This is a genomic window from Bradyrhizobium sp. SZCCHNR1093 (assembly GCF_032381175.1).
GTDB lineage: Bacteria > Pseudomonadota > Alphaproteobacteria > Rhizobiales > Xanthobacteraceae > Bradyrhizobium.
Map to the genome: position 1 here is coordinate 1 of NZ_JAUHJJ010000008.1, position 115,343 is coordinate 115,343.

The 115,343-nt window shown below is 66.0% G+C and carries 68 protein-coding genes (1 of these 68 running past the window's edge); 55 read left to right on the forward strand and 13 right to left on the reverse strand.

Annotation, left to right across the window (positions count from 1 at the left end):
- Nucleotides 1-256: 256 nt before the first annotated feature.
- The gene (locus QX070_RS23300; protein ID WP_315739462.1) at nucleotides 257-676 is read left to right on the forward strand and encodes a DOPA 4,5-dioxygenase family protein; all 420 of its coding nucleotides are present in this window, start codon (nucleotides 257-259) and stop codon (nucleotides 674-676) included.
- 64 nt (nucleotides 677-740) lie between these two features.
- Here QX070_RS23300 and QX070_RS23305 read toward each other — a convergent pair whose 3' ends face one another.
- The 4 genes from QX070_RS23305 to QX070_RS23320 all read right to left on the reverse strand — a co-directional run bounded on the left by QX070_RS23305 (nucleotide 741) and on the right by QX070_RS23320 (nucleotide 4,533).
- Complete coding sequence (locus QX070_RS23305; protein ID WP_315739463.1) at nucleotides 741-1,625, reverse strand: alpha/beta hydrolase family esterase; 885 nt, start codon at nucleotides 1,623-1,625, stop codon at nucleotides 741-743.
- Entirely contained in the window at nucleotides 1,622-2,503 is an 882-nt protein-coding gene (locus QX070_RS23310) for a sterol desaturase family protein (protein ID WP_315739464.1), read from the reverse strand. The genes QX070_RS23305 and QX070_RS23310 overlap by 4 nt, the downstream gene beginning before the upstream one ends.
- Nucleotides 2,504-2,620: 117 nt before the next feature.
- Entirely contained in the window at nucleotides 2,621-2,923 is a 303-nt protein-coding gene (locus tag QX070_RS23315; RefSeq protein WP_315739465.1) for a hypothetical protein, read from the reverse strand.
- A 242-nt stretch (nucleotides 2,924-3,165) separates the two neighbouring features.
- Nucleotides 3,166-4,533 (reverse strand): polysaccharide biosynthesis/export family protein, encoded by a 1,368-nt coding sequence (locus QX070_RS23320; RefSeq protein ID WP_315739716.1) that lies wholly within the window; start codon nucleotides 4,531-4,533, stop codon nucleotides 3,166-3,168.
- Nucleotides 4,534-4,937: 404 nt separating this feature from the next.
- Between QX070_RS23320 and QX070_RS23325 the strand changes: the two genes are divergently transcribed.
- The 3 genes from QX070_RS23325 (at nucleotide 4,938) to QX070_RS23335 (ending at nucleotide 7,377) form a co-directional block, all read left to right on the forward strand.
- Entirely contained in the window at nucleotides 4,938-5,207 is a 270-nt protein-coding gene (locus tag QX070_RS23325; protein WP_409998109.1) for a hypothetical protein, read from the forward strand.
- Nucleotides 5,208-5,611: 404 nt separating this feature from the next.
- Nucleotides 5,612-6,070 (forward strand): hypothetical protein, encoded by a 459-nt coding sequence (locus QX070_RS23330; protein ID WP_315739467.1) that lies wholly within the window; start codon nucleotides 5,612-5,614, stop codon nucleotides 6,068-6,070.
- A 923-nt stretch (nucleotides 6,071-6,993) separates the two neighbouring features.
- Nucleotides 6,994-7,377 carry an H-NS histone family protein gene (locus tag QX070_RS23335; RefSeq protein ID WP_315739468.1) on the forward strand — a complete coding sequence of 128 codons (384 nt, stop codon included), beginning with the start codon at nucleotides 6,994-6,996 and terminating at the stop codon, nucleotides 7,375-7,377.
- A gap of 221 nt (nucleotides 7,378-7,598) precedes the next feature.
- Here the strand turns inward: QX070_RS23335 and QX070_RS23340 are convergent, their stop codons facing one another.
- Nucleotides 7,599-9,071, reverse strand: a complete 1,473-nt coding sequence (locus QX070_RS23340) for an undecaprenyl-phosphate glucose phosphotransferase (protein ID WP_315739469.1) — start codon at nucleotides 9,069-9,071, stop codon at nucleotides 7,599-7,601.
- 482 nt (nucleotides 9,072-9,553) lie between these two features.
- Here QX070_RS23340 and QX070_RS23345 point away from each other — a divergent pair, with 482 nt between their 5' ends.
- Both QX070_RS23345 and QX070_RS23350 read left to right on the forward strand, forming a co-directional pair.
- Nucleotides 9,554-10,351, forward strand: coding sequence for a glucose-1-phosphate cytidylyltransferase (locus QX070_RS23345; protein ID WP_315739470.1), 798 nt, complete (start codon nucleotides 9,554-9,556; stop codon nucleotides 10,349-10,351).
- A complete protein-coding gene (locus QX070_RS23350; RefSeq protein ID WP_315739471.1) occupies nucleotides 10,348-11,001 on the forward strand; it encodes a PIG-L deacetylase family protein in 654 nt (217 codons plus the stop codon). Before QX070_RS23345 ends, QX070_RS23350 begins: the two co-directional genes overlap by 4 nt.
- Nucleotides 11,002-11,123: 122 nt before the next feature.
- Here the strand turns inward: QX070_RS23350 and QX070_RS23355 are convergent, their stop codons facing one another.
- A complete protein-coding gene (locus QX070_RS23355; protein ID WP_315739473.1) occupies nucleotides 11,124-12,224 on the reverse strand; it encodes a hypothetical protein in 1,101 nt (366 codons plus the stop codon).
- Nucleotides 12,225-12,603: 379 nt separating this feature from the next.
- Between QX070_RS23355 and QX070_RS23360 the strand changes: the two genes are divergently transcribed.
- The 11 genes from QX070_RS23360 (at nucleotide 12,604) to asnB (ending at nucleotide 26,436) form a co-directional block, all read left to right on the forward strand.
- Nucleotides 12,604-13,641: an SDR family oxidoreductase gene (locus QX070_RS23360; protein ID WP_315739475.1), complete on the forward strand. Its 1,038-nt coding sequence runs from the start codon at nucleotides 12,604-12,606 to the stop codon at nucleotides 13,639-13,641.
- A gap of 52 nt (nucleotides 13,642-13,693) precedes the next feature.
- Nucleotides 13,694-14,956: a class I SAM-dependent methyltransferase gene (locus QX070_RS23365; RefSeq protein WP_315739476.1), complete on the forward strand. Its 1,263-nt coding sequence runs from the start codon at nucleotides 13,694-13,696 to the stop codon at nucleotides 14,954-14,956.
- Between the two features lie 41 nt (nucleotides 14,957-14,997).
- Nucleotides 14,998-15,540, forward strand: a complete 543-nt coding sequence (locus tag QX070_RS23370; RefSeq protein ID WP_315739478.1) for a dTDP-4-dehydrorhamnose 3,5-epimerase — start codon at nucleotides 14,998-15,000, stop codon at nucleotides 15,538-15,540.
- A gap of 103 nt (nucleotides 15,541-15,643) precedes the next feature.
- Entirely contained in the window at nucleotides 15,644-16,612 is a 969-nt protein-coding gene (locus QX070_RS23375; RefSeq protein WP_315739479.1) for a phytanoyl-CoA dioxygenase family protein, read from the forward strand.
- 24 nt (nucleotides 16,613-16,636) lie between these two features.
- Nucleotides 16,637-18,004 carry a DUF4910 domain-containing protein gene (locus tag QX070_RS23380; protein WP_315739481.1) on the forward strand — a complete coding sequence of 456 codons (1,368 nt, stop codon included), beginning with the start codon at nucleotides 16,637-16,639 and terminating at the stop codon, nucleotides 18,002-18,004.
- Entirely contained in the window at nucleotides 18,001-19,158 is a 1,158-nt protein-coding gene (locus QX070_RS23385) for a glycosyltransferase (RefSeq protein ID WP_315739482.1), read from the forward strand. The genes QX070_RS23380 and QX070_RS23385 overlap by 4 nt, the downstream gene beginning before the upstream one ends.
- Before the next feature lie 186 nt (nucleotides 19,159-19,344).
- Nucleotides 19,345-20,844, forward strand: a complete 1,500-nt coding sequence (locus QX070_RS23390) for a lipopolysaccharide biosynthesis protein (protein WP_315739483.1) — start codon at nucleotides 19,345-19,347, stop codon at nucleotides 20,842-20,844.
- Between the two features lie 106 nt (nucleotides 20,845-20,950).
- Nucleotides 20,951-22,285: a glycosyltransferase family 4 protein gene (locus QX070_RS23395; RefSeq protein ID WP_315739717.1), complete on the forward strand. Its 1,335-nt coding sequence runs from the start codon at nucleotides 20,951-20,953 to the stop codon at nucleotides 22,283-22,285.
- The gene (locus QX070_RS23400; protein ID WP_315739485.1) at nucleotides 22,285-23,343 is read left to right on the forward strand and encodes a Gfo/Idh/MocA family oxidoreductase; all 1,059 of its coding nucleotides are present in this window, start codon (nucleotides 22,285-22,287) and stop codon (nucleotides 23,341-23,343) included. Before QX070_RS23395 ends, QX070_RS23400 begins: the two co-directional genes overlap by 1 nt.
- Nucleotides 23,340-24,371 carry an NAD(P)-dependent oxidoreductase gene (locus QX070_RS23405; RefSeq protein WP_315739487.1) on the forward strand — a complete coding sequence of 344 codons (1,032 nt, stop codon included), beginning with the start codon at nucleotides 23,340-23,342 and terminating at the stop codon, nucleotides 24,369-24,371. The genes QX070_RS23400 and QX070_RS23405 overlap by 4 nt, the downstream gene beginning before the upstream one ends.
- A gap of 124 nt (nucleotides 24,372-24,495) precedes the next feature.
- A complete protein-coding gene (gene asnB, locus QX070_RS23410) occupies nucleotides 24,496-26,436 on the forward strand; it encodes an asparagine synthase (glutamine-hydrolyzing) (RefSeq protein ID WP_315739488.1) in 1,941 nt (646 codons plus the stop codon).
- A 38-nt stretch (nucleotides 26,437-26,474) separates the two neighbouring features.
- Here the strand turns inward: asnB and QX070_RS23415 are convergent, their stop codons facing one another.
- The 3 genes from QX070_RS23415 to QX070_RS23425 form a co-directional block, all read right to left on the reverse strand.
- Nucleotides 26,475-27,251, reverse strand: coding sequence for an SDR family NAD(P)-dependent oxidoreductase (locus tag QX070_RS23415; RefSeq protein WP_315739490.1), 777 nt, complete (start codon nucleotides 27,249-27,251; stop codon nucleotides 26,475-26,477).
- Between the two features lie 265 nt (nucleotides 27,252-27,516).
- Nucleotides 27,517-28,686, reverse strand: coding sequence for an acyltransferase (locus tag QX070_RS23420; RefSeq protein WP_315739491.1), 1,170 nt, complete (start codon nucleotides 28,684-28,686; stop codon nucleotides 27,517-27,519).
- Nucleotides 28,687-28,864: 178 nt separating this feature from the next.
- Entirely contained in the window at nucleotides 28,865-29,815 is a 951-nt protein-coding gene (locus QX070_RS23425) for a glycosyltransferase (RefSeq protein ID WP_315739492.1), read from the reverse strand.
- A gap of 182 nt (nucleotides 29,816-29,997) precedes the next feature.
- Here QX070_RS23425 and QX070_RS23430 point away from each other — a divergent pair, with 182 nt between their 5' ends.
- Complete coding sequence (locus QX070_RS23430; protein WP_315739493.1) at nucleotides 29,998-32,049, forward strand: glycosyl hydrolase family 28-related protein; 2,052 nt, start codon at nucleotides 29,998-30,000, stop codon at nucleotides 32,047-32,049.
- Nucleotides 32,050-32,078: 29 nt separating this feature from the next.
- On the opposite strand, the gene QX070_RS23435 is transcribed toward QX070_RS23430, so the two are convergent.
- Nucleotides 32,079-33,473 carry an O-antigen ligase family protein gene (locus tag QX070_RS23435; RefSeq protein ID WP_315739494.1) on the reverse strand — a complete coding sequence of 465 codons (1,395 nt, stop codon included), beginning with the start codon at nucleotides 33,471-33,473 and terminating at the stop codon, nucleotides 32,079-32,081.
- Nucleotides 33,474-33,870: 397 nt separating this feature from the next.
- Here QX070_RS23435 and QX070_RS23440 point away from each other — a divergent pair, with 397 nt between their 5' ends.
- The 3 genes from QX070_RS23440 to QX070_RS23450 all read left to right on the forward strand — a co-directional run bounded on the left by QX070_RS23440 (nucleotide 33,871) and on the right by QX070_RS23450 (nucleotide 36,563).
- On the forward strand, nucleotides 33,871-34,980 hold the full coding sequence (locus tag QX070_RS23440) for a WecB/TagA/CpsF family glycosyltransferase (RefSeq protein ID WP_315739495.1): 1,110 nt from the start codon (nucleotides 33,871-33,873) through the stop codon (nucleotides 34,978-34,980).
- A gap of 168 nt (nucleotides 34,981-35,148) precedes the next feature.
- Nucleotides 35,149-36,183 carry an OpgC domain-containing protein gene (gene opgC / locus QX070_RS23445; protein ID WP_315739497.1) on the forward strand — a complete coding sequence of 345 codons (1,035 nt, stop codon included), beginning with the start codon at nucleotides 35,149-35,151 and terminating at the stop codon, nucleotides 36,181-36,183.
- Nucleotides 36,184-36,302: 119 nt separating this feature from the next.
- Nucleotides 36,303-36,563, forward strand: coding sequence for a hypothetical protein (locus tag QX070_RS23450; protein ID WP_315739498.1), 261 nt, complete (start codon nucleotides 36,303-36,305; stop codon nucleotides 36,561-36,563).
- Nucleotides 36,564-36,615: 52 nt separating this feature from the next.
- Here the strand turns inward: QX070_RS23450 and QX070_RS23455 are convergent, their stop codons facing one another.
- Nucleotides 36,616-38,907 (reverse strand): polysaccharide biosynthesis tyrosine autokinase, encoded by a 2,292-nt coding sequence (locus QX070_RS23455; protein WP_315739500.1) that lies wholly within the window; start codon nucleotides 38,905-38,907, stop codon nucleotides 36,616-36,618.
- A 414-nt stretch (nucleotides 38,908-39,321) separates the two neighbouring features.
- Between QX070_RS23455 and QX070_RS23460 the strand changes: the two genes are divergently transcribed.
- The 3 genes from QX070_RS23460 (at nucleotide 39,322) to QX070_RS23470 (ending at nucleotide 44,908) form a co-directional block, all read left to right on the forward strand.
- Complete coding sequence (locus QX070_RS23460; RefSeq protein ID WP_315739501.1) at nucleotides 39,322-40,044, forward strand: response regulator transcription factor; 723 nt, start codon at nucleotides 39,322-39,324, stop codon at nucleotides 40,042-40,044.
- On the forward strand, nucleotides 40,044-41,423 hold the full coding sequence (locus QX070_RS23465) for an ATP-binding protein (RefSeq protein ID WP_315739502.1): 1,380 nt from the start codon (nucleotides 40,044-40,046) through the stop codon (nucleotides 41,421-41,423). Before QX070_RS23460 ends, QX070_RS23465 begins: the two co-directional genes overlap by 1 nt.
- A gap of 365 nt (nucleotides 41,424-41,788) precedes the next feature.
- Nucleotides 41,789-44,908 (forward strand): NAD(P)-binding protein, encoded by a 3,120-nt coding sequence (locus tag QX070_RS23470; RefSeq protein ID WP_315739503.1) that lies wholly within the window; start codon nucleotides 41,789-41,791, stop codon nucleotides 44,906-44,908.
- Nucleotides 44,909-44,916: 8 nt separating this feature from the next.
- Here the strand turns inward: QX070_RS23470 and QX070_RS23475 are convergent, their stop codons facing one another.
- Together QX070_RS23475 and QX070_RS23480 are read right to left on the reverse strand one after the other, a co-directional pair.
- Nucleotides 44,917-47,982, reverse strand: coding sequence for an ATP-binding protein (locus QX070_RS23475; protein WP_315739504.1), 3,066 nt, complete (start codon nucleotides 47,980-47,982; stop codon nucleotides 44,917-44,919).
- Between the two features lie 1,069 nt (nucleotides 47,983-49,051).
- Nucleotides 49,052-50,146, reverse strand: coding sequence for a helix-turn-helix domain-containing protein (locus tag QX070_RS23480; RefSeq protein WP_315739505.1), 1,095 nt, complete (start codon nucleotides 50,144-50,146; stop codon nucleotides 49,052-49,054).
- 17 nt (nucleotides 50,147-50,163) lie between these two features.
- Here QX070_RS23480 and QX070_RS23485 point away from each other — a divergent pair, with 17 nt between their 5' ends.
- The 31 genes from QX070_RS23485 to QX070_RS23635 form a co-directional block, all read left to right on the forward strand.
- Nucleotides 50,164-51,381 (forward strand): amino acid ABC transporter substrate-binding protein, encoded by a 1,218-nt coding sequence (locus QX070_RS23485; protein ID WP_315739506.1) that lies wholly within the window; start codon nucleotides 50,164-50,166, stop codon nucleotides 51,379-51,381.
- Between the two features lie 78 nt (nucleotides 51,382-51,459).
- Nucleotides 51,460-52,335: a branched-chain amino acid ABC transporter permease gene (locus QX070_RS23490; RefSeq protein ID WP_315739507.1), complete on the forward strand. Its 876-nt coding sequence runs from the start codon at nucleotides 51,460-51,462 to the stop codon at nucleotides 52,333-52,335.
- Entirely contained in the window at nucleotides 52,332-54,002 is a 1,671-nt protein-coding gene (locus tag QX070_RS23495) for a branched-chain amino acid ABC transporter ATP-binding protein/permease (RefSeq protein WP_315739508.1), read from the forward strand. Before QX070_RS23490 ends, QX070_RS23495 begins: the two co-directional genes overlap by 4 nt.
- Nucleotides 53,995-54,744 (forward strand): ABC transporter ATP-binding protein, encoded by a 750-nt coding sequence (locus QX070_RS23500; RefSeq protein WP_315739509.1) that lies wholly within the window; start codon nucleotides 53,995-53,997, stop codon nucleotides 54,742-54,744. The genes QX070_RS23495 and QX070_RS23500 overlap by 8 nt, the downstream gene beginning before the upstream one ends.
- 9 nt (nucleotides 54,745-54,753) lie before the next feature.
- Entirely contained in the window at nucleotides 54,754-56,205 is a 1,452-nt protein-coding gene (locus QX070_RS23505; protein ID WP_315739510.1) for an aldehyde dehydrogenase, read from the forward strand.
- Nucleotides 56,206-56,478: 273 nt separating this feature from the next.
- The gene (locus QX070_RS23510) at nucleotides 56,479-57,609 is read left to right on the forward strand and encodes a PepSY-associated TM helix domain-containing protein (RefSeq protein WP_315739718.1); all 1,131 of its coding nucleotides are present in this window, start codon (nucleotides 56,479-56,481) and stop codon (nucleotides 57,607-57,609) included.
- Nucleotides 57,606-57,875, forward strand: a complete 270-nt coding sequence (locus QX070_RS23515) for a hypothetical protein (RefSeq protein ID WP_315739511.1) — start codon at nucleotides 57,606-57,608, stop codon at nucleotides 57,873-57,875. Before QX070_RS23510 ends, QX070_RS23515 begins: the two co-directional genes overlap by 4 nt.
- A gap of 687 nt (nucleotides 57,876-58,562) precedes the next feature.
- Complete coding sequence (locus tag QX070_RS23520) at nucleotides 58,563-60,842, forward strand: TonB-dependent receptor (protein WP_315739512.1); 2,280 nt, start codon at nucleotides 58,563-58,565, stop codon at nucleotides 60,840-60,842.
- A 331-nt stretch (nucleotides 60,843-61,173) separates the two neighbouring features.
- Nucleotides 61,174-61,404, forward strand: a complete 231-nt coding sequence (locus tag QX070_RS23525) for an MbtH family protein (protein ID WP_315739513.1) — start codon at nucleotides 61,174-61,176, stop codon at nucleotides 61,402-61,404.
- 19 nt (nucleotides 61,405-61,423) lie between these two features.
- Nucleotides 61,424-62,152: a thioesterase II family protein gene (locus tag QX070_RS23530; RefSeq protein ID WP_315739514.1), complete on the forward strand. Its 729-nt coding sequence runs from the start codon at nucleotides 61,424-61,426 to the stop codon at nucleotides 62,150-62,152.
- Nucleotides 62,153-62,239: 87 nt separating this feature from the next.
- A complete protein-coding gene (locus tag QX070_RS23535; RefSeq protein WP_315739515.1) occupies nucleotides 62,240-63,202 on the forward strand; it encodes a TauD/TfdA family dioxygenase in 963 nt (320 codons plus the stop codon).
- Between the two features lie 43 nt (nucleotides 63,203-63,245).
- A complete protein-coding gene (locus QX070_RS23540) occupies nucleotides 63,246-72,968 on the forward strand; it encodes a non-ribosomal peptide synthetase (RefSeq protein WP_315739516.1) in 9,723 nt (3,240 codons plus the stop codon).
- The gene (locus tag QX070_RS23545; protein WP_315739517.1) at nucleotides 72,965-79,564 is read left to right on the forward strand and encodes a non-ribosomal peptide synthetase; all 6,600 of its coding nucleotides are present in this window, start codon (nucleotides 72,965-72,967) and stop codon (nucleotides 79,562-79,564) included. Before QX070_RS23540 ends, QX070_RS23545 begins: the two co-directional genes overlap by 4 nt.
- Nucleotides 79,557-95,966: a non-ribosomal peptide synthase/polyketide synthase gene (locus QX070_RS23550; RefSeq protein ID WP_315739518.1), complete on the forward strand. Its 16,410-nt coding sequence runs from the start codon at nucleotides 79,557-79,559 to the stop codon at nucleotides 95,964-95,966. The genes QX070_RS23545 and QX070_RS23550 overlap by 8 nt, the downstream gene beginning before the upstream one ends.
- A gap of 7 nt (nucleotides 95,967-95,973) precedes the next feature.
- Nucleotides 95,974-96,957, forward strand: a complete 984-nt coding sequence (locus tag QX070_RS23555; RefSeq protein WP_315739519.1) for an alpha/beta hydrolase — start codon at nucleotides 95,974-95,976, stop codon at nucleotides 96,955-96,957.
- Nucleotides 96,954-98,687 (forward strand): cyclic peptide export ABC transporter, encoded by a 1,734-nt coding sequence (locus QX070_RS23560; RefSeq protein ID WP_315739520.1) that lies wholly within the window; start codon nucleotides 96,954-96,956, stop codon nucleotides 98,685-98,687. Before QX070_RS23555 ends, QX070_RS23560 begins: the two co-directional genes overlap by 4 nt.
- A gap of 55 nt (nucleotides 98,688-98,742) precedes the next feature.
- Nucleotides 98,743-99,882: a GNAT family N-acetyltransferase gene (locus tag QX070_RS23565; protein WP_409999181.1), complete on the forward strand. Its 1,140-nt coding sequence runs from the start codon at nucleotides 98,743-98,745 to the stop codon at nucleotides 99,880-99,882.
- Between the two features lie 19 nt (nucleotides 99,883-99,901).
- Nucleotides 99,902-101,233 carry a lysine N(6)-hydroxylase/L-ornithine N(5)-oxygenase family protein gene (locus QX070_RS23570; protein WP_315739521.1) on the forward strand — a complete coding sequence of 444 codons (1,332 nt, stop codon included), beginning with the start codon at nucleotides 99,902-99,904 and terminating at the stop codon, nucleotides 101,231-101,233.
- A gap of 198 nt (nucleotides 101,234-101,431) precedes the next feature.
- On the forward strand, nucleotides 101,432-101,785 hold the full coding sequence (locus tag QX070_RS23575) for a hypothetical protein (RefSeq protein ID WP_315739522.1): 354 nt from the start codon (nucleotides 101,432-101,434) through the stop codon (nucleotides 101,783-101,785).
- A 314-nt stretch (nucleotides 101,786-102,099) separates the two neighbouring features.
- Nucleotides 102,100-103,350: an ABC transporter substrate-binding protein gene (locus QX070_RS23580; RefSeq protein ID WP_315739523.1), complete on the forward strand. Its 1,251-nt coding sequence runs from the start codon at nucleotides 102,100-102,102 to the stop codon at nucleotides 103,348-103,350.
- A 118-nt stretch (nucleotides 103,351-103,468) separates the two neighbouring features.
- Entirely contained in the window at nucleotides 103,469-104,293 is an 825-nt protein-coding gene (locus QX070_RS23585; protein WP_315739524.1) for an AraC family transcriptional regulator, read from the forward strand.
- A gap of 199 nt (nucleotides 104,294-104,492) precedes the next feature.
- Nucleotides 104,493-105,503, forward strand: coding sequence for a branched-chain amino acid ABC transporter permease (locus tag QX070_RS23590; RefSeq protein ID WP_315739526.1), 1,011 nt, complete (start codon nucleotides 104,493-104,495; stop codon nucleotides 105,501-105,503).
- 1 nt (nucleotide 105,504) lies between these two features.
- Nucleotides 105,505-106,593 carry a branched-chain amino acid ABC transporter permease gene (locus tag QX070_RS23595; protein WP_409998899.1) on the forward strand — a complete coding sequence of 363 codons (1,089 nt, stop codon included), beginning with the start codon at nucleotides 105,505-105,507 and terminating at the stop codon, nucleotides 106,591-106,593.
- The gene (locus QX070_RS23600; protein ID WP_315739527.1) at nucleotides 106,586-107,368 is read left to right on the forward strand and encodes an ABC transporter ATP-binding protein; all 783 of its coding nucleotides are present in this window, start codon (nucleotides 106,586-106,588) and stop codon (nucleotides 107,366-107,368) included. Before QX070_RS23595 ends, QX070_RS23600 begins: the two co-directional genes overlap by 8 nt.
- Nucleotides 107,361-109,580, forward strand: a complete 2,220-nt coding sequence (locus QX070_RS23605) for an ABC transporter permease (RefSeq protein ID WP_315739528.1) — start codon at nucleotides 107,361-107,363, stop codon at nucleotides 109,578-109,580. The genes QX070_RS23600 and QX070_RS23605 overlap by 8 nt, the downstream gene beginning before the upstream one ends.
- Nucleotides 109,581-109,584: 4 nt before the next feature.
- The gene (locus QX070_RS23610) at nucleotides 109,585-110,430 is read left to right on the forward strand and encodes a phosphoenolpyruvate hydrolase family protein (protein ID WP_315739529.1); all 846 of its coding nucleotides are present in this window, start codon (nucleotides 109,585-109,587) and stop codon (nucleotides 110,428-110,430) included.
- Between the two features lie 75 nt (nucleotides 110,431-110,505).
- Nucleotides 110,506-113,400 carry a flotillin family protein gene (locus QX070_RS23615; RefSeq protein ID WP_315739530.1) on the forward strand — a complete coding sequence of 965 codons (2,895 nt, stop codon included), beginning with the start codon at nucleotides 110,506-110,508 and terminating at the stop codon, nucleotides 113,398-113,400.
- Nucleotides 113,401-113,406: 6 nt separating this feature from the next.
- The gene (locus QX070_RS23620) at nucleotides 113,407-113,844 is read left to right on the forward strand and encodes an SRPBCC family protein (RefSeq protein ID WP_315739531.1); all 438 of its coding nucleotides are present in this window, start codon (nucleotides 113,407-113,409) and stop codon (nucleotides 113,842-113,844) included.
- 3 nt (nucleotides 113,845-113,847) lie between these two features.
- Nucleotides 113,848-114,291 (forward strand): SRPBCC family protein, encoded by a 444-nt coding sequence (locus QX070_RS23625; RefSeq protein ID WP_315739532.1) that lies wholly within the window; start codon nucleotides 113,848-113,850, stop codon nucleotides 114,289-114,291.
- Nucleotides 114,292-114,306: 15 nt separating this feature from the next.
- Entirely contained in the window at nucleotides 114,307-115,128 is an 822-nt protein-coding gene (locus QX070_RS23630) for an FAD binding domain-containing protein (protein WP_315739533.1), read from the forward strand.
- A gap of 3 nt (nucleotides 115,129-115,131) precedes the next feature.
- Nucleotides 115,132-115,343, forward strand: partial view of a (2Fe-2S)-binding protein gene (locus QX070_RS23635; RefSeq protein ID WP_315739535.1) — the start only. It continues 268 nt past the right edge of the window; the window shows 212 of its 480 coding nt (coding positions 1-212); its start codon is at nucleotides 115,132-115,134; the stop codon falls past the right edge of the window.

Genomic DNA, 115,343 nt, shown 5'->3' on the forward strand with positions numbered 1-115,343 from the left:
GACATCCCCTCTTCACTCCCCAAACGACAACGCCGCGCTGAAACCTCAGCGCGGCGTTGTCGTTTGTCTTGGTGCGTCAGCTCGCGCGGCGACATGCTGCCGGGGTCGAAGCTCGAGCCCCGCCGAGCTCTCGAGGCCAGAGTCCGCCGCCGATGACTCGCGCCGCGACTGAGGCCGGGCTAGCGATGCTAGGATGACCATGCCGCATCGGTTCGCCCGCGCGGCCAACGCGATTGAAAATGATCGAGAGGCGCGGATGGAAACGACCTCGGCGGGGCAGCCGCATCGCCTGAGCGCAATTGCGAGCTTTCATGCCCACATCTATTTCAATGATGCCACCCGAACCGAAGCCGCGCAGCTGCGGCAGTGGATTGCCGACCGCTTCCTTGTGACGCTCGGGCGTTGGCATGACGCGCTGGTCGGGCCTCACGAGCGGCCGATGTATCAAGTCGCCTTCGCGGTCGACGTGTTTCCAGTGCTGGTGCCATGGCTGATGCTCAATCATGGTCGCCTCAGCGTGCTCGTGCATCCGAATACGACGGAGCCGTTGGCCGATCACACCGCGCACGCGTTGTGGATCGGACAGCCGCTCGGCATCCGCGGCGAGAATCTTCCCTCGCACGGCGAGGCAGAGCTGCCGCGCGAGCCGAACACCACGCCGACGATCGCCGCCTGAGCTCGCGCGCGCACTGGTGGCCGCGCCGTCTCCGCACGGTCGGAGCCTGGGCGGACTTGCCGGACTACAGCGTGCGCGCGAGATCGAACGCGCGGAGAATGACCTCGGCGGCATCGATGTCGAAATTGCTCGGGCCTAGCAGGCGCGGCGCCAGCGGGCGGCGGCCGGGCAGGGCATGTCCGCCACCTTCGACGCGATACAGCGACACGCCGCCGATCACTTGGCAATCGCGCCAGCTGAGTTGCGTGACGGAGGTGTCGCTGGCGAGATCCCGATGCGGCAGCGCCGCGGCCTGGCGCACGCCGCAGCCGTCGCGCCGCGCAAAGAACTCCGCCGTCTTTTCAGCGCTCCACACCCGGCCGCGCCCGCCGCGCAGCCCGACCTCGCCGCCGCGATAGGGCACCATCGGATCAGCCGTGCCGTTGATCATGACCACCGGCACCGGCCGCGCGGCGCAGGGCGCGGTGCCATCCGGCATGTTGGCGATCACCGTGCCGATCCCGGCAAACAGCTCCGGCGCCTTGCAGGCCAGGGTGAAGCTCATCATGCCGCCATTCGAAATGCCGGCAAGATAGATGCGCCGGGGGGCGGCCGTACCGTCGGCGACGAGGTGCCGCACCAAGGCGCGGATGAAGCCGACATCATCGGGACCGCCGGAGCGGCCGTCGTTCCATTGCCGGTCGAGGCCATCGGGAAAGACCGCGGCGAAGCCATGAGCTCTCGCGGCTTCGGCAAAACCGGTCGTGCGCGCGGCGCCGGCGCCGCTGCCGAGCGCGCCATGGAGCACGATCACAGTCGGCTGCGGCGTCTTGCCCGTGGTCATCACCATCGCATGACGCGGACCATCGCTTGTGTCGATGGTGATGCCGCGCTCCGCGGCGACCGCCGTGGTCGAGACGAACAGAGCCGCTGCCATGGCGGCCATGAACGATCGGAGATGTGACGTCATGAGCATCCTTCTCGGCTGTCGGGTAACTCCCCGCGGTGGGGCTTCTGTGCGGGCGCGGCGGCCAGCACGCGCAGCCGCATCGCCCAGCTCCGGGCTGCCGCGAGGTCGCGGGCGATCGCAATCCATTCGCCAAATGCGATCCGCAACGGATTGAAGCTCGGCGCAACGCCGACGAGGCCGTAGCGCAAGGTTTCGCCGGCCGGGGCCTCGGCGAAGCTACCGAACAGCCGGTCGAAAATGATGAGCACGCCGCCATAGTTGCGATCGAGACAGGACTCGTTGGCTGCGTGGTGGACGCGGTGATGTCGCGGCGTGTTCAGCACATATTCGAGTGGACCGAGATGCGGCGCGAGCTCGGTATGGATGAAGAACTGGTAGAGCAGATTGACGCCGAGCATGCCGATGATGGCGAGCGGATGGAAGCCGAGCAGCGCCAGCGGCAGATAGAACAGGACATGACCGGAGATCTCGCTCGTCCAGCCGAGACGAATGGCGGCGGTCAGGTTCAGATGCGTCGAAGAGTGGTGCACGGCATGCGTGGCCCACAGCCAGCGAACCCGATGCGAGGCGCGATGGTGCCAGTAGTAGACGAACTCGCTGGCGAGAAACAATGCGAGCAGGGCGAGCGGCCGGCTCGCGTCGAAATCGAAGATCCTGTGGCGATAGGCGATGGCGAAGGGAAAGGCCGCGACGAGCGCGACCATTGCGCGGATCAGATGCTGTCCGATCGCGATGGCGAACGAGGCTGCGGTCTCGCGCAGGTCGTGAGTCTCGCGGCCTGCTAGCCGGCCGAGCCCATATTCCAGCGTCATGAAGCCGAGCGCCGTCAGCAGCACGATCATGCGCGTCGACGGCGGTAGGGAAGAGAAGATGGGCATGGCGCGCATCCGGCCTCATCGAATGGAGGCGGCGCGCCGGTCCGCCCCGGAGAGGCAGGCGGACCGGCGACATCGATGCTTCAGGGAGGCCGCGAGCAGCAACGCTACGGCGTCCGTTCAGCGCGTGACGGTGCGGCTGTAACTGTAGGAGTTGCCGCGCGGTCCCGTGCCCTGGCCCTGCCGGGTGCAGCTGCCGTCACTGCAGCTCGCGGAGCCGGAGCGCGACCAGCTGCGGCCGGCGGGACCTGTGCCGCCACCCTGCCAGGCGCAGGCGCCGCCGGAGCAGCTGCCGGAGCCGCCAAATGAGGTGGTGCCGCGCGGTCCGGCGACCGAGCCGCTGCGGGTCCAGGCATTCGCGTCGACCGCGGCTGCCGCCGAAAGGACTGCCACGAGCAAAATGGTCGCGATGGATGTCTTCACGTCAGTCTCCCAATTCGTTCGCGCCGGCGATCGCGTCGCCTGCAGAGGGATACTGTGCGTTGGATGTCGCGGGCGGATGCACCGCCGGTGTCGTTTGGTCGCGGTGATTGGCCGGATTGTAACGGCTTGTCACGCGATCGCCGTCCGATACCGCAACATCGAGCGGCGCGGCGGGCTCTGGTCCAGCCGCACCCTCGACGTTCCGGCGCCTGTTCAGGCCGCTACCGGCCCGTCGGTGTGCTTCACCACCTGGTCTTCGTCGCCGTGTTGACGTTGATCACCGCCGTGGCCGTGTTGGACGTGGTTGTCGCCGTGTTGTTGATCAGAGTCAGCAGCTTGTAGTAATCGACGACCTTGGCGTTGGCGACGTACATCACGTCCTTGCTGCGCATCTGGAAGCCCGAGGCCAGCAGCATGCCGGAGGGGTCGCGCAGGTTGACGTGGTAGATGGTCGGAATGCGGTCGTAGATGAAGCGGCTGGTATCGATGCCGAGCTTCTGCAGCAGCGGGCGTTCCTCGTAGCGATAGAGGAAGACCTCGGCTGGATCCGATTGCTGATCGTTCAGGCCGCCCGCCTTGCCGATCGCCTGGGCCAGCGTCAGCGTCTCCGTATCGAACGAAATCTCGGAATTGAAGCCGAAGACGTTCTGATTGAGGGCGCCGAGGGCCGTGAAGGTGGGGGATTCCCGCGTGATGTAGACGACGTCGTTCGGGCGGATGAAGATGTTCTCGCGCGGATCCTGCACCACGCGGCTGAGCAGCACGCGCACACGTTTGCCGTCCCGCTGCAGGGTCACGTAGCTTTCGATGGCCTCGTGCTTCGGGCCGCCCGCACGTGCAATCACCGCCAGCAGGCGTTCGCCCACGCTGTTGAGGGCCAGCACGCCCGGCGTATTGACGTCGCCGAGCACGCTGACCACGCTGGAATGCTGCTGGTTCAGGCTGACGACGACCTGCGGCTCGAGGGCGCGCTTCTGCAGCCGGAAGACGATGTCCTGCTCGATCTGCGGCAGAGTCCGGCCGGCGGCGGCGATCTCGCCCGCATAGGGAACGCGGATATTGCCTTGCTGGTCTACCGCCTGCGCCGGCAGATCCACGAAGTTGCCCGGACGGGCGCCGGCGGCCGTGGGCGGCGTGAACAGTCCGCCTGGGGCGGCTTCGAAAATGGAAACGTTCAGCACGTCGCCGATACCGGCGACCTGCACCGGCTTCGGCCGCTTGTCCGGAAACACGCCCTGGAACGTGACCATGTTGGGCTGCGACAGGAAGCCGATCGTCTCGGGGCTGATGTCGACCAGCGCATAGGGAAGCGCCGTGTTCGACCGCACGCTGGCCGTGGCATTGTCGTTCACTGCGTCGCTGGTCGGTCCTGTTCCGGGGAGCAAGGAACAAGCTGGCAGAAGCGCCAAGATCACCAGAGTTAGGAGCGCGCGCGAGCCACGGCAAAGGCTATGAAAGCCGCTCGGGTCCACTGCGCTGTTGCGCACAGGAGACCCCCCGCCGCCGGTCGACCCGCGCGGATTGATCAAGGCCTTCAAACCCATCCCCGAATACAGCAAAAATACGTTTCCCCACGCTGCTCCCTCCACCAAGAAGGGAGAACGTCCCACATATTTCAACCTACCCGGCGGCCATACTGGACGAAAGCGCACCGCCGGGCGGGTTGGTCCGCTTTTGCCCGGCCGTGCCAATTAGGTCACAGTCTGACCTTACCATATTACCGCAACGAGCTGTCAACTCCGCCGGAGGTCCATGGTGGACGGATGATCCGTTCGACCTAACAGGAGCCCAGCAATTTTAAGCACAAAGCCGTTGCGCAACGGTTAGCCTGAGTCGCTTCGCTCAGGCAGGGGGCGACGACATCGCAGGCCGCGCAACGAGTCGGTGAGCCAAGGCCGTCGGACGGGGCGCCCGGACCGCAAGCGGGCGGCCGGCTGTCCAAGGCCGCCGATCAAGTCTATGCTGCTGCGCCAGCCCTTGAGGCTCTTTGCAACGGAGCACGCAATTGTCGAACGTGATCAGGATCGCCGCAGCTGCTTTCGCGATCGCCTTCACGGGCCTATCCGATCCCGCGTCCGCGCGCGGCCTCTATCCGCTGACGGAGTGCGGGCCGGATCTCAGCAGACTCTGCCGGCTGCACGGGGCATTCGAGGCCACTCCGTTTCATTACAATCTCGCGATTCATCCCGGGTGTATTCGGCGTGTCGCCGTCCAGACGCCCCGGGGCGTGCTGTACCGCCGCGCGGTGGTGTGCGGAGCGCCGGAACGGCCCATGATGTGGTAACCTCGGCCCTTTCCTCGGCGTCTCCGAAGGGCGCTGGACGCTCTGCTCGGCAGCTTCATGGTCAAGCTTGGCGCGAGATGGCGGCCGCGATGGTTGATGCGGGCCGTGCTCGTTCCGACGGCTGGCGCCCGCCCCAGCCGTGTTCGGGAGTGTCGATCATCGCGCAGACGATTAAATGGGTAGTTCCGCACCGTGTTTTTACGTGATCTGAAATTAAATTAATCGTGTCCAGACGATTACGCGCGGTCGGAGACATAAAACGGTAGACTGAACAAACTAAAGCTTCAATTGTACCGGACCAAAGGTGCTTAATAAGTCCTTTCTGGCAATGCGGTAGCATTTTACTGCAAACCGTAGCGAGTGCCAGAGGTATTTAATGTCTTGCTGCCAGATGGTAAATTAACTTGTCGCGAGTGGTTAATTTAATTTCTAAAATCGAATCCGTGCATCGTCGCGATGACGGTTTGCCGGAAGTCGAGAAAAATCCCTCAAAACTCGCCAATGAGTGGGGTCCGTCCTTGTGTGACGAGCTTGGTACCGCGTTGATCGAGGATATTGAGACGGATGGCGGCGGTGGCGCTCTGAATGCTGTCCTGAAATCGCTGAATAAGATGCGCCTTGCGAAATCACGTTTCGGCCGGCCATCGTCGGGCCGTTCGCCGCAATCCGCGCTGCGGTCTCAGATCGAGCTTTGTGATGCCCTGCTCGAGGAGATCCAATCCATCAGCAGCAGCCTGGGCAAGCGCGCGAAGAAGTCCGCGGCTCCCAGGCGTCGCCCGATGGCCACGCGGCGCCGCCGCGGGACGGCTCATTTGATCGCGCCCCAGCCGGCGGTGCCGGGTCGGACCAGGCAGCAGAAATAATCGCATCGGAAATTGATCGACGCGGCGGCCGGCCGTCATGGTCGCGCCGGTTGCCGGCGCGAGGCGACAGCCGCTCAGCATCGACCCCGACGGCACATCAGATCGCCCAGTGCTGCTGTCGCTGGCAGCGACGGCCGGATGTCATCGGAACGTTCTTCAGCCGTCGTATCGCGCAAAGACGGCGCCCCGCGACAGTGCCGGCCGGAACCCATGTCACCGGTGGGCGGGGGATCGGGCCGCCGGGTGACCGCAGCCGTCCTCCACGCCACAGCCGATCGCGCGGCAGTCAGTTTCCGCTGCCGGTGGTGTGCCTGTCTCACGCCGCGCGACCCCGGATGCCGTCGGCGCGACGTGTTTGAGTCTGATTCGCATGAGCGCGCCTGAAGGATCCCGTGTTTGGCGAAGGCGCTTGATTCGCCGAATCGATGTCGGCGGCTTTGCGGCATGTTCACGATGCGGGCTCAATTAAACCAGCTCGCGACATTTTGTGCGCATGCAAAAATATCTCGATCCGGGTTATCGGGGTGCTCGCCCAAATAGGTTGTAAGCCCTCGCGGCAGCTTTGAAAAACATGGCGCGGTGAAAATGTTCAGCGACCGAATTCGGCACCGTTTGATCATCAAACCTACGTCACTTTGACGCGATCTTGCCTCAATAAGCAGCGAATCCGTTGCAAATCGTGTTGATTCGGCGACTTCTTCCAGCGTGCAGACGAATGTTGCCACAATCTGGGGGCGGTGCGACATAATTTCGGAAAAGGGGGTTGCGGGTTGATAATTGTTTGAGTTACAACCATTAGGTCTAGCCGGATTGGTATAAACTCAAATATTCAGTTTTTCCGAGCGTGAGCCACTTGCGGAACGAAATACCGAATTATATGACGTTAATTCGGCAGGATAGAGATCACAGACAAAGGTCGCTGCATGTCCACCAAGAAGATCGATTTCGAGGCGATGTCTTTCGATGACCTCTGGTCTCTCCATGAGCAGATCAGTCAGATCCTCGCCGTGAGGATCACGTCGGAGAAGCGCGAACTCGAACGTCGTCTGGCGGTTCTCAACCGCAGCCGCGGTGCCATCGAAGGCGCCGGCAGCGAGGGTGGGCAGTCCTACACCACCAGCGGCAAGGCGCGGCGGAAATATCCCCGGGTCCTGCCGAAGTATCGCAACCCACAGACCTCCGAGACCTGGTCCGGCCGAGGCAAGCAGCCGCGTTGGCTGGTGGCGGCGATCAAGACCGGGCATCGGATCGAGGAATTTGCGATCAATGGGGCTGGCGCTTCGAAAAGTCGCCGTCAGCGCGCCTGATCGGGGTAGCTTCAATCAAGCTCGTCGCGCCGATAGTTGAGCGACGCTGCGCGTCGATACCGGGCCTGATTCGCCCTCTCAGCATCCACGAACGACATGTGAGCGGTTTGACGCCGCAACGTCGCGATCCGCCGATCAAGACCTGACCGAAGTGGGCCCGTCCGATCTGCCCCGCACGGCTCCGCCGATTGGCTCGCGATCATCATCCGTTGCGAATGCGCCTAATAGGCATTGTTGCCGCGGATCAGCTCGATCGGCGTCCTCAGCAGGATCGCGACGTCGAGCGACAGGCTCCAATTGTCGATGTACCAGAGGTCGAATTCGACGCGCTGTTCGATCGACGCACGCGTGGGCGTCGGGCCGCGGCAGCCATGCACCTGCGCCCAGCCGGTCAGTCCGGGCTTGACGCGGCGACGGAACGCGTAGTTGCGCACGAGCTTGTCGAATTCGTTGTCGTGCGCCAATGCGTGGGGGCGGGGGCCGACCAGGGACATGCTGCCGTCCAGGACGTTGAGCAACTGCGGCAGCTCATCGATGCTGGTCCGGCGCAGCCAGGTCCCGAGCCGGGTGAACCGGCTGTCGCCGATCTGGGCCTGGACGATCGAAGGCCCGTCCTCGAGAACGGACATCGTGCGAAACTTGTAGATCTGAAAAGATCGGCCGTTGAATCCGCAGCGTTGCTGCCGGAACAGCACTGGCCCGGCCGAGTCGAGCTTGATGGCGATCGCCACCAGCAGGAGCAGCGGCGACATCAATGCCAGCGCGATGCCCGCCAGCATGACATCCATGAGCCGCTTGGTGGCGTGTTCAAGCGGGCTCAGCAGGCCGCGCTGCAGCTCGATGCAGACCGCATTGCCGAGTTCGCGGCACGGCCGCTTGAAGATGTCCGAAGCCGTTCCGACCGGCACGAAACTCACTGGAAACGGTAGGACTCTCAGCTCCGCGCCGAGCGTTCGCAGATCGGACCAGGGTTCGGGATTGGCGCCGACGACGATCTCTTCGATATCGGAGCCGCGCACATAATCGATCACGCTCGAAACGATCCGCTGCCGCTGATCCGGATCCGCGTCGGGCTCAGGAAGCAGGAAGTGTCGCTGGACGCGAAAGCCGGTGTCGGTGAGCACCTGGGTCAGCCCGGCGTTGTCCTTGCTTGCTTCATCGGTGATCAGAACGATGTTTCGGCCGGAAAATCGTCTCTCCGCCAGCCCCTTTGCCAGCAGATATGCGGTGGTGCGGCGATGCAGGATCAGCGTCGCGAGCCCGAACATCGCGAATACGATGCTGGTGCCGCGCGAGAATTCGCTCCCGATCTTGAGCGCGAACAGCGCGCCGGCCAGCACGAGGAACGCCGTGACCCAGGTCAGGCAGGCCGCGCGGATCTGGCGCGGCAGGATCAGGAGCTCGGCCGGCCGGTACATCCCGCGGATCTTCATCAGCGAGACGAACAGCGCCGACACGAGGATCGCCAACCCGAGCGATTTACTGACGTCGTTGGCTCCCGCCGGATCCTGCAGATGATACAGAAACCCGGACAGGACGCTCGACATGGTAATCGTTGCAATGTCCGCCGCGATCGCGAAGGGCTCCACCGAGTCGTAGTGGACGGGCCATTTCCGCCCTTGGAATTGTCGTTCCAAGAGGACGGCCGGCATGCCATTTCGATCGAGAGTCTTGGGCTGATCCACGTAATGCATGGGATGTCGGTGTTCGAAACTCGGTTAAATAGCGATTAGCCGTCATTATATGTTTTGGTATTTAATTTAAACAATTAAAAACTGCCATTGGGATTTATTCGCGCCGTCGGACGTCTCCCGATACCGCGACGAGGCCGGTGACGCCGGAATGCCGGTTCTGGAGGACGGAACGAGGCCGCTCGCCCCCTCCAAGTCGGCCCTGGCAATGCCCGCGTGACGATTTAATGTTCATGAAACGGATATTTCAATGCGGGCGGCCAAGAATGGCATTTAAAAAGAGATATAATTGGATTATTAATCCGGTGCCGGGCGCCCGCGACGCGGGTGACGCGTCCGCAGCCGACCGAATGCAGGGGGAGGTTTTCCTCGTGCAGCCGAGAGGGCGAAGCGAGGGCACGGCGAGCTGTCTTCGAGGCCGGCCGGCGAGATTGGAAGATCATGATGCTCATTTCAAAGATTGAGAACCCGAAGGACGTCGCGCCATGAAGGTCGTATTGTTCTGTGGAGGGCTCGGGACGCGGATCCGCGAATATTCCGAGAGCATTCCGAAGCCGATGATTCCGATCGGCCACCAGCCGATCCTCTGGCACGTCATGCAGTATTACAGCCAGTACGGGCACCGGGATTTCGTTCTGTGCCTGGGCTACAAGGCCAATGTGGTGAAGGACTATTTCCTGAACTACAATCAGGCGTCCACCACCGACTGCACGATCTCGCAGTTCGGCAAGAAGGTCGAGCTGCTGGGCGATCGCCCCCCGGATTGGCGGGTCTCGCTGGTCGACACCGGCATCTGGCGCAACATCGGTCAGCGACTGCGGGCGGTCCGGCACATGGTCGAGGGCGAGGAGATCTTTCTCGCCAACTACAGCGACGGCCTGACGGACGCGCCGCTGCCGGAGATGATCGATCGTTTCAAGCGCAGCGGGAAGATCGGCTGCTTCATCGCCATCCACCCGCCGATCAGCTTTCATCTCGCCGAATTCGACGCCGACGGCACCGTGGGCCGCATGGCAGCGAGCAACGATTCCAACATCTGGATCAACGGCGGCTACTTCATCTTCCGCAAGGAGATATTCGACTATATCGACGAGGGTGATGAGCTCGTCGTGCAGCCGTTCAAGCGGCTGATCGACCGCGGCGAGCTGATGGCCTACCGCTACGAAGGATTCTGGCGCGCCATGGACACGCTCCGTGACCGCCAGGTGCTCGAGGAGATGATCGAGCGCGGCGACACGCCCTGGCAGCTCGGCGCCAACCTTCCGGCGGTGGTGAACGGATGAGGGCCCTGCAGCTCGCCGGTCGCGGCGACCGGCTGTCGGTCCTGTGTCTCGGCGCGCACTCCGACGACATCGAGATCGGGGCCGGAGGCACGCTGCTGTCCTGGCTCGACCAGGGCGTCCGCCTGGATGTTCATTGGTGCGTGCTCAGCGGCAATGGCGAGCGCGGCGTCGAGGCGCGGGCGTCTGCCGACGACTTCCTTGCCGAAGCCGCCGGCCGCAATCTCGAGATCATGCAGTTCCGCGACGGCTTCTTCCCCGAGCAGGGGGAGGAGATCAAGGCCTGGTTCGAGCAGCTCAAAGGCCGGATCAACCCGGACGTCATTCTCGCTCACCGCCGCGACGACGCCCATCAGGATCATCGGCAGGTCAACCGCCTGGTCTGGAACACGTTCCGCGATCATCTCGTGCTGGAGTACGAGATTCCGAAATGGGATGGCGATCTCGGACGGCCCAATGTCTACATGCCCGTCTCCGAGCGGATCATGAAGCGGAAGGTCGCGCTGCTGATGGCGCATTTCGGCAGCCAGCGCTCCAAGCAATGGTTCGACCCGGAAACGTTCATGGGACTGGCGCGACTGCGGGGCATGGAATGCCGCGCCGCCGAGCGCTATGCCGAGGCATTCGTCGTGCGCAAGCTGTCCTTGGGGTGAACGGCGGCCGAATCCGCTGGCCGTGAGGTCCTCGCGGACGACGCATCAATGTCCGATCGGCAATGTCCGATCTGCGAGGAAGTGATCGGCGCTTGGCCGCGACGCGTGGCTGCGGCCAGCGCTCAGCCGGCCGCCCGTCGGGGAAGTTCGACGATCTCCTCTGCCGGCGGACGCTCGATTGCGGTGACCGGCACCTTCTCCAGCCAGACCTCGCGCCACCACGCATAGATGCCACGCGGGCAGAACAATCGGTTCTCGCTGTAGCGCGACTGGCAATAGACGCCGTCGAGAATGACGGCCGGTGTCTTCATCCGCCGGATGTAGCCGGTGCGCTCGTCGATGAACTTCTCGACGCGCGTTCGCACCCGGAACACCTTTCCGCAATAGGGCACCATCTCGGCGTCGAAGCCCATGCCGCGGTTGTTGGTCTGCTTGTCGATGGTGGCCAGGATGTCCTTGTGCGGGCGGACGCGGACGAGATCGCCGGGCTGCAGCCCGAGATCGGCGATCGGCGCGTCCTTGTCTGTCAGGAGATCTCCGCGCTTGCGCGGAAACGGTACGCCGCCCCACAGCGACTGGACGCGGTCGTAGACCCAGCGCGCGGGCCGGCCGAGGCGCGGACGGCGCGCCATGGTGGCGCCGACATAGGCGAAGTAGAGAAAGCCCTTCAACATCTTCGCGAGCGAGACATTGCCGGACGCGACGTCCTCGGCGTATTGCCGGGCGTCCCACCATTTGAGCGGCTGGGTGTAGGTCGGCAGCTCGGTGGCCTGGCAGGCGTAGCGCGGGCCTTTTCCCGGCTGCTGATCCGGCGACTTCGTCGCGTCCCACACCGCGCGCACCGTGCATCCGCCGGACGGCTGAGGCGCAGCCGCGCGGTCCGGGCCGGCCGGCGCGGGTTTGGTCGCGTCCACCGGGGAGAGCCACGCCTCCTTCCAGAAGATCAGGCAGGCCGCCTGGCAGCCGCCATAGGCCTCGCCGTCACAGCGGTGCTCCAGATGCACCGCGTTGGGAAGGCGCCGGCCGAGCCATTCTCCGGTATTGTATCCGGTGACCGTGTCGCAGGTCTTGTGGGCGCGCTTGTAGATCTGGAAGCGTTGACCGCACCATTTGAACATCTGCGGCATGAACGGCAGCCCTTCCAGGCGCCCGTTTGCGTCGAGAGTGGCCAGGATCTCTTCCTTGCTGCGCACTTCGACCCAGTCGCCGGCGGATAATGTCATGCTCTGTCTTTCAATGCTTAAATCAATGCGTCATCGAGGCGGGCGGGGCATCCCGCGCGGGACGCCTCATTTGCCAGTGATCGAATTAAAGCTGCCGAGATCTGCGGTCAACATTTGTCCCTTTTGTGGCGTTATTTAATTTGAGTCAATTAATTAAATCAAGAGGGCGCCTGATGCCGCGCCGGCCGGATGGTCGCGACATCAGGCGGATCGGGGTAAATACACGGGTTTTCACGGAGTTTTATGTGCGCGCCGGAGAAAGCGGCTGGCGACGTCGCTTGCTGACGGATTCACTGGACGCTGGCTAGAAAATTAAATTATAATCTATTGGAGGGTGATTTAAATTCTCGTTTTGGTTGGTGACATAGAGGGTGCGATTTTGAAGGTACTGATCACCGGAAACATGGGCTATGTGGGTCCGGTCGTCGCGCGGCATCTGCGGGCGCAGCGCCCGGATGCGACGCTACACGGCTTCGACAACGCCTATTTCGCGCACTGCCTGACCGGAGCGCCGGTTGTTCCGGAGCGATGTCTCGACGAGCAGATCCATGGCGACGTCCGCGACATGTCGCTCGACCTCCGTGGCTATGACGCCGTGGTCCAGCTGGCGGCGATCTCCAACGATCCGATGGGCAATCGCTTCCAGGAGGTGACGCTCGACGTCAACCAGAACGCCACCGTATCGCTCGCCAGGAGGGCTGCGGCGGCTGGTGTGAAGAATTTCGTGTTCGCGTCGAGCTGCAGCGTCTACGGCATCGCCGACGGACCGCCGCGCAAGGAGAGCGATCCGCTCAATCCCATCACGGCCTACGCCAAGTCGAAGATCGGATCGGAGCAGGAGCTCGCCGCCATCGACACCGGCATGACCATCACCTGTCTGCGCTTTGCGACGGCCTGCGGCATGTCGGATCGGCTGCGGCTCGACCTCGTCCTCAACGATTTCGTGGCCTGCGCGCTCACCCGTCGCCAGATTAGCGTGCTCTCCGACGGCACCCCCTGGCGCCCTCTGATCGACGTCGCCGACATGGCGCGGGCGATCGACTGGGCGATTGACCGGCCGGCGGCGACGGGCGGCCGCTTCCTCACCATCAATGCCGGCTCCGACGACCGCAACTACCAGGTCAAGGATCTCGCCAATGCGGTGGCTGCGCGAGTGCCCGGGACCAGCGTATCGATCAACACCTCCGCGCCGGTGGACAGCCGCTCCTACAAGGTCGATTTCGGCCTGTACCGCTCCCTCGCACCCGATCATCAACCGCAGGTCACCCTGGACCAGTCGATCCAGAACCTGGTCGAGGGTCTCAAGAGAATGCAGTTCAAGGATGCCGAGTTTCGCTCGTCCGATCTGATCCGTCTCAAGGTCCTGCAGGACCACATGGAGACGGCCAGGATCAACGACAGGCTGCAATGGACGTGATTGCGCCGGGCAGACGCTCGCCTCGGCCGGCAAAGACAGTGACGGAGACACCATGGAACTGACCCTTCCCACCGCCGTCGGCGTCGCGCCCAAGTGCCGGCACTGCGGCGACGACCTGACCCTCAAGCTGATCGACCTCGGCGCCTCGCCGGTCGCGAACGACTACATCGATCCGGCCAACTACATGCGCGCGGAGCCGTTCTATCCGCTGGAGACCTTCGTCTGCCGCGAGTGCCGTCTGGCGCAGACACGCGACCTCCTGGCCGCGTCCGAGATCTTCCGCGCCGACTATGCCTATTTCTCCTCGCACTCCACCTCGTGGCTCGAGCACGCGCGGCGCTACGTCGAAGCCATGGCCGATCGCTTCAAGCTCGGTCCGGCCTCGCGGCATGTCGAGATCGCGTCGAATGACGGGTATCTGCTGCAATACTCCCTCCAGAAGGGGATCGCCTGCCTTGGCGTCGAACCCTGCGAAAGCGTTGCGCTGGCTGCACGTACCAAGGGCATCGAGACCCGCATCGAGTTCTTTGGCCGCAACTATGCGACCCGCCTCCGGGAGGAGGGCTGGTCGGCCGATCTCCTCACGGCCAACAACGTGCTCGCGCACGTTCCTGATATCAATGACTTCGTCGGTGGCGTCAAAATTCTGCTGGCGCCGGAGGGCGTCGCGACCTTCGAGGTCCAGCACCTGCTGACCCTGATGCAGCGGCATCAGTTCGACACCATCTATCACGAGCATTTCTCCTATCTGTCGCTGATCGCGGGCCTGCGCATCTTCGCACGGGCGGGCTTGCGCGTTTTCGACGTCGAGCTCCCGGAAACGCATGGCGGCTCGATCAGGTTCTTCGTCTGTCACGAGGGCGCCGCTCATGCGGAGAGCCCGAACGTCGCCGACGTCCTGGCACGAGAGCGGGCCTATGGGTTGCATGACGACGCGATCTACATGGCCTGGAACGAGCAGGTCAAAGAGACGAAGCGGGCTCTGCTCGAGCTGCTGACGGCACTGAAGCGCGACAACAAGAAGATCGTCGGCTACGGTGCCCCGGCGAAGGGCGTGACGCTGCTCAATTATTGCGGGATCCGCACCGATTTCCTCGACTTCACGGTCGATCGCGCCCCGTCCAAGCAGGGCCGCTACATGCCGGGCGTTCGCATTCCGATCCTGCCGCCGGAAGCGATCTTCGAAGCCAAGCCCGACTACGTCCTGATCCTGCCGTGGAACATCAAGAGCGAGATCAAGGCGCAGATGGCGGCCATCCGCGACTGGGGCGGCCGGTTCATCGTGCCGGTCCCCAAGGCGACCATCGAGGAGTAGAGCAGGGCATTGCCGCACGATTGGGCGAAGAGTTTTGAGCCATGAGGTTTGTCCAGCTGGGACGGTCGGATGCGCGGCTGATCGAGCTTACCGTTCGCTCCGACGAGCGCGGCAGCTTCACGCGGACTTGGTGCGCGAAGACCTTTGCGGAGCAGGGCGTCGCGTTTATCCCGGTGCAGGGCAACAGCTCGGTGACCCGTCTCCGCGGCACCGTCCGCGGCATGCATTTCCAGCGCGCGCCGAAGCCCGACGCCAAGATCGTCCGCTGCAGCGCCGGCTTGATCCATGACGTCATCGTCGACATCAGACCGGATTCTGCGACGCGCGGCGAGGTCTATGCCTGTGAGCTCGGTCCCTCGACGGCGCGGATGCTCTACGTCCCCGCGGGCTTTGCCCATGGCTTCCAGACGCTGACCGACGACGTGACGGTCGAGTATCTGATGGGTGAGGACTATGTCGAGGAGCTCTCGGACGGTTTTCGGCACGACGATCCGATGATCGGCATCCGATGGCCGCAGCCGGTGACGGTGTTGTCGGCCAAGGATGCCGCCTGGCCCTCGCTTGCTGAGCGGGAGCTGTGGTGAAGCAGCATGACGGCAGCTCGGTGTCTTGGGGGAGGAATCTGGCGGCCCCGGAGCGGCCCGATCGCCTCGAAGGTTCTGACTATTTGTCGAGGAGGATCACGGAATGACGAACATTTTCGTTGATGCCATCATGCCCGATCACGAGCGGCGCCAGAAACTGTACGAGGGTGCGCTGTTCCTGTACTCGCCGACGCCCTCGCTCGATGCGCTGGTCGCGTTTGCCAGGGAGCTGATCGAGGAGGCGTTTCATCCTTACGATCCGCGGACGGCGCAATTCGAGCTTCCTGTCGAGCGCTACGTCGAGATTCTCGTCAGGCTGAAGCCATTCTTCATTCATCACGCCCGGTCGAAGGAGCTGGTGCAGGGAGCGCTCCGCGAGCTTGGCTGCGATCCCGAGCTGACCTATTTCGACGTGCCGCGGCTGCGGTCGGCAACGAGCGATGACTATCTCACCACCGGGATCGCATTCGCATTCCACCCTCATCGCGACACCTGGTACTCGGCGCCGCCGTGCCAGCTCAACTGGTGGCTGCCGGTGTATGACATCGCGCCAGACAACGGCCTTGCATTCCACCCGCGCTATTTCGACGAAGCGATCAAGAACGGCTCCAGAAACTATAACTATTACGAGTGGAACCGGACCTCGCGGGCATCGGCGGCGCAGCACATCAAGACCGATACACGGGTGCAGCCGAAGCCGGAGCAGGAGATTGCACTGGATCCGCAGATCCGGGTGATCGCGCCGAGCGGCGGTGTCACGATCTTCTCCGGATCGCATCTGCATTCGTCGGTGCCGAATACCTCGGGCGTGACGCGGTTCAGCATCGATTTCCGTACCGTGCATTTTGCCGACGTCAGCGGCAGGCGCGGCGCCGTCAACGTCGACTCGGAGTCGACGGGCACGAACCTGCGCGATTTCCTGCGGGTGACCGATCTCGCGCGGCTGCCTGAGGAGGTCGTCGCGCCGTATGATCAGGTCGAGGCGCCCCGCGATCATCTGATCTATCAGCCGACGATCGTGCCGCTGGCGACAGGCGGTCTCGCAGCCGATGCCGCGCAGGCATCGGCCTGACGGATGATGCAAGGTTCGCAGGTCATGCTGGACATCCTCACATCATCGATTGGGCCGCGGGCGCCGGCGATCGATCTCCATGATCTGATTACGGAGCTGTTTCCAATCAACCGTAGCCTCACGGGAGCTGGGGTCCGTCAGACGCTCGAGATCGTCTCACGCTATGTCGACCTCGTGATTCACGAGGTGCCGTCCGGAACGCCCGTCCTCGACTGGCATGTGCCGGCGGAGTGGAACATTCGTCGCGCGACGATCTCGACCCTGTCCGGTCGCCGTCTCGTCGACTTCGCCGACAGCAATCTGCATGTGATGGGCTACAGCAGGCCGGTCCAGGCGGTGCTCAGCCGCGCTGAGCTTGCGAAGCACGTTCATACCTTGCCGGAGCAGCCTGATCTCATTCCATACCGGACCGGCTATTATGCCGACGATTGGGGGTTTTGCCTGCCGGATCGTCTCTGGCGGGAGATGACGGACGACAGCTACCACGTCGAGATCGACAGCGAGCTCTTGCAGGGATCGTTGACCTACGGCGAATTCTTCGTCCCCGGACAGACGGACAAGGAAGTCCTGATCACCTGCCACGTCTGCCATCCGAGCCTCGCCAACGACAATCTCTCAGGGATTGCCGTCATGACGGCGCTGGCGATGCGGCAAGCGCAACGGCCCCGCCGGCTCGGGTACCGATTTCTATTCCTGCCGGCAACGATCGGCGCGCTTGCATGGCTCGATCGCAACGAGCGGGATCTCGACCGTGTCGAACACGGCCTCGTCCTCACCTGTCTCGGCGACCCCAGTGGATTTCACTACAAGCAAAGCCGGCGGGGCGCGACCATCGATCGCGTCGTCGCGCATGTCCTGAAGCAATCAGGGCATCCTCACGAGATTCTGCCATTCAGTCCCTATGGATATGACGAGCGGCAGTTCTGCTCACCGGGATTCGATCTACCGGTCGGGTGCCTGATGCGCGGCGTGCACGGCACATTCCCCGAATATCACACCTCGGCCGACAATCTGAATTTCGTCAAGCCGGACTGTCTCGACCAATCCTACGCCGTCATCGAGGAGGTGCTGGATCTGCTCGATCGTGACTGCATCTACGAGCGCGTCGATGGGCGAGGGGAGCCGCAACTGGGACGGCGTGGTCTGTATCGCGCGATTGCCGGTCAGCGCGAGGCAGGTGGCGCGACGCAGATGGACCTCCTCTGGGTCCTCAATCTGGCGGATGGCAGGCACAGCCTGCTCGACATGGCAGTCCGGGCCGACGTTCCGTTCGCGCGAATCGAGGCCGCCGCACGGATCGCGCTGGACGCCGGCCTCGTTATCGTAACGTCATCGCCCTCTCCGTCAGCACCGGAGCATGTGAGCCGACAAGACCAGAGTGAGGCGTCATGAGTTCGCAACCGGGCAAGCCCCGCATCGCCGTCTTTTCACTCCGAAACATCTTCGGTAAGGCGCTCAATCGCGGCCCCCACGTCGAGTTCGAGGACATCATCTGCGAGGTCGATTCCGCCGAGCTGTTCGCGCCCGAGCTCGATCCGTCGCGCAGACGGGCGAGCTTCGCCACCCGGCTGGGCTACCACGCGCCCGTGCTGTTGAATCCTGGGATCGCGCGGATCCAGCCGCGGCAGCAATACGACGTTCTGTTCGCGATCTGTGGATTCCCGCAGGACCTGATCATGTTCGATGCGATCGAGGATCTGAGAGGTGCGTCCAGGACCTCGGTGTGTCTGCTGGACGAGCTATGGGTGAAGGAGATCGCCAAGCACCGGCATTTCCTGAAGATACTCGCCAAGTTCGACGTCGTGATGCCGTTCCAGATCAGTACGGTGCAGCCGCTCAGCGAGGAGATCGGCCAGGCTTGCGTGCATCTCCCGCTCGCCATCGACGCGATCCGCTTTTGTCCCTATCCCGATCCCCCCGAAAGGGTCATCGACGTCTTCAGCATGGGGCGCCGCTCCCGCGTCACGCACCAAACGTTGCTCGCGATGGCGCGGGACAGCGGCCTGTTCTATCTCCACGACACGATCGGCGGCAGCCAGGCCATCGACCTCCGGGAACACCGGGCCCAGATGGCAAACCTCGCCAAGAGGAGCAGGTATTTTCTGGTCAATCCCGGCAAGTTCGACGAGCCGCAGGAGACCGGGCGGCAGGTCGAGTTCGGCTACCGGTATTTCGAGGGCGCGGCATCGGGAGCCATCATGCTCGGTGAGCGTCCCGACAACGAACTCTTTCCGCGGTTGTTCGACTGGCCCGAGGCGATGGTCGACGTGCCGCACACGTCGCCCGACATCGACCGGGTCATCAGGGAGCTGGACGGTGACCCGGTCCGGCAGGACCGGATGCGGCGAAGCGGCATGGCCCAGACCTTGATGCGGCACGACTGGGTGTATCGGTGGGAGACGATCCTGGAGGCCACGGGTCTGCAACCGATGCCGGGCGTCGCTGCACGCAAGGATCGGCTGAAGAGGCTGGCCGAGATGGCGGCCGGTCCGGGGGTGGCGCGCGAGCATGAATTAGATCGCGAGCCGGCATTGTTGGCGCAGTGATGTTTCAATCCTTCTCTCCGCCACAAAGTGGCGTCATCGCGCCCCGGCGGCCCATGTTTCGGCTGCAGACGATTTTATACCGGCTGCATTTCGACGATCGGATGTTTCATTGCCCTGTACGGATCTGTTTGGCCGTGACTGGGAATAGGAAAGTTGGTTGCAATGTTTGAAAGCGATTGAACGAAGATGTCGGAAGCCGTCGCCGCCTATTTCGAGGAACATCGGGAGTCGAACGATCTCGGACGCCGCGCGTTGCGCGGCGGCCTGATTTCCATCGTCATCCAATACGGCAATGCCGTGCTCCAGATCGGAGCGGCCATCGTGCTGGCCCGGCTGCTCGCGCCGGAGGATTTCGGGCTCGTCGCCATCATCACCGTGCTGACGAGCTTCGCGCCGCTCCTCATCGACTTCGGCCTGCTCGACGCCACCGCCCAGCGCAGCAGGATCACACCGGCCCAGGTCAGCGGCCTGTTCTGGGTCAGCACCGGCATCGGCGCGGCGGTGGCGATCGTCGTCGCTGCATCCAGTCCGCTGATTGCCTGGGTCTACGGTGATCCGAGACTGGAGCCGATCGCGCTCTGCGTCGCGATCACCTTCGTGCTGTCCGGGCTGACCAATCAGCACATGGCGCTGCTCCGGCGCACGTTGCAATTCGGCCGCATCGGTCGGATCCAGCTGTTCGGCACGCTGGCGGGGACGGTTGCCGCCGTCGCCATGGCGTTCGAGGGCTACGGCTATTGGGCGCTGGTCATTCGCCCCGTCGTGACATCGATCTGCGTCGTGGTCGCCGCGTGGTCGGCATGCCGTTGGCGGCCCAGCGCGCCGGTGTTCGACGCCGAGGTGCGATCGATGGTGCGTTTTGGCCTCCACGTGGTCGGATTCACCGTGGCCTATACGTTGTCACGGGCGGTGGACCGGATCGCGCTCGGTCTGCTCTACCGGCCCGATCAGGTCGGGTACTACCAGAATGCGATGAACCTGTACGACAACTCGATCTATGCGGCGCTCAATCAGACGCATGCGGTGGGAAGCTCGGCGCTCAGCAAGCTGCAGACCAATCCGGTCGCGCTGCGGCAGAAGTACGAGGCGGCGCTCTCGATCCTGGCCTTCTTCGTGATGCCGGCGGCGGCGATCCTCTCCGTCACCGCCGAGGACCTGACCGTCGTCCTGCTCGGGCAGAAGTGGCAGGCTGCGGGAGCGCTGCTCAGCATCATCGCGCTGCGCGGCATTTCGCACGTCGTCGAGGGCTCGCAGGGCTGGCTGCATCTGTCGCTCGGACGGGCGGACCGGTGGCAGACCTGGGGGATCATCTCGCTCGTCGCGCAGGTCGTTGCGGTGCTGGTGGGGCTGCCATTTGGGCCGGTCGGCGTGGCCTGGGGCGTCGTGGTCGGATACTCGCTGATCGCCCTGCCGTCGGTCATGTACGCCGGACGTCCGATCGGCATCGGTGCGGAGGTCGTGATCCGGGCCGTCGGACCGCAGACCATCGGCGCCGTCGCGACTGCAGCTGCCGGCTGGTGGCTGCAAGCCGCGCTTCTAGGGGCCTATCCCGTCCTCCTGCGCATGTTCCTGTCCGGGTGTTTCTGCGGCTGTCTCTATCTCGCGATCGTCGTCGGCGTGTTTCGGGTCCGCGAGCCGCTCAGGATCGCAGGTACGATCGTGCAGGATTTCGCCGGCAAGCGCTGAGAGGGAGCGAAAGGAGGCTCGGACAGCACCGCACGTCGCGATTAACTATCGCAATCATTGAATACCCCATATAAAACACCCCGTGATTTAAATGCTTTAAATGGTCATGGCCAGCGACAACCACCCGGACTTGGATGTGATGGAGGCGGATCCTGCGCCATCGGCGCAGCGCGAACCCGAATGGTCCGCAGCCGGTTTCGCCGACCGACGGCGGCTCAGCATCCTCAGCGTCTCGCACATGCCGGCGAGCCCGCCGCGGTTCGGGGCACAGGCGCGCATGCACGGGCTGATGACCCAGCTCGCGCGCCGCCACGACCTCACGGCGGTGACGCTGGTCGATGACGCCTTCGACATCGACGAGTGTCGGCGGGCCATGCAGGCCTATTGCCGCGACGTGGTGCTGGTGCCGAACCCCTACGGCCGTGACGGTCTGGCGAAGCGGCTGCTGCAGCTGCGCTCGCTGGTCTCGTTGCGTAGTTTCGATCGGCTGCGCGTGGCCCTGCCGGAGCTGCAGCGGGCGCTGGATCGGGTGCTGCGGACGACACCGTTCGACATCGTCAATCTCGAATTTCCCTATCTCGGCCACTGCATGTTCCGTCAGGCGCCGGCCGGCGCGACGCCGCCGCGGCTGATCGTGGACTCGCATGAGATCGCCTATGACCTGGCGCGGCAGTTCGCCGCCACGGGCGCGAGCCTGGGCCGCCGGCTCTACGCCGGTGCGAACTGGCGCAAGCTGCGCCGCGAGGAGATCGCGGCCTATCGCGAAGCCGATGGCGTTTATCTCTGCAGCGCGGACGACGAGAAGCGTCTGCATGACGACGTTCCGAACGCCCGCACGGCGGTCATTCCCAACGCCGCCGATATCGACTTCTATCAGCCGCGCAGCACCGACCCCGCGCCCGACGGCCGGACGCTGGTCTATTTCGGCCTGCTGTCGACGGTGCCGAACATCGATGCGGTCACGCATTTCGTACACGACATCTGGCCTCGTATCGCCGCCCGGCACCCGGATGCGCGCTGCAAGATCATCGGCGGACGGCCGCCGCCGGCATTGACGGCGCTGGCCGGGCCGCGGATCGAGCTGACCGGCTTCGTGCCGGACCTGCGGCCGCACCTCGCCGCGGCCGCGGCGGTGATCGTCCCGCTGCGGCTCGGTGGCGGCACGCGGCTGAAGATCGTCGAGGCCATGGCGATGGGCAAGGCGATCGTCTCGACCAGCCTGGGTGCCGAGGGCATCGAGGCCATGCCCGGGCGCGACATCCTCATCGCAGACGAGCCCGACGCCTTTGCGGGCGCGGTCAATCGGCTGCTCGCCGAGCCCGATCTCGCGGCGCGGATCGGCGGCGCGGCGCGGCAGGTGGCGGTCGAGAAATATGCCTGGAGCGCGGCGGCGCAGGCGCTTGAAGACTTCTACTGCGAGATCCTGGAGACAAGATCGTGATGAAGGCCGCGCTCATCGGGGCAGGGCAGATCGCCCGCCAGCATCTGGCCTGTCTCAACAGTTTGCCGGGCGTTCAACTGGCCGGCATCTGTGATCTGTCGCCGGCGACGGCGGAGGCCGCAGCCGAGCGTTACGCCATCCCGTCTTGGTTCACCGATCATCGTGCGATGCTGCAGACCGTCCGGCCCGATGTGGTGCATGTGACGACGCCGCCGACCTCGCATTTCCGGCTGGCGATGGATGCGCTCGAGGCCGGCGCGCATGTGATCGTGGAGAAGCCCGCGACCTCGACCTTCGACGAGCTGCAGACCCTGACGTTGCGCGCCAAGCAAACCGGCCGCCATGTCGTCGAGGACTACAACTACGTCTTCAACCGGGCACCGCAGGAGATCCTGCGTCGCATCGAGACCGGCGAGTTCGGCGCCGTCACCCATGTCGACGTGCAGATATGCCTCGACATCCTCGGTCCCGACGGTTTTGCCGATCCGAACTCGCCGCATCCGGCGCTCAGCCTTGCGGGCGGTGCGATCGCCGACTTCCTGCCGCATCTCGCCTCGCTGTCACATGCATTCGTCGGCCCGCATCGCAACGCGCATACCGTCTGGAGCAAGCGCAAGCCGTCGCCGCTGCCGTTCGACGAGTTTCGCAGCGTCGTCGAGGCCGAGCGTGGCACGGCGACGCTCGGCTTCAGCGCGAGCGCTCAGCCCGACGCGTTCTGGCTGCGGGTCTATGGCGAGCGGATGCAGGCGACCGCTAATCTGTTCGAGACGCGGCTGACGTTCGACGGCCCCCGCAACGTGCCGAAGCCGCTGCGCCCATTCTTCAGCGGACTGGAGGAGGGCCGCGACATCCGCCGCGCGGCGCTGTCGACCCTGCTGCGCAAGTTCAAGGGCCCAGGGGCCTATGAGGGGCTGTGGGAGTGCCTGGCACGCACCTATCAGGCGCTAGGCTCGGGAACGGCCTTGCCGATCACGATGGAGGACGTCCTGGCCGTCAATCGGATGGTCGAAGCGATGAAGCCGACGGAGCAGGCGGACATGAGGAAGCTGGCGATATGAAAGCCCTGGTCACTGGCGCCAACGGGTTTCTCGGCCGGCATGTCGTCGATGCGCTGCTGGCCCGCGGCATTGAGGTTCGCGCCGTGGTGCGTCCGGCGACGCGCGTTGACGCGCTGGGCTGGCCGTCGTCGGTCGACATCGTCAGGGCCGACCTGCGCACCTCGCGCGACCTTGTTCGCGCGTTCGAGAATGTGGATGTGCTGATCCATCTGGCGGCCGTGGTCGCCGGCGGCGAGGATGCGCAATTCGCCGGCACGGTAGGCGGCACCGAGCGGCTGCTCGAGGCGATGGCGGGCAGCGCCTGCCGCCGGCTCGTGCTGTGCAGCAGCTTCTCGGTCTACGACTACACGGCGACGCGCGATATCCTCGACGAAAGCGCACCGCTCCAGCAGACACCTGATGTCTACACCCGCGGCGGCTACACCGTCGCCAAATGGTGGCAGGAGCGGGTGACACGCCGTTACGTCGAGAAGCACGGCTGGGACCTCACCGTCCTACGTCCCGGCTTCATCTGGGGACGCGGTCACGGCTATCTTGCGGCGCTCGGCCAGCAGATCGGGCGCCACCACGTCGTGATCGGGCCGCTGACCCGCATCCCCATGACCCACGTCGAGAACTGCGCCGATGTCTTCGCGCTGGCGGCCACGGATTCGCGGGCGATCGGCCAGACGCTGAACGTCGTCGACGGTCTCGGCGAACGGGTCTGGACTTATCTGTCGGACTACATGCGCGGCACCGGCGAGCGCGGCCTCCGGTTGCCCATCCCGCATTGGCTCGCCAGCAGTACCGTACGGCTGGCGTTTGCGACCGTGTTCAGGCGGGCGACCAAAGTGCCGGCGATCCTGACGCCCAAGAAATTCGACGCGATGCTCAAGCCGCTGCGCTTCGACAATCGCAGGCTGAGGGACACGCTCGGCTGGACGCCGCCGCTCGACTACGAACAATGTCGGGCGCGGACCTACGGTCCGTTGCCGGCTTCGGCGGCAGCGCCGGCGTCCTGGTCGTCTGGAACGGCTGCTTCCATTTGAGGGCCGCGATGGTCCAACGGCGCCTGAGATGGAGGGGGCTTTTGGTCGTGCTCGATCTCGCGCGCGAGGCCGTTTCCGTGTCGTCCGCCATTTTGACGTCGCGCGTCTCAAGCGGATTGTTCTGATGTGTGGCATCGCTGGGATCATCGGACGGGTGGACGACGACAACCGCGCAGCGCTGCAGCGGATGAACGACGCCATGCTCCATCGCGGTCCGGATGCCGGGGGAATTTGGGCCTCGGCCGCGGACGAGCGTGGCTGGGGCGCGCTGCTGGCGCACCGCCGGCTCGCAATCCTCGATCTGTCGCCCGCCGGTGTGCAGCCGATGATCGATCCGGTCACCGGGCACGTCATCGTCTTCAACGGCGAGATCTATAATTTCGCCGATCTGCGGCAGCGTCTGGTCAACGACGGCCAGCAGTTCAGCTCGACGGGCGATACCGCGGTGATGCTGCGCGCGCTCGGCCTGCATGGGCCAAAGGCGGTGGCCTGGTTGCGCGGCATGTTTGCGTTCGCCTGCTGGGACCCGAAGGAGCGCCGGCTGCTGCTGGCGCGCGATCCCCTCGGCATCAAGCCGCTGTATGTCGCCCGCGCGTCGAAGCCCGATGCGGGCTGGTCGGTGGCCTTCGCATCCGAGCTGCGCGCTCTCCTGGCGTCCGGTCTTCTGGGCAGGCCCCAGCTCGATCCGCAGGCCGTCGCCAGCGGCGTCTGGAACGGCTTCGTGGTCGGCCCCGGCACGGCGGTCAAGGGGGTCGAGCTGCTGTCTCCCGGCCATCTCACCGCGTTCGACGGTGTCGGCAACGCCATCCGCGACGAGGATTTCTGGTCGATCCCCGAGCGCGCCCCGGACCCGACGATGGATGAGGATCAGCTTGCCGCGATCCTGGAGGAGGGGCTGAGGCTGCATCTCGCCAGCGACGTGCCGCTTGCGGTGTTTCTCTCGGGCGGCGTCGATTCCTCGGTCATGGCCAATCTGGCGCAGCGTGCGGCCAAGAGCCGGATCCACACCTTCACGCTGGCGTTCGAGGAGCAGGAGCTGAACGAGGGGCCGATCGCGCGGCAGATCGCCGCCGCGATCGGGACCGAGCATCACGAGGTGGTGCTGACCGAGCAGCACTTCGTCGACAACCTCGAAGCGGCGCTCGACAGCCTGGACCAGCCGACCTTCGACGGCCTGAACTCGTACTACATGTCGCATGCCATCCGCGGCGCAGGCTTCACGGTGGCACTGTCGGGTACCGGCGGTGACGAGTTGTTCGGCGGCTACACGTCGTTTCGCGACCTGCCGGTCCTGCAGCAATGGTCGAAGCGTACGGCCTGGGTGCCGGCCGGCCTGAAGGTTGCTGCGGCGAAGCTGGCCGCGCAGATGCTGTCGCCGTCGCGCGGGACGGTCGCGCCGCAGACGCGCTGGGCCAAGCTCCCGGAGATGGTTCGACGCGGCGATGATCTTCTGGCGCTCTACCAGATGGCCTATGCGCTGTTCCTGCCCGGTTTTCAGCGCGAGCTGCTCGCGCCGGACCTCGTCGATACGCTGAGCGACGGGCTGCCGGCCGCGATGAGAGCGAAGATCACCGCGGAGACCCGCGCACGCGCCCCGCTGTCGGCGATCAGCGTCATGGAGCAGCGCCTGTTTCTGGGCGAGCGCCTGCTGCGCGACAATGACGTGGCGAGCATGGCGGCCTCGCTGGAGCAGCGGGTGCCGCTGGTCGATCAGGTGCTGTTCGAAAGCGTCGACCGGCTGCCCGATGCGACGCGCTATCAGCCGCTGCGAAGCAAGGCGATGCTCAGGCGGATCGGCCTGCGTGGCCTCGATCCGTCGCTGTTCGACCGGCCGAAGAGCGGGTTCGTGCTGCCGCTCGATCGCTGGATCCGGCGCGGCCTGCAGGATGCAATGGACCGGACCCTGCGGGACCCGCAGGCCGTTGCGCCGGTGGGGCTGGACCCCACGGCCGTGGAGCGCCTCTGGCGTGCCTTCCTCGATGGCGCTCCGGGGATCTATTGGTCGCGCGTATGGTCGATCTATGTGTTCGTGCGTTGGTGCCACCGTCACCGCGTCTTCCGCTGACGTCCGACATCAGAAGAGCCGGCGCCAGATGCGCGTGCTCAGGCCTCCGGCATGACGCTTCCGCCGCACACCGGCACGCGAACGCCGGTCACGAAGCCTGCGAGGTCCGAGGCCAGAAACGCGATCATGTTGGCGACGTCCTGATCGTAGCCGCGCCGTCCGAGCGGCACGGACCGCTCGTAGAGCGGCTGCACCTCGTCACGGTCACGACGGTCCTTGTCGGAGATGACCCAGCCCGGGGCGACCTGATTGACCGTGATGCCATGCGGTCCGAGCTCCCGCGCCAGGGACCGCAGCATGCCGTCCGTGGCGCATTTGGCTGCCGTGTAGGGCGCTCGGTTGGGCAGAGCCAGGCTCGTCATCTCCGTGCCGAGAGAGATCAGGCGTCCCCATTTTCGCTCGATCATGGGGCCGGAAAACACCCGCGCGGTGGCCCAGGCCTGCAGGACCGAGGAGCGAAACACCTTGTCGAACTGGTCGGGTGTCTGCTCGACGACGGGACGTTCGTCGAACCATGTCACTGCATTGTTCACGACGATGTCGACGGGGCCGAGCGTGCTCTCGGCGATGCGGCGCATCGCCTGGACATCTTCAAGCACGGCAACGTCACCCGACATCGTACACGCGTGCTGCGGCTGAAGCTCGTTCAGCTCATCGCATAGTCGTTCGGCAGCAGCGCGTGCCGTCAGATAGTGGATGGCGACCTTGGCACCACAGGCCGCCAGCGTCCGGGCGATCGGACGGCCGAGTTCTCCGGCCGCTCCCGTGACCAGCGCGACCTTGCCCGACAGATCGATCTGGAGCGGTGACCTCAACGGTCTCAGCGCCGGATCGTCCGGCAGGGGACCGAGCGTATTTCGTCGAATTCGTCGTGCAACTGCGCTCGCGGTCCGCATCCACCCGTCCCCCGAAAGTATTCGTTGGCTCGGGTCGAGTATTAAATGCGCGATTAAATAAATTGAATTGCACAATTTGCCGCATTTGTTCGGGTGGGTGCACCGATCGGTTCATAAGGGTGCCGTGCACGCGCTTTTGGTGCCGGCTGCAGCAGCCGGTGAGCGTTGACGAGGGCCGATGCGCTCAGGATGCGCGTGTCGTCGGACTCTCGACGAGACGGTCGCCAAGCGGCCAGTCTGCGCCAGATGTATCCTGCGCTCGGCCTACGGCAGGCACCGGCCTGAACTTGTGCCGGAGCTGCCTGAAATACGGCTCGATGAAGCGCTCGATGGCCGCCGCATAGAGGACCGAGATCAGGAGCGCGAGCGGAAACAGGATGTAGGGTTTGGCGGCGATGGCGGGCAAGTTCTTGTCGATCGTTCGGATCACGACGTTGTGGATCAGATAGATCGCGTAGGAATAGGTGCCGAGCGTCATCACCCAGGCGTGATTGAGATGACGAAACAGCGGCGCGTCGGCGAAGCGGACCGCGAAGTAGAACAGCGGCATCAGCGCCAGTCCCTGAAGGCTGTAGCGGGCGGTCTCCCGGAACACCGGATCACGGTAGATCAGGGAGACCAGCAGCGCCGCCGCGGCGCCGGCGAGCAGTGCCCATTGAGCCACCGACATCCGTCCTGAGGAAGAGCGCTGCCGCACCGGGGTCATGACCAGCGCCAGAATGCAGCCATAGGCGATCGAGTCGATGCGGGTGTCCGAGGCGTAATAGGTGCGGTCGGAGAAGAATTCCGGGGCGTGCACCAGATGGATGCGCCAGGCGAGGACGCCGAGACAGACGAGCCCGAGCAGCGCGCCGATGGTGCGCGGCCGCAGCACCGATCCGAGCAGCAGGGTCATCAGCAAGGGATAGACGATGTAGAAGTGCTCTTCGACCGCCAGGGACCACAGAATGCCGGTGCCGTCGGGAACCGTATTGCCTGGATCGAAGAACAGGCCGTAGTAGTTGGCGAAATACAGGACCTGGGCCGCCAGCCCCTTGGCGGTCATTCCGCCGTCCAGCAGGCCCGCGGCGGTGAGACCGTAAGCGATCGCCAAGGACAGCAGCAAAGGCGGCATCAGCCGGAACACGCGCCGCGCATAGAAGCTGGGAACGTCGAGCGCGCCGGTGCGCTCATGCTCGGCGAGCATGAGCGTGGAGATCAGGAAGCCGCTCAGGAAGAAGAAGATGGTCACGCCGAAGCCGCCGGGTACCATGGCCTGAAGTCCGGAATGGCCCAGGACCACGATCAGCACCGACAGCGCGCGGATGCCGTCGAGTGATGGAATGAGCAGGGATGCGCTGCCATGAGCGTTCATCCCGTGTGACGCTATCGGCGCGGTCCCACCGCCGTCGACAGACGTCATCGGCGGCACGGCGGAAGCATCACGAAGGCGGCTGAACTCGAGAATGTTGGCCATGCTGTCCAATGGAGTCGGAGAAACACCTAGCTTCGCAATTCTCGCGTCAGTACCGCGGCGATCTGTCCGCCGAGCGTCATCGCGTATCGGCTGCGGCGTGGCTGGCCCGCCAGAGCTGAGCCCGCTCCGCATCGATCCGGGCCGTCGCGGCGCGCTTGCCCAGGCGCAGGCAGGCGTGCTGATAGGCGCGGAGGAAGCGCCGGAACTCGAGATCGTCGTAGCGCGGCAGGCCCGCCAGCCAGCTCCGGAAATAGCCCCACAGCATCGCTGCGCTGCCGATCAAGGCGGGATAGGCCGGCAGGTGATAGACCGCCACCGCGAATTGGTACAGCGGCGACGTTCCCATGAAGTACTGGCCGAAGCCCTTCCGCAGGCGTCCAGTCCAGATGCCCTTGTGACTGGCGCCCTGCGGCCGCAGATGGATGAAGCGCAGTGCTTCGGTATCGATGCTCTCGGCAATCCAGCCGAGCATGCGGCAGCGGTGGCAGTCGATACCGTCCCACATGACCTGGCGCACGAAGCCGCCGATCTCCTGGAAGCAGGCGACGCGGTAGAACTTGGTCATCCCGACCGACATCTCGTCGCCGCAGACCTCAGGCTCCAGGGCGCCGGTCTGCGGGTGGACGAACCACGGCTTGCCTGAGGTGGTCCCGACCCGCGGATCGCTCTCCATTCGCTCCATCAGCAGCTCGAAGTAGCGCCCGGGCAGATCGAGGTCCATGTCGAGCTTGCAGAGATAGTCGAAATCCTCCAGCCGCACCGTCTCCAGGCCGGAATAGAACGCCTCGATCACGCCAGGACCGACCTTGCGTCCGCCGCGATCGGCGCGGCGGATCACGCGCAGATAGGGCAGGCGCTGGGCGTACTCCTCGAGAATGGCGGGGGTGTCGTCGGTCGATCCGTCGTCCACCACGATCCATAGCGCCGGCGGCACCGATTGCGCAGCGACGCTGTCGAGAGTCCGGCGGAGGTACTGGCCCTCATCCCGGCAGGGCGAGACGAGCAGGTAGCGGCGCGATGGCGTCACGTATCAAATCCCTTGCGGAAGACGGAAGGACCGATGCAAACCTGCCGCGAGCAGGGGAGTCACCGGTCGCCTTTCAATAAATTAAATCGTAATTTAATATTATGTCATGGCGCGTGTCAAAGTCATGGTGTTTTTAGTCGGCGCGCCATTTCAATGTGTGGTCGGTCCTGCGAGAAGGTCCCATGGATAGCGTCCGCCTCGTGATCCCCGGTTGCACTCAGGCTCAGTCCCGGTCGTCTGCACGGGTGTCGCGCCGGATCGATGCCGTGGGCATCCGGGCGCTTTGCACGGCAGCGCTTGCCCTGCTGATCCTCAGCGGAGCTGCCGAGGCCGCCGAGCCGGCCGCGTCCACCCGGCCGGCATTGGCCGGCAGTCTCCTGCCGGCGGAGCGCCTGGCCGCCTGGAATCCGGGGTTGATGTCAGCCGGCGGTATTCCGAGCCGCACCATCATTTATCGCACGCTGTCTCCGAGCGGGAGAGATGACAGCGGCGCGATCCAGGCCGCCTTGAACGCTGCGCCCGCCGGCCGGGTCGTGATGCTCAACCCCGGTACGTTCATCGTCAACGAGCCGCTCTTGATCAGTCGCCCGGTCACGCTGCGCGGCGCGGGCGCAGGTGCGACCAGGCTGGTGAAAACCAACGGCGCACGCGCACGAACGTCGGCCGTGATTGCCGGCACGAAGGGAATCCTCACGCCGGTCGACCCGAGCTCGTACAGTTATGATCCCAAGCCTGTCATCATCGTCGGACCTTCGCGCTGGAACAATGGCCCCGACAGCAGCGCGTCGCAGAACCTGCTGGCCGACGGCGAACAGGGAACGTCGACCGTCACCCTCGCCAGCGCCGCGAATATGAAGCCGGGCGATTTCGTCCTGCTCGACGAAGTCTCAGGCGCATCGTGGCAGGCGACGCCTGCCGGTTTTCCGGCGGGAGCGAAGGTCTGGCAAGGCGATCGCGTCGCCTGGAACATGCACGATCCGGTTCAGCCGGGCGATGACAATGCCGGCGCGAATGCGGGAGGCCCCTATGACCAGGCCCCCGGCGTCTTGCCGAAGCCGATGTCGTGGTTCGCCCGCGCCGACCGGGCGACCGCCGAGATCAAGGAGATCGCCTCGGTGACCGGGAGCACGGTGACATTCACCTCGCCGCTCACGATCAGCTATCGCAGGGATCACCAGGCGCAGCTCACGCCCTACAGCACCGACCCGAACAGCGGTCGCCACGCCGCCAATCATCGCGACATCCACGTTGCCAATGTGGGCGTCGAGGATCTGAGCATCGTAGGTGGAGCGGACGGCGCGTTGCGGTTCGAAGCCGCCGCTTACTCCTGGGCCAGATCCGTCGAGGTGACGCAGTGGCTCGGCGAGGGCGTGGCGATCAATAATTCGTTCCGGGTCGAGCTCCGCGATTCCTACATTCATACCGGCTCGTGGCCGCAGCCGGGCGGCGCCGGATACGCGATCAGCCTGGCGGCGGGCTCCTCGGAGGTCCTGATCGAGAACAACATCCTCGTCGACGTCTGCAAGAACATGGTGTTCCGGTCGTCCGGCGCCGGCAGCGTCGTCGGCTATAACTATGTCGACGACTCGTTCGATTTCGACAACCCCGGCTGGGTCGAGGTCGGCATCAACGCATCGCACATGGCCGGCGCCCATCACGTCCTGTTCGAAGGCAATCTGTCCCACAATGCCGACAGCGACTACACCCATGGCAACGCGATCTATCTGACCTTTTTCCGCAACCATCTCACGGGGCAACGCCAGCGCTTCGTCGATCGTTCAGGCATTCGAGCCGTGGGTCTCGCATATGGCTCGTGGTGGGATTCGTTCGCCGGCAACGTGCTGGGTCGGCCGGGACGCATGAGCGGTTGGACCTACGACGATCCTTCGATGCAGGCCGGCACGGCGGTTTGGGGGCAGGGCGGTGTCGGCAACGTCTGGATGCTTGGCTACGATCCGGAGCGATGGACCATGGCGCCAGACCCGAAGACGCTGACCACAGTGATCCGCGGTGGCAATTTCGACTATCTCACCAGCAAGGTGGTCTGGACCGACGGCCTCGCGGCGCAGCCGCTCCCGGCGTCGCTGTATCTGAGCGCCAAGCCGGGCTTTTTCGGCAATCATCCGTGGCCCTGGGTGGATCCGACCGGCGATACGAAGCTGCATACGTTGCCGGCCAAAGCGAGATTCGATGCGGGCACGCCGTTCGCGGCGACGCCGGGAACAACGCAATAGAGCTGGCGTGAGGCTCCAACGGGTTTCCGTCAGGTGCGGACACCGAGTCGCGGCCGCCATGCCGGTCGTGTGCGGCTCCAACGAGCCGGTCGCCTGCTCACGGGCTGAGGAGAGGCGGGCATGCTCTGTTGCGACCTCCGCCAGTATCGCGCGGCCTCGACCGTGACGAGCACGAACACGACCCAGGACACGTCGAAAGCGCGCAGCCACAAGGTCTCGAGAAAATCATACAACATGACGAACAAGGCGACGGACAGCAGGATCCACGCTCGCTTGTAGTCGTAGCGCGCCACGCGGCCGATGACGTGAACGGTGGCCGCCAGAAAGACGAGGAGAAAGGCAAGACCCACATAGCCCAGCTCGAGCATCGCATCATAATAGCCGTTGTGGGAGTTCGGCATGGCCTTCACCCAGCCAGGTGCCTCGGTGATGCTCGGTGCGTCTGCCCCGACCAGCCAGAAGCTCTGATAGCCCCATCCCAGGAGCGGCCTCTTCGCGATCTCCATCTCCGAAAAGGCCCATATGGTCGTCCGGCCGGTGAAGCTGGAATCGCCCGTCAGCAGATAGGCGATGCGGCCGGTCGTGAAGCCCGCGAGCTCGCCGAACATGAAGTAGCCAAGGATCATCGCGGTGAGAATCAGAATCGGCGCAAGCCGCAGCGTTCTCGCGATCGCGAGCGTCAGGATGGCCAGGACGGGAGCGACCAGAGCGAGACCGAGCGCGGTCTTCGAGCTCGAGAAGAAGATCAGGGCGATGGCAGCGACGGCAACGACGATCCCGAGCGCGCGGCGCGTTCCGGGATAGAGCAACTCGTGAACCGAGAGCAGGAACGCAATGGCGGCAAACTCGCCCAGCAGGTTCTTTCCTGAGAAATAGCCCTGGTAGCCGATGTCGACCAGCGTGTTGCCGTATAGCGCGTAGGTCGCATAGCCGCCGGGAAGCAACAGTATGTTGAGGATCACGCCGACCGCGAAGCAGAGGAACACCCCGCGCATGATGTTGGCGTTCGGGTTCGACAACAAGGCGGGCAGCACGACGGCGGTCAGAACCATCGCTTCCTGGACGAAGCGGACGAAGGCGAACTCGGGTTTGAATGCCCATCCGATGCTGGCGCCTGCCAATCCGAAGTAGGCGCAGAGAGCGATAATGTTGGGCGGAAGGGCAAGCCGGTCGCCGCGGGCCAGGCGTTGCATCGCAACGACGATGGCGACGGCTGCGAGGACCGGCCAGAAGACCCGGTTCTCAATCCGGCTCTCGAGCAGGCCCTGGAGCCCCGCCGACGGTGGGAAGCTGAAATAGATCAGCGGCTGAATGAGGGACGAGTAGGCGAAGGCCAGCACCGGTATCAGCGCGCAGACGTCGAACGTCCCCGCAGAGGCCCGCGGCCCGGCCGACATCGACGTCGTCGCTGAAATTCTCGGCATCACAATCTGGCTCAGACATTCGAACGGGGCGGCCGGGCCGGCAGCCGCCAGGAATATTGTCGAGCGATATTATCCAGAGATGCAATTAAATAAAAGCGCCTCGTTGTGCGCCTGGGAGACATTGCTGCGACTGCGCCGCAAATCTGCTCTGGTATTCACAAATAAATCGTATTAAATGCGTCGTGTGATTTAAAATTAAATAGTGATATTTTGGTCACCCGCCTCCGTCAGGGAGGTGCGGCCGGGGTCCGCAACCCGGCATCTTCGTGCGGCGGGGCAGATTGAGGGAGAGCGGCTGATGCTGACCACGCATGAATTGCAGGAGCCGGGATCAGCCCTCTATCGCGTAGGGCGCTCCGGGACGGGTCGCGGTCGGCCGGAGGCCGATGCTGCAGCCATGTCCGACCCCGCAGTTCCCGACGACCTCGCGCGCGACGTCTATTGCGTCCTCGGGATACCGGTCGATGCCATCGGCATGCGCGGCGTGCTGCGCCGCATCCGCGACGCTGCCCGACGCAGAACGCGGCTTCTCATCTCGACTCCCAATCTCAACTTCCTGGTCGCCAGCCAGTCGAACAGGAGCTTCAGGGAGTCGCTGATCCTGAGCGATCTCTGTACGGTGGACGGCATGCCGGTGGTCTGGATCGCCCGGCTGCTTGGGATTCCGATCAAGAGCCGGACGGCCGGCGCGGACATCTTCGACGCGCTGAAGTCGGAGGCCGGAGCAGCGAACGCGCTGAAGCTCTTTCTTTTCGGCGGCCCGGAGGGAGCCGCCGAACGGGCCGCCCGGACGCTGAACGGCCAGTCGGCGGGATTGCAGTGCGTCGGTTGGTCGAACCCCGGCTACTTGTCGGCCGAGGAGTTGAGCCGGGATCACATCATCGACGAGATCAATGCCAGTGGGGCCGACTTCCTGGTTGCCTCTCTGAGCAGCGTGAAGGGACAATCATGGTTGCAGCGCAATCATGAGCGTCTCGAGATTCCGGTCCGCGCCCACCTCGGTGCCGCGCTCAACTTCCAGGCCGGGACGGTGAAGCGTGCACCTGCAATCCTGCGTCGATCAGGCTTCGAGTGGCTGTGGCGCATCAAGGAGGAGCCCTATCTCTGGCGTCGCTACTGGAACGATGGGACGGCGATGCTCGGCCTCATGCTCACCCACGTGCTGCCGTTCGTGGTCTGGACCTGGTGGATGCGGCGCACGCATGAGCGGGGTGAGGCGCTGACCATCACGCAGGACTATGGAGCGCGAGCGGTCACGCTCAGCCTGTCGGGGCCCGCCGATGCGCGCCACGTGGACAGGGCCATCCCGGTTTTCCGTGCCGCTGCTGCGTCCCGCAAGCCGGTCACGCTCGATTTCTCGAACGTCTGCGCCATCGATGCGCGCTTCCTTGGATTGCTGCTGATGCTGAGGAAGCAACTGGAAGCCCATGGCTGCATAGCGACGTTCGTCGGCGTTTCGCCGCTGATGGCCCGCATCTTCCGCTTCGGCGGATTGGACCGGCAATGACAGGGGGAGGCTCGTCACCGATCGCATCACAGCTCCCGCAATCGGTGGTTCGATGATCGCCGCCGCGGCGCTCGCCGGCGTTGCGAAGGATTGCCTGAGCCGTGAGTCCGACCAGCGCCCCTCGGCTGATCGCCGCCCATGGAGTGACTCGTGTTCGGAGATTGAGCGTTGAGCGCTGCAAGTCCAAAAGGACGCGAGCTTCTGATCGACTTCTATCGAAGCTGCGCGATGCTGTTCGTATTCTATCATCACACAGCCAACGTCTTTCCGGACTCCGTCGATCTGTTCACGAAATTCAACCCCTTCGCCGAACTGTTCGTCGTGATCTCGGGGTTCATGGTCGGGTACGTCTATCTGCACAAGGAGAGACACGGAGAGCTCGTTGTCCGCGGGTTGAAGGTGCTCGCCGCCTATTTCGTCATCTCGGTGCCGGTCGCGATGGGCATGGCTGTCCTGGGGAAGAAGCGAGAACCGGTGGGGCAGGCGATTTTCGACGTTCTGACGTTCCAGTCCGAGCCGACCTGCATCACGATCCTCAAATTCTACGGGTTGATGTTCCTGCTGCTTCCGTTGATTCTGCTGGTGTTCAAGCGCCGCAGGCTCCTGGTGCTGGCGTTGTCGGCTGCGATCTTCGTGGCCTGCACCTGGTTCAGCAATACGACCACGGCAACCGAGTTCGAGAATCCAGCCGTCATTCTGTTGCTGTTCTCGCTCCAGGCGCAGATGTTCTTCATGATTGGCATCTGGCTCGGAGATCTCCATCGGTCCAACCGCTTGATTGGACCCGCGTTCTACACGGCGCTGGCGGGGATCTTCATCTTCGGGCTGCTGCTCGACTACGGACTCGGCTTTCCCAGCAATGGCGAAAAATACCCCTATCGGTTCGACAAGCTCCTCAACCTGCTTTGGACATTGCCGCTGCTGTTGGCGCTGTTGTGGGCGGTGTTCGCGCGCACCCGGCGATCGCCGGCGGTCGCGCTCATCCTCAACGTCGGCCAGAACTCGCTGATCGCGTTCCTGGGGTCGGAGGTGGTGCGGCAAGCGGTCAAACTCGCGCTCCTCCTGGGGGGCGTTCACCCGCAGGTCTACGGCCAGACAATGATGGGCCTGTTCGATGTGGTCCTGGTGACCGCGGTGCTTTGGCTCTACCGGGCACGCTGGCAGAACCGCCAGACAGTGCTGCACCCGCTCAGCGGGCCGTAGCGGCGTCTTTCGCCTGGAAGTGTTGCTCCAGTGCGCTTGCTCGAATCCTCCCGGGCGGCTTAGCTCATCGCTAACCATTGGCCGCTAGCCTCTCGAGACGCCCGAGGAGGCATGAACTGATGTGGGTGATAACGCTTCATTTTGCAGCCGGGGTCGTTGCCGGGACGATGTTCACGGTTCGCACGCTGCTGGCGCTCGCCGCGATCGTCTTCATGGAGTCTATCGCGGCTTCGATCGTCAGCGGGCTGTCGGCCGCGCTGTATGCCGGCGCCGGTCTGATTGCAGTCCAGGTGGGCTATCTCTCAGGCGTCTATGTCCGCAGCGCTCTGGAGCGTGCCGGCATCGCCCATCCCTCCATTCGCCCCGAGCACCAGCGCTGACGGCCGATCTCTTCTCTGTCACCGGCTCAGTCGATGGCGCGCGCTGACAGACCTACTCGGCCATCACGCTCCCGTAACGAGCGTAATATTTATGGTTGTAGTAGTCGCCGAAGTGATTGGCGTAGCGCTTCAGCGCCTTCATGTTCGTCTTGTTGAGCACGACGCCGAACAGGGCATCGTAGACGTTGGGAGCTGTGTTCAGCGCGTGCTCGACCACCTCGGCCGGCGTGCGTCCCCATTCCACGACGAGGACGAAGCTGTCGAGCAGCGCGGAGATGGCGCGCGCGTCGACAACGGGCGCGAGCGGCGGAAGATCGACGATGACGTAGTCATAGGATGCCCGCAGCTGCTCGAACAGCTTGCGCATCTGCTCGTTGCCGAGGATATCGCTGGTGTCGCGCTGTGCGGCGCCCATTCCCGGCAGAAAATCCAGGCGCGTCACCGGGTCGGTCCAGACTGCGTCTGCGAGCTGGCATCCTCCCAGGACGATGTCGGCGATCCCGGTGCCGGCATCGGGGGCCAGCATGGCGGAAAGCGACGGATTCCTGAGGTCGCAATCGACCACGATCACCCGCTTGCCTGAATTTGCGATGAGCTGAGCCAGCGACGCGGCGATGATCGACTTGCCTTCGTTGGGCAGGGCGGACGTCAGTCCGAAGACCTTCCGCGACGTCCGGCTCGGATCCTGGTCGATGGCGACTTTCAACGAGCGGATGGATTCGGCAAAGCGCGAGGTGGGCATGGCGGATGCGGCCCAACAGGTCCCGGGGCCTCTCGAGACCATGCGCTGGCTGCTGTCGGGTTCGGCCTTGTCGGGGTCGGCCTTGGCAACGGCGTTGACCGTCGCCTTCTTGGTGAACCTGTCGACTTCGCCTCGTTTGAGCAGAGGGACGACTGAGAGGCAGGGCAGGCGCAGGCGATCCTCGACCTGGTCGGTCGTCCGAAAGCTGCGGTCCTTGACCTCTGCGAGCAGGCCCAGGCCGCCGCCGAGCGCCAGGCCGCCGAACAGGCCGATCGCCATCAGCACGATGGACTTCGGCTTGATCTTCTTCTTCGGCGGCGTGGCCGTTGAGATCACCCGCGCCTTCGCAATCGGGAAGGAGCCCTGCTGGACTGAGCCCATGTAGCGCTGAAGGAAGGTGTCGTAGAGGGAACGATAGCTCTTGGCGCTGGTCTCCAGCTCGCGGAGGCTGAGCTCGGCCGCCCTGGTATCCTGCGACCGGACAACGGCCTGCGCCAGCTGCTTCTCGATCTCCTGCTGCTGCTGCTTGGACTCCTCGTAATCGTGCTTGGCGACGTCGGCAAGGCGCCGCACCTCGTCGACGATGGCCTGGCGGATGCTCTTCATCGTCGCGCGGATATTGACGACCGCGATATGATCCTTGCCATATTTGGCGGAATACTCGTACTCGCGCTTGGCGCTATCGAGATATTGCTGACGCAAGCTGTTGATGATGAGCGTGCTGTTCGAATTGCTCAAGGAGAGACCGTCGGGCGGATTGACGTTGCCGCTGAGCTCTGCCGGGGAGAAGTCGGAGACCGCGGCTACGCGGTCGATCGTCATATCGGCATTGCTCGTCGCGAGCATGTCGTCGAACCGATTGAGCCGGGTCATCAGCGAGGCGGTACGCGTGCGCACCGCCACCAGACGGTTGGTGAGCTCGGTGACCTGTTGCTGGTCCATGAACCTGCCGTCGGCCGAGACGATGTTGTACCGGCTTTTCAGCTCGTTCACGGAGCGTTCGGCGGCGGTCGCGTCGTTGCCGAGATCCTGCAGGCGGTCGTGAAGCCAGGCGGTGATTGTGCGGTGCTCGTTCGCCTCCGCCTTCAACTGCTGATCGAAATATTCCTTGACGATGGCGTTGGCGATCATCGCCGCCCGATTGGGGTCGCTGGCGCTGAAATCGACCTCGACGACCGTGCTCGTGCCAATTCTGAAGGCGTTCATCCTGCGCTGGAATTCGTCGAGGAGATCGTCCATCGAGGGCCCGTTCGGCTGCGGCGCCGAACTCACGAGGCGGCGAACCGCATCAACCGCACCATGCAGCGGGCTGGCTTTGCCGTTGAAGTCGGGATCGTCCGCCAGGTTGAGCTTGTCGATGACCGCTGTCGCGATCGACTTCGATTTAAGGATCTCGATCTGCGATTCCATATCGAGCGGCGGCTCGTCCTGAACCGGCGGTTGCGGCTGCACAACTGCGGCTTTCGAGGTGCCGAGCATGATCTTGACGTCCGCCGAATAGGTGGGCGGTAGGATTTTCAGCAGGGCGAAGCTGGCCACGAGCGAAAGCACGGTGGTGATCGCGATCACCAGATAGTGCCGGCGCAGGAATCCCAGCGCCATGTCGAACGGTCCGGGTCCGCTACGTTCCCAACCTTGCTCCTGTGGAGAGGGGGAGGCAACCGTGCTCGCGTTAGGATTGTGCAGCATTTTTGTGAGGCTTTTCAGTTGCGCTTCGGACGTCGGAGCCGCCCGGTTGCCTGCGAGAACGAGGATCTTGTTTTATAACCATTAAATGATATTGGAGTGCCGCGCGATTTAATTTATATTAAATCTGATTTTGCTCAGCAAGTGGCTCTGCAAAATTAAATGTCGCCTGCGTGGAGGGCGTGCCTTGCGCCTGCGGGGGCCTTCTCGGCCGGCCGGATGGCGGCGTCCTGGTCGTCCGCATCCCGGTATTTGGCTGCCGCGTAACGGCTTGTAACAGTCGCTCCCGGCCCATTGCCAAGCCGCGGGTTTTGGGCATCAGTCCTGGCGATGAGCATGCCTGCGGCCACGCTTTTGATGGTGGAGGACGACCCGGAGATCAGCCGGCTGGTCAGCGATTTCATGCGCCGGGAAGGGTTCGAGATCGAGGTCGCCGCCACGGCGCCGGCGATGGATGCCGTGCTGCGAAGGCTGCGGCCTGATCTCATCATTCTCGACCTGATGCTGCCGGGAGAGGACGGGCTTTCGATCTGCCGCCGGCTACGGCAGATCGACGACATTCCCATCCTGATGCTGTCGGCCAAGAGCGACGAGATCGATCGCGTGGTCGGGCTGGAGCTCGGCGCCGATGATTACATGGTCAAGCCTTTCGGACCGCGCGAGCTTCTAGCCCGCGTTCGCGCGCTGCTGCGGCGCTCCCAGGCGAGCCCACCGCGTGACGCGAGCCGGCGTTTCGGTTTCGACCGGTTCGTGGTCGATGTCGATGCCCGCAGCATCGAGATCGTGGATGCGCAGGCCGCGCCGATCCAGCTGACCTCGGCGGAATTCGACCTGCTCGCCTGCTTCGTGCAGCGGCCACGGCGGGTGTTGAGCCGCGACCAGATCCTGGACTGGACGCGCGGCCGCTCCGCCGACCCGTTCGATCGCACCGTCGACATGCTGATCTCGCGGCTGCGGCGCAAGCTCGATGCCGCAAGCCCGGGAACGAACCTGATCACCACCGTCCGCAACGGCGGATACCTGTTCACGGCGACGGTGAGGCCGGTGGCGTGATGATGCGGCTGACGCTTGCGATGCGTATCGGCCTCATCGTCATCATCGGCCTGCTGGCGATCTGGATCGTCACCTTGGCGCGGTTCTACCGCGCCCGTACCGCCGAGCTCGAAGGCGCGACGCCGCCGCCGACGCGGCTGGCCGCGCTCGCCGAGCTGATCGAACGAACGCCCGGGACGGAGCGGGGCCGGGTCGTCGATGCCGTGTCCTCCGACCGCTTCGAGGTCCGGCTGGTCGGGGCCGACGCGGCGGTCCGGCCTCCGCGGACAGAGCCCGCGCCGGTCCGGTCCGGATTGCGCGACGCCTATGCCCGCGCGCTGGGTGCGCGCCCGCTGACCATCACCTCCGTGCCCGAGCCGGAGGGTCGGTGGTTGCCCCGGCTCGCGCGGGCGCCGCAGAATGCCCTGGAGTTTCGCATTGACCTGAACGGCGGCGATGTTCTCGTCGTGGACTCGCGCTCGTCGCTGGTGCTGACCCAACAGGGGCTGCCGATCGGCTTCGGCGCAGGCCTGTTCGGAACGGTGGTCGCGCTGTTCGCGCTCCTGATCATGCAGCGTGAGACGCGGCCGCTGGTGCGCCTTGCGGCCGCCGTCGACCGGGTCGACCCCGGCGGGGCGGCGGTACCGCTGCCCGACGTCCGCCGCAATGCGCCAGAGGTTCGCGCCGTGGTCACGGCGTTCGGGCGGCTGCAGGACCGGCTCGCCGATCTGATGCAGGCGCGCATGGCGCTGGTCGGCGGCATTGCTCACGACGTTCGCACCTTTGCCACGCGGCTGCGGCTGCGTGCCGACCTGATTCCGGATGACGCCGAGCGGCAGCGCGCCGTGGTCGATATCTCCGACATGATCCGTCTGCTCGACGACGCGCTGCTCGCGAGCAGGGCGGGTGCCGGCGAGCTGCCGCAAGAGCTTATCGCCTTCGACGAGCTGGTGCGCGCCGAGGTTGAGGATCGCCGCGCGCATCGGGCGCGGGTGCGCTTCGACAATGCAGGCGACGGGCGCGAGCTGCTGATGCTGGGCGACCGCGTCGCGCTGCGCCGTATCGTCGCCAACATCATCGACAACGCGCTCAAATATGGCGAGGCGGCGCACGTCTCGCTGCAACGCCAGCCGGAGCACGCCGTGCTGACGGTCGATGACGAGGGGCCTGGGATTCCCCGGGACCAGCGCAAGGCCATGCTGGAGCCGTTCACGCGCCTGGACACGTCGCGCAATCGCGGCACCGGCGGAGCCGGGCTCGGGCTGGCGGTGGTGCGGACGCTGGTGGAGGCCCATCGCGGCAGCATGGAGATCACCGACGCGCCGCGCGGCGCCCGCATCGTCGTGCGGCTGCCGCTGTTTCTCGACGGACCCGGCGACGTGCATTCCGATCCGGCGTGATCGACGGCGGCGTGATCGGGGCGCTGTCTTCGAGTGGTGGTAATCCGCCGTTCTTCTCGTAAAAGTTGAGGATGACGACGTAGCCGGCGGGAAGGACGCCATGGCCTCCGTCGTCGCCTCACGTGAGGTCGACGATGCGCCTTGCGCCGCTTGATGATCGCGTGGAGATTGTGATAGGTATTCGATGCATCCTCATTGCATCGCCACGCGGATTGAACTGGGCGCGGCGCCGATTTTGTAAACCCATAGTACCGAATGTCATTCAACCGCACGGTCCGCGCGGACCGCGGAGCCGTGCGCCGATGGACGACGTCGTACCGGCTCGCCCGGGCACGAACGTCCGAGGTCAGGGCAGGATCATCGACATGGCAGCAAGAAAAACCCGCGTGGCGATATTGGGCGGCGGCATCGGCGCGTTGAGCGCAGCCTTTGCCTTGAGCGAGATCGATCCGCGCGGCGAGCGCTACGAGATCACCCTGTATCAGCTCGGTTGGCGCCTCGGGGGCAAGACCGCCAGCGGACGCAACGCCAAGCAGGGCCAGCGCATCGAGGAGCACGGACTGCATATCTGGGCCGGCTTCTACGAGAATGCCTTCACCATCCTGCGTGCAGCGCTGAAGGCACTCGATGCGCCGCCGAGCGATCCGATCAGGACGATCGATGATGCGTTCAAGCGGCAGAACGAGATCTTCTACGCCGAGGACATTGATGGCCAATGGTTGCCCTGGCCGTTCTGGTTCCAGCCGGATGTCGATGAATCGGTCTATCCTGGCCGGGACAGCCTGTGGGCACCCGCCGACAACATCGTGCCGCCGCTCTCGACCCTGCTGCTGCGGACCATCGCCAGCATCATCTTCAACCTGAACTACTACCTCGACGACTGGCCGGGCGACCAGAATGCCGAGCTGGCGAAGGTGATCGCCGCCATGCCCGCCGAGCGGCGGGCCCGGCTGGCGGCCGTCTCGCCTGATGGCAAGGGCCATCCGCTGCTGCTGCTGGCCCACCGCGTCGGCGAGAAGCTGCACAGTGACGTCGAAGCGATCCGCCGCGATGCCCAGGGCGACATGGCGGCGCTGCTCCATGCGTTCCGCGGCATCGTCAAGCAGCACCAAACGATCGACGGCCTCGAGGAAGGCCTGCGCCGGCTGTTGATCCTCGCCAATCTCGGCATCTGCATGCTGCTCGGCATCATCGAGAACGACTGCCTGACGGACGGCCTGGAGGTTCTCGACCGGTACGAATTCCGTAGCTTTCTGGCGCAGCAGGATGAAGAGGCTGCCAACAACGCCATCGTGACCGCTCTTTATGAATACATCTTCGCCTTTCGCAACGGCTCCCGCGAGCCGTCGCAGCAGCAGGTGTCGGCCTGCTCGGCCGTTCAGGGACTGCTGCGGCTGTTCTTCACCTACAAGGGCGCGTTCTTCTATAAATCCGTCGTTGGCATGGGGGATACGATCTGCACGCCGATCTACCAGGTGCTGGCGCGGCGCGGCGTGAGCTTCAAGTTCTTTCACAAGGTCACGAGTCTCGAGCCGACCGAGGACGGCAGCAACATCGCGACCATCCACATCGACAAGCAGGTCGAGTTCGTCGATGGCAAATATGATCCCCTGGTCCTGGTGAAGGATTACTGGTGCTGGCCGTCCGAGCCCAAATGGAAGGAGATCGAGAACGGCGAGTACTACGCGCTGAAAGGCTACAATTTCGAGAACGCCTATGGTCCTCCCAACCCGCCGCAGCCGCCCCCGGCGGCGCGGCTCAGCCTGCAGCTCGGCGAGGATTTCGACAAGGTGGTCCTCGGCATCTCGGTCGGCGCGCTCAATGAGATCTGCCAGTCTCTGGTGCAGCAGAAGCCGGCCTGGGCCGACATGGTGGCCAATCTCCCAACCGTGCGCACCATGGCGCTGCAGCTCTGGCTCGACTGCGCGGTCGCAGATCTCGGCGGTCCCTACGTGGCGCCTGGGCCGTCGCTCGAGACGATGGGGCCGATCGTCACCACCTGCAAGCCGCCGCTCGACACCTATTCCGACATGTCGCAATTGCTGCCGGCCGAGGACTGGCCGGCGCCGGGGCCGCGCTCGGTCGCTTATTACTGCGCCATCATGAGTGACAAGAGCGCGCCGAACGACGAGCAGCTTGCCGCGGACTATGTGAAGAACGCATCCAAGGATTGGATGACGTCCTGGCTCGATACGCTGTGGACCAACATCGGCAGCGGCAGCACGTTCCGCTGGGATCTCCTGCACGCGCCGAGCGACATCAGCGGATCGGCGCGGCTCGACTTTCAGTTCTGGCGCGCCAACATCAATCCGAGCGAGCGCTACGTGCTGAGCCTGCCGGGCACGCTGCGGCATCGGATGGAGCCCGGCAAGTCCGGCTACGACAATCTCTTCCTCGCCGGCGACTGGACCCGCGTGCCCGAGATCAACGCCGGATGCGTGGAGGTCGCGGCGATGTCCGGTCTTGCCGCCGCCTCGGCGCTGTCGGGCGTCTACATTCCGATCGTCTCGACCAGTCCCGAACCCTACATCACCAACGCCTACGTCAACTACGCCGGATGGATCACGCTTCCGCCGGCTCCCTACCTCTGCAACGACTCGACCTTCTACGGCTTCGCCGTGCCGGCCGACCTCGGCGCCTGCCAGCGATTTCTCGACCGCTCCTTCAACCGCGTCGCCGGCCGCGACCAGTTCCGCGTGATGCTGGACATGGCCTTCGTCAACGTCATCCAGGTGCGCAAGAGCCAGGCCGCCACGCCGCCGTTCGCGGAGCAGGGGACGATGTCCGAGACCGATATCGGGCTGTGGCTCCTGGTGGGCAGCTATGAGCGCGGCGCTTTGCTGCCGAAATCGATCGGTTTCGTGCCGGCCTATCTGTTCGTGGACAATGCCTGGTCGGTGGTTGCGGGGCAGGAGCTCTGGGGCTTTCCCAAATATCACGCGACCATCGCCCAGCCGACCAGCGCACCATCGAACGATCCGTTCGACGTCTCGGGGCTGGCGATTGCCAGCTACGGGCCGGAGGCCCATGCCTCCCAGCAGCGCATCATCCGAATCGAAGGCACGGCGGGATCGCTCCCGACGGCAGCGGCCTCTCCGGCGGATGCGTTCCGGCAGCTCTGTGCGGGGGCCGACCAAGAGCGAATGAAGCAGCTCACGAGCGGGCCGGGCATGGCGTCGTTCCTGGGCGGCGTCTGGGGCCTGCCGATCCCCGTGTTCTATCTCAAGCAGGCGCGGTCGGCGGACAGTCTCACCGCGGCGAGCTACAAGACGCTGTTGAACGGCGCGCTCGACCTGACGGGGCTGCGCAGCTGGCAATTGCAGTCGGGCAGCTGGTCGATCGAGATGAGCGCTCTCGACAGCCTGCCGTTCATTCGCGATCTCGGGCTCGGCACGCCCGTCGACGGCAGGCTCGTCCTGACCGCGACCACGCGCATCTGGGCCGAGATCGATTTCACCGTCGCCGTGGCCAGCCCCATGGCCTGAGCAGCTCGTCACGCCGATTGTCGCCTCGGCGCTTCATCGTCGATGGCGGCGAGCCGCGCCGCTGCCCGGCGCAGGAACGCCGACGCGCCTTGCGCCTCGGCGACCGCGACGGCCTCGCGTAGCGCGGCCGTCACCTGCCCCGGTGCGGTGTCGGGCAGGGCGGCCAGGATCTCGGCGCGCCGCCGATGCAGCGGCGACAGGAAATAGCCGTCGCCATAGCGCCGCGCGGCGTCGATCGCCGCGTCGATCGTCTGCATCGCCTCGGCCGTCTTGCCGACGATCAGTTGCAGGCCGGCGACCTCGCCGAGATAGAAGCAGGAGAAATGCATCATGCCGAGCGTCTGGAACGCCGGCAGTGCCTCGCACGCAGCCGCGAGCGCCTCGTCTGGATTCTTGCCGAGATGGCCGCGGGCGTGCGCCTCCAGGCTGCCCGCCACCAGCTGATAGAGCGGATAGCCATGGTCGCGGCAGATGCTCAGGGCCTCCTCGGTCGCGAGGAGGACATCCTCATAGTCGCCGCGTGCGAGCTGATAGAAGGCGAGCCACGACAGCGCCCAGGCGAGGTCGAACGGGCGTCCGAGCCGACGCGCATGCGCGATGAGATCGCTGGCGATCGCGGCCGCGCCGGCATCGTCTCCCATCGCATGCAGCACCTGCAGCAGCGAGGCCTGGCCGGCGACCAGCGGATCCTGCGAGGACAGTTGCGGCAGCCGCGCGCCGTCCGACACCTGATAGAGCTGCACCGCGGCGGCCAGCAGCCGGCGCGCGGCGGGGAGGTCGCCTCTGGCGAAGAGAATGTAGCCCAAGGCAATGCCGCTCTCGATCCGGTGCTCGGGGAGGCCGGTCTGCTCGCCGATTCCCAGGCACAGATGCGCCATCTCCTCGGCACCGTCGAGATCGCCCGCGATGATCAGGAAACTGCAGATGCCGCGCAGCACGGCGAACAGGCCGGCGGTGTTGCCGAGCGCGTCGCAGATCGCCCTTGCCTCGGAAAGCGCCTTGCCGACCTCGGGCACGGTGTAGCCGCGCGAGGCGGCGAGGCTGACGGCAAGCCCGATCAGGAGCTCGAGCTCCAGTCCGGCGCGCTCGCCCTCGGCGGATTGATGACGCAGCAGGTCGAGCGCCGTTTGCAGATGTCGTGCCGCTTCGACATGCGCGGCGCGCGAGGCGGCACGCCGACCCGCGGCCGCCCATAATGGGATGGCCTCGGCGATCGCGCCACTCTCGGTGAAATGGTAGGCCAGCAACTCCGGCTCGGTGTCCCGCGTCTCGGGAAAGCGATCGCGCAGCACGGCCGCGATCCGGCCGTGCAATGTCTGGCGTTCGCGCCGGAGCAGGGACTCGTAGGCGGCGTCGCGGATCAGCGCGTGCTTGAACGTGTAGAGGCTGTCGGGCGGCGCGCCGCTGCTCTCCACGAGGCCGGACTTGACGAGCTGATCCAGGCTCTCGCCGAGCCTGGCTTCGGGCTCCGCCACGATGGCCGACAACAGATCGTAGCTGAAGCGGCGGCCGATGGCGGCGCCGAGATTGGCGATCCGTCGCGCCGGTCCCAATCGGTCGAGCCGCGCCACAAGGGAATCCTGCACCGAGGCGGGGATGGCCACGCTCGCATGACCGTCCCAAGCCGGCGCCGCCGAGGCTTCGATGACGTACTTCGCGAGCTCTTCCAGGAACAGCGGGATGCCCTCGCCGCGGCTCACGATCTGGTGCAGCGTCGTCGCGGGCAGCGCGGCCGAAGCGGCCACATGGGCGCAGATCCGCTCGGCGTCGCCGTGACTCAATCGTCCGAGCTGGAGCCGCGTGACCTGCGGGCTCGCGGCCCAGGGCGGCTCATATTCGAGCCGCGCCGTGACCACGATCAGCCAGCGGCGTTGTCCGGCGCGCCGGATCGCCCGATCGAGCAGCTCCAGCGTGGTCGTGTCGCTCCAATGCGCGTCTTCCAGCACCAGCAGCGCGGGCCCGGTCGGCACCATCAGGTCGATCAGCCGGAGCAGCGTCTCCCGCGTGACCTCCGAGCGCTTCTCGACGGTCATCGTCTGCAGCGGACCGTCCGGCTCGGGAGCGACGCCCAGGACATCGGCGAGCACGGCGCGCGCCGTGGCGTCGCCGACGCCGTGCTCGTTCATGAAGCGATCAAGCTTGTCGCGACGCGTCGCAGCGCCGTCGGAGCGGTCGAAGCCGGCGATGAGCGCGAGCTGTTCCGAGATCGGATACAGCACGCTGTCACAGCGGGTGGGGCTGCAGTACCAGATCATCTGCAGTTGGGAGACGTCGGCTACGCGCCGGCGCAGCTCCTCGACCAGCCGCGACTTGCCGATGCCCGGCTCGCCATGGAGCAGCACCACCTGTCCGCTGCCGAACCGCGCCGCCGCCCAGCAATCGAACAGACGCGCCAGCTCCTGGTCGCGTCCGACCAGAGGGGAGCTTTCGCCGCGAATGCGGGCGTGGAAACGGCTCGCGACGGCGGCTTCTTCCAGCACCTCGAACGCCTCGACCGGTGCGGCGAATCCCTTCAGCGCGAACGTGCCGAGATCGCGGAAGTCGAACATGCCGCGCGCGATGCGCTCGGTCGTCCGGGCCACGACGATGCTGTCGGGGGCGGCGATCGATTGCAGCCGCGCCGCGAGATTCGGCGTCTCGCCGACGATGTCGACCGGGCGACCGTCGGCGCGGGGTAGCAGGTCGCTGACCACGACGAGGCCGGTGGCGATGCCGATGCGCAGACGCAGCGCCTGTCCGTGCGGCGCCTCGAGCCGGCCGACGGCGTCGCGCAGGGCGATGGCGGCGCGGATCGCGGTGGCCGCATCGTCTTCCCCGGCACGCGGATAGCCGAAATACGCGAGCACGCCGTCGCCGGCATATTGCGTGATGGCGCCGCCATGGCGGCCGATGACGTTTTCGCAGGTCGTCAGGAAGGCGTCGATGACGCTGGTCATATCCTCCGGATCGAGCCTGACGGTGAGCGAGACGGAGCCGACGAGATCGCAGATCAGCGCCGTGACCTGCCGCCGCTCGGCGCGATGCATGCCGAGCAGGCGCGAACTCGTCGTCGTATCGGATGACGGCTGCCGCAACGCCCCGCCGCACCCGCCGCATACGTCCGAGCCCGGTGGATTGGGGCGACCACAGGTTTCACAATCCATCTGCGTTCGGGCTCCCGGACACGGCTACGGAATGCGAATGAGCGCGAAGCGCGGAGCTGGCGATGCGGGCGCGGTCACGGCGTCCGTATCGACCGACGTCGCGCGCCGAGCGCGATGCATCGGTTTGCGGTACTGGCATTTTGAGCGCGACCAGGACCGGCTGATCATGTCCAACTCATAGCGCATTCGTGGCAAGGTAGCAACGGTGCCGCAATACTCGCGATCGCTCCGGGGAGCGGGAACGATGTCGGACGGCTCCCTCGGGAGTCCTCGATGCTGGCGGGACCGTTCAAGGCTGCGACGATTTGCCTTCGATGTGGGCACAACAGGTCGCCTCTCCTGCGGAGAGAGTCGCGCATGATCTCGCGATCCCGCGGCGGATGGCCCGTCCGGGTGATACATCGTGAGGCCCCCGGGAAAGCGTGAGGGCGCAGGGAAGGCCGGACCTCGACTGAGGCCCGTGGCCCGCCTGCGAAAAAAATGCAGGCGGCAGGTACCACAGGTCAGCCGGAAATCCGGCCCTCCCTGCGCGATGGTTGAACGGCTGCTTCGCTTTCTCCCTGGTGCGCCGGGCTTTCTGGCCACCATCCCCACGCGAAGCAAAGCCTCGACGTGAGTTGATATCAGCATCGGGATATCAGGACCGAGCGACTTGACCGTGCGTGGCGGATTGTTCGTCGGCGCGAGCAACCCGCGCTGCAATCCACCACGCCCACCGCTCCCCGCCTCGCATGTCGTGACGACCGCGATACGCCCCTCAGCTCGAGACGGGATGGGGGGATAGAACCATGATTTCCGGAAAAACGAAAGCGGAATATTTTGGGCGCGGGGACTGGACAGGCCAAATCAGCTTGATCGCGCAGCGGAAATGCGTTTCTCGGCGCATTGAGCATCCATCGGTTGCGCCGCTCGTCCGAGCCTGAGATTTGCTGGTCCGACGCTGACGCGTCGTCCTGAAATGACGAAGAGGGTGACCGAGGCGCCTGGCTGCGCCACTCTGTCACGGCCAGTCGGCGAAGTTGAGGATGGCCCGTGACTGGCCTTTGGTCCGCTGCGACGAAACACCTTTGCGCCACGCGCCCGGTGATTGACCGGTGTGCCTGACGAAGAAGCGGTTGAAATAGGCGCTGTCCTTGAAGCCGAGCGCGAAGGCGATCTGCTTGATCGTCGCGGTGGTGGTTTCGAGCCGGGTCGCCGCCTCCTGAATGACGCGTTGCTGAATCAGCGCGCTCGGTGACCGCTGCAGCATGCGGGTACACAGCGCGTGCAGGCGATCCGGCGTTACGCCGAGCAGCGCAGCGTAGTCGGCGACCCGCAGTTGCTGATGAAAGCGTTCCTCGACGAGCCGGCGAAAGCGGCTCAGGATCTCGGCGCTGGAGCCTTGCGCCTCGCCGGCGCTCTCGTCGGCAAACAGCCGCCAGAAGCGCAGCACGCACAGGGTCAGCTCCGATGACATGATCGAGGCCGCGCCGCGCCGTGAGGGATTTTCGATCTCGGCTGCGATCGCCGCCATCGAGCGCGCGATGATCGCCGCGAACTCGGCCGTGACGGAGAAGGCCAGGACGGCCCCCGTGCCTGCGAGGTCGAGATAGGCGGGCTCGGCCGAGGAGGGCAGGTGGCGGTGCCAGAGCCCGGAGCGCAGCCGCAGGAGATGGCCGGCGGAACCGGCCGCGACGTCGAGATGCTCGGCCCCTCCCGCCGGTACCCAGACCAGCGCCGCACCGGCCCAGATCTGGATTTCGTCTTCGGCGAAGCGCACGGAGGCCGTTCCGGCGGTCAGGCAGAGCAGGTGGACGAACGGCCGCGCGGCATCCGAGCGCAGGGCCCAGCGCCGTGCCTCGAAATGCGAGGGAATGGCTTCGGCCCCGAGTGCTGCCGGGGTGCCACGGGCCGTCGGCGGCAGCGTCCGAGGCGCGGCATTACGCGCAATCGTCACCCCAGAAAAGTGCACTCTTTTACCGGAACTGTCCATTGCGCCACCCAAGCCTGCGGTGTTTCCCTCGTCAAGTCCCGACGACCGCAAACAAAAACCGCGGACGACGTCGGGGCAGAGGAACGTCACCGATTCACCCGCGCGGTCCGCGCGCGTGAACATGGGAGGAGGACAGACAGATGACTTCGACCAACCGTCGTCAGGTGTTGCGGATCGCGGGAGCGGCGGCGATCGCAGCCGGCTTTGCCGTATCGGCCGCCCAGGCCCAGCAGGACAAGATCCGCATCGGCTATGCGATCTCGAAGACCGGCCCCTATGCCGGCGGCGCCGGCATCACCACGCTGCCCAACTACCAGCTCTGGGTGAAGGACGTGAACGCGGCCGGCGGCATCAAGCTCGGCGACAAGCGCCTGCCGGTCGAGATCGTCGAATATGACGACCGCAGCTCGTCGGAAGAAGCGGTGAAGGCGATCGAACGCCTCGCCAATCAGGACAAGGTCGACTTCATCCTGTCGCCCTGGGGCACCGGTCTCAACCTCGCGGTCGGTCCGACTCTCAACCGGCTCGGCTATCCGCATCTCGCGGTGACGTCGGTGACCGACAAGGCGCCGGAGCTCGCCAAGCGCTGGGCCAATGCCACCTTCTGGCTCGGCACCTCGGCGCAGATTTCCAATGCGCTCGCCGAGCTGCTCGGCAAGCTGAAGAGCGAGGGCAAGATCGGCGGCACCGTCGCGATGGTCAGCGTCGCCGACCAGTTCGGCATCGAGCTCGCCGCCGCTGGGCGCGAGGCCTTCAAGAAGGCCGGACTGACCGTCGCCTACGACAAGACCTATCCGATGGGGTCGCAGGATCTGCAGCCGCTGCTCAAGGATGCGATCGCGAGCAATGCCGATGCCTTCGTCGCCTTCAGCTATCCGCCGGATACGATCGGGCTGACAGAGCAGGCACAACTGCTCAAGTACAATCCGAAGATCTTCTATGTCGGCGTCGGCACGGCGTTTCCGCTGTTCAAGGGCAAGTTCGGCGCGGGCAGCGACGGCGTCATGGGCATCGGCGGCTGGAATGCCGACGCGCCCGCGCTCAAGGATTATCTTGCCCGCCACAAGGCGGCGACCGGGCAGGAGCCGGATCGCTGGGCGAGCCCGATCACCTATGCGAGCCTGCAGGTGCTGCAGCAGGCGATCGAGAAGGTCGGCAAGGTCGATCGCGCCGCGGTCGCCAAGGAGATCCGCGAAGGCACCTTCGACACGATCATCGGCAAGGTGAAGCTGAAGGACGGCCTGCTGCAGGAGGTGTGGGGCGTCGGCCAGTGGCAGAACGGCGAGTTCTATGCGCTGGCGCCGGCCTCGCTGCCGGGCGCACGCGCCGCTGTCGTGCCGAAGCCGGAATGGAAATAGCCGGAACGAGGTCGTGAGCTCGCGGGCGCGCGTGATCCGGCGTGCGTCCGCGGGCTTCGCGCAAGAGGCACGCGCCCCATGCTGATGTTCGACATCCTGCTGCCCGGCCTGGTGCTGGGGGGCATGTATGCCCTGATCGCGCTCGGACTCACGCTGCAATATGGCGTGGCGCGCATCATGAACCTGTCCTATGGCGAGTCGCTGGTCGCGGCCGCCTTCGGCACGCTGTCGCTCTATTCCGGCCTGCAGCTGAGCCCGCTGCTGGCGCTGCTGCTCGCGATTCCCGTGGCGGGGCTGCTGAATTGGCTGCTCTATCGTCTGCTGCTGCAGCGTCTGATCCGCCGGAGCAAGGACGCCGGCGCGCAAGAGGTTGACAGCATCCTCGTCACCTTCGGCGTGCTGTTCGTGATCCAGGGCGTCATGCTGGTGGCCTTCGGCGGGCAGTATTACAGCTATAGCTATCTCTCCATTCCCGTGACGGTGCTCGGCTCGACGCTCGCGGTGAACCGGCTGGTCGCGCTCGGTTTCGCCGCGCTGATCGGCACCGGCGTCTATCTCGCGCTGACGCGAACAAGGATCGGCACAGCCGTGCGTGCCGTCGCGGTCGATGCCAATGCCGCGCGGCTGGTCGGCATCGATGTCGCTTGGCTCGCGGGCCTGGCGTTTGCGTTCGGCGGTGGACTGGTCGCGGCCGGCGGCGTGCTGGTCAGCATGTTCCTCACCTTCAATGCCTCGATGGGCGTCGTGTTCACGATGAAGGCGCTGGTGGTGGTGATCATGGGCGGCGTCGGCAACGTCATGGGCGCGCTGGCCGCAGGGCTGCTGCTCGGCGTCGTCGAGACCGCGGTGGCGCGGCTGGTCGATCCCGGGCTGACCTTGGCGGCGACGTTTGCGATGTTTCTGGCCGTGCTGCTGATCCGGCCGACCGGACTGTTCGGAAAGGCGGCGTCGTGATCAGCCCCGGAAAGCTTCTGGCCTGGTGCATTGGGGGCGCGGGCGTTGCTGCGGTCGCAGCGCTGCCGCTCTACGCCAACGGTTACTATCTCGCGCTCGGCATCAGCATTCTCTATTTCACCGTGCTGGCAACCGCCTGGGCAATGTTCTCCGGGCCGACCCGCTACGTCTCGCTGGCGACGGCTGCGTTCTTCGGCATCGGCGCCTATACGGCGGCGGTGACGGGCGAGACGCTGAGCTGGCCGCTGCAACTGATGACCGCTGCGGGTGTCGGCGCTGTCGTCGCGGCCATCACCGGCCTGTCGACGCTGCGGCTGTCCGGCATCTACTTCATCATCTTCTCGTTCGGCCTCGCCGAGCTGATCCGCCAGCTCGTGATCTGGTACGAGGTCAACATCCACAAATCGGTCGGCCGCTATCTGTTCAGCGACATCACCCAGGAGATGCTGTACTGGCAGCTCTGCGCGTTGACGGCGCTGGTCTTCCTCGCCGGCTTTCTGCTGACGCGCTCGCGCTATGGCCTGGCGCTGCGCGCGATCGGCGCCGACGAGATCGCCGCGCGCCATTCCGGCATCGATGCGACCGCGGTGAAGCTCGGGGTCTTCATCCTCAGCGCGGTGTTCATGTCGGTGACCGGCGCGATCATGGCGCCGCGCTGGACCTATATCGATCCGGCGATCGCGTTCAACCCGATGATCTCGTTCCAGGTCGTAATCATGGCGCTGCTCGGCGGCGCGGGATCGCTGATCGGCCCGGTGCTCGGCGTCATCCCGCTGGTGCTGCTGTTCGAGGTGCTGACCGCGGCGCTGCCCAATCATTTCAGCATCGTGCTCGGCCTCATCTTCATCGGCATCGTGATGGCGCTGCCGCGCGGTGTGATCGGCCTCGTCGACAGCACCTGGCGGCGGGAGCGCCGGGTCGTGCCCGCGAAGCCCGAGCAGGACGGTCGGCCGCTGCTCGTTGCGGAGGCCGTCGGCAAATCCTTCGGCGGCCTGCGCGCCGTCGACAGTGTGAGCCTTGACGTCCGCGCCGGCGAGATCCTCGGCGTGATCGGTCCCAACGGCTCCGGCAAGACGACGCTGCTCAACATGCTCTCGGGCGCGCTCGTGCCCTCGGCCGGCACGATCCGCTTCGGTGGCATCGTCATCAGCGGTCTTGCGGCACACCGGATTGCGCGGCTTGGTCTCGCCCGCACCTTCCAGTTGGTGCGGGTGATGCCGGACCTGACGGTCGCCGAGAATGTCGCGGCGGCGGCGTTGTTCCGCACGCGCCAGACCGGTGCGGCCGCAGAATCGATCCATGAGCTGCTCGCCCTGGTCGGCCTCGATGGCATGGCGGAGATGCCGGCGGGCGACCTCACTTACATCGACCAGAAGCGGCTGGAGCTGGCCCGCGCGCTGGCGCTGCATCCGCGTCTTGTGCTGCTCGACGAATGGCTGGCTGGGCTCAATCCGACCGAGCTGGAGACCGGCATCGAGCTGATCGCCTCCTTGCGCGACCGCGGCATCACCATCGTGATGGTCGAGCATGTGATGGATGCGATCCGCGCGCTGTGCGACCGCTGCGTCGTGATGAGCGCCGGCACCGTGATCGCGCGCGGAACGCCGGGCGAGGTGCTGGCCGATCCCGCCGTGATCACAGCCTATCTCGGAGAGCCCGATGCTTGAGATCAAGCGGCTGTCGCACGCCTATGGCAAGCACCAGGCGCTCACCGATGTCGCGCTCGAGGTCGCGCGCGGCGAGATCGTCGCCATCCTCGGCGCCAATGGCGCCGGCAAGTCGACGCTGCTGAAGGCGATCGCGGGACTGATCCGGCCATCGGCCGGGTCCGTGATCCGCCTCGGCGGGACGGACATCGGCTCGCTCGCGCCGCATCTGATCGTCGAGCGCGGCATCGCGCTGGTGCCGGAGGGCCGCGGCGTGTTCGGCGATCTCACCGTCGCCGAGAACCTCCAGCTCGGCGCTTATCCTTCGCGCGCCCGCGACGGCGAGGCCGCGCGGCTGGCGCACGTGCTCGCGCTGTTTCCGCGCCTCACCGAGCGCATGGGGCAGGCGGTGCGCACCATGAGTGGCGGCGAGCAGCAGATGGTCGCCATCGGCCGCGCACTGATGTCGCGGCCCGATTTGCTGCTGCTCGACGAGCCGTCGCTCGGCCTGTCGCCGCTCTTGAGCCGCGAGGTGTTCCGCGCGCTCAAGACGATCCGCGGCGATGGCGTCGGCATCCTGATGGTCGAGCAGAACGCGCGCGCCAGCCTCGACATCGCCGACCGCGTCTACCTGATCGAGCAGGGACGCAATGCCGGCGAGGGGCCGGCGCCCGAGATGAAGAACAATCCCGACATCCAGCGCGCCTATCTCGGCCAGTCGCGCGCGCCGGCTTCCGCAACCGCATCAACCCCATCGACCTAGGAGCGCCCCATGAACGCGATCAATCTCCTGATTGGCGGCAAGGACCAGTCCGCCACCAACCAGCGTACCTTCCAGCGGCTCAATCCGATCAGCGGCGAGATCGCAACCATCGTTGCGGCGGCGTCGATCGATGACGCGCTGCGCGCCGCCGATGCCGCCGCGGCGGCATTTCCGGCGTGGTCCCGGCTCGGCCCGGGCGAGCGCCGCAAGCGGCTCAATGCGGCTGCGGATGCGCTGGCGCGCAACGCCCCGGAGTTCATCGCGCTGATGATGGCCGAGACCGGCGCCACGGCGGGCTGGGCCGGCTTCAACGTGCATCTCGCCGAGGGCATGCTGCGCGAGGCCGCGGCGATGACGACGCAGATCGCGGGCGAGGTGATCCCGACCGACGTGCCCGACAACATTGCGCTGGCGCATCGCCAGCCGGTCGGCGTCGTGCTCGGCATCGCCCCGTGGAATGCGCCGGTCATCCTCGGTGTCCGCTCGGTGGCGATGCCGCTCGCCTGCGGCAACACCGTGGTGCTGAAGGCCTCGGAGATGAGCCCGGGCGTGCACCGGCTGATCGGCGCGTGCCTGGCCGAAGGCGGTCTCGGCGACGGCGTCGTCAACGTCGTCACCAATGCGCCCGAGGATGCGCAGGCGGTGGTCGAGGCGCTGATCGCCCATCCCGCGATCCGCCGCGTCAACTTCACCGGCTCGACGCGCGTCGGCCGTCTCATCGCCATCGCCTGTGCCAGGCATCTGAAGCGCGCGCTGCTCGAGCTCGGCGGCAAGGCGCCGCTGGTCATTCTCGACGATGCCGATCTCGACGCCGCGGTGAACGCCGCCGCGTTCGGCGCCTTCATGAACCAGGGCCAGATCTGCATGTCGACCGAGCGCATCGTGGTCGACGACAAGGTGGCGGATGAATTCGTCGCAAAGTTCGCCGCCAAGGCCAACAGCCTGCCTTACGGAGATCCGCGCAAGGGCGATGTGGTGCTGGGCTCGCTGGTCAGCGCCGCCGCCTGCGACCGTGTCGGCGGCCTGATCGAGGACGCGGTGGCCAAGGGCGCCGTGTTGGCCGCCGGCGGCCGCGGCACCGGCACGATCATGCCCGCGACCATCGTTGATCACGTCACGCCGGCGATGCGCATCTATGGCGAGGAGAGCTTCGGCCCGGTGGTGACGATCGTGCGCGTCGGCGGCGTCGACGAGGCCGTGCGCGTCGCCAACGACACCGAATATGGTCTGTCGTCGGCGGTGTTCGGCCGCGACATCGCTCGCGCGATCGGCGTCGCCAAGCGCATCGAGTCCGGCATCTGCCACGTCAACGCGCCGACGGTGCATGACGAGCCGCAGATGCCGTTCGGCGGCGTCAAGGCCTCCGGCTATGGCCGCTTCGGCGGCAAGGCCGCGATCGACGAGTTCACCGAGCTGCGCTGGATCACGGTGCAGACCGGCGAACGGCACTATCCATTCTGAGACGGCGTTTGCGGCCCGGCCCTGGCGCATCGTCGGATGCAGCCAGAGCCGGTTGCATTCCGCGCGGCCATGCGCGGCAGCTTTTCGATATGTGTCGATGGTGCGAGGCGCGATCGAAATTCACGTTGTAGCTCCGCTGGTTGCGGCAGACAGGCGCGCTACTTTAAAGAAATTCCAACGGCTTTAGATCGATTCAGTTTGCTGCGGCCCTTCTCTTGCCGGACGTTCGGATCATCACGTGCAACGTCGATGAAGAAGGGTGGGTTCGAGCGCATGCGGCTGTGGGTTCAGGTCCATACGTGGACGTCGCTGATCAGCATGATCTTTCTGCTGATGCTGTGCCTGACCGGGCTTCCGCTGATCTTCCATGACGAGATCGATCATCTCTTCGAGGACGAGATCGCCGCGCCGGCGATGCCGGCCGACACGCCGCTGCTGCCGCTCGACCGCCTGATCTCGGCGGCCAAGCAGCAATTGCCGGATCAGCATGCGCTGTTCGTGAGCCTGAAGCAGGCGGAGCCGCTGATTGTGGTCGCGATGTCGCCGACCGCCATTCCGGTGCCCGGGCAGTTTCATCGCCTCACCGTCGATGCGCGCACCGGCGTCGTTCTCGGCGAGGAGGCGCCGCATCAGGACGTCATGGACGTGATCCTGCGCATCCACCGCGACATGTTCACCGGCCTGCCGGGCGAGCTCTTTCTCGGACTGATGGGACTGGTGTTCGCGGCTTCCATCGTCTCGGGCGTCGTCGTCTACTGGCCGTTCATGCGGCGCCTGCAGTTCGGCACCGTGCGGGATCGCTCGGCCCGGCTGAAATGGCTCGACCTGCACAATCTGCTCGGCATCGTCACGGTGAGCTGGGCGCTCGCGGTCGGTCTGACCGGCACCATCAACACGCTTGCCGTGCCGCTGTTCGATCTCTGGCGCGCGAAGACCATGCCGGCGCTGCTCGCGCCCTATCAGGGCAAGCCGCTGGCGGAGGCAAAATCGATCGAGGCCGCCGTTGGCGCCGTCCGCACCGCGTTTCCGGACCGGCTGGTGACGTCCATCACCCTGCCGACGACGACACGGTTCGGCAGCCCGCAGCATCTGATGATCTGGACCAAGGGCCGCACGCCGTTCACCGCGCGCATGTTCAAGCCGGTTCTGGTCGACGCCCAGGACAGCAGCAAGATGGTCGCGCCCAAGCTCGCCTGGTATCTCACCGCGTTGCAGGTATCGCGGCCGCTGCATTTCGGTGACTACGGCGGGTTGCCGCTGAAGATCATCTGGGCCGTTCTCGATGTCATCACGATCATCGTGCTGTGCAGCGGACTCTATCTGTGGGCCGCCAAGCGCTGGGGCTTCCGCAGGAAGGTGTCCGGCGTCGTTAGGTCGGCAGCGCCCGCGGTGGTGTCGCCATGAGCTCCTCGGCCGCATCGGCGACGCCATCTGCCCGCGTCGCGCAACTCTCGACCTGGCAGGTGTTTCGTGCGCCGCTGCTGATCGGCCTGGTCGCCGCAGCCGGGCTCACCTTCGGACTGTTCGGCGACGGGCTCTGGGACGGCCTGTGCTGGCTCGGGCTGTCGATTCCGATTCTGCTGTCGCTCGCGTACGGCACGAAACTAAGCCGCGGCGCGAAGGCCGGAGCGCAAGGCGCTCAGGCCGGGACGCAGGATCTGCCGCTCTGAGCGCTGACGTCCGCCGTCGGTCGGCGGAAGATACCCCGCATCATTGACCTCGATCCGCGCTGCTGGACGACGCGCCCGGCGCGATGACCCTGATGCGCTCGGCCGGCCAACGATCCCACGCATCTCTTCTCTCACGCGTCCTCTCTCGCGCGGCGCCTCATTGCGATGGCAGCGCGCTGCGTCGGCGGCGCGTGATCGGTCTCGCGCAGCGAGCGCCGACGCGAGCGGCGTCACTCCGGCCTGGAAACAAGCAGATACAAATGTCTCGATGCCTTCTCCGATCTGCGCGCGGCGCGGCGGAGATGTGGCGCATTTGAAAGCAAAGATTGATTCAAAAGTGGCAATGTGATTAGTTATCATCGTATGATTGATCGAAATCATTTCGATGAGTTCGAGACGATCGGTGTCGTGAGTTGTATCAGCCGACGCGATCGCATCGCTCTTCCCCGCGACATGCGCTTCTTTTGAAGGCTTCAAAGAAGCGGAGGGAAAAGAATCTCGTAGTAGCGACAATCTGTTGAGCCGATCGATTCGGCGAAGCTGTCGCTCGTTAGACGAGTTCTACGTCGCGCGGCGCCATCCTCAAATACCTGTGTGTTAGGACCACCGACGAGCCGAGTTGGAACTTGGAATGATCGGGGTGTCAGGATGGTCTGTCGCATTTGGGATAAAGACGTTGGATTGACGATGTCGTTGGGACTTGTGAGCTCATTGGCGCTCTCGCTGAATGTCGGAGGCGTTCAATCGGCCTTCGCGCAGACCAAGCTCCCCGATGTGACCGTCGACGCGCCGAAGCCGAAAGTCCGGCAGACCGCTTCGAGACCGCAGACGACCGCGACGCGGACCGCTCAGCAGCGCCGCGTCGCGCCGCGCAACCTGCCGCCGACCGCCCCGGTGGCCTACGTGACGCCGTCGACGGGCACGATCGGCGCGCCGCCGTCGCCCTATGCCGGCGGCCAGGTCGCGAGCGGCGGCGGCCTTGGGCTGCTGGGCAACCGCGGGGTGATGAACACGCCCTTCAACCAGACCAGCTTCACGTCGCAACTGATCCAGAACCAGCAGGCGCGCACGATCCGCGACGTGCTGATCAATGATCCCTCGGTGCGCACGATCCAAGCCGCCGGCGGCGGCGCCGACAGCCTGTTCATCCGCGGCTTCTACTACGACAGCGGTGACTACGCCCTGAACGGGCTGGCCGGAATCGCGCCATATTATTCGACGGGCGCCAATTTCATCGAACGGGTCGAATTGCTGAAGGGGCCCGCGGCTCTGCTCAACGGCATGACGGTCGGCGGCACTGGCGCCTCAAGCGGCGGCGCGGTCGGCGGTAGCGTCAATCTCGTCACCAAGCACGCGCTCGACACCGACATCACGCAGCTAACGGCGACCTATGCGTCCAAGACGCAATTCGGCGAGCAGATCGACGTCGGCCGTCGCTATGGCGAGCACAAGGAGTGGGGCGTCCGGCTGAACAGCAAGTATTCGAACGGCGATACCCCCTGGAACCGGCAGACCGACGAGTTCGGCAATGCCCACCTCGCCGTCGACTATCATGGCGAGAATGTCCGAATCGATGCCGATGTCGGCTATCAGGCGGACAAGCTGAATCCGCCGCTGCGATTCTTCGGCGTGGGTACTGCCGTCACCAGCATTCCGTCGCCACCGTCGTCCGGCACCAATTTCCAGGTGCCGTGGGCCTATTATGCGCCAACCGACTTCTTCTCGACGGTGAAAGGCGAAGTCGATCTCAACGATCGTATCACCGCCTATGCCGGATTCGGCTATCACGACAGCAACATCAACTACCGCTATCCATCGCCGGTGCTCTCGAGCAATGCTGGCGTATTGTCCGGGACACCAGGAACGGGAAGCGAGACCTACAAGACGTATGCCGGGGAGGCCGGCCTGCGCATGACCGCTGATACCGGCCCGATCAACCATGCCGTCAATGTCGGCTATTCCATCACCGACCGCACCTATACCCAGCAGGTGGTCTCCGGCAAGATGCCCAACTGGAGCCTTTACAGCGAGCCGACCAACATCGCGTTGCCAAGCTTTGCGACGCTCCAGGCCAATCAGACCGTCGGCGCCAATCTCTGGAGCTTCGGCGTCTCCGACACGATGTCGCTGCTGAACAAGCGGATTCAACTGACCGTCGGTGTGCGCAGACAAACCGCGGGAACGGAAGTCACGAATCTCGTTACTCCAGCATCGAGCCGCCCCTTCGAGGACACGTCGGTGTGGACGCCAGCCTATGCACTCGTGGTCAAGCCCGTCGAGTTTGTGTCGCTTTATGCCAATTACATCGAAGGCCTGCAGACCCCGACCGTCGTCGCCGCCGGCTATGCCAACAGCGGCACGGTCTTCCCGCCAGGGCAGACCAAGCAGGTCGAGACCGGAATCAAGGTCGACTTCGGCCGAATCACGACCACCGTCAGCGCATTCGATATCTCGCGCCCGAGCGTGATTACCACGAGTTCAGGGGGAGTCTTGACTCAAGAGCTGAATGGCCGGCAGCGCAATACGGGGGCCGAGTTCAACGTGTTCGGCGAGGTCACGCCGACGCTGCGGCTGCTGGGGGGCGTCGCGTATATTCACGGCGTGCAGGAGAAGACCTCGGGCGGCCTGACTGACGGCAAGCGGGCGATCGGCGTGCCCGAGCTCACCGTGAATCTCGGCGCCGAGTGGGATACACCGTTCGTGCGGGATCTGACGTTGACGGGGCGGGTGGTCTACACCGGTGCACAATATGTCGACGCGGCCAACAAACTCTCGCTGCCGGATTGGACACGCGTCGACCTGGGCGCCCGCTACACCTTCACTTCGCCCTGGAACGGCAAGCCGATCGTGCTGCGGGCGAGCGTCGAGAATGTCTTCGACAAGGCGTATTGGGCGTCGGCCTATAGCGGTGTGATCACCCTGGGGGCGCCGCGCACCTATCTCGTTTCCACGACGTTCAATTTCTAGGACGTCGATACGCGTTGGCGATGATGGGCCGCCGCACGGCCGTTGTGCGGCGGCCCTGTTAGTCTGAGCGATGCGGACGGCGTTCAATTCCAATCTGATGAAAATTTGCGTAGCTCATCGATTGCGTCGAGGCGTGATCATCTCCGCGGTGACAAGGCGGTCGGGTCAGCAAATCATCTAGTTGGAGCCGATACATCCTCATGTTGAATCGTCACCTGCGTGTCACCTTGGAGAGATTAAAAACTTCGATCGGCGGTATCCTTTTGACTGTCATTATCAACTGCATTACTCGTAGTTCATCAACGTCGCTTGTTAGTAGGAGTAGCCGGGCATGATGATCTTCGACAGAGATGACGTCACCTTCACCGTCGTCGTGAATCACGAAGAGCAATATTCGATCTGGCCGACGTTCAAGGACATCCCGAACGGGTGGACGGCCGTCGGCGTGACCGGAAGCAAGAAGGAATGCCTGGACCATATCGAGCAGGTGTGGACCGACATGCGGCCGCTCTCGCTGCGCAAATTTATGCAGGACAACGCTCTCGCATCAGCCGAATCCTGACGCGAAGGAGATCGCTGCGATGCAGCTCATCTGTTTGCCCTATGCCGGCGGCAGCGCCATGGTCTATGCGCGCTGGAGGAGAGGTCTTCCGTCCTGGATCGAGGTCCAGCCGCTGGAGCTGCCAGGACGGGGCGCGCGGATGGATGAGCCACTGCAAACGGATGCGACGGCGTTGGTCGATCAGCTCGCGTCCGAACTGGTCGGGACGCCGTTGGCGGAGCCTTACGTCCTGTTCGGGCACAGCCTCGGCGGCTTGCTCGCCTTCGAGCTCGCGCACAGGCTGCTCGCGCTCGGCGCACCGAGGCCGCACATGCTGCTCGTGTCCGGAACGGAAGCGCCGGCCGTGCGCGACGGCAGCCGCTGGCGCGAGCCGCTCGGTGACGCCGCATTGCGCGAGGAGCTTCTCAGGCTGAACGGCACGCCGCCGGAGGCGTTGCAGAGCATGGAGATCATGCGCGGCACACTGCCGATCCTGCGGGCCGATTTCCTGATGTGCGGGAACTACGTGTATCGGCGGCGCCAGCCGTTGCCGTGTCCGCTGCACGTGTTCGGCGGAGAGCTCGACGAAACGCGTGCCGAGGCACTGGAGGCATGGCGGGCCGAGACCTCCGGCACGTTCGGCCGCGACATGCTGCCGGGCGACCATTTCTTCATCCACAGCCAGCAGGCGGATCTGCTGAAGCTCGTTGCCGCATTGCTGGTACGTCGGGCATGGCCGGAGCCCGCCGTTGCTCGCGCGGGGCCTTGAGCGGCGCGTCGAAAGCAGGACCCAGCCGGAAAAGCCGGCTGGTGAAGAAACTTCGATGCTGAAATCGACGGGAGACGGGGAGAAGTCATGTTCGCAATACAATCTAAAGTAGAACAAGAATCGCTGCCGTTCCTTCTGCGGGCCAGCCGCACGCAGCAGCCGCTGATGGAGGCCGTCAGCGAGGTCCGCGACATGATCGAGCGCCAGCTCTACGCGTGCGGCGGAATTCTCTTCCGTGGCTTCCATCTCGACGGCGCCGAGGCGTTCAGGAGCTTCGCCGCGAGCTTCGGCCATCCGCTGCTGTCCTATGAATTCGGCTCGACGCCCCGATCGCAGGTCAGCGCCGGCGTCTACACCTCGACCGAATATCCGCCGCACCAGAGCATCCCGCTGCACAACGAGCAGGCCTATACGCGCGACTGGCCGATGAAGATCTGGTTCTATTGCGAGCAGGCGGCACAGCAGGGCGGCGAGACGCCGGTCGCCGACAGCCGGTCGATCCATCGCGACATTCCGGCCGCGATCCGTAACCGCTTCGCCGAGCGGGGCGTCATGTATGTTCGCAACTACGGCAGCGGACTCGATGTCGACTGGCGACAGGTGTTCGGCACGGAGTCGAAGGCCGAGGTCGAGGCCTATTGCGCCTCCCATGCGATCGCCTGCGAATGGAAGGATGGCGACGAGCTGCGGACGCGGCAGGTCTGCCAGGGGACCGCGGTGCATCCCGTGACCGGGGACATGGTGTGGTTCAATCAGGCGCATCTGTTCCACGTCTCCAGCCTCGCACCCGAGGTGCGGGAAAGTCTTCTCGACATCGTCGGCGATCCGCTCGAGCTGCCGCGCAATGCGTTCTACGGCGACGGCTCGCCGATCGAGGATGAGACGCTGGCCACGGTCAGAGCCGTGCTCGACCGGCATAAGATCGTCTTTCCCTGGCAGACCGGCGACGTCGTCATGCTCGACAACATGCTGACGGCGCACGCGCGCGAGCCGTTCAAGGGGCCGCGCAGGGTGATCGTCGCGATGGCGCAAGCCCATCGCGTGAATTGAGCCTGCGCGATCGATCCTCACATTGTTATCGGACCTTCGGAAGATGCCGACACAGACCCTCGTCGAACGACTCCGCGAGCATGCCGCCTCGCGTGCCGATCATCCGGCGCTGCGCTTCATCGAAGGCGACGATGTCGTCGACGAGCTGACATTCGCCGCGCTGGATCGACGCATTCGCGCAACGGCCGCACATCTGCAGGAGCTTGCCGGCGCAGGCGAGCGCGCCGTGCTTCTGCTGCCGAACGGTCCCGACTATGCCGTCGCGTTCTACGCGTGCCTCTATGCCGGGGTCATTGCCGTGCCGGCCTATCCGCCGGAAACCGGGAAGGAGCGTTACACGAGCCGGCTCGACGGCATCCTGCGCGATGCCGCGCCGCGGCTCATTCTCACCCAGGCGCGTCTGCGCGACGCCATCGTCGCTGCGTTCGGCGAGCCCAAGGCTCATGTTGTTGCCGTCGACGAGGTGCCGGTCGATGCCGCCGCATCCTGGCGCGAGACGGACTTGCACGGCGAAGCGATCGCGTTCCTCCAATATACGTCGGGTTCGACGTCGCAGCCGAAGGGTGTCTGCGTCACTCACCGGAACCTGGTCGCCAATGAGATCGCAATAGAGGCGGTGCTCGGCGGGACCAGGGATGACGTCTTCGTCAGCTGGCTGCCGCTCTATCACGACATGGGATTGATGGGCGGATTGCTGAATCCGCTGTTCACGGGTTTCACGGCGGTGCTGATGTCGCCGCGCAATTTCCTGGAGCAGCCGCGGCGCTGGCTCGACGCCATCCATCGCCACGGCGGCACCTGCAGCGGCGGGCCGGACTTTGCGTTCGCGCTCTGTGCGGACCGGATCTCGGACGAGGCGATCGCGTGTCTGGACCTCGGCCGATGGCGGTTCGCGTTCTCCGGCTCGGAGTTCGTGCGCCGCGCGACGCTGGATCGATTTGCCGCGCGCTTCCGGCCGGCGGGCTTCGATCCTCGCGCGCTGACGCCGTGCTACGGCCTTGCCGAGGCGACCTTGCTGGTGACGGCAGGCGACCGCGCGAGCCGGGCGGTTTGTCACACGCTCGATCCCGCAGCCCTCGCCGGCGGGCGCGTTGCGGACGCCGGCGAGGGCACGGATCTGATGGCGTGCGGCGCCGTGGCAGACGGCCACGCCGTGCGTATCATGAGGGTCGATGCGTCCGCCGGAGCCGGGACGAATGAGGTCGGCGAAATCTGGGTCGCAGGCCCGAGCGTCGCGCAGAGCTATTGGAACAATCCCGGGGCGACGCAGCAGACGTTCGTCGTTCGCGACGGCGCGCGCTGGCTGCGGACCGGCGACCTCGGCTTCGTCCGCGACGGCGATCTCGTCGTCACCGGCAGGCTCAAGGATCTGCTGATCGTTCGCGGCCAGAACATCTATCCATTCGATCTGGAGCAGGCCGTTGAGACCGAGGTGGCCTCGGTTCGGAAGGGACGTGTCGCGGCCTTCCCGGTCGAGATCGATGGCGTCGAAGGCATCGGCGTAGCTGCCGAGTTCAGCAGGGCAGTGCTGCGGCGAACGCCGGCCGACGTGCTGATCAAGGCGATCGGCGACGCGGTCATGCGGCAGACGCAGGAATATCCGGCGGTGGTCGTGCTGCTGAACCCGCAAGGCATGCCGCTGACCACCAGCGGCAAGCTGCAGCGGTCCGCCTGTCGCGCCAGGTGGGTGCAGGGCACGCTCGATAGCTTCATGGTGTTCGAGCAGCGACGCGAGGCGGCGGACCCATCGCCGTCCCCGGCGCTTGCGACGGCGACCGAACGCCGTCTTGCGCTGATCTGGCGGGATGTGCTCCGGCGCGAGACCGTCGATCGCGACGACGACTTCTTCATGCTCGGCGGCAACTCGGTCGCAGCCGCTCAGATCACGGCGATGGTGCGCGAGCAGTTCGGAATCGAGCTCGCGCTGCGCGGCTTCTTCGATGCGCCTACGCTCGCCGCGCTCGCAGAGCTTATCGATGCGGCCGGCGCGGACGCGAAAGTGCTCCCGCCGCTGCAGCCGGCACCGGCGGGCATACGCGAGCTGCTGTCTCCCGCGCAGGAGCGGCTGTGGTTTCTCTGGAGCATGGATCCGGCCGGCACGGCCTACACCATCGCCTGCACGGTGCATTTCGACGGCCCGCTCGATCAGGCACTGATGGTGCAGGCGCTGACCGAAATCGTCGCCCGCCACGAGACGCTGCGCACCACCTTCTCCGCCCCGGATGGCCGCGTCGTGCAGGTCATCCATGCGGCGCCGGACATTCCGGTCGCGGTCGAGGATCTGCGGCGCAGCCCGGCGGCGGAGCGCGCGTCGCGGGTCGCGGCGCGGACACGCGAGGAGCTGGCGCGGCCGTTCGATCTCATCAATGGCCCGCTGCTGCGCGCCGTGCTGATGCAGCACGCGGACGACCGCCACGAACTGCTGCTGTCGGCGCATCACATCGTCGCCGACGGGCTCTCGCTCGACGTGCTGCTGGCCGAGATCGCCGCGCTCTATGACGGGCTCCGGCGCGGGGCAGGGGCGCTGCCGCTGCCGTCCGCCGTCCAATATGCCGACTACGCCGCATGGCAGCGGGATTGGCTCTCCGGCCCCGAGGCCGCGCAGCAGCTCGCCTACTGGCGCGAGCGGCTCGGCGATGCGGATACGCCGCTCGCATTGCCGTTCGACCGGCCGCGCCCGCCTGTACCGAGCTATCGCGGCGACACCATTCACGTCGAGATCGCGCCCGATCTGGTGCTGAGGCTCCGCGCGCTCGCCAGGGAGCATCGCGTCAGCATGTTCATGCTGCTGCTCGCCGCCTATCAGCTGCTGCTGTTCCGCTACTCCGGCCGCTCCGACCTGCGGGTCGGCGTGCCCGTCGCCGGGCGCCGCCAGGCCGAGCTGGCGTCGCTGATCGGCTGCTTCGTCAATACGCTGGTGCTGCGGGCCGACGTGACCGACGGCATGAGCTTCGCCGAGCTGCTGGCGCGGGCGAAGGAGGAGGTCATTTCCGGGCTGGCGCATCAGGATCTGCCGTTCGACCGTCTCGTCGATGCGCTCAAGCCGACCCGATCCGGCGGCCACAATCCACTGTTCCAGGTCAAGTTCAACTACATGGACGCGCCGGCCGGATTTGCGCTCGGCGATGGCCTGCACGCCGAGCCGCGCATCGTCGATCTCGCCGGCTCGCATTTCGATCTCGCGCTCGACATCATCGACGGCCCAAAGGGCATGAATGCGAGCCTGAATTTCGCAACTGATTTGTTCGATGCGGCCACGGTCGAGCGGATCGGGAGCCAGCTCGTCGATTTCCTGCGGCAGATCGCGGCGGGCATCGACCGGCCGCTGCGCGACTTCGCAATCGCGCGAGACGTCAGGCAGGTCGTCGCGGCGGAGGTGAAGAGCTTCCCATCGATGGACATCCTCGATCTGATCGACGCTGCGTTCGCGGGCCGCGACGATCGGATCGCGCTGCGCCAAGGACAGGACACCGTCAGCGTCGCCGAGCTCGTGGGCTGGTCGGACCAGATCGCGCGCACGCTCGTTGCGGCGGGCGTCACGCATGAGACGCCGGTGGCGCTGTGGATCGAGCGGTCGCCGAGCTTCGTCGCGGCGCTGCTCGGCGTCTTGAAGGCGGGCGGCGCCGCCGTGCCGCTCGATCCGGCGTGGCCGGTGGCGCGTATTGACCGTATTCTTCACGATGGTGGCATCGACACCCTGATCGCGACCGGCGAATGCCTCGCTGCGGCGAGCGCGTTGCAATGCGTCGCGCTGGATGGCGAGTCGCGCAGCGATGCGTCTCGCGGCGAGTTCATTCGCCCGCGCGTTCATCCGGCGCAGACTGCCTACATCATCTACACGTCGGGCTCGACCGGCGCGCCCAAGGGCGTCGCCGTGTCACACGGTGCACTTGCCAACTATGTGCAGGCGCTATTGTCCCGGCTGCGGCCACGCGCCGACGCGAGCATGGCGATGGTCTCGACCGTTGCCGCCGATCTCGGCCACACCGTGCTGTTCGGCGCGCTCGCGAGCGGCGCAACCTTGAATCTTCTTCCGGCCGATGCCGCGTTCGATGCGGATGCGTTTGCGCAAGCGATGCGCGACGGCGAGGTCGGGATTGTCAAGATCGTGCCGAGCCATCTGCGCGGCCTGTTGCGGGCGCGGCGCTCGGCCGACGTTCTGCCGCGTGACGTGCTGATCCTTGGCGGCGAGCCGTGCGATCCCGGCTTGATCGAAGAGGTCCGCCGGCTGCGGCCGCACTGCCGGATCGTCAATCACTACGGCCCGACCGAGACGACGGTCGGCGTGACGACCCATGAGTGGACGGACGCCGAGGCCAAAGGTGTGCTGCCGGTCGGATTGCCGCTTGCCAACCTGCGCGCCTACGTTCTCGACGATACGCTGAATATCGTCCCGGCCGGGGTCACCGGTGAACTCTATGTGGGCGGCGCCGGGCTGGCGCGCGGCTATCGCGGTGCGCCTGGACAGACGGCCGAGCGCTTCATTCCCGATCCGTTCGGACCCGCAGGCGAACGCCTCTACCGGACCGGCGATTTGGTGCGCTGTGATCAAGCGGGCCGGATCGTGTTCCTCGGCCGGCGCGATGATCAGGTGAAGCTGCGCGGCTACCGCGTCGAGCCCGCCGAGATCAGCCGCGCGATCACATTGCTGAAAGGCATCGCCGATGCGGCCGTCGTGGCCCGCGCCGTCGATGCTGAGCAGGAGCGTCAGGAGCTCGTGGCCTATTGTGTCGCTGCGGCGGGCGTCGTGTTGCAGCCGGAGACGCTGCGGCAGCAACTCTCGGCGATGCTGCCGGACTACTTGGTGCCTTCGCGCATCGTCGTGCTCGACCGGCTGCCGCTGACCGCCAACGGCAAGCTCGACCGCGCGGCGCTGCCGCGGCCGGACGAGGACGCCGTGCTATCCTATGCCGCCCCGGCCGGCGCGGTGGAGGAGACAATCGCCGCGGTCTGGCAGGACGTGCTGGGCCGCGAGCGGATCGGCCGCAATGACAATTTCTTCGAGCTCGGCGGCGACTCCATCCTCAGCCTGCAGATCATCGCGCGGCTGCGCAAGCGCGGCGTCATGCTGACGCCGAAGCAGATGTTCGCGCAGCAGACGATAGCGGCGCTGGCCGGCGTGGTTGCGACCACCTCCGCGCCGGCCATCACGCCGCCGGCAGCAGCACGCAACGCAATGAACGCCTGCGCTGCGGAGCTGCTGCCGATCCAATTGCGCTTCTTCGCGGAGGATATCTCCAACCGCGATCACTTCAACCAGGCGGTGCTGCTGATCCCGCGGGACCGGATCGACTGGAGCGTGCTGCAGCGGGCGCTCGCTGCCGTCGTGGGGCATCACGATGCGCTTCGCATGACGTATCGGCAGGTCGCGGGTGAATGGCAGGCGGTGCCGTCCGACCTGCCTGCCGCGCCTGACCTGCTTTGGCTCCGCACGGCAGTCGAGCCGGCCGACATCAGCACGAACGCGTCGGCGGCGCAGGCGAGCCTGTCATTGGCATCGGGATCTCTGCTGCGCGCCGTCGGGTTCGACATGCGCGACGGCAGCCAGCGGCTGCTGATCGCCATTCACCATCTCGCCGTCGATGGCGTGTCATGGCGGATTCTGCTCGAGGATATCGCGTCGGCTTGCGAGCAGCTGACGGGGCAGGCGGGCGCCGTCAACCTGCCGCCCCAGAGCTCCACGCCGTCCTCCTGGGTGCAGCGACTGCGAGCGCATGCGGCCTCCGATCGGCTCGGAGACGAACTGCCGTTCTGGCTCGCGTCCTCCCGCGGCAGCGAGCTGCCCTGCGACGACGATCATGGTGGCACCGACGTCGAGGCCGACGCCGAGGAGGTCGTGCTGAACCTCGAGGCGGAGCTGACCGAACGGCTGCTCGATGCCGCGCCTGCGGCCTATCGCACGCAGGTCAACGACCTGCTGCTGGCTGCGCTGGCACGCGCGCTCTGGAACTGGAGCGGGATCGAAGGCGTCGTGATCGAGCTCGAAGGCCACGGCCGCGAGGATGTCTTTGCGGACGTCGATCTCACGCGGACGGTGGGCTGGTTCACGACCGCATTCCCGGTCCGTCTCGACGGCGGCAGCGAGACCGACGGCGCGCTCATCACCCGCGTCAAGGAGACGCTGCGCGCCGTGCCCGATCGCGGGCTCGGCTATGGAGTCCTGCGCCATCTCGGTGCGAAGGAGCATCGCGAGGCGCTGGCCGCGGTGCCGAACCCGCGCATCGTCTTCAACTATCTCGGCCGCTTCGATGGCCAGCTCGGCGCGTCGGCGCCGTACCGGATTGCGCCGGAAAACCCGGGACCGATGCGGGCCGCCGACACGCCGTTGCGGGTCTGGCTCACCATCAACGGCGAGGTACGTGACGGACAGTTGCGCCTCGGTTTCCGCTATGGCAGCCGGCGCTATCGGCGCGCGGCCGTCGAACGGCTCGCCGAGCTCTATCGGGCGGCGCTGCACGGTCTCGTCGATCATTGCCTCGGCGGCGTCGGCGGTCTCACGCCGTCCGACGTTCCGCTCGCGGGGCTCGATCAGGCGGCGCTCGACCGGCTCTGCGCGACGATCGACTGTCACTCCGTCGAGGACATCTATCCGCTGTCGCCGATGCAGCAGGGCTTGCTGTTCCATGCCCTGCGCGATGGCGCTGATGATGTCTATGTCAACCAGCTCTCGATCGAGCTCCGGAGCGTGACGCCGGCGCGGTTGCGTGCGGCATGGCAGACGGCGAGTGCGCGGCATGCGGTGCTGCGGACTGGATTCGTCTGGCAGCAATTGTCCGGAGTGGCCCAGCAGATCGTCTACCGTCATCTCGAGGTGCCCGTCGTCGAGGAGGATTGGCGCAGCCGTATTGCTGATGGGGTCGCGGCGGCGGATATCGAGGCGGCGCTTGCGGAGGCGGCACGGCGCGAGCGTGAGCTCGGCTTCGACATCACCCGGCCGCCGCTGCAGCGGCTGCGGCTGATCCGGCTCGGCGATGACAGGCTGTGGCTGATCTGGACGCATCATCACATCGTGATCGATGGCTGGAGCTCGGCGCGGCTGCTCGCAGACGTGCTGCAGCAGATCGGCGGCGCTGCGCCGTCGGCGGCGCAAGCCAGTTATCGCGACTACATCGCCTGGCTGCAGACGCGCGACCACGCGGCGGCCGTGGATTTCTGGCGCGAGACGCTGCGCGGCTTCGATGAGCCAACGCCGCTCGCCGACGCCTTGCGTGCGAGCCGCGCGATCGACGCTGCGAGCGGCCACGGCCGGCTGACGCTGTGCGTGGACGTCGATCTCGCTGCCCGCCTGCGGCGGTTCGCGACGCAGCAGCGCATCACGATGAATACGCTGCTGCAGGGGGCCTGGGCCCAATTGCTGCGGCAGTATACCGGGCAAAGCTCGGTCTGCTTTGGCGTGACGGTCTCGGGCCGCCCGGCCGAGCTTGCCGGCGCCGAGCACATGGTCGGCCTCTTCATCAACACGCTGCCGCTGATCGACCGCGCGCACCCGCAGACCGCGACCGGCGATTGGCTGCGAACCCTTCAGGCGCGGAGCGTCGCGGCGCGCGACTATGAGTGGCTGCCGCTGCACGAGATCCAGCGCCTCGCCGACAGGGCCGGGCAGCCCCTGTTCGACAGCCTGATGGTGTTCGAGAACTATCCGATCGATCAGGCGCTCACCGCGCGCAACGGTGCCGGGCCGCAGATCGGGCGGGTCGAACATGTGACGCCGACCAGTTATCCGATCGCCGTCATCGTGTTCGACGGACCCGAGGGCCTGCGCCTCGACTTCAACTACGATCGTGCGCAATTGGACGAGCACGCGATCCGACGGGTGAGCGCGTCGTTGCGGGACTGGATGATGCAGATTTCGTCGGATGCCGCCCGTCCGACCGGCAGCCTTCGAATGGTCGATGGGGAGGCGCTGGCGTGCGTCCTGCGCTGGAGCGGAGCTGCGATCGGCGAGACGTCACCCCGACCGTCGTCGATCGGCGCGGCGCCTAGCCTCGTGGCGCAGATCGAGGCGCGGGCGAACGCCGTCCCGGACGCGGTTGCGATCGTCAGCGGCGACCGCCGGATCAGCTACGGCGAGTTGAACGCGCGCGCAAACCGGCTGGCGCGGCGGCTGCAGGCGCGCGGGATCGGCGCCGATGTCGTGGTCGGACTGGCGCTGGAGCGCGACGCCGAGATGATCGTCGCGCTGCTCGCCGTGCTGAAGGCGGGGGCGGCCTACCTGCCGCTCGACCCGGATTATCCGGCCGAGCGTCTTGCTCACATGCTGAGCGACAGCGGCGCGAGGCTTCTGACGCAAGCTGGGCTGCAGGATCGGTTCGCGCTTGCGCTGGCCGATAGCGGAGCCGAGGCCTGGCTGCTCGATCGCGACGATGATGCGGGCGACGCCGACAATCTCGGCAGCACCATCCATCCGGAGAGCCTCGCCTACGTCATCTATACCTCGGGCTCGACCGGCCTGCCCAAGGGCGTGATGGTGCGTCACGGCGCAGTGACGAACTTCCTGGCGACGATGGCCGAGCAGCTGGGGATCGCATCCGACGACCGGGTGCTGGCATTGACCTCGCTGTCGTTCGACATCGCGGTGCTGGAGCTGTGGCTGCCGCTGACACGGGGCGCCCGGATCGTGCTGGCCGATCGCGCCTCGGCGCAGGATCCGACGGCGCTGAAGGCGATCGTGGCCAGGCACGGCGTGACCATGATCCAGGCGACGCCGTCGAGCTGGCGCATGCTGCTCGATCATGACGGGACCGCGCTGCCTCGTCGCTGTCGCGTACTCTGCGGCGGCGAGGCGCTGGCTCCCGATCTGGCACGGCGGCTCGTCGCGCTGAGCGGCGAGGTCTGGAACATGTATGGGCCGACAGAGACCACGGTGTGGTCTGCGCGCCATCGGCTCGATTCCAATGATCCCATGCCGGTGCTCGGTGGTCCGATCGGCAACACCACGCTCTACGTGCTCGACGCCAATCTCAATCTTGCGCCGCCCGGCGTGGCCGGCGAACTGTTCATCGGCGGCGAGGGACTGGCGCGGGGCTATTGGCGGCGCGCCGGGCTCGGCGCAGAGCGCTTCGTTCCCGATCCGTTGGGCGGTGCTGGTGCACGGTTGTACCGGACCGGCGATCTGGCGCGCTGGCGTGCCGATGGCACGCTCGACTATGTCGGCCGTGCCGATCACCAGGTCAAGATGCGCGGACATCGCATCGAGCTCGGCGAGATCGAGGCGCGGCTGCGCGCACTGCCCGGCGTTCGCGACAGCGTCGTGGTCGCGCAGGAGTTCGGCGGCGGGCGGCACCTGATCGGCTATGTCAGCAGTGACAGCACCCTCGACGGCGGCGACTTGCGCGCGATGCTCACGGCCATGCTGCCGGACTACATGGTGCCGTTGCGCGTCATCGTGCTGCCGCGGTTGCCGCTGACGCCGAACGGCAAGGTCGACCGCAAGGCGCTGCCGCTGGCGTCACAAGGCGAGGCGGGGGACGACTATCAGGCTCCGGTCGGTGAGATCGAGATCATCGTGGCCGGCATCTGGGCGGAACTGCTCGGCCTCGATCGCATCGGGCGGGACGATCACTTCTTCAGGCTCGGCGGCCACTCTCTGCTGGCGGTACGGCTGCTCAGCCGTGTCGCGCAGGAGTTCGGCACGTCGGTGCAATTGTCCGAGCTGTTCGCTCATCCGGAATTGGCGGAATTCGCGCGCGTCCTCTCGATCAGTCTGATCGAGCAGGAGTTCGCCGAAGGTGAGCTCCAGGAACTGATGACGGCGGAGCTATCATGAGCGGACAATCAGGACAGCCTCTTCTGCGTGACCTCGATCTGGAGACGCTGCGCCGGTTGGCATCGCGCGCGCGACAGCGCGGCCGCAACGCCGCCAGACGCGACACAAGCACGATCCCGATCGTCGATCGCGGGGGCCGGCTGCCGCTCTCCTTCGCGCAGCAGCAGCTGTGGCTGCTGGCGCAGCTCGATGGCGGAAGCGCGAATTATCACATCGACGTGGCGCTGCGGTTGCGCGGCCGGCTCGACATCGGCGCATGGCGCCGCAGCCTCGACCGCCTGTTCTCCCGGCACGAGGCGCTGCGGACGGTCTTTGTCGCCGAGGACGGCGAGCCGCGAATTGCGCTGTTGCCGTCCGACACCAGCCTGCCGCTGGAGATGCATGATCTTCGCGTCCGGCCGGACCGCGAGAAGCGGCTGGGCGACGTGCTGGATGAGTGCACGCGCGCGCCGTTCGATCTCGCTCGGGGGCCGCTGATCCGCAGCCATTTGATCCGTCTGGGCGATGATGATCATGTCCTTCTGCTCAGCCAGCATCACATCATCTCCGACGGATGGTCGATGGGCGTCATCGTCCGCGAGCTCTCGGCGCTGTATGCCGCCTTCGTCGCAGGCGGCAATGATCCGTTGTCGCCGCTCGCGATTCAGTATCCGGACTATGCAGCATGGCAGCGCCATTCGCTGACGGCAGATCGGCTGCGGCGGCAGCTCGATCATTGGACCGCCGTGCTGCGCGATGCGCCATCCTTGCTGACATTGCCGACCGACGGTGGGCGTTCTGCGCCGCGATCCAACGCCGGTGCCGCGGTGCCGGTGGAGATCGACGACGGTCTATCGGCCGACATCAGGCGGCAGGGCCACGCGCTCGGCGCCACCCCGTTCGTCATCGTGCTGGCGGCCTGGGCCATCGTGCTGTCGCGGTTGGCGGGCCAGCAGGATCTCGTGATCGGCACGCCGAGCGCAAATCGGATGCGTTCGGAGCTCGAAGGCCTGGCCGGCTTCTTCGTCAACATGCTGGCGCTGCGGCTCGACCTCTCGCATGGTCCCGCTGTCGCCGAGCTGATCGACCGCGTCAAGACGGCGGTCCTCGCGGCGCAGGATCATCAGGATCTGCCCTTCGAGCACCTGGTCGAGGCGCTCCAGCCGCCGCGGCATCCGGAATACACGCCGGTGTTCCAGGTGGTGTTCGCGTGGCAGAGTAACGATGTCGGCTCGTTCGCACTGCCCGGCCTGGCGGTCGAACGCCTTGCGATCGAGCAGCACAAGATCAAGTTCGATCTCGAGCTCGATCTCAGCGAAAGTGGCGGCCGCATCACTGGCAAGCTCAACTACGCGACGGCGCTGTTCGACGCCGATACCGTACAGCGCTATCGCTTCTATCTGCTGGCTGCGTTGCGCGCCATGGTCGCCGACACCAGCCAGCCGGTCGATCGGATCGAGCTGCTGCCGGCCGAGGAACGTGCGCTGCTGCTGGATGTCTGGAACCGGACGCAGTCGTTCACGCCAGCCGACTGCTGCATCCAGGAGCTCGTCGCAGAGCAGGCGCGCCGCCGCCCCTCCGCCGTGGCGCTGGTGCATGGCGCGGTCAGCTTGAGCTATCGCGAGCTCGAGGAGCGCGCCAATCGCCTCGCGCATCATCTCGTTGCGCTGGGCGCCGGTCCGGACCGGCTGGTCGCGATCTGCCAGCAGCGCGGCATCGATGCGATCGTCAGCGTGCTCGCGGTTCTCAAAGCGGGAGCGGCCTATCTGCCGCTTGACCCTGCCTATCCGCCGCAGCGGCTGCGCGAGACCGTGGCCGATGCCCAGCCGACGCTGCTGCTCTGTGACGGTGAGAGCGCCAGCACGCTCGGCAGCGTGGCGCACCCTGTGATCGATGTGGAAAGCGATGCGCCGGCCTGGAGCGGGCTGCCGGAGAGCGCACCGGATGTTGCTGCCCGTGGCCTGACGCCGCGCAATCTCGCCTATGTTATCTACACGTCGGGCTCGACCGGACAGCCGAAGGGCGTGATGGTCGAGCACCACGGCCTGGTCAATCTCGCGCAGGCCCAGATCGGGCTGTTCGACACCGGTCCGCACAGCCGGATCGTGCAATTCGCCTCCTTCAGCTTCGACGCAAGCGTGTGGGACATCGTCATGGCGCTTTGTGCCGGTGCCGAGCTGCATCTGCTCGGAAGCCGCGAGCATCGCGACGCGGCGGAGCTGCTGAATTATCTCGTCGAACATCGCATCACCCACGCCACCTTGCCGCCCGCGATGCTGCAGGGCCGCTCGGACCTCGCCCGGCTCTCCGGGCTCGAGGTGCTGGTTCTCGCCGGCGAGTTGCCAAGGCCGGAGCTGTTCGAAGCGCTGCCGCCCGAGATTGCGGTCTTCAACGCCTACGGGCCGACGGAAGCGACCGTCTGCGCCACCGCATGGCGCCGACCGCCCGGCTTCGCCGGCGGCGTCGTCTCCATCGGTCGCCCGATCGCCAACGCGCGGATCTATCTGCTCGACGCCCAGGGCATGCCGGTGCCGCGCGGCGCCGTGGGCGAGATCTGGATCGGCGGGGCAGGGATTGCCCGCGGCTATCTCAACCGTCCCGATCTGTCGGCGCAGCGCTTTGCTGCGGATCCCTTCGATCGTTCGACCGATGCGCGGATGTATCGAACCGGTGATCTCGGCCGCCATCTCGCCGACGGCAACATCGAATTCCTGGGCCGCAACGACCATCAGGTGAAGATCCGCGGCTTCCGCATCGAGCTCGGCGAAATCGAGCATCGGCTGAATGCGCAGGCCGGCGTGCGGGACTCGGCAGTCCTGGCGCGGCGCGATGCGCAGGGCGATCTCACGCTCGTCGCCTATGTGGTGCCGGCGGACGATGCAGGTGATCCCAGCGCATGGGCTGCGCGCCTGCGCACGCAATTGCAGGCGTGTCTTCCGGACTACATGGTTCCGTCGGCGATCGTTCACCTCGATGCGTTTCCGCTGACACCCAACGGGAAGGTCGACCGGCAGGCGCTGCCGGCGCCGGACGACGAGGCGTTTGGCCGTGGCGCCTATGATCCGCCCCGCGGCGAAATCGAGCAGGCCCTCGCTGCCATCTGGCGCGAGCTGCTTGGCGTCGAGCGCGTCGGCCGCAACGATCATTTCTTCGAGCTCGGCGGTCATTCGCTGCTCGTCGTCCGCATGCTGGATCGACTGAAGCGCCATGCGCTGACGATCGATGCGCAGATGGTGTTCGCCAAGCCGGTGCTGCGCGATCTCGCGGCCAGCCTGCGGCAGGGCGAGGAGACCGCAATTCCTGACAACCTGATCACGGCGGAGAGCCCGGCCATCACGCCGGACATGCTGCCGCTGATCGCGCTGAGCCAGGGCGAGATCGACCGCGTGGTGGGCCGTGTGCCGGGCGGCGTCGCCAACGTCCAGGACATCTACGCGCTGTCGCCGTTGCAGGAGGGCATCCTGTTCCATCATCTGCTCGCGACCGAGGGCGACCCCTACGTGCTGGTCGCGCAGATGGCATTTGCGGGCCGTGATCTGCTGGATCGCTATCTTGCGGCCGTTCAGGACGTGATCGACCGGCATGACGTCCTGCGGACGTCGTTCCTCTGGGATGGGCTGTCGGTGCCGGCGCAGGTGGTCTGGCGCCAGGCACCGCTAAGCGTCACCGAAGTTGAGCTCGAAGGCAACGCGCCGGCCCAGGTCGAGCTGGCGCGCCGCTTCGATCCGAAGTCCTGCAGGCTCGATCTGACCCAGGCGCCATTGCTGCGTCTCGTTGTCGCCCGCGACCCAGGAAGTGATCGCCTGCTGCTGCTGGTCGTGCTGCATCACATGGTCGGCGACCATTCCACCCTGCAGGCGTTGCATGAGGAGGTGCAACTGATCCTGTCGGGACGCCGCACTGCTCTGCCTCCGCCGATTCCATTCCGCAATCTCGTCGCCGAGACTCGCAAGCCGGACGGACAGGATGCTCAGCAGCGCTTCTTCCGCAGCATGCTTGCCGACATCGATGCGCCGACGGCGCCGTTCGGATTGATCGAGGTGCGCAGCGACGGCGCCGGCGTGCGCGAGGCAAAGCTGCCCCTGCCGGCTGCGCTCGATGCGCGGCTGCGCGCGCAGGCGCGGCGCGTTGGCGCGAGCCTCGCCAGTCTCTGTCATGTCGCCTGGGGCCAGGTGCTGGCGCGCAGCAGCGGACGTGAGCAGGTCGTGTTCGGCACCGTGCTGCTCGGCCGCATGCAGGCTGGCCATGATACCGGCCGCAGCCTGGGCCTGTTCATCAACACGCTGCCGTTGCGGCTCGATCTCGACGGCACGTCGGTTGAGGACAGCGTTCGCGCAACGCATGCGCGGCTGGCGGAGCTGATGGTTCATGAGCATGCCTCGCTGGCAATGGCCCAGCGTTGCAGCGGCGTCGCGCCGCCGACGCCGCTGTTCTCCGCGATCCTGAACTATCGGCACGGCCAGCGGCAGGACGCGCGGGCAGACGCGCAGCCCATCCAGGCTCTGCGTGGCGTCGAATGGCTCGGTGGCGAGGAGCGTACCAACTATCCGCTGATGCTGGCGGTGGATGACGACGGTCATGGACTTCACCTGACGGTCCAGGCCGTGGCGCCGGTTGCGCCCGAGCGGGTCGGCGCGATGATGCAGCAGTCGCTCGATCGGCTGGCGCTGGCGCTCGAAGCGGCGCCGCACACGCCGGTGCGCCAGCTCGATGTCGTTCCAGTGGATGATCGCGCGCGGCTGCTGCGCGCTTGGAATGCGACGGCTGTCAGCTTCGCGGATACGCTCTGCGTGCACCGGCAGTTCGAGGTGCATGCGGCGCGAACTCCCGATGCGATCGCGCTCGTAAACGGGCAGGAGACGATCAGCTACGGCGCGCTGAATGCGCGGGCGAACCGCCTGGCGCGGCGGCTCAGGGATCGCGGCATCGGGCCGGATGTTGTGGTCGGGCTGGCGCTGGAGCGCGGCGTCACGATGATGGTTGCGCTGCTCGCGGTGCTCAAAGCGGGCGGGGCCTATCTGCCGCTCGATCCGGACTATCCGGCCGAGCGGCTCGCGCACATGCTGAACGACAGCGGCGCCAAGCTGCTGCTGACGCAAGCCACGCTGCACGACTGTTTCGCGCCGGTGCTGGCCCGGAGCGAGGCCGAGGCATGGCTGCTCGAGGTGGCGGCTGGCGAGGGCCTCGGCCAGACCGATAATCTTGCTGTCGACGTGCATCCGGAGAGCCTCGCTTACGTCATCTACACCTCCGGCTCCACCGGTCGGCCCAAGGGCGTGATGGTGCGTCACGCCGCGGTGACGAACTTCCTGACGACGATGGCCGAGCAGCCGGGCATCGCGGCCGACGACCGCGTGCTGGCGTTGACCTCGTTGTCGTTCGATATCGCCGTGCTGGAGCTGTGGCTGCCGCTGACCCATGGCGCCCGGATCGTGCTCGCCGACCGTGCCGCGGCCCGTGATCCGGTGGCGCTCAAGGCGATGGTGGCACGGCACGGCGTGACCATGGTCCAGGCGACGCCGTCGAGCTGGCGCATGCTGCTCGATCACGACGCGGCCGATACACACGAGACGGCTCCATGGCTGCCGAAGGGCTGTCGCCTGCTGAGCGGCGGGGAGGCGCTGGCCTCGGACCTGGCGCGGCGGCTGGGCGCGCTGGGCAGCGAGGTCTGGAACCTGTATGGGCCGACCGAGACCACGGTGTGGTCGGCGCGTCACCGCCTCGATGCGACCGATCCGGTGCCGCTGCTCGGCAGCCCGATCGGCAACACCCGGTTGTACGTGCTCGACACCGAACTCAATCTGGCGCCGGTCGGCGTCACTGGCGAGCTCTTCATCGGCGGTGACGGGCTCGCGCGCGGCTATTGGAAACGCGCCGCGTTGAGCGCGGAGCGCTTCATCCCGGATCCGTTCGGCAGCGACGGCGCGCGGCTGTACCGGACCGGCGACCTCGCGCGCTGGCGGGCCGACGGCGTGCTCGACTATGTCGGCCGCGCCGATCATCAGGTGAAGATCCGCGGACATCGGATCGAGCTCGGCGAGATCGAGGTGCGGCTGCGGGAGCGGCCGGGCGTGCGCGACAGCGTCGTCGTGGCGCAGGAGCTCGGCGGCGGCCGTCAATTGGTCGGCTATGTCAGCGGCGAGGATACGCTCGACGGCGGCGGCCTCCGCGCTGCGCTCGCAGCAGCGCTGCCGGACTACATGGTTCCGTCGCGCGTGATCGTACTGCCGGAGCTGCCGCTGACGCCGAACGGCAAGATCGACCGCAAGGCGCTGCCGCGGCCCGATGTCGGGGCTCCCGAAGCGCATCGCATCGGCCCGCGCAATCCGACCGAGGCCGCACTCGCGGCGATCTGGGCAGAGCTGCTGCACAGGCCGGACGTCGGCGTCACCGACAATTTCTTCGAGCTCGGCGGCGACTCGCTGGTGGCCGTCCAGCTCGTCGGCCGCATCAAGCGCGATCTCGCGCGGGAGGTGCCGCTGAAGCGGTTGTTCGAGCTGACCACGATCGAGGCCATAGCGTCTGTGCTCGCCGCGGACCCGCCGATGAGCAGGCGGAGCGACGACATTGCCGCCATGTTCGATCTGCTTGAGGAAGTCGAGTTTGCCAATGAATGATCAGTCCGGACTCCAGGCCCAGCAGCTCGGCGAAATCGCGCGTCGATTGGTGCGTCTCGATGCGTCGAAGCAGCGCGCGTTCCTGACGCAGTTGGCGGCCAAGGGGATCGATCTGTCGATCTTGCCGATCGCCCGGCAGCATCTGCAGCGCGCGCCGTTGTCGTTCGCGCAGGCCCGTCTCTGGTTCCTGTGGCGGATGGATCCGGGCGGCTCCGCCTACAACATGCCGGTCGCGATCCGCCTGCGGGGTCGGCTTGATGTTGGTGCGCTCCAACGGGCGCTCGATGAACTCGTCATGCGCCATGCCGCGCTCCGCACGACGTTCCGGCAGGACGACGGCGAGCCGGAGCAGATCGTAGGGTTGCCGGCGCCTGTCGCGCTTCGCCGCATCGAGATCGCGGGCGATGATCGCGAGCAGCAGGCGCGCCGGCTGCTGCGTGAGGAAGCGGCGTTGCCGTTCGATCTGGAATCCGGACCGCTGCTGCGCGCGGCGCTGCTGGGTCTTGGCGAGCACGACCATGTCCTCTCGGTCACGCTGCACCACATCGTCGCCGACGGCTGGTCGATGCAGGTTCTCACCGACGAGTTCTGGCAGCTCTATCACGCCGCCGCCCGCGGCGAGGTGGCCTCGCTGCCGGCGCTCGAGATCGACTACGCCGATTTCGCCGCCTGGCAGCGACTGTGGCTCGGTGCCGTCGAGGAGGAGCGGCAGCTTCGCTACTGGACCGTTCGTCTCCATGACACGGCCATGCTGCCGCTGCCATTCGATCGGCCCAGGTCAGCCCAGGCCGATCAATCTGGCGATGCCATACGGCTGTCGCTCGGGGCGGAGCTTTCCGATCGCCTGCGCGAGCTGGCGCGGGGACAGCACACGACGCTGTTCGTGGTGCTGCTGGCGGCGCTGAAGCTGGTGCTCTATCGCTACAGCGGCCAGCCCGACATCAGCGTCGGCATTCCGCTCGCCAATCGCGACCGGTCGGAGACGCGGCGTCTGATCGGCCTGCTCGTCAACACCCAGGTGCTGCGCACACGGATCGACAGTCAGGGTACGATCGGCGACGTCATCAAGACGTTGCGCGAGGCCTCGCTCGAAGCCCAGGATCACCAGGACCTGCCGTTCGAGCGCTTGCTCGACGTGCTGCAGCCGCAGCGCAGCCTGAGCCAGACTCCGCTATTCCAGGTGCTCTACAACCATCAGCATCGGCGCGAGCCGGCGCATGCGCCGGCTGCGTCCGAATTGCAGATCGAGACGATCGCGGCAGAGATCGACACGGTGAAATTCGACCTCGCTCTCGACAGCGAGGAGGCGCCGTCGGGAGACGTCTCGGCGCTGTTCTCCTTTGCCACCGCGCTGTTCGACCGGTCGACCATCGCACGGTTCGCCGGGCATTGGCTCACGATCCTACAGGCGATGGTCGCGGATCCCACACGTCGGATCGCGGCATTGGAGCTGTTGTCGGCCCGGCAACGCGACGACGTCAGACAGTGGAACGCTTGCCCTCCCGCGCTCGTGCCGTTCCAGCCGGTGCATCGGATGTTCGCCCGGCACGCAAAGGAGACGCCGAGCGCAGTGGCCCTGGTGTTTGGGGCCGAGACGATCACCTATCAGGCGCTCGATCGCCGCGCCAACGCCATCGCGCAGCATCTTGCAACGCTCGGCGTTCGTCCCGGCGAGCTCGTCGGCCTCTCGATGCGGCGCTCGCCCGATCTCGTCGCCGGTTTTGTTGCCGTCCTGAAGGCCGGCGCGGCCTATCTGCCGCTCGATCCTGATCATCCGCCAGCGCGGCTGGCCGCCACCGTTCGAGATGCCGGCGCGCGCGTCGTGCTGGTCGATGCGGCGGGACTGTCGCAATGGCCGCCGATGCCGGGGATCGCGGTCGTCGATCTCGGCGCGATGACGGCTGAGACGACGGAGAGCGACCCGGCGGTCGATGTCCATCCCTCGAGCCTCGCCTACGTGATCTATACGTCCGGCTCCACCGGCGTGCCGAAGGGCGTTGCGGTCGCTCACGGATCGTTCGCAATGCATTGCGAGGCCACCGCCGAGCTCTACGAGATGGGCCGGCAGTCGCGCGAGCTGCACTTCCTCTCCTTTACGTTCGACGGCGCGCATGAGCGGTTGTGGACCGCGCTGGGCTGCGGCGCCGCGCTGGTGATGCGTGATGCCGATCTCTGGTCGGCGGAGAAGACGCTCGACGTGATGGGCGCGCAGCGCGTGACCAATGCCGGCTTTCCGCCGGCCTATCTGCGGCAGCTCGCCGACTTCGCGGCGTGGCGCGGTGATCCGCCGCCCGTGTCGCTGTATTCGTTCGGCGGTGAGGCAATGCCCAAATCGGGCTTCGACAAGGTCAGGCAGGCGCTGCGGCCGCGCAAGCTGATCAACGGCTATGGTCCGACGGAGACAGTGGTCACGCCGCTGGTCTGGAAGGTCGACGTCGATGCCGAGATCGACTGCGCCTATGCACCGATCGGCCGTCCAGTCGGCCGGCGCTCGGCCTATGTTCTCGACGGCGATCTCAACATCGTTCCGGTCGGCGTCACCGGCGAGCTTCATATCGGCGGCGAGGGGCTCGCGGCCGGCTATTGGAATCGGCCGGCGCTGACGGCGGAGCGCTTCATCCCCGATCCGTTCGGCGCACCTGGCGCGCGGCTGTATCGCACCGGCGATCTGGCGCGCTGGCGCGCCGATGGCGTCATCGACTATGTCGGCCGGTCCGACCACCAGCTCAAGATCCGCGGCTTCCGCATCGAGCCGGGCGAGGTCGAGGCACGGCTGACGCGGCAGGCGGGTGTTCAGTCGGCGGTGGTGGTGGCACGCGAGATCGGCGGACGCCAGCAGCTCGTCGGCTATGTCTGCGGCGAGGACGGCCTCGACGAGACCGGGCTGCGGGCGGCGTTGTCCGAGGAGCTGCCGGACTACATGGTTCCGGCCCGCATCGTACTGATGTCGCGGATGCCGCTCACGGCGCATGGCAAGGTCGATCGCGACGCCTTGCCGGCGCCCGAGCAATTGTCCGCCGAGACCGACTACGTCGTGCCGCAGTCCCCCGCGGAATTGGAGCTGGCGGCGATCTGGGCCGAATTGCTTGGCCATTCGCGGGTGGGCCTGACCGACAATTTCTTCGAGCTCGGCGGCGATTCCATCATCTCGCTGCAGGTGGTCGGACGCGCGCGCCAGCGTGGCCTGTCGATCGAGCCTCGCGATCTGTTCCGGCATCAGACGCTGCAGGAGCTGGCGCGGGTCGCGCGTCGCGATCGGGCCGTCGTTGCATCCGCTGAGCCGCTTGCGCGTGATGGCGATCCGGTGCCGCTGTTGCCGATCCAGCGCCGCTTCTTTGCCGAGGACGCCGGCGAACGGCATCACTGGAATCAGGCGTTGATGCTCGTGCCGTCGGCGCGGCTCGACTGGTGGGTGATGGCGCAGGCGGTCGAGGCCGTGGTGGCGCATCACGATGCCCTGCGGCTGCAATTTCGGCAAAGCGACCGAGAGTGGCAGGCGAGATACGGCGCGATGCCGGCGAGCGCCGATCTGCTCTGGATCCGCACCGTCGCCGATGCGGCTGAGATCACCTCGGCTGGCGCGACCGCGCAGGCAAGCCTGTCTCTGCAGGGACCGTTGCTGCGGCTCGTCGGCATGGACGTTGCCGACGGCAGCCAGAGGCTTCTCATCGTCGTGCATCATCTCGTCGTCGATGGCGTGTCCTGGCGCGTGCTGCTCGAGGACATCGCCTCGGCGTATCGACAGGTGGCGCAGGGCGCGGCCGCGATTGCTCTGCCTTCCAAGAGCCGGTCCATGGCGTCATGGGGCATCAGTCTCGAAGACTACGCCGCCAGCGAGGAGCTGGCTGGTCAGCTCGACTATTGGAGACAGCGGACCGCCGCAGGCGACGTGCCATGCGACGATGATCACGGCGAGACCGATCGCGTCGCCGATGGTGAGGATGTCGTCGTGTCCTTCGATACCGACATGACCGGGCAACTGCTCAAGCAGGCGCCCGCTGCCTACAGCACCCAGGTCAATGACCTGCTGCTGGCGGCGCTGGCCCGCGCGGTCAGCCGCTGGAGCGGGCTCGATGAATGTCTGGTCGAGCTCGAAGGTCACGGCCGGGAAGACATCTTCGAGGGCTTCGACCTGTCGCGAACGGTCGGCTGGTTCACGACCGCGTTTCCCGTTCGGCTCGCCGGCTGTGCTGGCGATAACGCTACGCTGATCAGATCGATCAAGGAGGAGTTGCGGGCCATCCCGGCGCGCGGGCTCGGCTACGGCGTGCTGCGCTATTGCGGCAGCCCCGAGCAGCGCGCCGCCCTGACGGGCGGAGCCGAGCCGCGGATCGTCTTCAACTATCTCGGCCAGTTCGGCGCCGGCTCCGACCTTGCCTTCGCGCTCGCGCCGGAAGGCGCGGGGCCGTCACGCAGCGCGAGCGCGCCGCTCGGGCGCTGGCTCAGCATCAACGGCCAGGTGCTTGATGGCCGGCTGAGGCTGACATTCAGCTTCGGCCGCCGACGCTATCGCCGCGCGACGATCGAGCGGCTGGCCGCGTGCTATTCCGCGGCCCTGCGCGAACTCGTCGCGCATTGCACGAACGGCGTATACGGCCTCACGCCGTCGGACGTTCCGCTCTCAGGCCTCAGCCAGCCGGAGCTCGACCTGCTCGGAGCGTCGCGCGATTGGCGCGATATCGAGGATATCTATCCGCTGTCGCCGATGCAGCAGGGCATGCTGTTCCACGCGCTGCGCGACGGTGACAGCGGCAACTATGTCAGCCAGATCGCCGTCGACATCAGCGGTGCGGACGCGGCGCGCTTGCGCGCGGCGTGGCAGGCGGTGACGGCGAGACACGCGGTGCTGCGGACAGTGTTCGTGTGGAGAGAATTGTCGGGCGCGCCGCAGCAGGTCGTCCACCGGCAGGTTCCTGTCCCCTTCGTCGAGGAGGACTGGCGCGACCGTGTGGACTCGATGGATCAGGCCGCGCGTGACGCGGCGCTGGCCGATGTGGCCGCAGCCGAATGGCGGGCCGGCTTCGACCTGTCGCGTCCGCCATTGCAGCGGGTCCGTCTCATCGATCTCGGCGGCGGTGTGCACCGCCTGATCTGGACACATCATCACATCCTGCTCGACGGCTGGAGCGCGGCAAGGCTCATCGGCGAGATCATGAAGCATGTCGGTGGCGCGTCGCTGTCCGCCCCACGCGGCCGCTACCGCGACTACATTGCCTGGTTGCAGCAGCAGGATCGCGATGCGTCGAGCGCGTTCTGGGCACGCTCGCTCTCGACGGTCGGTGAGCCGAGCCTGCTTGCCGATGCGCTGGGCGGGCCGGCCGCGCCTGCCGACGGCCATGGCTCGATCGATCTCGTCATCGATGGGGCGACGACGGAGCGGCTGCAGGTCGTGGCGCGGCGCGAGCGGGTGACCCTGAACACGGTCCTGCAAGCGGCCTGGGGACAGCTGCTGCGGCGCTTGACCGGCCAGGATGTCGTCTGCTTCGGCGCCACGATCTCCGGCCGGCCGCCTGAGATCGCGGGCGTGGAGGAGACCGTCGGCCTGTTCATCAACACCGTGCCCGTGTTCGAGGATGCAACGCCTCAAATGTCGGTCGGTGATTGGTTGCGCGGCTTACAGGATCGCAACGTCGACTTGCGCGAGCATGGCTGGATGCCGCTCCACGAGATTCAGCGGCTTGCGGGCCGCGCCGGCCGGCCGCTGTTCGACTCCATCTTCGTGTTCGAGAACTATCCGGTCGACGCGGCGCTGCGCGATCAGGCCGGCGAGGGGCCGCGTGCCAGCCGCGCCGAGCAGATCTCGATCACGAACTATGCGCTCACGGTCGCGGTGTTCGTGACGGACAGGGGCATCCGGCTTGGATTCCGCTACGATCGCAGCCAGTTCGACCAGGCGCAGATCGAGCGGATACAGGCAGCTTTCGCCTGTCTGCTCGCGCGCATTGCCGACGACGGCAGCCGACCGGTCGCAGAGCTGCATGGATTGGACGCCGCCGCTTTGCATCGAGTGCTCGGCTGGAGCTCGGGACCTGTCGCGCGGACGGTGAATGACGACTTCGTCGACGTCGTGACGCAGATCGAGCAGCAGGTCGCACGGTCGCCTGCGGCCATTGCCGTGATCTCCGGTCAGGAGAGGATCAGCTACGCCGAACTGAATGCGCGGGCCAACCGACTGGCGCGACAGATCAGGCAGGCCGGCGTCGCTCTGGATGCTCCGGTCGGCTTGGCATTCGAGCGCAGCGCCGACCTGGTCGTGGCTGTGCTGGCCGTTATGAAAGCCGGCGCCGGCTACCTGCCGCTCGATCCGGACTATCCCGCCAAGCGGCTCGCCGCGATGCTGTGCGACAGTGGCGCCCGGCTGGTGCTGACGCAGGCGCAACTGCGCGATCGGCTGATCGAGATCACGGCAGGGGTGGGCGCCGAGCTGCTCGTGGTCGACGGCGCCCGTGAGGGTCGCGGTTTGCGCGCCACTGATGGCTCCGATGTTCGGATTCCGGTTCATGCCGAGAGCCTCGCCTATGTGATCTACACGTCCGGCTCGACCGGCGTGCCCAAGGGCGTGGCCTGCACGCGCGGCGCCCTGGCGGCACGGCTAGGATGGATGCAGAAGGAGTACGGGCTCGATCCCAGCGAAACGCTGTTGCAGAAGACGCCGTTCAGCTTCGACGTCGCGGTGTGGGAAATCCTGTGGCCGCTGATCGTCGGCGCGCGGCTTGCGATTGCAGCGCCAGGCGCACATCGCGAGCCGAAGCGGCTGATCGATGCGGTCACTGCGCATGGCGTGACCACGCTGCATTTCGTGCCGCAGATGCTCGCGCAATTCGTGGCTGAGCCAGAGGTTCAGCGGTGCGTGACCTTGAAGCGCCTGTTCTCCGGTGGCGAGGCCCTGCCGGTCCAGCTGAAGGACCAAGTCTATTCGGTGTTCCCGGCGATCCGGTTCGACAATCGGTATGGGCCGACCGAAGCGCTCATCAATGCCAGCTTCTGGAACTGTCGCGGGCCGAGCGGGTCGGGCGTGCCGATCGGCTTCCCGATCCCGGGCACGATCCTGTGCATTGTCGATGCCGATCTCAATCCGGTCGCCGAGGGAACGACGGGCGAGCTCCATATCGGCGGAGACGGGCTGGCGCGCGGCTATCTCGGGCGCGCGGCGCTGACGGCCGAGCGCTTCATTCCCGATCCTTTCGGACCTCCCGGCGCGCGGCTCTATCGAAGCGGCGATCTGGCGCGCTGGCGCAGCGACGGCGCCATCGCCTATGTCGGCCGGGCCGATCACCAGGTGAAGGTTCGCGGCTTCCGCATCGAGCTCGGCGAGATCGAAGCGCGGCTCCTGCAGCAGCCCTCGGTCAGCGCGGCCGTCGTGATCGCCAGGGATTTCGGCGTGGGTCGGCAGCTGGTCGGCTATGTCTGCGGCGACGGCATGCTCGATGCTGCGACGCTGCGTGAGGCCCTGTCCGCAACGCTGCCGGACCACATGGTGCCGGCGCGGATCATGGTCCTCGACCGCCTGCCTCTGATGGTGAATGGCAAGGTCGATCGCAACGCGCTGCCAGCGCCGGAGGCGCCCGTTGCAGCGATGCGGATTGCGCCGCGGACGCCGGCCGAGGCTGCGTTGGCCACCATCTGGGCCGAGCTGCTGCATCAGCCGGATGTCGGGATGACCGACAATTTCTTCGAGCTCGGTGGCGATTCCATCATCTCGCTGCAGATGGTCAGTCGTGCGCGGCGGGCCGGCCTTCTGATCGAGCCGCGAGACGTCTTCAAGCACCAGACGCTGGAAGCCCTGGCGCGCGACGCGCGGGTGATCGTCCGGCTGGAGACGACGGCAGAGCAGGGGCGCATCGCCGGGCCACTTCCGTTGCTGCCGATTCAGCTCCGCTTCTTCGAGCAGGAACTGGACGCCCCTGATCACTGGAATCAGGCTTTGCTGCTGCGGCCGCGGCGGCGGCTCGACTGGGACGTGTTGCGACGCGCAGCGGTGGCCGTCGTCGCGCATCACGACGCACTGCGACTGCGCTTCGAACGCATCGACGGTGTCTGGCGCGCCGAGCACGGGCCGGGGCCGGCTGTCTCGGACCTGTTGCGGTCGTGCGAGCTCGCCGACGGCGAGGCGGTCACCGCGCTCGCCGCAGAGGTCCAGGCGAGCCTCTCGCTCGCGCATGGTCGTTTGGTGCGGATGGCCGGCATCGATCTGCCGGAAGGCGAGCAGCGCCTCCTGATCGTGATCCATCACCTCGTGATCGACGGCGTGTCGTGGCGCGTGCTGCTGGAGGATCTCGCGGCTGCCTATGAGCAGCTCATGCGCGGGCAAGAGGCGACACTGCCGGCCAAGACGCACGCCTACGCCCAATGGGGCGCAGCGCTACGCGCACACGCGGCCTCGGATGCGCTGGTTGCCGAGCTGGACTACTGGTCAGGGCTCCGGCGGGCGGACGACGTGCCATGCGATTCTGATCATGCGGATCGGGATACGATCGCCGACGCCGACGACGTGCTGCTTGCGATCGACGCCGAGCTGACCGCGCGTCTGCTGGGTACGGCGCACGGCGCGTACAGAACCCAGGTCAATGATCTGCTGCTGTCGGCGCTCGCGCGCGCGGTGTGGCAGTGGTCGGGCCGCGAAATCATGACGGTCGAGCTCGAAGGCCACGGCCGCGAGGATCTGGGCGGCGGGCTCGATCTGTCACGAACCATCGGCTGGTTCACGACTGCGTTTCCGGTACATCTGATGGCTGGATCGCAGCCACCCGCGGTGCTGATCAAGACGACCAAGGAGATGCTGCGGTCAGTCCCCAGCCGGGGACTTGGTTACGGCGTCCTGCGCTATCTGGGTTCTGATGCCCAGCGTGCGACGCTGACGACGGGAGCGCAGCCGCGCATCGGGTTCAACTATCTCGGTCAGGTCGATGGCAGCACGGACGAGACTGCACTGTTCTCGATCGCGCCCGAGAGCGCCGGCCCGTCGCGTGCGGCATCGAGCCCGTTGCGCCACCATATCGCCATCAATGCGAGGGTGCTCGACGGTCGTCTGGAGCTATCGTTCGGCTTCAGCAGGAAGCGCTATCGACGCGAGACCGTGACCCGCGTCGCAGGCTGTTTCGAGGCGGCGCTCCGTGAGCTGGTCGATCACTGCACGAGCGGCGTCCACGGCGTGACGCCATCCGATGTGCCGCTGTCGAAGCTGAGCCAGGCCGAGCTCGACGCGCTGACGCTGGATTGGCGCGAGGTCGAGGACATCTATCCGCTGTCGCCGATGCAGCAGGGCATGCTGTTCCACGCGTTGCACGACGACGGCACCGGGGTCTACGTCAACCAGGTTGCCGCCGAGATCCGCGGTCTCGACGCCGGCAAGCTGCAAGCCGCGTGGCAGGCGGTCAGCAATCGCCATACCGTGCTTCGCACCGGTTTCCTGTGGCGTGAATTGCCGGGACCACCGCAGCAGGTCGTGCATCGCAGTGCCGACGTTCCCTTCGTCGCGGAGGATTGGCGGGAACGTGCGGCGCAGCTCGCTCCGGCCGCCTTGGATGCTGTGCTCACGACGGTTGCAGACCGCGAGCGCGTCGACGGCTTTGATCTCTCGCGGCCGCCGCTGCAGCGCGTGAGGCTGATCCGGATCGCCGACGACCGGCATTGGCTGATCTGGACTCATCATCATATCCTGATGGACGGCTGGAGTTCGGCCCGCTTCATCGCCGAGGTGATGCAGCACGAGGAGCAGGCGGCGCTGCAGGGACAGCCGCCGCGCTACCGCGACTACATCGCCTGGCTGCAGGCGCAGGACCATGGTGCTGCGGCCGAGTTCTGGCGCGCGGCGTTGGCCGGGCTCGACGAGCCGAGCCTGCTGGCGCAGCCTGCGGTCGACGCGCGCATGGGCCATGGCTCGCTCGCCATGGCGGTGGACGTCGATCTCAGCGAGCGACTGCAACGTTTCGCGACCCGCGAGCGGGTCACGCTGAACACGGTGATGCAGGCGGCATGGGCGCAATTGCTTCGTCGATTCACCGGCCAGGACACGGTCTGCTTCGGTGTGACGGTGTCGGACCGACCCGCCGGGCTCGCCGGCGCCGAGGAGATGGTCGGTCTCTTCATCAACACCTTGCCGGTGGTCGACGCCGAGAATCCGCAGCAGCGGATCGGCGCGTGGTTGCGCGACCTGCAGGATCGCAATCTCGCCTTGCGGGATCACGGCTGGATGCCGCTGGCCGACATCCAGCGGATCGCGGGCCGGGCAGGGCGTCCGCTGTTCGACAGCATTCTCGTGTTCGAGAACTATCCGGTCGACGAGGCCTTGAAGACCAAGGATGGCCGCCTGAGCGTCAGCCGGACGAGGATCCTCGAAACGAGCAACTATCCGCTGTTCGTGAGCGTCGGTCTCGAAAGAGAGCTGCGGTTGGTGTTCAATTTCCAGCAGCAACATTTCGACGAAGTCGAGATTCGTCGGCTGCAGATGGCGTTCGTGCAACTGCTCGCGGCCATCACTCGCGATGCCGAGCAGGCGGTCGGCTGCATTGCGGCCGATGATTCCGCAGACCTCGCGCTGCTGGCGCGGGTCAACGATTCGGCGGGGGCCGTGACGACACCGAGCGTCGTCGCTCAGTTCGAGGCGCAAGCAGAGCGCGCGCCCGATGCGATCGCGCTCGTGCACAATGAGGAGACGATCAGCTATGGCGCGCTGAACGCGCGCGCGAACCGGCTCGGCCACAGGCTCAGGGAGCATGGCGTCGGTCCGGACGTGGTGGTGGGGCTGGCGCTCGAGCGCGGTGTCACGATGATGGTGGCGCTGCTCGCGGTGCTCAAGACAGGCGGAGCCTATTTGCCGCTCGATCCGGACTATCCGGCCGAGCGTCTCGCGCACATGCTGAGCGACGGCGGCGCGAAGCTGTTGCTGACGCAAGCGACGCTCCACGACGGGCTCGCGCCGGTGCTGGCGGGCGGCCACGCCCAGGCTTGGCTGCTGGACGAGGTGGCTGGAGAAGAAACGGTCGACGCAGGCAATCTCGACGTCGCCTTCCATCCTGAAAGCCTCGCTTACGTCATCTACACCTCCGGTTCGACTGGCCTGCCCAAGGGCGTGATGGTGCGCCATGGCGCCGTGACGAATTTCCTGGCGACGATGGCTGAGCAGCCCGGCATTGCGCGCGATGACCGCGTGCTCGGTTTGACCTCGCTGTCGTTCGACATCGCGGTGCTCGAGCTCTGGCTGCCGCTGACGCGTGGCGCTCGGATCGTGCTGGCGGATCGCGCCTCGGCCCATGATCCGGCGGCCTTGAAGGCGATCGTGGCCCGGCAGGGCGTGACCATGATCCAGGCGACGCCGTCGAGCTGGCGCATGCTGCTCGATCACGACGACGGTTCGCACGGATGGCTGCCTCGGGGCTGCCGGTTGCTGAGCGGCGGCGAGGCGCTGGCTCCCGACCTGGCGCTCCGGCTGCTCGCGCTCGGAGACGAGGTCTGGAACCTGTTTGGACCGACGGAAGCCACGGTGTGGTCGGCGCGCCATCGGCTCGATGCGCGCGATCCTGCACCCGTGCTAGGCGGCCCGATCGGCAGCACCACGCTCCATGTGCTTGACGGCGGTCTCAACCGCACGCCCGTCGGCGTGACAGGCGAACTCTTCATCGGTGGCGAGGGCCTGGCCCGTGGCTATTGGAGCCGTCCGGCGCTCAGCGCCGAGCGCTTCATTCCCGACCCATTCGGCGATCCCGGTGCGCGGCTGTACCGGACCGGCGATCTGGCGCGGTGGCGGGCCGATGGATTGCTCGATTATGTCGGCCGCGCCGATCACCAGGTGAAGATCCGTGGCCACCGCATCGAGCTCGGCGAGATCGAGGCGCGGTTGCGATCACAGCCCGGCGTGCGCGACAGCGTCGTGGTGGCGCAGGAACTCGGCAGTAGTCGGCAACTGGTCGGCTACGTCAGCAGCGACGATTCGCTCGATGGTGCTGAGCTGCGCGCGCAGCTCATCTCCTTGCTTCCGGACTACATGGTGCCGTCGCGTGTGATTGTGCTGCCACAACTGCCGCTGACTCCCAATGGCAAGATCGATCGCAAGGCGCTGCCGCTGCCTGACACGCGGTCCGCTAAGGCGCAGCGCATCGCGCCACGCAATCCGACCGAGGCCGCACTCGCTGCGATCTGGGCCGAGCTGCTGCACCAGGTGGATGTCGGCGTCACCGACAACTTCTTCGAGCTCGGCGGCGACTCGATCATCTCGCTGCAGATGGTCAGTCGCGCACGCCGCGCCGGTCTCGAGCTGGAGCCGAGAGACGTGTTCCGGCTGCAGACGATCGAGCTGCTCGCGCCGGCCTGCCTGGTGGCGCGGAACGACCAGCCCCCGGTCACCCTCGCGCGCGGCGCATTGTCGGGGCTGACGAGCGAGGAGCTCGCGCGGCTTGGTGTCGACTGGGACCGCATCGAGGACGTCTATCCGCTCTCGCCGATGCAGCAGGGCATGCTGTTTCACAGCCTGCGCGATGCCGGCAGCGGCGTCTATGTCAACCAGGTGAGCGTCGAGATCCGAGGGCTGGACGTCGAGCGGCTGCGCAGCGCCTGGCAGGAGGTCTCTGCTTGTCATCCGATGTTGCGCACCGGTTTCCTCTGGCGCGAGCTGTCCGGCGCACCGCTGCAGGCGGTCCATCGCGAGGCGAGCGTGCCGTTCACGACGGAAGACTGGCGCGGACAGGCCGTCGATGAGGCGCGGCTGTCAGCGGCCCTGGCCGCAGAGCGTGACGCCGAGTTCGATCTCGCGGTACCGCCGCTGCAGCGTGTCCGCCTGTTGCAGCTCGACCACGATCGCCATCGCCTGATCTGGACTTACCACCACATCCTGATGGATGGCTGGAGCTCGGCCCGCTTCATCGCCGAAATCCTGCAGCGCTGTGCCGGGCGGGCGCTCACGGCTCGTTCGGCGCACTATCGCGACTATGTTGCCTGGCTTCTGGCCCAGGACGCGCAGGCGGCCGAGCGCTTCTGGCGAGGACAACTCACGGCCTTCGACCAGCCGACGCAACTGGCCGATGCCTTCGGCGCGCGGCGCCACGATGCGCACGGACATCGCCGCTGCTACACGCGGCTCGACAAGGATGCGACCGCGGCATTGAAGGCGTTCGCACGGCACGAGCGCATCACGCTGAACACGCTCATCCAGGGCGTCTGGGCGCTGCTGCTGCAGCGCTACACCGGCCAGCAGACCATCACGTTCGGCGTCACCGTCGCTGGCCGTCCGCCCGGTCTCGACGGCGCCGAGCAGATGATCGGCCTGTTCATCAATACGCTGCCGATGATCGAGGCGCCCCCGCCGGATGTTCTGATCGGTGACTGGCTGCGCGCCATGCAGGACCGTAACGCCGCGATGCGCAACTTCGAGCAGACGCCGCTCTACGACATCCAGAGCTGGGCCGGGCGTGCCGGCGAAACCATGTTCGACAGCATCATCGTGTTCGAGAACTATCCGGTCGAGCGTGGCCTGCTGCAGGGTGATGGCTCGCTTCAATTCGGCGAGCTGCGCAATGTCGACGTCACCAACTATCCGATGGATCTGTCCGTCTTGGTCGAGGATACGCTGCAGGTCGAATTCACCTATATGCCGAGCCACTTCACGCCGGATCAGGCGGAGCAGGTGAGGGCACAGTTCGAACATCTGCTTGCGGTCATGATGCGAAGTCCGGATGCCCCGCTCGGCGCGATCGATGCGGCGGCTGCTCAGGACGTGCAGCGAGCACGTGTCTGCAATGGTCGGGCGGCGTCTGCCGCGACGCGCCCGCTCGTGCACGAAATGATCGGCGGTCATGCACAGCGCAATCCTGAGCGTGTCGCTCTCACGATCGGCGGCAGCAACGTCTCCTACGGCGAGCTCGATCGTCGCGCCAATCGGCTCGCGCACCATCTCATCGAGGCCGGGCTCAGGCCGGACCAGCGAGTCGGGGTCGTCGTCGAGCGCAACGACGCCACGATGGCAGCGCTGCTCGCCGTGCTGAAGGCCGGCGGAGCCTATGTGCCGCTTGATCCCGAGCTGCCGCCGGACCGCATTGACTTTGTGATGCGTGACGCCGGCATCACGGTTCTGCTGTCCGGCTCGCGTCACGTCGTCGCCATCGCCGGCGTTCGGGCCATCGATCTCGCCTCGTTTGATTTCGAAGCCGGTCCGCATCATGCGCCGGATCCTCATCTGCATCCGGAGAACCTCGCTTATGTGATCTACACGTCAGGCTCCACCGGGCGGCCGAAGGGCGTTGCGGTTGCGCATGGCCCGCTCGCGATGCATTGCAGGGCGACCGCTTCGCTCTACGAGCTCGATGAGCACGCAAGCGAGCTGCATTTCCTGTCGCTGGCGTTCGACGGCGCACATGAGCGCTGGCTCACGGTGCTGTCTCAGGGCGCAAGGCTGGTCATGCGCGATGCGGAGCTATGGACGCCCGAGCAGACCGTTGCGACGCTTCATGTCCAGCGCATCACGCACATCGGCCTGCCGCCGGCCTATCTCCAGCAGGTCGCCGAATGGGTGGAGCAGACCGGCAATCCGCCGCCGGTGAGGCTGTATTCGTTCGGCGGCGAGGCCATGCCGAAGGCCGGCTTCGACAAGGTCAGACGGACGCTGAAGCCGCAGATCCTGATCAACGGATATGGTCCGACCGAGACCGTCGTGACACCGCTGGTCTGGAAGGTCGACGGCAACACGGAGTGCGACAAGGCGTATGCACCGATCGGCAGTCCCGTCGGCCGCCGCACGGCCTACATCCTCGATGTCTTCCTGAATCTCGTTCCAGCGGGCGCCGCCGGCGAGCTCTACATCGGCGGGTTCGGGCTCGCGCGCGGGTACCACGCCAAGCCAGGCATGACGGCGGAACGCTTTGTGCCGGATCCATTTTCGACGAACGAGGGCGCACGTCTCTACCGCACCGGCGACCTTGCGCGATGGGATGCGAGCGGCACGATCGAATATCTCGGACGCAGCGACGATCAGGTCAAGGTCAGCGGCTTCCGGATCGAGCTTGGCGAAATCCAATCGGCTTTGCTGAGCGACCCAGCAGTCGCGCAGGCCGCCGTGATCGCCGTACCCGGAGCGGGTGGCAATCAGCTGGTGGCCTATGTGGCGCCGCGAGCGCCATGCGACGCCGCCGCCGCTGCGGCCGAGCGGCTGTCCGCGGCGCTGACCGCCGCGCTGCGCCGGACCTTGCCGGCCTACATGATTCCATCCCGCATCATCGTGCTCGAGCGCCTGCCGACGCTGTCGAGCGGCAAGGTCGATCGCAAGGCGTTGCCCGCGCCGGACATCGCTGCCGCGGCCGCGTTCATCGCGCCGGAAATCGCTGCCGAAGTCGCGATGGCGAAGCTGTGGGCGGAGGTTCTCGGCGTCGCGCAAGTCGGCGTCACCGACAACTTCTTCGAACTCGGCGGCAATTCGATTCTCAGCCTCAAGGTGATCGCGCGACTTCGCTGCGACCCGGTCCTCGATGGCGAGATCAAGCTGCGCGATCTCCTGCAGAGGCCGACCATTCGCGCCTTGCTCGGCACCCCCGCAGCATCATCCACGCGGCCGTCGGCGCTGCTGCCCCTGAGTTCGCCGGTCGATGGCACGCCGCCGGTGTTCTGCCTTCACGGCGGATTCGGCACGGTGTTCGACTATGCGCCGCTGGCGCGCCGTCTGGAGGGACAGAGGCAACTGATCGGACTGCAGTGCCGGACGCTGATCGAACCATCCTTCATCGACCAGTCGCTGGCGGCGATGTCCGCTGACTATGTCGATGAGATCGTGCGGACGCAAAGCAAAGGACCCTATCATCTGATCGGCTGGTCGCTCGGCGGGCTGGTCGCATGCCTGGTGGCCGCCGAACTGGAACGGCGCGGTGAGCGGGTCGAGCGCCTGGCGCTGATCGACAGCTTCGTTCCGCATGGTGACGAGCAGCCGTCGCCCGGGCGGCATTGGACGGACGACTTGCTGACGCTGCTGTCGGTCACGGCGCCGGGCGTGCAGCCTTCAGCCATCACGTCGCAGGTGACGGCGATTCGTTCCGGCGATGTGCCGGTGACGGACGAGGTGATCCGGCGCCTGGTCGCCGATGCAATCGGCATGGCGCCGCTGCAGCCGCGCGATGGTCTTCTCGGCGTCGACGACATCGTCGCGGCCTTCAGGGGCGGGCGCCATCTCGCGCAACTGGCTCGGGCGGCCGAATGGCCGGCCGATCTCGTTGCAGCGCCCAGCTGCTGGTGGACGTCCGGCCGGCTTCGGCAGCGCGATCGGCTCGCGGCGCTGCTGCCGCACGCGGCAGATTGTGGCGTGGCCGGCGACGACCACTTCTCGATCCTTAGCAACGAATCCTTCCTGGCGGCGCTCGGCGCGTGGCTGGTGCCCGTCCGGGCGGCGCAGACATCGCCGGATCTGCAGCCCGAACCGGCTGAATGAGGTGATCATGAGCCTTCATCCTGATATCGCCGCGCTGCTCGAGATGATTCAGCTCGGAACGGAATCCGGCGCGCGCATTCCGTTTCGGCAACTCACGCCGGCGCAGGCGCGTGCCGATTTCGACGCCTCCTCGCCGTTGCTGGATATCGATCCGCCGCCGCTCGCATGCGAGAGACAGCTTGTGCTGCCCATGCGCGACGGGACGGAGATCGCCGCGCGGCTCTATGCGCCGCGGCCGTTGGACGTCGCCGATCCGATGCCCGTGCTGCTCTACATGCATGGCGGCGGCTTCGTCGTCGGCAGCCTCGACTCGCACCAGCCGCTGTGCCGGGGTCTTGCCGATGACAGCGGCGCGGCGGTGCTGTCGATCGGCTACCGGCTGGCGCCGGAGCATCGGTTTCCGACCGCGTTCGAGGACTGCGTGGATGCGCTCGCCTGGATCGGGCGCGAGGGGCCTGCGCTTGGTCTGGACCCGCGGCGTGTCGCGGTCGGTGGCGACAGTGCGGGCGGCACGCTCGCTGCAGCCCTGGCGATCGCCGCGCGCGATGACCGGGCCTTGCCGCAGCCCGCTCTTCAGGTCCTCGCTTATCCCGGCCTCAGCCCGCAGCAGATCTCGGATTCCTACGAAAGATACGGCTCGGGCTATCTGCTCGAGCGCGAGACCGTGGACTGGTTCTTCGACCACTATCTCCCCCAGGACGCCGATCGCCACGACTGGCGATTTGCGCCGCTGGCGGCATCCGATCTCACGCGCGTCGCGCCTGCGCTGATCGTGCTCGCCGAGTTCGATCCGCTGGCCGACGAGGGGCGGGCCTATGCTGAAGGCTTGCGCGCGGCCGGGGTCGCCGTGGATCTGAAGGTCTATCCCGGCATGATCCACGAGTTCCTGCGCATGGGCAACGTCGTGCCGGACGCTCTGCGGGCCCGCGCCGACATCGGCGACAAGCTCGCTACCGTCTTCGGCATGGGAATGGGAGCTGGCGACCGATGATGACGTCATCCAATCCAGGACTTGCCAACGTCGGAAGCCTGCTGCGGCCTTATTGGTTGCTGCTCGTCGCAGCCATCCTGCTCGGTCTCCTCGGCGGCGCCAGCGTTGCGGGTCTGCTCGCCGTGGTGAACCGCGGCCTTTACGCAGGGCCAGGCGACATTGGTGGGCTGGTCGCCTCGTTCGCGGGTCTCTGTGTCCTGATCGTGGTCGGCTCCGTCGGCTCGGACATCAGCGCCAACGTCGTCGGACAGCGGATCGTCGCCTCGCTGCGCAAGTCGCTGGCCGCCAAGATCCTGATGGCGCCGATCGACCAGCTCGAATCCTATCGGTCGCACCGCCTCATCCCGGTCCTGACCAGGGATGTCGACGCCATCAGCGATTTCGCGTTCTTCTTTCCGGCCTTCCTGGTGTCCGGCGTCATCGTCGCCGGCTGCCTGATCTACCTGGCGGTGCTCTCGTGGCCGCTGTTCCTGGTCACGGCAGCCTTGATCGCGCTCGGGTCGTTCGTCCACTATCTCGCTCGCAAGCGTGGAATGACGGGCTTCAATCTCGCGCGCCAATACGAAGACGACCTGCAGAAGCATTACCGCGCGATCTCCGACGGCGCCAAGGAGTTGCGGCTGCACCGCCCGCGCCGACGCCACGTCCATGTCGATCTGATCGGGCAGACCGTCGACCGCATTGGCGACGTCCAGATCAAGGCCATCAATCTGCTCGTGACGGCGCGTGCGCTCGGGACGGTTCTCCTGTTCCTGGTGATCGGGACCACGCTCGTGCTGCGTCCGCTGCTGTGGCCCGACAGCCCGGCCTCGGTGTCCAGCGGCTTCGTTCTGGTGCTGCTGTTCATGCGCGGACCGATCGACCAGTTGATCGGTATGCTGCCGTCGCTCGGCCGCGCCCAGCTCGCGATGCGTCGGATCGCCGAATTGTCGGACCGTTTCACCACCGAAGAGGCGGAACTGCTTGATGATCCGGCCGGTCGGACTGCCGACCAGATTGAATCGATCGAGTTGCGCGGAGTCTCCTACGCATTCCCGGCGTCCTCATCCGAACGGCCCTTTGCCATCGGACCGATCGACCTTCGCATACGCTGCGGCGAGATCGTCTTCATCGTCGGTGAGAACGGCAGCGGTAAGACGACGCTGATCAAGCTGCTGCTCGGACTCTATGTGCCCGATCGCGGCGTGCTGCTGCGCGACGGCAGTCCTGTCGTCAGCGAGACCCGCGACGACTACCGGCAGCTCTTCACCACAATATTCTCGGACTATTTCCTGTTCGACACCCTTGCACAGCAGAGCAATCAGCGATCTGAGCTCGCACAGCGCTATCTCGACCGCCTCGAGCTTGCGCACAAAGTCTCCATCGAAGGCGGCGCATTCTCCACAACCGACCTGTCGACAGGCCAGCGCAAGCGGCTCGCCTTGATCAATGCCTGGATCGAGGGACGGCCCGTGCTGGTGTTCGACGAATGGGCGGCCGATCAGGATCCGGCGTTCCGTCAAATCTTCTACACCGAGCTGCTCGCCGACCTCAAACGTCTCGGCAAGACGATCATCGTGATCTCGCACGACGATCGCTACTTCCACTGCGCCGATCGGATCGTGCGCCTGCGCAACGGGAATATTGACGTGGGCGACCCCTCCGAGCGCCGCGAGCCGGCACGAAGGCAACGCTCGCTCACGCCGGCTCTGCAGGAGTCCATTGAGTCATTTGAGGCAACGAAGCCGTGATGTGCAGCTTTGTAGTTAATCTAAACGCGGTGCCTCGGACCTTCTTGTTTTTGTCGTGCCGGCCGATCTACATCCTGAACGGGAGTGGACAGGGATGACGCCCGTGCAGATCAATGAAGGGGGAGGGTTTCGCATGAGCGCGACCGCGAGCGCTGCAGGCAGAGCCCGGACGTTTCCCGTCGCAATTGACGCGACAATGTCGGTCGTTCGCGACGATGACGGGATAAAGGTGATCGCGGATGGCGCGGAGCTGTTGTCGTTCCGGTCAGATGGCGAGCTGATGCGGCTGACCGTGCGCGACGGCATCGGTGATTGGGGCCGGGTGTCGCGCGGAGTCGCGGCAATGGCCGAAGCGGTCTTCGGCTGGACGCCGTCGCTGGAGAGGCTCGTCCTTGCGCTCGACGACAACCCGGCAGCAGCATCGGTCTTGGCGAGAGACGGCCTTGCGGTGGTCACTGACGGCAGGTTGACGCTGCGTCCGGACATGGTGATGCAGCGACGCGAGAACTGGCTGACGGACGCCGCATGTCCGCCGTTTCCACTATCCTACACGATGACCGATGGCAGGCGTCATCCTCGGCGCCCTCCCAAGCCGGTCGGCACCGTCTACGCCCGTTTCATTCCCTGGCTGTCCGACGTCATCAGTTTTCGCGTCGTCGACATCGCTCACGATCTCCCGCTGGTGCACCGCTGGCTCAACGACCCGCGGGTGGACACGTTCTGGAACGAGGCGGGGGACATCGACAAGCACCGGCAGTATCTGTCGCGGATCATGTCGGACCCGCACATGGTGCCGCTGATCGGCTCCTTCGGTGATCAGCCTTTCGGCTATTTCGAGCTCTATTGGGCAAAGGAAAATCGCATCGCGCCGTTCTACGAGGCGGCGGACTATGATCGCGGTTGGCACGTGATCGTCGGCGAGCACGGCTTCCGGGGCCGCCGCTTCATCACGGCCTGGCTTCCCTCGCTCATGCACTACATGTTCCTCGACGATTGCCGCACCGAGCGCATCGTCGGCGAGCCGGCGGCGACGCATTCCCAGCAGCTGCGTAACCTGGATCTGGCGGGCTTTGCCAGGCTCAAGAACTTCGACTTCCCACACAAGCGGGCAACCCTGGTCATGTTGCTGCGCGAGCGCTTCTTCGGCGACCGGCTGTGGCAGCCGGCGCCCAAGGAAGCACCCATAGAAGCCTAGCGCGGACGGAGCATCACTCATGTCGTATCATCCTGCCCCTGAATATGATGTCGTCGGCGTTGGCTTCGGGCCATCGAACCTCGCACTGGCGATTGCACTCGACGATTGCGCCAGGCAGCAAAGCTTGAAATGCCGGTCCCTGTTCGTGGAAAGGCAGCAGGACTTCAAGTGGCATGGCGGAATGCTGCTGCCCGGCAGCAACATGCAGATCTCCTTCCTCAAGGATCTGGTATCGCTTCGCGATCCGACCAGTCCGTTCACCTTCGTCAACTATCTTCACAAATCCGGCCGGCTGCTCGACTTCACCAACTGCAAGACGTTCTATCCGAGCCGGATCGAGTTCAACGACTACCTCCGATGGGTCGCCGGCCAGTTCAGCGCCATGGTCGCATATGGAGAGACAGTCGAGGCTGTCGAGCCCGTGCACGCCGGTCAGTCCGTCACCGCGCTTCGCGTGCTCACGCGCATGGCTGACGGGAAAGAACGGTCACGCGTCACGCGGCACCTCGTGGCCGCCGTCGGCGGCGTGCCGCACATCCCGTCCGTATTTCGAGCGGTCGCGATGGATCCGCGGGTCGTGCACACCAGCGGCTATCTCGGCTCGACGCTTGCGGCAGGATCGGACGGCCGCTCGCCGCGGGTGGCGGTCATCGGCGGCGGGCAAAGTGCGGCTGAGGTCACCCTCGATCTCAGCGAGCGGATTCCGGGCGCCCAGATCGATCTGGTCTTCCGCGGGCATGCGCTCAAGCCGGCCGACAGCAGCCCGTTCGTAAACGAGATCTTCAACCCGGACTACACCGATTATTTCCATTCGCGGTCCGACGGGCAGCGCGAGACAATCGTCCGCAGCTTCCGCAATACTAATTATGCGGTGGTCGACCCCGACCTGCTCGATCAGCTCTACCGGATGACGTATCAGCAGCGCGTTGCCGGAGCTCGGAAGCTGGCGCTTCATCCGCGCAGCGAGATCGTCGCAGCTCATGCCTCCCCCGAGGGGGTGGTGCTCGAGTTCAATAACAAGGACGAGGAGGTCCGCCGCCGAGCGGCATACGATGCCGTCGTGCTCGCCACCGGCTACGAGCGATCTCCGATCCCGGGGTGTCTCGATCCGATCAGCCGCTACATCGAGTCGGCGTCGCTTGATCGCGACTATCGTCTGCAGACAAGTCCCGCGTTTCGTCCACATGTCTATGTGCAGGGCTGCGCCGAAACCTCGCACGGCCTCAGCGATACGCTGCTCTCGGTGCTGCCGATGCGGGCTCAGGAGATCACGAAGTCGCTCGTGTCGACAACGGCGAGAGAACAGGACGCAGCGTCCTCGCATGACCGGGCCGAGCGCGTGTACTCGTGATGGAAAGCCGAATGCGGAGCCGCGACGAGCGCGCCGCGCGCGACGTCGTGGATTGAGGCCGAAAGGGCATCTTTGCGACGACCTGGCCGTCCCTGGCGTGTCACGGTCGAATTGTCATCGGGGGGCGCCGTGCCTGCAACTGCTGGATGACCGACATCTCGTGTCGGCCGGCGGGCACGGTGGAGTGCAGGATTGGAAATGGGTGAGCCGCATCTGCCTGAGCGGGTCGTAACCTTGCTAGTGTCGAGTGAATACGCGCGGCTCGTTGGCCGGACCATGTCGGAACGGCTCGAATACATCGTCGACATCGCCTCGCTGCATACGCGCGACGAGTTGGTGCGGCGACTGGGACTCGGCCGCGTGGTCGTGCGCCAGGTCGAGAAATGGCTCGCGTTCCACGGACGCCGTCTGCGGCATCCGAACGAAAGCATCGATATTGCCATGTGCGGACTGGAATTTCGGAAGCGGCGCATCCGGCGGTCTCGGGTGGCGGTACGATCGCGTCGGTTGAACTCCAAGACGATCCCAAGGGAGCCGGGCCGAGGCAGTTGAGTTGCCCGTGCTCTGCCAGCGCGGCCAGGCCGCTGCCACGCCGCCGAAGCCCTGACGGGACCGCGATGCACGCGGAGTGCATCACAGGCTTATCGCGTCGCATCATGGAAAATGAGACTCGTCGTCAAGGCCGAGGCCGGGCGGGTTGCGCCCCGCCTCGGCTCATCCGCTAGCCTCCGCGGTCGATGGGGGCTCACCGTCGCTCGTCAGAGATCACGCGAGGCGTCGGGAAGGTCCGCTGCCAACATGGCCAACAAAACAGTGGCCGGCACACGCTCGTGTGCCCCAGCAATGGGCGACAAGGGAGGAGTTCGATGCACATGCGAAGTGTAGGTATCGCCGTGTTCACGGCGCATTTGCTGTCCGGCACGGCATTCGCGCAGGAAAAGATCAAGGTCGGCGTCACGGCGACGCTGGAGGGCACCTATACCGTGCTCGGCGAGGACGGGATGCGCGGCCATGTCACCGCGCTGAACGTGCTCGGCAAGAAGGTCGGCGACAAGGAGCTGGAGTTCGTCGTCGCGTCGACCGATGCCACGCCGGACTCGGCCGTCCGTGCCGTGCGCAAGCTGATCGAGCAGGATAAGGTGCAGATCCTGCTGTCGCCGTTGTCGGGCGACGAGGGCATCGCGGTCAAGAACTTCGCCAAGACGCACCCCGAGCTGACATTCGTCAACGCTGCGTCCGGTGCGCAGGAGACGACCTATGTCGATCCCGCGCCGAACTTCTTTCGCTTCAACATGGATGGCGCCCAATGGCAGGTCGGCCTCGGCAAATATGCCTATGAGACCAAGGGCTATCGCAAGATCGCGACTGTCGGCGAGGACTATTCCTTCATCTATACCCAGGTGTTCGGCCTGGCGCTGGAGTTCTGCGGCCTGGGCGGCAAGATCTCCAGCCGGCAATGGGTGCCGCTCGGCACCAAGGATTTCGCGTCGGTGATCGCGGCGCTGCCCGATGATGTCGATGCGATCTATCTCGGTCTCGGCGGCGCCGATGCCGTCAACTTCCTCAACCAGTATCAACAGGCCGGCGGCAAGGCGCACCTGATGGGCGGCTCGATCATGATCGACCAGACCATCCTGTCGTCAAAGGGCAATGCCAAGAACGCCCTGATCGGTACGATTGCGGCATCGGGGCAGGCCGATACCTGGGAGGATCCGCGCTGGCAGAAGTTCGTGAAGGCCTATCAGGACTCGTTCCCGCCGGAGAAGCGCTTCCCAAGCCCGTCGCTGCTTGCCACCAACTACTATGGCTCGACCATGGCGTTGATCCTGGCGCTGCGCGAGGTCAATGGCGATCTGTCGAACAACCAGGCCAAGCTAAAGGCGGCGCTGGCGAAGATCGAGATCGATGCTCCCAACGGCAAGATCAAGCTCGACGCCAACCGCCAGGCGATCGGCACCAACTTCGTCACCGAGGTCGTCGACGATGGCAAGGGCGCGCTGTTCAGCAAGGTCGTGAAGGTGATTCCCGACGTCAACCAGACGCTGGGATACGACGCCGCCACCTTCGCCAAGATCGGCCTGCCGAGCCGCACCGTGCCCGAATGTAAGAAGTACTGACCTTCTGCAGAGAGCGACGCGGCTCGAGCGGGCTCGGGCCGCGTCGTCGCGTCTCTTGCTTTCTGCAAAACAATGATCGACGCTGACGAACAATAAGAACCATTTCGGTGAGGAAGTGATGAGTAGGGCGCTCGCCGTCTTTCATGCTCGCTTCGGCCGCGCGACGGTTTATCAGCTAAATCGGCCATTCAATGTGCATGCCCACCGCGAGGGACATCTGATCTTTCATGTTGGCGGGACGCCGGCCGATATCGACGTCTGCGACCAGCATTATCAGATCGGCGAGGACTGGATCGTCGCGGTCAATCCGTGGGAGCCGCACAACTTCCTGCCGAACGATGTCGGCAACGGCGCCATCTTCTTCGTGCTCTACGTCAATGCGGAGTGGTTCACGCCGTCGGCCGCGCGCGAGCAGGGCCTGCGGTTTGGTCGTACCTGCTTTCGGCGAACCGCCGCCCTCGACCGCTGCATTCGCCGCGCCGCAGCGCTGGTATGTGGCGCGCCATCGCTCGGTTGCCTCGACGGCGAGCTGCGGCAGCTGATCGACAGTTGCTACGAGGAGAGCTGGCGCGTCTCGGATCAGATGCCCGAGCGGCCGTGCGCGGAAGTGACGGATTTTCGAGTTCGCAAGTGCATCAAGCTGATGTCGGACAGTCCGTGCGCCGAGATCGAGCTCGATCACATAGCCCGCGAATCCGGACTGTCGCGGCCGCATTTTTATCGGCTGTTCCGTAGCCAGACCGGAGTAACGCCCAACCTCTATTTGAATACGCTGCTGATGGAGCGGGCGCTCGATGCGGTGGTGGCGACGGAGTCGCCGATCGCCGACATCGGCTTCGATCTCGGATTCACCTCCCAGAGCGGCTTCACGCGCTTCTTCGCCGGAAATGTCGGCATGGCGCCGACCGATTATCGCCGCGCTGCAAAAGTGCTGCGTGCCTGACGTGCTGCTGCGCGTCGCGCGAAAAGAGACTATCGATCAAGTGCGCATGCTCGTCTGCCGCTACACTCTTCGGAACGTGATCCGGAAAAGGATCCGACGAGGGAGGACGAGCGATGGCCGGCACACCCGGCGATCTTCGGCTGAATGCGCCTTTCCGCTGTGATGACGGATCGGTCCCTCTGACCATGAGGGAGGGACGATGAGCCGCTTCATCGAGCGTCACCCGATCTGGTCCCTCATCATTCTTCTCGCCTTGGCGCTGCTGGCGTGGCTGATCTTCGCCGTCTGGCCGCCGGGGCTTGAGGAGGCGATCGGTCGGAAGAAGGTGTTCCTGAGTGCGGTGTTCAACGGCATCACGCTGGGCGGACTGTATTTCCTGGTCGCGAGCGGGTTCACGTTGATCTTCGGCCTGATGCGAAACGTCAATCTTGCGCACGGCTCGCTCTATCTGCTCGGCGGCTATGTGGGCTACGGCGTGTCCGCCGCGACCGGGTCATGGATACTCGCCTTCGCCGCCGCCTTCATCGTCGTCGCGGCCATCGGCGTTCTCTTGCAACTGCTCGTCTTTCGCCGCATGGAGGGGCAGGACCTGCGCCAGACCATGGTGACGATCGGCCTCTCGATCGTGTTCGCCGATCTGATGCTGTGGGCGTTCGGCGGCGACTTCTATCAGATCCAGACGCCGGCCTGGCTGATCGGGCCGGTGCAGCTCCCGCTGATGACGGCGATGAAATCGCCCGGCGAGCCGGTGTTCCTGCAGTATCCCCTGGTGCGGCTGGTGATCTTCTGCGGCTCGGTCGTGATCGGCGTCGCGATGTGGCTCGCGCTCAACCGCACCCGTGTTGGCATGATCGTGCGCGCCGGCGTCGATGATCGCGAGATCCTGGCGGCGACCGGCGTCCAGATTCAGCTCGTCTTCGTGCTGGTGTTCGCGCTGGGCGCGGGGCTGGCCGGCATTGCCGGCGTGGTCGGCGGAACCTTCCAGTCGATCTCGCCCGGCGAGGATACGCGCTTTCTGCTGGCGTCGCTGGTCGTCGTGATCGTCGGTGGCATGGGATCCATCCCTGGCGCGGCGCTCGGCGCTGTCATCATCGGGCTCGCCGAGCAGCTCGGCTCGGTCTACATCCCGACCTATGCGATCGTCGTGACCTTCCTGATCATGGTGCTGGTGCTGGCGGTGCGGCCCCAGGGCCTCCTGGCGAGGCGATGAGATGTCGCTGATCCAGGAGGCACGCGCGCGGGACAGCATGCTGGTAGGCGGCGCCGCACGGCAGCCGGCCGCATGGTCGGCCACCGAGCAGCCCTGGGCATGGGTGGTCGCGGCGCTGCTGCTGATCATGCCGCTGATCGCCAACGGCTTCTTCCTGATCGAGATCTTCGGCACCACCCTGATCCTCGGCACCATCGCGCTGAGCCTGATGTTCCTCGCCGGCTATGGCGGCATGGTCAGCCTGATGCAGCTGACCATTGCGGGCTTTGCCGGCTACATGGTTGCCGTGTTCGGCGTCAGCGGCAACGCCAATATCAGCCTGGGCTGGCCTTGGTGGCTGGCGACGCCCATGGCGCTGGTGCTTGCGGTGCTGTTCGGCACGCTCGGCGGCGCGCTCGCCGTGCGTACCGAGGGCATCTACACCATCATGATCACGCTCGCGATCGGCGCCGCGTTCTACTACTTCACCAACCAGAACTGGGCGATCTTCAACGGCCACACCGGCATCAATACGATTGCGACGCCGCATTTTCTCGGCGTCGATTGGCGCATGGACATCGCGTTCTATTACCTGACGCTCGCGGTGGCCGCGCTGTGCTATTTCGCCGTGCTCTATCTGTCGCGCGCGCTATTCGGCCTGGCGCTGCAGGGCGTACGCGACAATCCCAGGCGCATGGCGGCGCTCGGCTTCAACGTCAATGCACATCGCATCGCTGCATATGCGTTCGCGGCCCTGATCGCCGGCATGGGCGGCGTGCTGCAGGTCTGGAACTATCGGCAGATCTCGCCCGGATCGGTCGCGGTCGAGCGCTGCATCGACATTCTCATCGTCGCCGTCGTCGGCGGCATCACCCGGCCGGTCGGGCCGTATATCGGCGCCTTCGTCTTCGTCATCCTGCGCACCTTTGCGCTCGACTTCCTGGTCAAGGTCGGGCTCGACGGCAACCGGTTCCGGCTGCTGATCGGGCTCGGCTTCCTCGCCATCGTCTTCTGGTCGTCCGATGGCGTCATCGGCCTGTATGAGCGCTGGCGGCGTCGCGGCCGGCCTACGGAGAAGCAGCCCCGTCCGGGAGGGCACGGCCATGGATAGGGTGGCGGACCGGCTCTCGGCGCTGGGCTCGACTGCAGCCCTCGAACTGCGCGGCGTGACGCGGATGTTCGGCGCGCTGACCGCGCTCACTGACGTGACCATCACCGTTCGCCCCGGTGAGCGGCGCGCGGTGCTGGGCTCGAATGGTGCCGGCAAGACCACCCTGTTCAACTGCGTCACCGGTGACTTCCTGCCGACCTCCGGCACGATCCGCTTCTTCGGCGAGGACATCACCACCTTTCCGCCCTATGAGCGAATCCGCCGCGGGCTGCGCCGCACCTACCAGATCTCGGCACTGTTCCTTGGCCTCTCTGTCCGCGACAATGTCTACCTGGCCTGCCGCGGCGTCTCGCGCGCGCGGTTTTCCATGCTGCGACCCAGCGTCAACGATGCACTGATGCAGGCGACCGAACGCCTGATCGAGGCGGTGCATCTGACGTCCGTGCGCGATCAATTGGTGTCGGAGCTGGCCCATGGCCAGCAGCGCCAGCTCGAGATCGCGCTGGCGCTCGCCGGTGCGCCGCGCTTCATCCTGTTCGACGAGCCGGCGGCGGGCCTGTCGCCGACCGAGCGGCGCGAGCTGGTCGAGATCCTGACGTCACTGCCGCCGCATATCGGCTACATCATCATCGAGCACGACATGGACGTAGCGCTGCGCGTCGTCGAGAGCGTGACGATGATGCACAACGGCCGCATCTTCAAGGAGGGCGCGCCGCAGGAGATCGAATCTGATCCGGAGGTGCAGGAGCTCTATCTCGGAGGCGGTCATGAATGACATCCGCCGCTCCGCGCCTGCGCTCGAGGTCCGCGGCCTCGACGTGTACTACGGCCATTCGCATGCGCTGCAGGGCGTCGATCTCCGGCTCGACAGCGGCGTGTTCTCGCTGGTCGGCCGCAACGGCATGGGCAAGACGACGCTGTGCAAGGCCATCATGGGCCTGCTGCGGCCGTCCGGCGGCACGGTGCGTCTGCGCGGCAATGATATCACCGGGCTCAATCCGGCGCGTATCGCGCGGCTCGGCGTCGGCTATGTGCCGCAGGGGCGGCGTCTGTGGCGCTCGCTCAGCGTCGACGAGCACCTGCGCCTGGCAGCGGGCCAGCGCCGCGGCGCCTGGACCGTCGAGCGCGTCTACGAGACATTTCCGCGCCTCGCCGAGCGGCGCAACAATGGCGGCGGCCAGTTGTCGGGCGGCGAGCAGCAGATGCTGGCGATCTCGCGCGCGCTGCTGACCAATCCGCAGCTCCTGATCATGGACGAGCCGACAGAGGGCTTGGCGCCGGTCATCGTCGCCCAGGTCGAGGAGATGCTGATACGGCTCGGCCAGGACGGCGACATGGCGGTCCTCGTGATCGAACAGAACATCGGCGTCGCCACGGCGATCTCGCCGCGCGTGGCCATCATGGTCAACGGCCGCATCAACCGCATCATCGACTCGGCCCGGCTCGCCGCCGATCGCGAGCTGCAGCAGCGTCTGCTCGGCGTCGGCCAGCATGCCGGCGACGAGACCGATCTCGGGACGGGAGGGGTTCAGGAGGTGCCCGTCGCAGGTGCGGCGGTGTCAACGACGCCGAAAGCTGCGCCCGTCAAGGTTTACGTCTCTAATCCCGTGCTGCCGACGCGCTGGTCGCAGCCGGTGCCGATCGCGCAGATCGAGGCCAAGGCGCGCACGCTGTCCACCAGTGTGACCCGGCTCGACGAGGCAACTCGCCAGAGTCGCGAGGGCGCCGTGTCGATCGCGGCGGGCCCGCCGGCGGTGATCGTGGTCGGCACGCTCGACACCAAGGGTGACGAGCTGCGCTTCATCCGCGACATCGTCGCGGGCCACGGCCTGCGCACCCGACTTGTCGATGTCTCCACCAGCGGACGGCACGCGAGCTGCGACGTCTCGGCCCAGGAGGTCGCACTCAATCATCCCCGCGGCGGCTCCGCCGTGTTCGGCCCCGATCGCGGCGCATCGGTCACCGCGATGGCAGAAGCTTTCGCACGTTGGCTGCGGCGGCAGGACAACGTAGCCGGCATCATCTCGGCCGGAGGGTCTGGGGGCACATCGCTGGTCGCGCCGGGAATGCGCGACCTGCCGGTCGGTGTACCGAAATTGATCATCTCCTCTGTCGCATCCGGTGACGTCGGCGCCTATGTCGGGCCGGCCGACATCGCGATGATGTACTCGGTCACCGACGTCCAAGGACTCAATTCGATTTCGCGCGCGGTGCTGAGCAATGGCGCGCATGCGCTTGCCGGCATGGTGACGGCGCGCGAGCAGCAGTCCGCCGTCGCTGACCGCACCCGACCGCAACGTCCCGCCATCGGCATCACCATGTTCGGCGTGACTACGCCGGCGGTGCAGAAGCTCACGGCCGAGCTGCGCGACGACTACGAGTGCCTGGTCTTCCACGCCACCGGCGTCGGCGGCCGCTCGATGGAGAAGCTGGTCGAGTCCGGCATGCTCGCCGGCGTGATCGATCTCACCACGACCGAGGTCTGCGACCTGCTGATGGGCGGTGTGTTTCCGGCCATCGAGGATCGCTTCGGCGCCATCATCCGCAGCCGCGTGCCCTATGTCGGCTCGGTCGGCGCGCTCGACATGGTGAATTTCGGCGCGCCCGAGACCATTCCCGAGCGCTATCGCGGCCGCAAGTTTCACGTCCACAACCCGCAGGTCACCTTGATGCGGACGACGGCGGTGGAGAACGCGCAGATGGGGCGCTGGATCGGCGAGCGGCTCAATCGCATGGACGGGCCGGTCCGGTTCTTCCTGCCCGAGAAGGGCGTCTCGGCGCTCGATGCGCCGGGCCAGCCGTTCTTCGATCGCGAGGCGGACGAGGCGCTGTTCCGCAGCCTCGAACAGACCGTGCGGCAGACCTCGAGCCGGCGCCTGATCCGCGTGCCGCATCACATCAACGACAATGAGTTCGCAGCAGTGGTCGTCGGCGCCATCAGGCCGATGCTCGGGCGACTGCCGGCGCGGCGCAGACAGGCGAGGTGAGGGGATGGCGAGATATGAGCGCGCACCGCTGCTGAAGAAGTTTCGCGACATGGTGCGCCGTGGTGTGCCGATCATCGGCGGCGGCGCCGGCACCGGCCTGTCGGCCAAATGCGAGGAGGCCGGCGGCATCGACCTGATCGTGATCTACAATTCCGGTCGCTATCGCATGGCCGGCCGCGGCTCGCTCGCCGGGCTGATGGCCTATGGCGACGCCAATGCGATCGTCGTCGAGATGGCGAGCGAGGTGCTGCCGGTGGTGAAGTCCACGCCAGTGCTGGCGGGCGTCAACGGCACCGACCCGTTCCGTGACATGGATGTCTTCCTCGATGAGCTGAAGACGCTCGGCTTCTCCGGCGTGCAGAACTTTCCGACCGTTGGCCTGATCGACGGCACCTTCCGCGCCAATCTGGAGGAAACCGGCATTTCCTACGCGCTGGAGATCGACATGATCGGGCGCGCCCATGACAAGGACCTGCTGACGACGCCCTACGTGTTCAACGAGGCCCAGGCCGCGGGCATGGCGATCGCCGGCGCCGACATCATCGTCTGCCATCTCGGTCTCACCACGGGCGGCTCGATCGGCGCGCAGACCGCGCCCAAGCTCGATGACTGCCCCGGCCTGATCGATAGCTGGGCCTCGGCTGCGCTCAGCGTCAACCCGGAGATCCTGGTGCTGGCGCATGGCGGCCCGATCGCCGAGCCGGCCGATGCCGACTTCATCATGAAGCATACGAAGAATTGCCACGGCTTCTACGGCGCCTCCTCGATGGAACGGCTGCCGGTGGAGCGGGCGCTGACGGAGCAGGTGCGACATTTCAAGGCGATCAGCTCGCGGCCACGCCGCGTCTGAGGCGACAACACGAGATTCGGCAGCAACGGTGCGCGGCGCGGCGCTCGCCGGACGGGAGACCGAGGGAGGAATGAGATGTCCGGGGTTCTGGTTGGTGAGCTGATCCTTTGGCTGATCGTCGCGATCGTCGTCATCGTGGTCGCCGTCTACATCGTCAACTGGCTGTATCATCGCTCCTCGAAGGAGGTCTCCTTCGTCCGCACCGGCTTCATGGGGGAGCGCGTCGTGATCAATGGGGGCGCCTTCGTGCTGCCGTTCATCCACGACTATACGCCGGTCAACATGAACGTTCTGCCGATGGGCATCACGCGTGCGCGGCAGGACGCCGTCATCACGCGCGACCGGATGCGGGTCGACGTCGAGGCCGATTTTTACGTTCGCGTTCAGCCGACCCGCGAGGCCGTGTCGATCGCGGCGGCGACGCTTGGCCGCCGCACCCTCGAGCCGGAAAAATTGCACGCGTTGCTGTCCGGAAAGTTCATCTCCGCCGTGCGCGCGGTCGCCGCGGAGATGACCATGGAGCAGATGCACGAGCAGCGCGGCGACTACGTCTCGCGCGTCAAAGCGGCGGCCGCCGAGGCGCTGGCCCAGAACGGCCTCGAGCTGGAATCGGTCGCGATCACCGATCTCGACCAGACCGATCTCGAATTCTTCAACCCCTCGAACCGGTTCGACGCCGAGGGCTTGACACGGCTGATGGAGGACATCGAAAGCAAGCGCAAGCTGCGCAACGACATCGAGCAGGACTCGATGATCAAGATCCGCACCCGCAATCTCGAAGCCGAGCGCGAGGCGCTGGAGATCGAGCGGGAGAGCGAGACGGCACGGCTGGAGCAGGAGCGCGATATCGAGATGCGCCGTGCCTTGCAGCGGACGGAGGTCGCGCGCGAGCGCGCGCTGCGTGAGACCGAGGCTGAGCAGGCACAGATCATGGCACGGGAGGCGATCGAGAAGTCCCGCATCGCCAACGAGCTGACGATTGCGGAGGCGCGGATCGCGGCCGAGCGCGACACGCGGCAGCGCGAGATCGAGCGCACGCGCGCTGTCGAGGAGCGCGAGCTGCTGGCGCGCGAGGACATCGAGAAGGCGCGGATCGCCAACCAGCGCGCGATCGATGCCGCGCGCATCGAATCCGAGCGGGAGGTGCGCCAGCGCGACATCGAGCGGACGCGTACCATCGAGGAGGCCGAGATTGCGGCGCGCGAGGCAGTGGAGAAGGCGCGGATCCAGCAGGATCGCGTGGTCTCGGATGCGCGCATCGCCAACGACGAGGAGACGCGCCGCCGCGAGATCGAGCGAACCCGCGCGATCGAGGAGGCGGAGATCGCGGCGCGCGAGGCGACCGAGAAGGCGCGGATCGCGCAGACCATGATCGTCAATCTGGAGCGCATCAGCTCCGACGAGCGGACGCGCGCCACCGAGATCGCCCAGGTGCGCAACATCCAGGAGGCCGAGATCGCGGCGCAGAAGGCGGTCGAAGCCGCGCGCATTGCGCGTGAGCAGGTGCTGTCCGCAGAGCGCATCGCCGCCGAGCATGCCACGCGCAAGCTGGAGATCGAGCGCAACCAGGGCATCGAGATCGCCGGCATTGCCGCGCGCGAGGCGACGGAAGCCAGCCGCATCGCGCAGGAGGAACGGGTGCGTGCGCTGGAGATCGCGCGCATCCGGACCATCGAGGAGGCCGACATCGCCTCGCGCGAGGCGATCGAGGCGGCCCGTATCGCGCAGGAGCAGGCAGTCGCCGAGAAGCGCATCCGCTCGGAGAAGGAGACGCGGAGCCTGGAGATCCAGCGCACCGAGGCCGTCGAAGCCGCGGATTTGAAGCGGCGCGAGGCCGTGGAGCGGCGCCGCATCGAGGTCGAGCTGGCGCTGGAGGCTGAGCGCATCGCCTCGTCGCGGACGCGCGAGGTGCTGAACATCGATCAGAAGAAAGCGATCGAGCTCGCCGACGAGATCAGGGTGATCGAGCTCGCCGCCAAGCGCGCTGAGCGCATCGATGCCGATCGGCAGGTCAGGGAAGCCGAGATCGTCGCGCGCAAGCAGGTCGAGACTGCGGACGTGTCGCGCGAACAGGCGCTGGAGGCTGTCCGGCTGGAGCGCCGCCGCGCCATCGAGCAGCTCGAGGTCGCGCGTGTGCAGTCGCTGCAGGAGGCCGAGATCGCCGCCCGCGAGGAGGTCGAGCGCGCGCGCATCGCCTCCGATCGCGGTCTCGACGAGGCCCGCATCGGCCGCGAGCGCGAGCTGCGCAAGCTCGAAGTGAACCGCGAGAAGGACGTCGAGACGGCGCTGATGGAGAAGGCGATCGCGCTGTATCAGAAGTCTCTGGAGGAATCCGCGGCCAAGGTCGCCGCCGAGGAGGCGCGCACGCGTGCCACCGAGGCAACGGAAAAAGTGATCACTGCGCGCGAGAGCGAGATCGCCCGCCGGCGCAAGACCGTGGAGGTGATGATTGCCGAAAAGCAGGCGGAGGAGACCCGGATCGCCGCCGAGGCCGAGCGGGTCCGCGCGGCTGTCGAGGCGGAAGCACAGAAGCTGCTCAACGAGGCCGAGAATGTGCTGACCGACCAGGCGCGCTACTCGCTGTTCCGGCGCAAGCTGCTCGACCGCATCGAGGGTATCGTGCGCGAGAGCGTCAAGCCGATGGAGAAGATCGAGGGCATCCGGATCCTCCAGGTCGACGGCCTGAACGGCAATGGCGGCAACGGCAATGGGGGCCGCAGCGCTACCGACGAGGTGATCGACTCCGCGCTGCGCTACCGTGTCCAGGCGCCGCTGATCGACTCCATCCTCTCCGACATCGGCGTCGAGGGCGGCAGCCTTGCCAAGATGCCGGGCTTGATCCGCGAAGCCAGGGACATGCAGGGCATCCGGAAAGAGACCGCGGCGCGCAAGGACGCAGAGGGAAGCGGAGGGGGGGACGCCAGCCCAACCGAACCGCCGGCCGACCGCGGTCCGCGCAAAAAGGGGTGAGGCACCATGGCGAGGGTCTACGTCTCCACCGTCGTGAGCGCCCGCAACGATCGGGTGTGGGCGCGCGTCCGCGACTTCAACGGCTTGCCGAACTGGCATCCGGCGATTGCGGAGAGCCGGATCGAGGGCGGTGAGCCCGCCGACAAGATCGGCTGTGTCAGGGATTTCCGCTTACGCAATGGCGACCGCATCCGCGAGAAGCTGCTCGGCCTGTCCGACTACGACATGTTCTGCACCTATTCGATCCTGGAATCGCCGATGGGTGTGTCGAACTACGTGGCGACCTTGCGGCTGACCCCGGTCACGGATGGCGACAAGACCTTCCTGGAATGGACCGCCGAGTTCGACTGCGCGCCCGAGCGCGAGGCCGATCTGATCGCTTCGATCGGCGGCGGCGTGTTCCAGGGCGGCTTCGATGCCCTCAAGCGCGCGTTCGGAGGCTAGGCCGTGCCGCACGTCGTCAAGAGCACGATCATCGATGCGCCGACAGAAATCGTGTGGAATGTGCTGCGCGACTTCAACGGCCATGATCGCTGGCATCCGGCGGTGGCGACGTCCGCGATCGAGCGCGCGCAAGCCTCCGACAAGATCGGCTGTGTTAGGCGTTTTCGCCTCAAGGACGGCTCCGAGCTGCGCGAGCAATTGCTGGCGCTGTCCGATCTCGAACAGAGCTTCAGCTACTGCCTGCTCGATACGCCGATCCAGCTGTTCAACTACGTCGCCCATGTCCGGCTGCTGCCGGTCACCGACGGTGACCGCACCTTCTGGCACTGGGAGAGCCGGTTCACGACGCGGCCCGAGCAGTCCGAGGCGCTGACGCGCATGGTGGCAGAGGACATCTACCAGGCCGGCTTCGAGGCGATCCGATCGCATCTGAAGCAGGCGGCATGAGCAAGAGGTGAACCGATGCCGGTCACGGTGAAGACGTTTCAGGCGGTGAGCGAGGCGGCCTCGGTGCTGTCGTCGGATCGCGCCGCGCGCTATCTCGGCGGCGGCACGCTGGTCATGCGCGATCTCAACGAAGGCGACGTCTCGATCGCCACCGTGATCCGCGCCACCGATCGCGCGCTGCAGAGCATCGACGCCACGGGCGGGCGCATCCGGATCGGCGCCGGCGTTACCTTCGCCCGCGTTCTGGCCGAGCGCGAGCTGTCCTTCCTGCATCCGGCGGCGCGCTCGATCGGCGGCCCGGCGGTTCGCAACATGGGGACCGTCGGCGGCAATCTGTTCGCGCCGGCGCCGTTCGGCGACTTCACGGTGGCGCTGCTGGCGCTCGACGGCATGGTCTCGCTGCAGGGCGGCTTTGGCGTCCGGGAGATGCCGATCGAGGATTTCCTGCAATCGCGCGACCGCCAGGGTGCTGCGCTGGTGGTCGCCGTGTCCTGCATCAGGCCGGCGTCATCGGATGCGTTCCGCTATCGCAAGATCGCGCGCATCAAGCCGAAGGGCGGATCGGTGGTCACGCTCGCGGCGCATCTTCCACAGAGCGGCGGTCGCGTGACCGGCGCGCGGATCGCGCTGGGATCGATGGCGCCGACCGCTGTTCGCGCCAAGGCCGCTGAGCGCGCGCTCGAAGGCCGGCCGCTCGATGCCGGCGCGATCAGCGCCGCCGCTGCTGCGGCAGCCGAGGGAACGGCACCTACGGACAATTCGCTGGCGAGCGCGTGGTATCGCCGCGAGGTGGTCGGCGTGCATCTGCGGCGGCTGCTGTCGGGACAGGAGAGCTAGACCATGGCCAAGACCCCACTTCAGTTCCGGCACAATGCTTGCGACGTCGCGCTGTTCGTCGACGGCGGCACCAATCTCCTGGTCGTGCTGCGCGAGATGATCGGCGACGTCACGCCGAAATTCGGCTGCGGTCAGGGCGGCTGCGGCGCCTGCACCGTGCTGATCGACGGCGACGCGCATCTGTCGTGTCTGACGCTCGCCGAAGCCGTCGAGGG

Excerpts from the sequence above, each read along its gene's own strand:
- QX070_RS23300 (WP_315739462.1), top strand. The coding sequence starts at position 257 with ATGGAAACGACCTCGGCGGGGCAGCCGCATCGCCTGAGCGCAATTGCG.
- QX070_RS23305 (WP_315739463.1), bottom strand. The coding sequence starts at position 1,625 with ATGACGTCACATCTCCGATCGTTCATGGCCGCCATGGCAGCGGCTCTG.
- QX070_RS23310 (WP_315739464.1), bottom strand. The coding sequence starts at position 2,503 with ATGCCCATCTTCTCTTCCCTACCGCCGTCGACGCGCATGATCGTGCTG.
- QX070_RS23335 (WP_315739468.1), top strand. The coding sequence starts at position 6,994 with ATGTCCACCAAGAAGATCGATTTCGAGGCGATGTCTTTCGATGACCTC.
- QX070_RS23340 (WP_315739469.1), bottom strand. The coding sequence starts at position 9,071 with ATGCATTACGTGGATCAGCCCAAGACTCTCGATCGAAATGGCATGCCG.
- QX070_RS23345 (WP_315739470.1), top strand. The coding sequence starts at position 9,554 with ATGAAGGTCGTATTGTTCTGTGGAGGGCTCGGGACGCGGATCCGCGAA.
- QX070_RS23350 (WP_315739471.1), top strand. The coding sequence starts at position 10,348 with ATGAGGGCCCTGCAGCTCGCCGGTCGCGGCGACCGGCTGTCGGTCCTG.
- QX070_RS23355 (WP_315739473.1), bottom strand. The coding sequence starts at position 12,224 with ATGACATTATCCGCCGGCGACTGGGTCGAAGTGCGCAGCAAGGAAGAG.
- QX070_RS23365 (WP_315739476.1), top strand. The coding sequence starts at position 13,694 with ATGGAACTGACCCTTCCCACCGCCGTCGGCGTCGCGCCCAAGTGCCGG.
- QX070_RS23370 (WP_315739478.1), top strand. The coding sequence starts at position 14,998 with ATGAGGTTTGTCCAGCTGGGACGGTCGGATGCGCGGCTGATCGAGCTT.
- QX070_RS23375 (WP_315739479.1), top strand. The coding sequence starts at position 15,644 with ATGACGAACATTTTCGTTGATGCCATCATGCCCGATCACGAGCGGCGC.
- QX070_RS23380 (WP_315739481.1), top strand. The coding sequence starts at position 16,637 with ATGCTGGACATCCTCACATCATCGATTGGGCCGCGGGCGCCGGCGATC.
- QX070_RS23385 (WP_315739482.1), top strand. The coding sequence starts at position 18,001 with ATGAGTTCGCAACCGGGCAAGCCCCGCATCGCCGTCTTTTCACTCCGA.
- QX070_RS23390 (WP_315739483.1), top strand. The coding sequence starts at position 19,345 with ATGTCGGAAGCCGTCGCCGCCTATTTCGAGGAACATCGGGAGTCGAAC.
- QX070_RS23395 (WP_315739717.1), top strand. The coding sequence starts at position 20,951 with ATGGCCAGCGACAACCACCCGGACTTGGATGTGATGGAGGCGGATCCT.
- QX070_RS23400 (WP_315739485.1), top strand. The coding sequence starts at position 22,285 with ATGAAGGCCGCGCTCATCGGGGCAGGGCAGATCGCCCGCCAGCATCTG.
- QX070_RS23405 (WP_315739487.1), top strand. The coding sequence starts at position 23,340 with ATGAAAGCCCTGGTCACTGGCGCCAACGGGTTTCTCGGCCGGCATGTC.
- asnB (WP_315739488.1), top strand. The coding sequence starts at position 24,496 with ATGTGTGGCATCGCTGGGATCATCGGACGGGTGGACGACGACAACCGC.
- QX070_RS23420 (WP_315739491.1), bottom strand. The coding sequence starts at position 28,686 with ATGAACGCTCATGGCAGCGCATCCCTGCTCATTCCATCACTCGACGGC.
- QX070_RS23430 (WP_315739493.1), top strand. The coding sequence starts at position 29,998 with ATGGATAGCGTCCGCCTCGTGATCCCCGGTTGCACTCAGGCTCAGTCC.
- QX070_RS23435 (WP_315739494.1), bottom strand. The coding sequence starts at position 33,473 with ATGCCGAGAATTTCAGCGACGACGTCGATGTCGGCCGGGCCGCGGGCC.
- QX070_RS23440 (WP_315739495.1), top strand. The coding sequence starts at position 33,871 with ATGTCCGACCCCGCAGTTCCCGACGACCTCGCGCGCGACGTCTATTGC.
- QX070_RS23450 (WP_315739498.1), top strand. The coding sequence starts at position 36,303 with ATGTGGGTGATAACGCTTCATTTTGCAGCCGGGGTCGTTGCCGGGACG.
- QX070_RS23455 (WP_315739500.1), bottom strand. The coding sequence starts at position 38,907 with ATGGCGCTGGGATTCCTGCGCCGGCACTATCTGGTGATCGCGATCACC.
- QX070_RS23460 (WP_315739501.1), top strand. The coding sequence starts at position 39,322 with ATGAGCATGCCTGCGGCCACGCTTTTGATGGTGGAGGACGACCCGGAG.
- QX070_RS23465 (WP_315739502.1), top strand. The coding sequence starts at position 40,044 with ATGATGCGGCTGACGCTTGCGATGCGTATCGGCCTCATCGTCATCATC.
- QX070_RS23470 (WP_315739503.1), top strand. The coding sequence starts at position 41,789 with ATGGCAGCAAGAAAAACCCGCGTGGCGATATTGGGCGGCGGCATCGGC.
- QX070_RS23480 (WP_315739505.1), bottom strand. The coding sequence starts at position 50,146 with ATGTTCACGCGCGCGGACCGCGCGGGTGAATCGGTGACGTTCCTCTGC.
- QX070_RS23485 (WP_315739506.1), top strand. The coding sequence starts at position 50,164 with ATGACTTCGACCAACCGTCGTCAGGTGTTGCGGATCGCGGGAGCGGCG.
- QX070_RS23490 (WP_315739507.1), top strand. The coding sequence starts at position 51,460 with ATGCTGATGTTCGACATCCTGCTGCCCGGCCTGGTGCTGGGGGGCATG.
- QX070_RS23500 (WP_315739509.1), top strand. The coding sequence starts at position 53,995 with ATGCTTGAGATCAAGCGGCTGTCGCACGCCTATGGCAAGCACCAGGCG.
- QX070_RS23505 (WP_315739510.1), top strand. The coding sequence starts at position 54,754 with ATGAACGCGATCAATCTCCTGATTGGCGGCAAGGACCAGTCCGCCACC.
- QX070_RS23510 (WP_315739718.1), top strand. The coding sequence starts at position 56,479 with ATGCGGCTGTGGGTTCAGGTCCATACGTGGACGTCGCTGATCAGCATG.
- QX070_RS23515 (WP_315739511.1), top strand. The coding sequence starts at position 57,606 with ATGAGCTCCTCGGCCGCATCGGCGACGCCATCTGCCCGCGTCGCGCAA.
- QX070_RS23520 (WP_315739512.1), top strand. The coding sequence starts at position 58,563 with ATGTCGTTGGGACTTGTGAGCTCATTGGCGCTCTCGCTGAATGTCGGA.
- QX070_RS23525 (WP_315739513.1), top strand. The coding sequence starts at position 61,174 with ATGATGATCTTCGACAGAGATGACGTCACCTTCACCGTCGTCGTGAAT.
- QX070_RS23530 (WP_315739514.1), top strand. The coding sequence starts at position 61,424 with ATGCAGCTCATCTGTTTGCCCTATGCCGGCGGCAGCGCCATGGTCTAT.
- QX070_RS23535 (WP_315739515.1), top strand. The coding sequence starts at position 62,240 with ATGTTCGCAATACAATCTAAAGTAGAACAAGAATCGCTGCCGTTCCTT.
- QX070_RS23540 (WP_315739516.1), top strand. The coding sequence starts at position 63,246 with ATGCCGACACAGACCCTCGTCGAACGACTCCGCGAGCATGCCGCCTCG.
- QX070_RS23545 (WP_315739517.1), top strand. The coding sequence starts at position 72,965 with ATGAGCGGACAATCAGGACAGCCTCTTCTGCGTGACCTCGATCTGGAG.
- QX070_RS23550 (WP_315739518.1), top strand. The coding sequence starts at position 79,557 with ATGAATGATCAGTCCGGACTCCAGGCCCAGCAGCTCGGCGAAATCGCG.
- QX070_RS23555 (WP_315739519.1), top strand. The coding sequence starts at position 95,974 with ATGAGCCTTCATCCTGATATCGCCGCGCTGCTCGAGATGATTCAGCTC.
- QX070_RS23560 (WP_315739520.1), top strand. The coding sequence starts at position 96,954 with ATGATGACGTCATCCAATCCAGGACTTGCCAACGTCGGAAGCCTGCTG.
- QX070_RS23570 (WP_315739521.1), top strand. The coding sequence starts at position 99,902 with ATGTCGTATCATCCTGCCCCTGAATATGATGTCGTCGGCGTTGGCTTC.
- QX070_RS23575 (WP_315739522.1), top strand. The coding sequence starts at position 101,432 with ATGGGTGAGCCGCATCTGCCTGAGCGGGTCGTAACCTTGCTAGTGTCG.
- QX070_RS23580 (WP_315739523.1), top strand. The coding sequence starts at position 102,100 with ATGCACATGCGAAGTGTAGGTATCGCCGTGTTCACGGCGCATTTGCTG.
- QX070_RS23585 (WP_315739524.1), top strand. The coding sequence starts at position 103,469 with ATGAGTAGGGCGCTCGCCGTCTTTCATGCTCGCTTCGGCCGCGCGACG.
- QX070_RS23590 (WP_315739526.1), top strand. The coding sequence starts at position 104,493 with ATGAGCCGCTTCATCGAGCGTCACCCGATCTGGTCCCTCATCATTCTT.
- QX070_RS23595 (WP_409998899.1), top strand. The coding sequence starts at position 105,505 with ATGTCGCTGATCCAGGAGGCACGCGCGCGGGACAGCATGCTGGTAGGC.
- QX070_RS23600 (WP_315739527.1), top strand. The coding sequence starts at position 106,586 with ATGGATAGGGTGGCGGACCGGCTCTCGGCGCTGGGCTCGACTGCAGCC.
- QX070_RS23605 (WP_315739528.1), top strand. The coding sequence starts at position 107,361 with ATGAATGACATCCGCCGCTCCGCGCCTGCGCTCGAGGTCCGCGGCCTC.
- QX070_RS23610 (WP_315739529.1), top strand. The coding sequence starts at position 109,585 with ATGGCGAGATATGAGCGCGCACCGCTGCTGAAGAAGTTTCGCGACATG.
- QX070_RS23615 (WP_315739530.1), top strand. The coding sequence starts at position 110,506 with ATGTCCGGGGTTCTGGTTGGTGAGCTGATCCTTTGGCTGATCGTCGCG.
- QX070_RS23620 (WP_315739531.1), top strand. The coding sequence starts at position 113,407 with ATGGCGAGGGTCTACGTCTCCACCGTCGTGAGCGCCCGCAACGATCGG.
- QX070_RS23630 (WP_315739533.1), top strand. The coding sequence starts at position 114,307 with ATGCCGGTCACGGTGAAGACGTTTCAGGCGGTGAGCGAGGCGGCCTCG.